We start from the raw sequence: 115,343 nt of genomic DNA, 5'->3' as shown, positions 1-115,343 counted from the left end.
CGCGCCACCCTACCAAAATCCGTCCTCGACTCCCTATGCTGGTCCGAGCTGCAAAAGCGCTACGAAGAAAACTACAAGCTGGCACTTGTCAGATACCAGCCTGTTGCGGGGTTGTATTAAATCACCCCGGCAAATACCGCAGCGATAGCATTGTGATGTCATCAAACTGCGTAGCGGGGCCGATGAAATCGATTAAACTTTCTAATGTGGCCTCATTCATTTCCTTCGCGGTTTCCTGGGTGGAGCCTTCGCCGGTTGTGAAAAAATCTTGCAGGTAATGCAGGCCGTAACGTGCTCCGGCGAGATTGTTGGCGTCGGTTACACCATCTGTGTAGAGTACAAATTTGTCACCTGCATTCAATGTCAGCGTATGCGATTCAAATTCGAATGTCGGGTCGAAGCATAAGGCCATTCCTCCCTCCTTTTTGACCAGTTCCGTTTCACCGTTTGCGCGGATGATGACGGGCGGCTCGTGACCTGCATCCACGTATTCCACAACGCCGGTTCTAACATTTAAAATGCAGACAAAGGCCGTAACGAACATATAGGAAGAATTGTCTTCACTCAGAAACTCGTTGACGATCTTCACTTTGTCGGTAATGGAATCACCATTGCGATTAGAAAACTGGCTTTTGAAAATAGCCTTACTAATCGCCATGAACAACGCTGCCGGCACTCCCTTGTCCGAAACGTCGCCGATCATGAAAAATAAATGCTCGGAATCCATCATGAAATAGTCATACAAATCACCGCCCACGACCTTTGCAGGATGAATAAATGCATGCAAGTCCACGCCTGCTTTTCCAATGTTCGCAGGAACCGTTTTCGGCAACATCGACATTTGAATTTCTTTTGCGACGCTCAAATCGTTCTGGATCGCGATTAATTGTTCGCGGCCCTTTTCCAGACTGGTTAACATTTCAATGTGCTCAACGGTCTTGGAAATGGTGATTTCCAGATCTTCGAAATTGACGGGCTTGGTTACAAAATCAAATGCGCCGCGATTCATCGCCGTACGGATATTGTCCATATCGCCGTAAGCCGAAACCATGATCGATTTCAGCAACGGGTTTTGTTTCTCGTTCACCTTCGAAAGGAACGTCAGCCCGTCCATCCCCGGCATGTTAATGTCCGAAAGAATAAGTGCAATGTCGTCAGACTCTTCCAGCCGTTCCAATGCCTCGATCCCGTTGTTAGCAAATACAAATTCGTATTTCTTATCCCGGATCTGCTTACGGAACAATTGAAGGATCAGCATCTCCATGTCTTGTTCATCATCTACACTTAATATCCTGATTGCCATTATATTGTTATTTTTAAAATTGATATCCTAACTAAATTTTACTCTCTAAACGCTTACTTCTCATGCCGGAATCACAATCCTGAACTCCGTTTTTTCGCCCAAAACAGACGTCACGCTAATGCTTCCCTTGTGCGTATCCGTAATGCTCGTATATGTGAGCGAAAGTCCTAATCCGGTTCCTTTGCCCTGGGGTTTTGTGGTGAAAAACGGCTGAAAAAGTTTCGTCACAATGTCTTCCGGAATGCCGATCCCGTTGTCGCAAACTTTGATTTCCACTTCCTGACCAAGCCTGCTCGTAGCGATTTCTATGACGGGGCCGTAAGCTTCGGTTTGCCGTTTCAGCTTTTCGTTTACGGCATAGCACGCATTATTGACCAGGTTTACAATCACACGTCCAAATTCCCCTCTGGCCAGTTTTACATTTCCGACCTGCGGGTCGAGATCGTATTTTAGTGTTACGTTGAACGAGCTGTCGTCGGCCCGTACGCCCTGATATGCGAGTTTGCTGTATTCTTCCAGCAACTGGTTTAAATCGGTCGGTTCGAGGACGGCTGCGTCGGAGCGCGCTTGTGCGAGCATTCCCTGGATAATGCGCTCAATGCGTTTTCCGTTTTCGTTTATTTTAATGAGATTTTGAGAAAGTGTTTCCAATAAATCCTTTTCGTCCGCCAGGTCGCCATCTTTCATGTCGGCCAGTGGCTTCTGACAAATATCCAGGATCTCGCCCACCAGCCCTTGCGACAGCCGCGAGAAGTTGTTGACAAAACTTACCGGATTCTTGATTTCATGCAAAATCCCTGCGCTCAGTTGTCCAATCTCCGCGAGTCGGTTGAGCTCAATGATTTTTTGCTGATATAGTTCAATGTTGTGTTCCGTTGTTCCGGCTCCCATAGTCATGGTTATTTAAAATTTGCAGCATTCAGCGTGTTAAGCGACGACCGGGAGGAAAATTTCTATTTCGGTAAACACTCCTTCCAATGAATTTACCGACATGCGTCCTTTGTGATATTCTATAATGTCCTTACTCATATACAAGCCCAACCCGGTTCCTTTTGACGTAGGTTTGGTTGTAAAAAATGGATTAAATAGCTGCTCCTGTTCCTTCGCGGGAATGCCTTTACCATTATCCCGGATGATGATGCAGATTCCGCCAGCGACCAGCTTTGATGAGATCAAAACCTGCGGCTCAAAGGTTTTGTCAATCTTCGCCTTTTCCAGCAGCGCATAGCACGCATTGCTGATCACGTTCGTTATTACCTGCGCAAATTCGTAAGGAAGCAGGCTTACCCTGACCGGAATATCATATAAAGCCATTTCCAGCTTCACTGAGGCATCTTTATACTCATTCAGCACTTCCTGAATGGCTGATTTCGCCTTGGCTTCAAGAAACGGATTTAGTTCTGTCACCATGAAATCCGTAGATTTTCCTTTCAGCAGCTTCTGCATATCCTTCACAATGCGCGTTGTGCTGTTACCGTGCTCGTAAATTTTTTCCAGGTTTTTTTGAAGCATTTCAAAACCGCTGTCCAGATCATCCTTTTCGTCTTCCGACAACCCATCCTGGTGTTTGTCAGTGACTTCTGTAATCTCTTTCAATAATTTTCCGGACGATTGCGAGAAGTTGTTAATGTAGTTCAACGGGTTCAAAATCCGGTCAACGATCCCTTTTGTAAGGCTGCCCACGGACGCTAAACGCTCCTGCCGGATGAGCTCTTCCTGCGTGGATTTGAGGTTGGACAATGTATTTTCAAGGTTTTCGAGAATATTGGTTTTAATGTATGCACCAATCAAATGCTCTTTCAAATTCTTCACAACATTAAAATCCCGTTCCCCAAACGCATTCTCCCGGTCTGTATTTTCCAGCGTAATGTAACTTTTCACATCGCCATCTACCCGAATGAGGATCGTAATCAGCGACTTGGGTGAAAAAAGCGCATCTACCGACTCATTCCTATTCTGGCTCCGGAAGTCATTTTTAAGGAAAATGTCTTCAAAAATCTCTTCGCCGTTTTCAACGTATCGCTGCTCGGCTTGCTTTGATGTCAATTGAATGTCCTCCACCCTCGCGTTTTCCACCGCACCAGCGAGCGCGATGAACTGATAATTATCGGTAATTTTATTATAAACCAATGCCGATGCGCCATTCACATTCTGGAATTCGCAAAGTTTGTTCAAAACCAGCTGAAACAGTTTTCCGGTGTTCACTTCACCGTTAATAGATTTTACAAATTCATCGATCCGTTCCAGCTGGTCATTGGTTGCAGATAATTCCTCGGACTGCAATTCCAGCTCTTCTTTCTGATTTACGACTTCTTCCGTTCGTTCCCGGATCCGCGTTTCCAGCTCCTGTTTTTCTCTCAATATGCTCCGCAATCGCCACCGCACTACATAATAGATCACTACACCAAACAAAATCACATAAAGTGCGATCATATACCACTGCCGGAACCAGGGCACACGGATTTTGAAAGCCAGGGAAGTCTCTTTTGAAACGTGATTGTAAACATCCTTCGCCCGGACCCTGAACGTGTAACTTCCCGATGGTAAGCCGCTGTATTCTTTCCGCGTTAGTTCGCTCCAATCGGACCATTCCGTATCATAGTTTTCCATAAAATACTGATACAAAACTTGCTGATTGCTGTGATAACTGGGCAAGGCAAACTCGAAAATGAGATTGTTCTGGCGATGGCTAAGTGCATTTCTGATCGTCCCGTTTTGGGCAAATTCCAGCAAACTATCCTGCGTTGCGACGCTTCTGAGCAATACCGGATATTCGTAAACGTATTGATCCCGAACGTCCATGTCGAGCCGGTAGAGTCCCTGATCCCCGCCAAGCCAGGCTTTGCCGTTTTCATCGGGGAATATGACCTGAAATGGTATATCGGCAATCGGCATCAATGGTGTTTCCAGCAATTCATATTCTCCGGAAGGCTTTCTTTTAAAGAGCGAAGCCGATTTTTTATCTCCGCGCGTAGTCCACACATTGCCCATACTATCGCTTTGAATGCGATCAAACCAGGTTTTTTCCGCATGAAGCCAGTTTGCCCTCGCGAAACGATCCGATTGTGGCTGATATTGGAAAAGTCCGTCTTTGTTTGAGACTATCAATTTTCCTTCGTATAAAGCCAATTTGTTATATAGCGGGCTTGGAATTCCTTGTGCGGCTGCGAAACGTTTCACATATCCGGATTGCCCATCCATTTTGATTATGCCATTGGACAGCGTTTCCAGCCAGAAAGTCCCCGAAGGAAATTCTGTTACACCTACAATCTGCTCATTCACGCTCTTCACCCATTCCTGCTTCCATCCATTTCCCGCGCGGCTGAGTTTGATCAAGCCGTCCTGAGTCCCTGCAAGCAACTCATTGCCAGCATTTGAAGCCGTGACACTTAGTGAAAAATTGGAGGATATTTTTCTAATTCCTTCGCCTTTGCCCCATTGAAAAACGCCTTTGTTAGAAGCAATGTAAAGCGCACCGTTTGTTTCGTCAAAACCCAGAACACTTCCCGAAAAACCTTCAACGTGGACGATCTTGTTGTTTTCAATATAATATAATCCATATAGCGTGCCGATCACAACCCTTCCCTGAAAGCGCCTGATTGCGGTGACAGAGCCTTTCAGACCGTCTTCCGTGCCGAAAATCGAGATCGGTGATGGCAGGTCAAACCGGGCGATCCCGTCATTGAGCGCTAGCCAAAGATTGTGTTCGCGGTCAGTGAACATGGCTGCCACCTGGCTTTCTTCCAAATCGGCGCCAGCGTATACCGGATACTGCACATTCCCATCCGCGTTAACCACCAGTATTCCGCCCGTTGCCATGCTTATGGCAATCGTCCCATCTTGTAATTGTGTGGCATAAGTTGCCTGATTTCGGATCAAAACCGAATTTGCGTTTCCGGCAAGAATTTCAATCCGGTTGTTCTTCAATGTAAAAATTCCCTGGCTTGTTGTAATCAAAAGTGCCGATCCGTCACTGAGCTGTACGACCGAAGTGAGATCGAGCAATGCGGGGACATTGACACCTTGTTCGATTTTGGAGATTTGCGTTCCATGAATTAGCAGTATGCCTTTGCTTTTTGCGTAAACCAGCATTTCGTCTTTTAAAGGAAAGGCCGCCTGGATTTTGAGGTTATGCTTAAAGGGAGCGATTCTCAAACCATTCCAAAAAAAGCTGATCTGATCAGTCACAAACCACGCGCCCACCTTGGTAGGAATGATCTGGATGACTTGTGTAAATTTCTCTTTTAGCTTTGCCGACAGATTTACAAACTGTTGAACGCCAAACTGATCATTCCCCAAATAACCAAACTCGCCATTCGCCCCTACAAGTACGCGGCCCTTGGCATCCGTTGCCAGAGCCGATACGCGGGTAACGTTCGTAGTCTGGATCGTCTTCCACGAGACCCCGTCGTATTGCAAAACGCCTGCAAAGTTGGCAAAATACATCACCCCCGACTTATCCTGCGAAATGGCAAAATTCTGGTCATGCGCATGGTATTCCGAAGACTGATAAAAGCCGGACAACGGCCTTCCCACCTCTGGTTCGGCTGCATTAATCTGCTGCGCACGAAGCTGTTTTGAACAGGTGAGCAGGATCAAAATGATCAATAAACTATTGCACCTCAATGCTTTCCTCCACATTTTGTGTGATATTAAGATCTTTTAATAAGAAATTTTCGACAACATAAAACTCAGTGTCTTCCAGCACATTGGGGATCATCGCAACACCCATTTTGGTCAGCTCGGTCACATTTCGAATGTTGCCTGCTTCCAGCACTCCGATTTTCGAGAAAAACAACTTTCCGTAAGTGACAAGAATGGAAACATCACCGTCGCCAAGGTGCTTGCGAAGATCAATCACCTCGCCGCCTTCTTCCTGAAAGTATGCGGAAGTGAGCAGTATTTTTTGCAATTCGCCGCTAAGCAAACCGCCCAGGGCACGCGTTTCCCGCAAGCGCCGAAGCTTGGAAATAAGCAGGTCTTCCTCCCTAGAAAGCCATTCGAGCGGCTTCATGATTTCGAGATGAAATGCATCATTATTTCGCGTCATTACGTCCAATAGCGAGTGAAAACGGGCGGGATTAACAATCCTGAGGATGTAAAAAGCAGTCTGCGAAATGACTTTGGATCGCGAGACGGCATTTGCAACCAGCACGGGCGTAACGATATGCGCATCAAAATGCTGCAACTCTCTGATCGCCACCGCTTTTGTCCACCGGGAAATACGGGTGTAATCTTTGTTAATAATGTCAATCAAACGCTCTTCGACCGACAGGGAAGCAAGCGGATAAATTTCTGCGTAACGGCGGCGCATCTCGTCCAGCGAATCACTGTCCAGGTAAGGAAGGACTTTATTTTTGACGTTTTCAGGCAGTAACAGGTCGCAAATTTCGGTCAGATAATCCCTTGCATCTGTCGACTGATCGCTTTTCAGCAATGTCACAGCATGAAATCTCGAACCATAAACGGCTTCCAGCACGATGAACGCCTTCCGCATAATGCGCAGTTTTTCCCTCTCCATATTCAACATTAGCTGCGTTTCTGGCCCGTATGCTTCTGTAAGGTCATGTTGTGCGGAAAGCAGCCAGGCAAATGTTTTCAGGTGCTCGTCCAGCTCGTTCAGCATAAAAGTTTGCTCCGTGCTGTTACAGGTGTAACGCAGGTTTCGCAATGCTTCCAACACCTTATCCTTTACAAACCGGTTTGGGTTTTCGAGATTTCTGCGTAAAAACCGGATCGCTTCGGGCCCGCCTACCTGCTCCACTATTTTTAGGAGATGCAGTTGCCGGTAACGGTTGTCATTGTTGCTTAAAAATGATTTTTCAATGTATTTTAACAGCGCCGGCCCCGACTTGACCAGTGCTTCAAAGGATACCGAAAAATATCGGTCGGTTTCCATTTGCTCCATCAGAAACGGCCATAACTCCGGCCTTTTCAGTTCACCTGCCGTGTAAATGGCCGCCTCGCGTACTTTTTTGCTGGGATCCTGCAAAAGCGGGATCAGATATTTATAAGACAGGAACCGGTTCGTATCGCCAAGACCCAGGGCCGCATCGATCCGGTCCTCTTCTTTTGGTGAAAAAATTTGGTCAGTGAGCTGTTCGAAAGCTTTGCCGGAAGCCTTTTGTGCCGGAACGTAAGCGTCTTTTTTCTTTAATTTTTCGGGAAATTGAAAAACCTTTTCCCGCACCATTTTTTTGTAGGAGTTCTCACCAGTAAACGCCAGGAATGTCCAGCAAACTGCTACCATAAGAAACAGAATGGCTAGCTGCAAGGCATCCATCCTTGAAATATTAACAAGGGCAAAAAGCAAAACTCCCGCCGCCAAACCGCCCATTGCCTTGGCCCGACCCTCGATCCTACCCTGAATGTTGAGCCGGAAGCGGGCCTGAATTGGCTGATACAAAACCTGGTAAGCCGGCTCTGCAACGGCTTTTCTGATTGCGCTCATGAAAAAACGCGAAAGCGCAATGCAGGCAAAAAAGATCGCGGCAGTGTCATAACTCAATCCGTAAATGACAGAAACAGCAAAACTGAAAACAAGGCTTAACGGAAGGATCAGAATGCCAAGCTTCAAGCCATATTTACTGATCAGTTTGTTGTAAAGGAAGGTCTTGATAAAAAATTCAAGAATGGCACTGATACCAAAGAAAAAACCCAGAAAGCTGGCGAGGGATTCTTTATTTGGGAAGACGCTGCGCGACTCAGTGAAGAAAATGTATTCGACATAAAACAACGCGAAAACAGGCAACAGCGCCAACAGGAAGATGTTTCTGTAATATTTTGGATCAACAGCATCAGCGACCACATTGTCAGCCACTTTATTTTTCACCTCGATACGCGTGTGATTGGTCGTTACATGGCGCTTATGGATTTGTTTTAACAAAACAGCACATACAAGCAGGAAACCAACTGCGATGATCAAAAGCGAATCTATTGGCAAAACTTTAACCAGCGCAGGAACAGCGAGATACATGATCACGGACGAGAAAACTTCTCCGCTGTTGATGAGCGAGGACAATCTTTTGGACTGCTGGAAATTAAAAACCTTAACCACAACCGCCCAGAATGTGACACCATTGACCAGAACGAAAATACGGTTCCAGATAAACAGGCAGAAAAACACCCACTTGCTGCCCGTAAGATGATAGGTTACCAGGAAAAACGCGATTGAGACGATCAGAAAAAGCAATGCATTTTCGCCCAGCCGATCAAATGCAATTCGCTTTTGGACCCTGGTGAGCCCAAGTCCGAGCAGATAGACAAATACGCCGCCAACCACATAAACCTGCGGCAGCATTAGCTGGTCAAAACTGACGAGAAATGACGAAGCGACCACTGTATAGAACAATGCAGTTGCGCCTCCCATAAAAAAGGAATAGGCCATCAGCAGGCTTACGAGGCTTTCCTCGTCCTTTCTGATGTTGAGCATCCGCGATATGTCCCTGAATTTTTTCACAAATTACTTTCCTAATTCCTTAATCATAAAATAGATCTGGCGCTCCGGCATTTGATACAATGGCCTGATTTTCCCCAGGTATAGAAATCCAAGATCTTCCAAAGCTTTAATGCGGGAAGCAACAGGCTGCGCAATGATCATTTTAATGCCATGAGCGGTTGCAAAATTGATCCGCGCCTCGTCCAGCAATGTTGAAAAGCCGTTTCCCCGATATTCCGGTGCAACCACAAGCCGGTTTAAAGAAGCATAAGGGCCATTTCCATAGCCTTCCAGAATGGACCCATCGAAAAGATCGGCATGCGGAATGGAGCTGTAATCCTGGTGAAAACTCATTCGGGCGGCGGCCACAATTTCTTTGTTATGAAGGATCACCCAATGGTGCGCCAGCAAATCTTCGTCGTCCAGCCAGGCTTTATGAGAGAAAAAATCCTGGCTAACCCCCTGTTCGTCTTTCCAGGCCAACACCCTGAGCGCCCCCATTTCGTCCAGCCGTTCGGGATAGTCCAGCTTCATGAGCAGGAATTCCGAATTTCTGATTTCAAACCTTGTTTCCATGAAGTGAAGAGGGTTTTTAAGCAATATTTCCATTTCGTTGAGCAGTTATTTTCGGTTTGTATCAAAAAGAAGCCCGACTGAAAAGACACGGCCTTCCTGCGGATAACGCGACGCAGAGGTAACCCCCTCGGCTGCACGTATGCCCGGTACGAAATATTCGTTGTTTAAAACATTGGACACCTGAACCTGTAAACTGAACAGGTTGAGCACGTTATGATAGGTAAATGTTGAATTCAGCAGGTAAATTGCGTCAAATCTGGTGATGGGGTTACTGCTTCCTGAGGTTCCTGACCCGGACTTACGCGCGCTGATGTAATTATTGGTAATGCTGATGCTCAGATTTTTAACCGGCTCATACACAGCACCGAGGTTAGCGGACCATGGCGCAATGTCGCTTACAGGGATTTTCTGTCCTTCCACCTTACTCAGGTCGCTTGGATTACTATATGTAAAATTACCCCAGACATTCAGGTTTTTCACGTCATATCTGGCTTCCGACTGGATGCCAATGATCCGCTGCTTACCCAACGCCTGAAACTGTTGCGTGGGCACGCCGGCCGGTGTCGTGGCATTGGCAAGGCCCACAGCATTGCTGTAATTGGCAATGTAAGCCGCCACATTGAATGACATGGCTTTACTAAACCGCGCCGAAACGCTGCCCTCTACATTCTTCACACGCTCAGGCTGCAAAGTCGGGTTATTCAGTTGGCGTTCGCGATTAGTAGCATATTTTTGCAGGTAAGAAGCGTCCTTAAATGCCTCAGTATAAATACCTTTGAATACAAATTTCCCTTTTGAATAAATCAAGCTCAACCGCGGATTGAAAACAAAACCATAACCACCATTCGAACGGATCTGATTGTGATCGAGCCTGGAACCGAGCACCATTTTGAGGCTTTCCGTCCAGTTATAAGTGGCTTGTGTAAATATGCCAATGTCAAAAACCCTGAAATTGTCACCGCCTGCGAGCGTGGAATCCGGACGGCCGGTTTCGTCGGCGTTTTCGGTCTGGGAAGTAATGTAGTTTGCCTGGATAATGCTGTTCCTGATCTCGATGCCGCTGTTGATGTCGAGTTTCGGCAAGGGTGTAAGCAACACGCGGAATTCGTTACGAAGCTGGTTGGAAACGCGATACCAGTAAGGGATTGAATAAGTTGGCTTGCGCTGGTTCAACAGGTCTATAATTCCGTAACTGCCATTGAAATAGCCGCGGTAAGTCGGCAAGTTGGTAGCGCCGTTCAGTTCATGGAGGCGGTAGGAAGTGAGGTTCATGATCTGGACCTTTTCCGAAATAAATTTATTGTAGGTCAATGAAAATGCCTTGTTATTGGCCACCCAGCGGGAAATATCGGGCGTTACAATGCGCGAGCGATTGGTATACCAGGGCGTAGCGCCTTCATCCGTTTTCCAGCTCATGAGCGAGATCATGAAGTCCTTGAACTCGACCTTTGCCCGGATGAAAAAGTTTTTAGAATCATCATTAAAACCAACCGGACTTCCATTCACATTTGCCTGGAATAAATTGACATTGTCCAGTTCCGCGGCCTTCGCTTTTCCGGCAGCGGTAAGGCTTAACGCATTCGCAGCGCCGTTTGCATCATAGCCGATCTGATATAAATCACTGTTTGGGAAGAGGGCCGTGAGCTTGCTGTTGGTAAGGTAAGTCTGTGCGGCGGTGCCGTTAATATTTTGCTGCGTTGGATAGTTTTCAGCCGTTCTCGGATCGTAATTCCATTCCGGATACTTACTGTAATTCAGCTCATTGGAAGAGAAATAACGGGAGGTCACAGAAACCGCCACATCCTTTGTCCGCATCGTCACTACGCCGTCAATGAGCTTTGAGTTTAATGATCCATAGCGTACCTGACCATTCGCAGCAATAACCGTTTTCTTTCCTTCGGGCATTTCACGATCCAGGAAACGCTTGGTAATGAGGTTAATAACACCCATAAAAGCATTGGCACCATACATTGTGGAGGCGGGGCCGTATATCACTTCCACGCGCTCAATGTCCGACAACGCATACTGCCGGGAAATGGGAATGTTGTCTGAGTTCAAGTCGTTTTCCTCTACGCCATCCACGAGCAGAATGGTGCGGTCGTTGGAAGTGGATCGGTAACCGCGCTGGTAAAATGTCACATAAGAGGGCCCGTTTCCCCTGATCACATCGAAACCCGGAATGTCGTTCAGCATTTGCGTCAGGTCTTTATAACCTCTTTTTAAAATGTCTGTTTGCGTCAAAACCGTCACCGTCGCTGGCACTTGGAGCAGATTCTCAGCCTTTTTGGAAACGGACGTAATTTGGATAATGCGGTCCATCAGATCGCGCTGCTGAGCAACGAGATCTTTGAATTGCGGCAATGCGGAAAACTCAGGTTCGTAATTCTGGTTGGCCACCAGCAGGTTACGGACAGCTGTGGCAGCTTGCGGCAATGAATCCAGCGCGAGGTAAGTCAATGCAATGATCTTATACGCCTGCACCTGTGCATTAGGGGAAAATTTGGTTTTAAGACAAGGGTTTAATATTTGAAAAACCTCGTCAAAATTGCCTGTACGGTATTTTCTGTCGGCTTCCGGCACAATCACCGAAGCATCGCAATCGTCCTGGGCAAATGCATCCAGGCACGCAAAAGCGAGGGTTATGATGATCAAAATGTGTAAAATTCTTTTCATATTATCTGATGTTGCGGGACAGTTTTTCGTAAGGAATATCCTTTCCAATGTATTGGTCCCACTCTTCCTCGGTCAGTTCTCTCTTCACTTTTTTTGAAACTTCGGCAAACAGGTCCGCCGAGTTAATATCCCAGATCCGAACGGTTTTGTCCGCGCCCGCAGCCAGCAGTTTGTTTCCGTCATGCGTAAACTGAACATCCATAACCCAGTAATCAAAATCACTCAATAACACGGGCTGCTGCTTTGAAATATCTTCCCTCGCATTCCAAATGCGGATTTTCCAGTCGTAGCACGCAGTTGCAATACGGCTTCCGTCGGGTGCGAATGCAATGCTTGTAATGCCGGATGTATGCGTTCCCTGCGTGCCAGTTAAAGAATTCGGAACAGGTTCGTCGTTGCTCATCCGCACATTGTAAAGCATGCCCGAGCTTGTGCCGAAATACAAATGTTTTTGATCTGGCGTAAATGCCATTGAAATCAGTCGGCCGCGCAGGTTAGGCAGGGAAAATTCCGTTGGCTTGGCGTCGAGTTTGGTCAGGTCGAGGCGGATCAGTTTGCCATTTCCCGTTGCCAGGAACATGAAGCGCCCGTCACCGGGCATTTGCACGGCCGCTATTTCTGTTCCAACATTGACATTTTTCAGCACATCGAGCTTCTTGTCGCTGACGTCCCAAAGCCTGATCTGACCGGCTGAACTGATAGAAATTAAGTTAGGTTTGTTATTAATGTTTCTGACCGTCATCGAGAAAATGATCCCGTCGTGGCCGACAATGGTCTTAGCCGGCGCCGTTCCGGGAACCAGATTGTCCCAGCGAACGATCTGGCCATTGGAAGAACCGGTGAAAATGGATTTCCCATCGGGCATAAAAGCCACAGAACGGATGCTCCGGAATGTCTGTCTTGGGTTTCGGAAAATGAGTGGCTTGGCAGCGGGCGTCTGATAATTCCACAAACTCACAATGCCGTCGTCGCCTGCGGTTGCAAACAATGAATTTGCAGCTTGCGGCTCGGCAACCACGCGTACAATGTCATTATGGGCGATCAATGTTGCCTTCGCGCCAGCGGCTTTGGATAATGCATTGAAAATGTCCGGATTCTCGCGCTCACCGCCATTTTTTATATTAAAATCATAAGCCTTCAATGCCAGTAATGCCGCAAGATCTTCTCCCGCTGGCATTTGAAATGATTGAATGGCGATGAAACGGGCCACGGCTTTGGAGCGCTGTTTCAACGCATCATTACGGGAGCTTTCTGCCTCTTTCTGAGCCGATTGCGCATATATTTTCTGCCTGTCGGATTCCTTTTGCGCGCTTACTGCGTATTCTTTTTGAATTTCTGTTTGTTTCTGAGATTCAACGGCGGCTTTCCTTGCATTATCCGCCTGGATCTTCTGTTCTTCAGCAATTTGCTTCGCGATTTTTGCGGCAATGCTTTCTTTCACCGCTTTTTCCTGCTCCCTTACTGCAATGCCTTTTTGTTCTTCTGTCAATGTCTTTTGCAGCTCAGCAAATGTGCCTTGCTGCTCAGCAATCTTCTTTTGCGAAATGGCTTCACGTGTCTGATCCTCAGCACGTTTGCGTTCTTCCAGTGCCAGACTTTCTTTCTCCAATGCCGTTTTCTCGCTTTGTTGTGCCTGCGTACGCAGCACTAGCGCCACAATTAGGAATAATAATGATACCAATGAGCTGACTCCCAGCACAGAAGCGAAAATTCTGGCTTTGCGGAGTTCGCGCTTTTGGCGGTCTTCTTTTTGCCTTACGTCAAGCTCGTATTGTTTTTTACTGTAATCCAGAAAATTGGTTGCACGCTCAAAAAACGGGTCATAGCGTTGCGCCCATTCCAATGTTGGCTCGCTTTCTTTCAGCCATTTAAGTCCTAGTTGTAATTCGGGGTTAACCCAAAGTCCTGTCCGGCCCTCCTGATAAAGTGAGGCTGAGTAACTAAGCTGCTTATATAATTTTGCGGATTCCAATTCCTCTTCAATCCACTTCCGGCATCTTTCCCAGAATGTGAGCACTTTTTCAACCGAAACGTCAATAATGGAATCGTGATCGATTTTTACACCCGGTTTTGGGGTCAAAATAGAGACACCATTTTCCCGGAAAACAAGGATGACATCAATCAGCAGATAATCCGGAATGCCCGTTATCTGAATGATTTCGCGTAAAGGCGTCGGGTGTAGCGAAGATGTGTCGCTCGGGCCAAGTACAATAAGTGATTTTAAAAGTTTAGCAGCTGCATTACGTCGTTTTTCGTCCAGCCGCTGCGTGTAAATTTCCTCGGCATGCATCGTGATCGATTCCTGCATGGTGCCGATTGCTTCATAATCAGCACGCGAAACGGGAGAAGAAAACGGTTTTGTTGACTTCCAGCGATCCCAGGTGCGCATTAATGCGTGTTGCAGAATAGGCAGGAAATCCGGATTGTCGGAAAGTTCTTTCAAAAGTCCGGTTACCAATTCGGGCTCAATACTTGCACCTGCGAACTCTACCGGACCTACAATTACCTGCTTTACTTCGTCCGCATTCATTTTTGGAAGAAGATAATAACCGCGGTTGATGACCTCGGTAAGGCCGTTGAATTCGGTGCAATGATCCAGATAATCGGAGCGCATCGTGATCACCGCATGCACCGGGAATTCGCGTTGGTTGATTAGTGTGAGCAGTAATTGAACAAATGCATTCGTCCTGTTTTTGCCAGAAAAATCATCCGCCAGCTCGTAGCGGAACAGCTCTTCAAACTGGTCAATGACGATCAAAATCTTTCGGTCCGTGGCGGCTGAAAGCAATGCTAATGCTGCCTTCGGATCGGTGCTGAGCTGTTTTTCAATGGCTAATGTGTCGCGGTTATCCCAATCCGGGTCGTCGCTCCGCATGGCCGTTTTCACTGCATTTACAAAGTTCCGGACCGGATGTCCACCCGGCCGGAAAATGATCACTTTCCAGCGGCCTGCCGCCCAAAGGTTCGCAGAATCGCCTTCTTCGAGCGAAGGGATCAAACCGGCTTTAATCAAAGAAGATTTACCACTTCCCGACGACCCGATCAACGCAAGAAAGCGCCCATCCAGGAGCTTGTTTTTTAGCTCCCGGATATGCGCGTCCCTGCCGAAGAACAAAGCATGATCTTCATAATCATAACTCCTAAGGCCTGGAAATGGATTGGTAACAATAGAATTCTCAACCATATTTTTCAGGTTGCCGTAATTTTCATTACAAATTTGTTACGGTTTTTTCCATTGGCATATTCATACGAAAACTCATCCACACCGTTGATAGTCAGGAAAATACCCAGGCCACCAATGCCGCGCTCTTCCAGCGAAAGCGTCAGATCCTGCGCGTTGGGCAGCTCTTTCGCAAGCGGGTCAAACGGTGCAGCAATGTCTTCCAGGATCACCACGAGTGCCTGATCCGAGATTTCACTTAAAACCTGAAAATCCGCTTCAATGCCGGGCGCCTGGTAACCGTACAAAATAATGTTCGTAGCAATTTCATCAACCGCCAGTTTGAGGTTGTAAGTTGGTTTTTTGGCCAATCCAGCCCGCTGTGAAAGCTCACCAATGTATTCCCGCAGCGCATCGAGAGAATCAACAGTGCCGGGAAAACTTTTCGATTCCATTATGCTGGATTTTTAAACTGGATACTGATCAACGATAGTCACGCTGTGCTGCAAGCCCGTTTTGGTAAGCGTGTCAACGATCAGCTCCTGCGGTCTTACAATGTAAATGGATAATTTCGGTCCGATTTTTTGCTTTGAGTAAATCAGCACCCGGAGTCCGGCAGATGACATAAAGTTAAGGTCCTCCATATCAAGCACCAACGAATCAATGGGCTGATTAGCGATTTTCTCAATCTCAGTCTGAAAAACCCGCGCAGAAAGCGAATCCAGTTCGCCATGCAGCGTAAAAGTAGCCACCTGGTCTTGTATTAGTGATTCTATTTGAAAAGCCATTTTATGAATGTTTTGAGATTTAAAAATTTATTTACCAACCAACACCACCGTCGCTCTCCCGCCAACCAGGAACCTCCCCTGATCATCCAGCCTTGGCTCCCTACCAATATCGTAAATGTCGTCACCTGACGGCATGTCCGTATTCACGGCCAGGTGCCAGGTTTTTCCATTCGGGAGCGTTGGGAGTTCGTAGTATAAGCCGTCCCAATGGGAGTTCATCGCCACGTAAATGGAATCGTCCACGATGGTTCCGCTTTTGGCATGGGCACCGTCCAGCATGAATGCCAGGCAGCGGCTGCCGGGTGAAAAGTCGGGTTGCCAGGCTTGGGTTCCGTGAAATGTAATGTCCGCGTATCCGCTTCCTACATAATCAATGTGCTGGAAATGCGTCCTGCTCCTCAGCACCGGGTGTGCTCGGCGGAAGCGCGTGATGCGTTGCGCAAAATGATAAATGTCTGCGTTTTTGTCCATCAGGCCCCAATCCAGCCAGTTCAGCTCATTATCGTGGCAATAAGTGTTGTTATTACCGTTTTTTGTAACCCCCACTTCATCACCCGACAGGATCATCGGCACGCCCTGGCTTACCATCAGGATCGTCAATGCATTCTTGATCTGCTTGTGGCGCAGCTGGTTAATGTACGGATCGTCCGTTTCACCTTCCACCCCACAATTCCAGGAATGGTTGTCATTACCGCCATCATTGTTATTCTCTCCATTCGCTTCGTTATGTTTTTCATTGTAAGCGAAGAGGTCGTAAAGTGTGAAACCGTCGTGGCAGGCGATGAAATTAATGCTGGCAGTTGGGCCGCGATAGTAATATAAATCGGGCCATCCCTGGATGCATTGTGCCATTTCACCAACCAAACCTTCGTCCCCTTTCAGGAATTTACGGATCGAGTCGCGGTATTTTCCATTCCATTCTGCCCAGCGTCCGTAAGCCGGGAATGAACCCACCTGATACAATCCGCCGGCATCCCATGCTTCGGCTACGAGCTTGCATTTGGCCAAAATCGGATCGTATGCGAGTGATTCCAAAAGCGGCGGGTTGCTTAATGGCGCCCCGTTCTGATCGCGGCCGAGAATGGCGGCGAGGTCGAAACGGAAACCATCAATGTGGTAATCGGCTGCCCAGTAACGCAGACAGTCCAGCACCATGTTCCGCACCACCGGATTGTTGCAATTCAATGTATTGCCGGTCCCTGAAAAATTGAAATAATAACCCTCAGGCGTCAGCATGTAGTAGGTTTTGTTATCAATTCCCCTGAACGAGATCGTATGACCGCGGTGATCTCCTTCGGCCGTGTGATTGAAAACCACGTCCAGCATTACTTCAATGCCGTTCTTATGGAGTTCTTTCACAAGCGTTTTCAGCTCGTCCACCTGCATGCCAAATTTCCCTGTGGCTGCATAACCTGCTTTTGGAGAGAAGAAATTAACCGTGCTGTAACCCCAGAAATTAACGATCAGTCCACCCGTAACCGGGTTTTCCTTGCTGTTTTCCCATTCGTCGAACTCGTAGATCGGCATCAGCTCTACGCAGTTGATTCCTAGTTCTTTGAGATAAGCGATTTTGCTGCGAATGGCCGCAAATGTGCCTGGATTCTTCACATTCGAAGAAGGGTGCTGCGTAAAACCGCGCACGTGCATTTCGTAAATAATCAGGTCCTCGATCGGCGTTTCCAAAGGATGGTCGTTCTCCCAGTCGAAATCCTCAAAAACGAGGCGCGAGCGATATGGGTAAATGTTATCCCAATTGGGCTTCGCCAACCAGGAATCCCGTCCGCCAATGGCTTTGGCGTAGGGATCGCTGAGTATAATGCTTTTGTCAAAACGATGACCTTCTTCCGGCTTGAAAGGCCCGTCCATGCGGTAACCATATTCCAGGCGCTCGTAATCCAGATCAAACACGATCATGGAATACACATTGCCCGTCCGGAACTCCTCGGGGAAACGGATCTCGGCAAACGGTTCCGCCTCGCCCCGCTCGAACAATACGAGCGTGCAGTCGATGGCTTCGCTGGAATAAATGCTGAAATTGATCCCGTTCGGGACCATTGTGGCGCCAAATGGCAGCACGTGTCCCCGTCTGAACTTGATCCCCTGCTGCTCGTGCGTCGGGTAATAATCGATCCTGATATCTGTTGCCATGGATTAGTCTTGTTTTAGAAATGCAACTCCATCTTCCGGCTTTTCAACAATGGTAAAAAAGTTGATAAAACCGGTGGTCGACATCACGTCCTGGATCTCTTCGGAAACACCCACGAGCACGACTTTGCCTTCCTGCGACCGGATATTCCGGTACACCATCAAAAGCACACGCAGACCGGCGCTGGACATAAAACCGACCTCGGTAAGGTCGATCACAATGTGCTTGCTTTTGTCCATGGCCACCTTTGCGTTCCTTTCAAATTCAGGCGCCGTTTTGCTGTCAATATCGCCGGAAACCTCAACAACCGTAATTTCTTCCTGATCCGTAATGGTAACTTTCATCTGAAAAGTGTCTTAATGTGGTTCAAATTACTTGGCCGAACTGATCTGTACTTTCACGCGGATGCGTTCCTCTGTTTCAGGAAGCTTCACGGTAAGCGCATAGGCATCGAAATCCGTATAAGGCTGATCATCAATGAAAACCTCGCTGATGTACACGCTTCCAGGAGGCAAAATGTCCGGCGAAACGCGCAGAATGTTGTCTTTCCAGCCGTTTGGATAAGGCTTAAAATAGAAATAGGTTGGCTGCTTCGTAATCAGCAAATTTATATAAACCGCTGACAGATAGCATAGTTCTGTGCTGTGGTAAGCACTCATCGAGTGGCTTCCTTTGAAACGCTCTGTTCCCAAAAGATACGGCATACCATTGCCCAACACATTGAAATACACACCGCCATCGTCATTATCCAGGAAGAATGCATTGTAGAATGCAGCTGCCTCGCGTGCTTGTTTTTCGTATTCTTTATCGCCCAAAACCCCGTACATGATCAGGTAAGCAAGAATGGCCTGCTCCTGTTGCCACCAGGCCTTGCGGTCGTGCCATACAAACTGGTGCTTGTCGCCTGTTTTCTGCACGCGTTCCACCACGTCGTACCAGCCGCCACGCTGCTGATCGGAACCAGCTGCCGGCATCAGTTCAGCGATTTTCTTGGCAAATGCCAGATATTCCTCTTTCGGGGTCAATGACTGCTGACGAATCAAATTCCAGGCGATTTTCAGGTTGTGCCCTACTACTGCGCGGTTTTGCTGCCATCCCCAGGTCTGGTCTTTGCTCCAATCTTCGAAGAATTTCTCCTGAACAAACGGGCTGTTTTCGTAGTCCGGGAAATATTTGGTAATGGTGTCAAATGTGTATTCCAAAAAGTCAGCGTGCTTCTGCTCGCCGCTCGCCAGCCAAAGGTTGATCAGATAAGCCGGAGCGTGGTCACCCACGGAGTTCCAGTTTTTGCGCGCCTTGTTGTGAGCGAGAGAATCCTCGTGCGCATCCAATGTGATCGGGTGCAAGTGCGAGTAGTAACCCACGCCGTTTGGATCTTTGAAATATTTTTCAAAAAGATCAATGGTCTTGTCAATGTCGTCGCGGATGCGCTGATCGCCCGTGATGCGGTAGGTTTGCGTCGGGCCTGCAAGTGCGTAAATCTGCTCATACATAGGAAGCGAATCCAGGTCGTCGCCAAATTCCGAAGTCAGCAATTTGGTTTCTTTCTGACCTTCCACTTTCAGGCCGTGATACCAGTAAACAAGGTCGTCGTCCTGGTCAAAAAAGCGCATGTGGTCGCGCAGATATTCTGTTCCAAGTTCTGCACCTTCCAGGAATTCGTCTTTTCCGGTCAACAGATATGCCGATGCAAATCCGTAAACCATTCTTGAAATCGTGTCTGTTTCCTGCAAGTAATCTCCTTTTTTGGAACCTCCCAAATGGAGCATTGTGCGGTAATTTTTGTAGTTGATCTCCTCTTTCGGATAATCAAACTGCCATTTCAGATAGCTGGAAGCGATCGAGCTGATCTGCGTGATCCAATAATTCTGCTCCTCGTGGCGATAAGCTTTCGGCTCCTTACCCGGGAAAATCAATTGCTGTGCTTCGAATGCGCTTTCATCCGCACCCGCATTCGGATAGAATGTTCCGTAGGCGAAAACATACTGCCCGTTTGTAGACAAAAACGGCGCAATGTCGCCCGGATCTTGCCATCCTTCTGTGAGGTTCTGCACGCCGCGGGCATAGGTGGAAGCGATCAGGTTGATCTTAAAAGGACGCTTATCCGACGTCTCAACTGTGAACCAGCGTTCCTCTGCATTATATCCCGTGATATACCCTGCAATGGTATCTGAAAAAGTGAAATTTATATTCATGCGTTAGTTGGTAAAGGTGTTTTGAGAGTTTATTAAGCCAAGTCTTCCTGATCGCGGTAGCCCTGAGTGATTTCTATGATGTTTCCTTCGGGGTCTTTGAGCCAGACGGTTTTCCAGCCTTCAATTACGTCGTCGAAATGCAATGGGCCGAGGGTGATTACTGCGTCTTCTCCCATGCTTTCCACTTTGGCGTCAATGTCGTCCACAGAGAATGCAATGTGGCGTAAACCAGCGTAGTGCGGGCCGTCGGCTTCGGACATCGGGTAAGGACGGTCTTCTTCGGGCGGAAAGATCTCAAAGTAAAAATTGTCGTCGTTTTTTAGGAAAACCAGCTCGGCATCATCGCCCAGACTGATCACCCTTGCCCTGCGGAAGCCAAAATATTTGGCATAAAAATCCTCGAACTTGCCGAGGTCCTTGACTGTCAATGCCAGGTGAAAAAATGTCGCGCTCATGTTAATTTGGGTTAGCTGCTGACAGGGTTTCGATGATCTTTTTCGCAAACAAATGCGCATGTCCGCCTGAGCGCCCGGTGATCAGATCACCGTCCACAACCACATCTTCATTGGTATAAATGGCCCCGTAAGCCTTTGCGTCGCCGATCAGGTTGTTGTGGCAAACCAATTTGCGGCCGCGAACAAGCTCCGTTGCGGGCGCAGTAAGCCATAATCCGTGGCAGATAATGCCTTTTAAAATGCCTGGTTCAGCGAAAACACGTTTCAGGAATTCGGTTGCAGGCGGGATTTTCTCCACGTCTTCGGTGTAACGTAGCCGGTCCGAAACCATACCTGACGGTACGATAATAGCGTCGTAAGTGCGCAGCTCTTCATCGCTCATATTTTCAAATGACTCCCAGCAATCCATCGGCGCGCGGTATTCGTGGCCCAGGAATGTGAGTTTATCCTGTCCCCATAACCTTGTCAGAAAATGCAGATCAGCGCCTTCCTCCGGAAAGCGGAATTTGTAGTAGAATATCTCGTTTTCAAAATAATCGGCCTCCAAGAGCACGCCGATCTTTTTTCCTGCCAGTTTCATGACGAAAGGGTTTAGGGGTTATTTTTAAATTAGGCTAATGTTCCGTCCGGATGCTGGACCATTCCGGCAAAATGAATGGCGATCTTTCCGTCTTGCAGCACCCAGCTGTCTGCGAAGCGCATTTCACTTTTTTCACCGCCCACCGTCATGGTAATCTGTTCGGTGATCATTAATGTTTCAGGATTCTCAGTTTCGGCCCAGAAAACAATGTCCGTTTCCAGTCCGTCGATGCCCAGAATGCCTTGCATATGCTCATTCACCTGGTCGCGGCCTTTGTAAATAACGGGCGATTTGGAGAAGCTGCTGATCAATGTTGCGTCATCTGTGTATTGGTCCAGCAGCGCGTCAATATTTTTGTCAAGAATGTGTTGAATGTGCTCCTTATACATCCTTCCCAGCTTGGTATCGGGTACGTTTTTCATATTTTTGGTTTAATAAAGAAGGGTTAACAACCTGATTTACAGCGTTGCGGAACCGACGTGATATTCAAGTCCGTCCACAATGTATTTGGTAATGACCACCTTTCCGGCGTCGGTCAGCTTTACTTCCCAGGTTTGGAAAGCGTCACATTTGATGCGTTTGCTGAAAGGTTCAGGCGCATTCCAGACGCTGGCTTCCCATTGCACCACCACTTTCACCACCGCAGTGTTGTCCGTTATCTCCGATTCAACGAGCTTAACCGTGTGCACTTCGTCGAAAAATATGCGGATAACGCGTTGGAACCAGCCTTCGAATCCTGCATGTCCATAGACCGTTGCTTCCGGGAAAACCATTTCCAGTTCCGCATCTGCAAGCAGCGGCAAAACTTCAACCATCGGGACGTGGACATCCAGCTTTTTATACCAATCAACTGCCAGTGCTTTAATTGCTTCCTGCGTTAGCATTGTGTTTTATTTTTTAGGTTAATTATAATTTAATCAATCGATTAGACTCTTTTTCATACCGGCAACGCCGTGCGGGGCGAGGGTCATATCGGCTGCTTTTTCACCGATCATGAAGCAGGCTGCCACTGTATTTCCGCTGGTAACCGTCGGCATGACGGAGGCGTCTGCAACGCGCAGATTCTGAATGCCGTGAACTCTTAATTCCGGGTCAACGACCGACATTGCGTCATTGCCCATTTTACAGGTTCCGGCAGGATGCCAGATCGTGGTGCTTTGGGTTCTGACAAACGCTTCAATGTCCGCATCCGCACCAGGGACCATTTCACCACCGTTCAATTCCAGGAATTTGGGTGTGTTAGCCAGCTTTCTGACCAGTTCAACGGCCTTGGAAAGCACTGCAACATCGGCTTCATTTTCCAGATAATTTGGATTGATAATCGGCTTATCGGCTGCATTATCAGACCTTAACACCACTTCTCCCCGACTTTCAGGCTGAACCAAAATAGGGAGGAAAATGCAAACAGGACCGCCCAGATCCGGCAGGATCGGTGCTAATGGCTGTGGCAGGCTCGGGGTAAAGTTGATTTGCAGATCCACTGCACTTCCATCATTTTTTGTATTAACAAACAGCGCATTACCAGTAAGTAAAGTCGTGTTCGGCATGGGAATTTTTGACCTGAAAATCATCGGGAGCTGCAAATGGTCCTGCAAGTTTTTGCCAACACCAGGCAAATCTTTAATAACCTCAATGCCAACCTCTTGCAATTCCTCAGCAGGGCCAATTCCCGACAAAAGCAGCAGCTTAGGAGAACCCAGTGCGCCTGCTGAAACAATGACTTCTTTTTCCGCAAAAGCCTTCTCTTTCAAACCTTCCCCAGAGATAATTTCGACGCCTGTCGCTTTCTTATTTTCAATTAAAACCCTGGAAACCAGCGCACCGGTAACAATCGTCAAATTTTTCCTGTCAGCAATTGAATGCAAGAAAGCCGAAGCGCCGCTGTCGCGGTGATCATTTTTATCAATGTGAAACTGCAATAATCCGGCACCATTTTCCTGCCGGGCGCCATTGTAATCCCAATTAGGGCCGTCATAACCCAGCTGCGTTGCGCCTATCAAAAAGTGCTCGGAGCGCATTACTTCATCCGGACATTCGCGAATGCTAAGTTCTCCGCCGGTTGCATGAAAACCCGAGGCACCGTTTTCGTAGTTTTCAGATCTTTTGAAAAAAGGCAAAACAGCTTCATAACCCCATCCTTTGGCACCCATTGCTTCCCATTGATCGAAGTTCGCAGGGTTACCACGGACGTACATCATTGCATTGATCGAAGTGCTGCCTCCTAAAACTTTGCCCTGATTGATCGTGATGGAGCGGCCACTCAAACCCGCTTGCTGCGTGGTTTGCAATTGCCAGTCCATATCCGATCCCCAAAGGCTTACAAAGCCGCCAGGGTCCTGGATAGCAGGTTCTTTATCCGTTTTTCCGGCTTCGATAAGCAGCACTTTCGTTTCTGGGTTGGCGCTCAGGCGATTGGCCAGCACGCTTCCGGCCGCTCCTGCGCCAACGATAATGTAATCAAATCTCATGTGTACCATTATTTAAAATGGAGGAGGATTTTCGGTTATTGCGAGCAATTCACTTTCACCCAGTCCGACTTGTGGTTGCCTTCCAGCACCAGGTCGATCAGAAAAGGCTTATCGTCGGCCAGCATTCTTTCGATAGCGGGCAAAATTTCTTCTTCTTTTTCAACTCTAACTGCCTCTACGCCCATGGATTGGGCCAAAATGTCAAACCGGATCGCGGGATAGGAAAGGTCGAAAGGCAGCGGATGATCGTGCTTTGGAATTTCGCGTTCCTGCCAGTATTGATCAATGTTGAGTTGCAGCAATTTGTAAGATCCATTGTTGCAAACCACAAATTTTGCTCCCGTATTATGCCGCACCGCTGACCATAATGTCTGGATCGTGTACATGCTTCCGCCGTCGCCTGAGAAACCGATCACGGTTTTTTCAGGATTAGCAATTTTGGCACCGATTGCACCTGGAAAGCCCACGCCTAACGAGCCTCCACGCGTGAGAAAGTATTGTTTTGCGAGTTTTGGCGGCAAGTAACGGCTCACTGCGGCAGAGCTTGTCAATGCTTCATCAAAAATGATTGTCTCATCCTGATTCAGCTTCTCGGCCAGCACTTTTGTGAACTGCGACATATGTAGCGGCGACTTGCCTTGCTGCTCCTCGTCGGCCTCTTTCTCGGCTGCAACTTTTGCATTTTTAGCGTTACCGATCTCCTCTATACGTTGCTGCGCTCTTGCCTTTTGTTCAGGCGTGCTCACAGCTATAATGGCTTGCGCTAATGCTGCCAGTGAAAGTTTCGGATCACTCACAACACCCAGATCAACGCGGTGATTTTTGGCGATCTCATAAGCATTCAGATCGAAATGGATCACCTGTGCTTCCGGCGCATAAATATCTCCTAACTCAGGAAAAACCTCAGGCAACATATAGGTTCCGACGATCAGGTTTGCATCGCCTTTCGTCGTGATCGGGTGACTGAAAGAGCCGAACATGTGACCCGTTGTACCCTGATACAAAGGATGCGTATTGTCCATCACGAGATCCCCGAATTCGACACCGTAAACTTCCGCGCCCAAAAGTTCCGCAACATGCGTCAGTTCCGGGATCGCATCTGAATAAGCAATGCCGTCACCTACGAAGATCATTGGCTTCCCGGCAGCCAGCAACATTTCCGCCGATTGCGTAATCAGTTCCGGTGCAGGCGCAACCCGTGTGGACGGAATGCAGCTTGGAAACACCGGTTCGTCATTGATCTCATCTAGAATGTCCATTGGCAAGCAAACGTAAACCGGCCCCATTGGAGGCGTGGAGGCTATTTTTACCGCCCGGCGCAATGTGCGTAGCAATGATTTTGACGACGTGGCCATGGTTGCATATTTGGTAACCGGCGCCATCATGGCTACCAGATCATTGGCCATTTGTGCATCCATGTTCATGTATTGTACACCCGCATCCGACCCGATAACAACCAGCGGCGCGTGGCCTCTTTTGGCCTGATACACAGCGCCGACTGCATTTCCTATGCCAGGCGAACTGTGCAACTGGACCAATGTGGGCTTCTGTGTGGCGCGGGCATAACCGTCGCCCATCATGACCGCAATCGTTTCCTGCAATGTGAGGATATATTTCATCTCCGGATACTCCGCCAGCGCGTCAAGGAAACCTTGCTCCACCGTGCCGGGATTGCCGAACATGTAATCCATGCCATCCGCAAGGAATTGTTCAATGATCTTCTGATTCCCGGTTTTACCAGCCATAACGCGTGAGGCCTTTGTCCAAAACGTTCACAAACTGCTCTCCGAATTCGAAAGAACATTGCAATGAACGACCTGTGATAAATGGATAGTCAACGATTACGGAAGTTTCTTTTCCAAAATTTCCATGATATTGTCCTTCTGGTCCAACGGCGTCGGAAAGAATGTATTCCAGCACATATGGCGGCGGCCCCATGTTCAGGTCTGTGTGAAGGAAGCCGGTTCCGTCGTGGTAATCGTATTCAATGCAGTGACCTGTCACGTGCTTTCCTTTGATGATGGAATTGCGTTCGTTGAAATCTCTGGCAAAAACAAGCGGCGCAACGCCGTAGCAAATTCCCGCAACAGGCATTTGTTTTTTGTAAAAAGCAAGTATCACATCATGCACACGCTGGTTGTTCACCATGTCAATGATCGGTCCGCTGCCGCCTACGAGGAAAACGGCGTCGTATTCTTCGGTCAGTTTATCCTGTGCGATTTTAAGGTCGCTGTAATATTTTTCAAATGCGCGAAGAAAGTCGGGCGTTGAGAAATAAGGACGCTGCGGGATCACTTCCGACAGGTTCATTGTTTTTTCCAAACGGTTTGTTGCTTCAAAAGCATTCACTTTGTCGGCTGCAAGCTGCGTCGTGACGCACACGCCCAGAGGAGGATCTACGTAAGTTGTGTCATAGCTTGGCGGCAGGGCTTCGGCTTTTTTGCCATTCGGCGTAATAAAATCGACGGTATAACCGGCTTCTTCGAGTTTTTCGAGCGGGCCTACCAGCTCAATGCCCCAATATCCGTATTCCGATAAAATGGCGAGTACTTTTTTAGACATATCAATTCGGGTTTTGAAAACTTTAAAACAATGTCGAGGAGAGTTTACGAATGCGTTATTAGTGCGCCCCAGGCGGCGGCGGAACAACGCCTAGTTGTTGCAACAAGCCAAGTTCATCCACATTCGCCCAGCGTTCTGCGATTTTCCCGTCTTTCATGCGGGCAGTTGTAGTTCCTGTTAATGTGATGGATTTTCCTGATGGAGGCATGCCCATTACGCCGCCGGTGTCTGTGCCGTTCAGTCTCCATCTGTGCACCACTTTATCGGCAACATATATCTGATCTTCAATGCTAAGCTTCGCATCCGGCATAGCGCCGCGGAACATGCCCACGATGCCTTTGAAACTGGCCGAACCCGGCTCAGTAACGGTTTTACCACCAACCTGCGAATGGTCTATCGCGTCGGATGCCAGTAAGTCTTCGCGTACAACGCCTGTATTCCAGGCTGTTTCGAAAAATTCTACACAAATCGCATTGTTTTGTTCTGCTGTAAGTGACATGCTTTCTCTTTTTTAAGGGTTAATATGCTGTTCAATTCACTGTATAAGGTCTTCCGCCCAAAAAGGCTTCAACTATTTCTGCTGTATTCACGTGGTTGTGGATCGAGGCCACTTTCCCGTCTTCATTCACGACTACAATGTGTACGACGCTCGTGTGAAACGGCATTCCGGTTGCTTTTGAAACACCCGGCTCGTCAATTACAACCGCTGCAACATTGTCCTGGTAAATCATCCTGATCGCCTTGAAATGGTCAAAACGCATGGTTTCAATGATCTGCTTCGCCGATTCCACGGCTGCAATCGGCCCAATGCGCTCACCGGCCCAGGCAATGATGTCCGGCGGACCGAACATGTGCCAAATGACATTCGGCGCGAATGCTTTTCTTATGTCTTCCGCTTTCAGTCCCTGCAATGCAACATACATGGCCCTTGCGGATTTTACAGTTGCCGGGACGTTATCAAAAACTGCTTCATCAAACACAATGTTGTCCGTTGTTCTCAGGGAAGCAATGGGCTGATTGACATAATGTTGTGAACCCGATTCATTCGCTTTCACCGTAAACGGCCTTCCGCCCTGCAATGCTTCAATGATTGGAAAAGTATCCCGGTAACATTGCAACTGAGCGATCTTTCCGTTTTTAACTCTGATCCAATGTACAACGCTGCCCGAAAACGGCACTTTGGATTTGGTTTCACCATTTGCTTCCAGCACAACCGCAACCGTATTTCCCTGAGCTACAAATCGGGTTGGATTCAGTTTTTCAAAAGCAAGTCCTTCTTTTTGTAATTCAAAAAAACGGCTTACTCCTACCCTGCCTTCCCACTTGCCTGCCCAGGCAAGAATGTCCTGCGGCCCGCCCATTTCCCATAAAATATTGTCTGCGAGAAACGTGAGAACTTCATCTATATCATTCTCTTGCAATGCTTTATAAAACCCTTTCAAGAATGGCACCGGATCCAGATCAATCGCATTGACATTTTTCAGTGAGGCCAGGATCATGAAAGAGTCGGCCAGCCTGATCAATGTGTCATTCGAATCCTGCTCAAAAACCAGGTCGTTTCTGGAAAGCTCGGGCTCATCGATAAAGAGCACGTCCGTATCCGTATCGAAATCTGAAATAATCACCGGCTTCACCGGAAGCTGCCCGCCCCTTTTTACATAATGACGGACAACTGCTTTTTCCATTTTATTGAAGCACTTTCAATTGTTGCAACAAACCCAGGCTGTCCTGGGCAACCCACATTTCAACGATCTTTCCGTTTTCAATGCGGAAAATGTCAATTCCCTGATCCTGAACTCTTATGCTTGTGGTTTCCCTTCCGAGAAAATTTCCTGTATTCGTGGCTTCGTATGACCAGCGGCTGACCACTTTGTCGCCTTCTGCAAGCTCGTCGTGTAAGGTGAAATGCACGTCCGGGAATGCGATGAGGGCTGTTTCAAACCATTTCCTTAATGTAGGTGGCTGGTGAGCCTGGCCGGGAGGAAAGTGAAAAACCACATCTTCAACCGCAATTTCGTCGAGCGTATGAATGTTCTTTTCATTCCAAAAGTCAAACCAGTAGCGGCGGACGATGGCTTTGTTTTCTTCTAATGTCATGACGGGATCGCTCCTAGTTGCTGCATTAATCCGAAGTCGTTTTCATTCACATGAACCGAAAGGATCTTACCATTTTTGATTGTGAAAATGTCAATTCCGTAGTCTTTCACGTGGTTACCGGTTGGCGGCGCTCCTAGAAATTCTCCTAAATGCGTGCCTTCAATGTTCCAGCGCGTAGCAACCTTATTGCCTTCGGCGGTCTGCCGCATTACTGTAAATTTGATGTCCGGAAATGCATTGCGCAAGTATCCGACAAAGCCTTTGAATGCGGGATATCCTGCAATTGGTTCCGGCTGTGTCGGGATAATGAAAGCAAATTCGGGATCCAGGATTTCTTCCACCACGTCCAGATTTCCCTGGCTCATAATCTCTTCAAAATATCTGGTTGCCAGTGTTTGGTTGTGTTCCAGATCAGCTTGCGCAGGCGCAGCTTCCGAAGGCAGGACGCCCAGTTGCAGCATGAGTCCAAGCGTATCTTCGTGTCCGATGGATTCGGTGATTTTGCCATCCTTAATGGTATGCCAGGTCATTCCGTCAATTTCGAAGAATTTTCCGGTTGCTTCCACATTGCCTTTTACAGTCAGCAAGGGTCCGCCGGTATGCGTTCCGCCACCTCTCCACCGGGTTACAACCCAGTCGCCGCCCGAAACCATTTCCTGCGGGTTAATGTAAAAATCGGGGAACGAGCCGTGCAGCATTTGCACAAGTCCGAAGAATCCGTCCGGACCGTGAAATGGTTCGGGGTGTGTGGGCAGCGTGAAAACGAAATCGTCTGACAAAATCTCATGAGCAACCTGCTCATTCCTGCCATTCATGATTTGATAAAAATATCGTCGAGAAAGTACTTTGTTAGCATTCATCTTTTTGACTAACCAGTTTGAAGGGTTTAAAATTTGAAACCAGATTGAGTGGGGAAAAGAACTATAATTTCTCGCCTTTGTCCCTTTTCTTTCATAAATATCCCCATAACCGGCGCTGAGACATTCAAATCTTTATTGAAACTGAAAAAAATAAAGGTGAACCTGTTGATTCCCGACTTCAAACCGACGACGTAGGGATGAGATTTTAATCGCAATATTTTTTCTAGCTATTTAGCTATAAAAGATAGTATTCTTACTACTTTAATTTGTATAATTGCAGCTGCTACACCCGCTGCCGTAAACTCCCTTAATAACTATATAAAGTTCACCTCATGAAACCCTTAAACCTCCTCATCGTTGCGATCCAGAAAGAATATCTGGCATTGCTCGAAGACTCACTCGGTTACGCCGGCTATAAGTTCAGCATCCGGCAAGTAGCTTCTAAACAATCGGCCATTGAGGCCTTTTACGAATCAAAATACGACTTACTGATTTCCAACTGTCTGCTTCCCGATGGCAAAATTACCGATCTGGCCAATGTGCTCGGAAGCCAGCTTCCCTGCCTTGTTATGACCGAAGGGCATTGCCCGGTAACGGCGGAAAGAGTGCTTGCAGTGACGGAGACGAGCTATTATATCAATTGTTCCAATAAATTGGGTTGGATCCCTGCGTTGGAAAACACCCTCGCAAAATGGAAAAATAACGCACGCAAAAAAATCGCCCAGCATAATCAAAACCACGAATCGCTTTATAAAAAGGTGCTTGCGCGGTGCGAGGATGAACTTGCTGCGAACTCGCTTTCCAATGCATTTTCATTGCTGCTGGAAGTCATGGACCTGAGCAGGATTTATTTATATATCAAAAACCAGCCCGCAACCGGCGATGCGCAGGATCTGACTTTAAAAATCGAAATTACTGCGCCCGGCGTGCCTGCCAAACATACAGCAAAAACGATCAAAAGTCCGGCCTTTAATCGTTGGAATGCGCTATTTGATGCTAAAAAACCAGTTCTGGAACCGTCTGCGAATATGACGGGCGCAGAAATCCAGTGGTTTGGCCAGCAGGATGCCCAGTCCATGCTGGCAGTTCCTGTACAGGGTAATATGGGCTGGACAGGCTTCATCGGGCTGGACGATACATTGAATAACAGGGAATGGACACAGGCGGAAATTGCCCTTATTGAGTCCGTAGCGACATTAATCCAAAAAAAGAACGCAACCTCAGGCCAAACTTCAAGAAATAGCAAATTCCTGACAAGCCTGGCATGAACCCCGACTTGAATTACCGGAACGGGATGTCATTAGGTTGGCGTCTCTGTTTCATCCTTAGCTTGTTTGCCACAATTCCGCGGCTCATTTTTGTCTGGGCATCGTTATTTGACCAGGACATGATCGGTTCGGGTGTGCTGGATATTTGCATCCAGTTCATTATCAGCTTCGAATTCTCGTGGATATTCGTCTATGTCTGCCTGCAAAACACCTACAACATTCCAAGCTGGTTCAACAGCCAGAAAACATGGGTGCAGATCGTCTTGCTCTTTGTCATGTTCATGGCGATCAACGAAATCCTTTTTCAGCTCAAACTGGCACTGGACGCCGATAACTCGGATATGCTGATTTTCAGGGTGGTGTATTACTTATACCATATTCTGTTATTGTTAGCCATTCTTGGATTCCGGAATTTTTTGCTCACAACGCAGGAAAACCATCAGATTGGACTGGAAAATGAGCAACTTAAACGCGAGCAGCTCAAAGCGCAGCTGGAAGCATTGCAAAATCAGCTGAACCCCCATTTTCTGTTCAATGCGCTAAATATCCTGAATATTTCCATTGCCACTAACCCCGATCAGGCGCAGCGCATCGTGCTTGATCTTTCGGACATTCTGAGATACAACCTGAAAGTCCAGAACCAAAGTCTGATCCTGCTCAAAGACGAGTTGGACGCTGCCCGCGCCTATCTTGACCTTTACAAAGCGAGATTTGGCGGAAAACTGGCTTTCTGTTTTCATGATATCGAAACGGCCAGAAATTGGTATATCATTCCACTGTCCCTGCAGATACTAATCGAGAACGCGATCAAGCATAATGTGATCACTTCCAACCAGATATTGATGATAGAGCTTCGGCTGAATGAGCAGGAAAAGCAGATTACTGTTTCCAACTCCGTCAACAAGAAAAATTCGCCAGGAACCGGGATAGGCCTGCAAAACCTGGACAAGCGCTATAAAATCCAGACCGGCCAAAAACCATTATTGCTAGAAGATGAACAGCATTTTACAGTAAAAGTCCCATTGATTGAAGCTCCATGACCAAAATCCTTATCATTGAAGACGAGCAGCCGGCGGGCCAGTATTTGACGCAATTGATTCAAAAGATAGACCCGAAAACCGAAATCCTGAATGTGCTGGAAAGTGTGGAAACGGCCGTTGAATGGTTGAGCAACAACCCCGTCCCGGACCTCATCTTCCTGGATGTGCAGCTGGGTGACGGCACTTGTTTTCAGATTTTTGAGCAAATTTCAATTGGCTGCCCTGTCATTTTCACCACTGCGCACGACGAATATGCAATGCGTGCTTTCAAGCTCAACAGCATTGATTATCTGCTCAAACCCATCCGCCAGGAAGCATTGCAGTTCAGCCTCGAAAAATATTATCAACTCAATGAGGAAAATGCGATCAGCAAAGTAAAATACCTGGAAGAGCTGATGCATACCCAGATCCTGAACCGTAGAAGTCCACGCAGAAGCTTCCTGGTTCCCTACCGTGACAAACTGATCCCGCTAAAAGATTCAGATTTTGCTTGGTTAACCATTAAAAACGGCGTGGTGGTTGCCACTTTGCATGACGACAAGAATTTTGTTGTAGATAAATCCCTCGAAGAACTTGAAAATCAGCTTGATACTACCAATTTTTTCAGAGCAAACCGGCAGTTTATCATTTCCAGGGAATGCATTTCGGAAATTGAATTGTATTTCAACGGCAGGTTGCTTGTCCGCACGGCGCCATCGTCGGCAAACCAGATTTTAATTAGCAAAGAGCGTGTTCCGGTATTCAAAAAATGGTTTGAGGAATTATCTTAAACTACTTTAACATGCTGCGCTAAAAAATTACTAACAAACTCATCATCAATCAAATGGGGATAAGCCTGCGTAACGCGGGTGATTTCCTCAGCCTGTCCGGGTGAAAGCGCTTCGCTCGGGTTCAGGGTCCAGATCCCTTCCATTAAGCCCTGCCGTTTCAGCACTTCGTGTACGCCCGTAATGCATCCGTGAAAGTTGTGTGCAGGATCGAAAATGGCTGCATTCATATCCGTAACCTCGATGTTCATGCGTAAAATATCCGCTGCATTGGCATGCTCGTTCTTGACAAATTCTTTTGCCGCTGCAAGCACCTTAACCGCCTTTTCTGTCCAAACCGCCCAGTGTCCAAGTAAGCCGCCAACAAATGTTTTTTCGATGATCTTTCCGTTTACCTCAAACCGGTAAGGAGTGATCAGATCGGCTACAATGTTGTCGTCGTTGCCTGTGTAGAGTGCAATTTCGTTTACCCTTGAACTGTTGCACACAGCACGTACAACGTCTAACGTCTGATAACGGTTAAATGCGGCAATTTTGATCGCGAGCACATTTGGGATCTCGGCAAACCGCTGCCAGAAATCATAAGAATAAACCCTCCCGCCAATTGCCGCTTGCAGATAGAATCCAAAAACAGGGATAATTTCAGCTACTGCTTTGATGTGCGCAATAATGTCCGCTTCCGATTGATTTTTGAATGCGGCCATGCTCACCAGTCCCAGATCGTAACCATATTTCACAGCAATGTTCGCCTCCTTCAACGCCTGTTCGGTAAGGCCTACAACGCCTGCAACTTTAATGAACGGTCGATGCAGAGCTGCAAGATCAATCTCCTCAGCCGCAATCCGGAGCACAGTTTCATACAAATCCACTTCCGGATCGCGGATCTCAAACTGTGTTGTATGCACACCAATGGCAATTCCCCCTGCCCCACTGGCCATATAATATCGGGTCAAACCGCGTTGCCTGGGCTCGTCCAGCTGCAAATTTTGCTGCAAAGCTAGCGGGTGCGCCGGGATCACCGTTCCTTCAAACAACAGTTTTTTAGTCTCTGTATTAAGCATTTCTACCTTGTTTTTTATTCTGAATCTCTCAAAACTGCCCTTTTCTTTCCTGAAAATGAGTAGGCTTGTTAATCGTTTTTCCCCCTTCCTGCAACCATTGCGCAGTGATTTCTATCATTTGCTTCAAAGTCGTTCGAGGGTAGCCGAACAACCGGAATGATTCCGCCGCATTGCTTAATAATGCTGTGGGTTGTTCTTCATTTACAAACTGAGGTTCGGTGTTAAATATACGTCCGAACTCCGCGGCCAGCCAGCGAAGCGAAACGGTCTCTGGACCGGTAATGTTCAGGATTTTTGATGGAGCTTCGCAATGCAGCAGTGAGCGGATCGCCATTTCGTTTGCATCGCCCTGCCAGATCACATTCACATGCCCCGTGCGCAAGTCCACAGGTTTGCCTGCAAGCACAGATTTTGCGACTTCCAGCAAAACACCGTATTTGAAATCAATGGCATAATTCAATCTGTAAATCAAGAGCGGCGTGCCGTGGACTGACGAAAAATATTGAAACAAGCGCTCCCTTCCCAGGCAAGATTGGCCATATTCACCCACCGGATCGGCCCTCAGGTCCTCTGTCGCGCCGCCAGAGGCCACCGTTGTGAACGGATACACATTGCCCGTTGAATAGACAACGATTTTGGAATTCTTGAATTTCTCCGCAACCCGGCCCGGAAGATATGTGTTCATGGCCCAGGTGTACGGCTCATTGTTGGATGTGCCGAATTTCGTTCCCGCCAGATAAAGGATATTTTCAACCTCAGGCAATGCTTGTAACGCCGCATCATTCAGGATGTTGGCAGCAATTGTTTCAATGCCTGCCGCATTCAATTCGTCCGCTAACCCTTCCTCACTGAACCGGGAAACCCCGATCACACGCTTATCCAGGCCAGCTTGGTCGATGGCTTGCTTTGCCAGTTTCGCAATGCTCGGCCCGATCTTGCCGCCTGCTCCCAGGATCAGGATATCGCCTTTTATTTGCTTGATATCCTCAACTAAGGCATGTGACGGGCTCAGCCACTTTTTTTCCAAAACTTCAAAATCAGTCATTATTTAAAAAGCGGATTGTTGAAAAATAATTCTTTACTATTAATGATCGCCAACGCGAAAATGATGACGAGACCTACGCCGGCAACTACTTTTACGAGCGGGCTATTGACTTTTTCACCCATAATCTCTTTATCATTCGCCACCATATAAAGTGCTGTTCCAATAAACGGGACAACGAAAATGGTCACGCTTTGTGCAAACACGATCAGTTCCAGGGGCAGCTTGCCGAACCTGACAGCAATGCCCGCACCGAACACCATGACCAGTGCAACCAGATAACGCACTGATTTGGCACTAAAATTACTTCCTAATCCAAGCGCATCACCCAGTAATGTGCCACCCACGGAAGCGTTCCCGATCAATGAAGAAAAGGCCGCGCCAAACAGTCCCACCAGGAAAAGCGTGGATGCATTGTTACCGAAAAGTGGTTCCAGCGCCTTGGCCATATCCGTCGCAGAATTAACGGCGATGCCTTTGGGATGCAGGATTGCCGCGGAGCAAATGATCACAATCGCGCACATCACACCCAGCACAATGATGCCTGTTACACTGTCGTTTCGGCCATTTCGCACTTCCGGCCTTACCCGAATGCGTTCCTGAATGAGGTAACATTGATATAGTGCACCCACAATTGAGAAGCAGGAAGCCACGAATGCAATGATCAAACCCTGCGACCCTTCGGGGATAACCGGCGTTGTAAAGCCCTTAAAAACCTCGGAAGCGTCCGGTTTTGCCCAGAAGAATGTAGTTATAAAAGAAAATAACATCATGAAAATCAGGAAGATCATTGTCTTTTCGAGCACAGAATAGAAGCTTCGGAAAAAGAGCAGACTTATTCCGACCAGATTGAAAAAGATGATCCAGGGAACAGGCGAAGTATGATAAAGCTCTCCCACCGAAATGCCCACACCAATGGAGTTGCCAGCCTGAAACGAAGTGCTGACCAGGAAAACGCCAATGCCCATAGCAAATGATGCCGGTTTCCCCCACTTCTGCCTCACTGTTGATAGCAGCGACTGGTTCGTTGCAATGCCGATCCGGGTCGACATGGCTGTGAAAACGGCCATGAAAAGGATCGCTGCGATCACGATCCAAAGCAGCGAATAACCATAAACTGCTCCAAGCTTGGAAGTAATGGTCATTTTGCTGGGTCCGAAAACCAATGCGGCAGTGATCATTCCCGGTCCGAGCGAACGAAGCCATTTGACAATGTTGTCTTTCACAATTTTGGAGTTTATAGGGTTCTGGCCTGACGAGCTTAAACGCTAATAAATGTAACGGGCACGTGCCCGTAAATATAGAAAAGAAATATTGAACAATGGTAGCATGCCGATGAATAAAGTTGCCTAACCTGATGTGAGCACTTTATCCGAATCTAATTTTGATAAAACTCGTAATTTTCTTTCGTTACAATATCGATCGGCATGTAACTTAATCTGGAAACAGTGGAATTCATCACCAGGGTTTGATAAAGCGCCATAATCCCGCGATAAGCCTGGTCTTCCGGCCGGTGGCATATCAGAAAATCAATTACATTGTTTTCGAGATATTTCACATTGTCTTTTACAAAATCATAACCGATCAAGGAAACTTCCGTCCGGTGACTGTTTTTGAGAAAAGAAGCGACCGTGTTTACGCGTGAGTTGGTGACAAAGGCAGCCCCAATGTCTTTGTTGAGATGAAAAACATAGGTAAGGTGGCGTGCAACCGACTGATAATCTGTTTCATGAATGTCAATACGGACGATTTCGTTTGGATTATGGTTATCCGAAAAGTAAGCCCTGAAGCCTGCTTCAATGGTTTCATAATTGAAGTTGTCGATTTCCTTGGAAATATTAATGATCAGCACTTTCTTTTCGGGTTGCAGCCTGTAAGTAAGCAACTTCGCTCCCACGTAACCGCTCTTATACAGGTGCGGACCAATGTAAGACAGGCTTTTCAATTCCGGGATATCCGAATCAATGAATACGAAGGGGATTTTGCGCTGGCTGCATTCCTTTGCAAATTCCTGCGTTTCTGTCACAAATGAAGGCGCAATCAAGATGCCATGCACATCCAGTTCCAGGATTTCACGGGCTTTCTGAACATAAGTATCCTTGTTATTAAGGTCAAAGAAAAAGGTAAGCGTCTGGATGCCATACTGCCTGATTTCGGCCTCCGCCCGGCGCACACCGTTCAAGGGCGCTTCCCAGAAATCAGTCTCCTCGGAAACCTGGGGAATCAGGATCGCCAGCGTAATGATTTTTTTGGATGCGAGCCTGCTGGCCAGGATGTTAGGCTGATAATCAAGCTCCTTAATGATGTCATTGATCCGCTTCTTCGTCTTTTCCGAAACCCCCGTCCGATTATGCAGCACGCGGTCTACTGTGGCAGTGGATACGTTGGCCCTCCTCGCAATTTCCCGCACTCCAAACAAAGTATTCTCTTTTTCCATCAAGGGTTTAAGTTTGACATTAACGGGGTAAATATAAAATATTAGGAAACACTTTGAATTCACTACGACATATTCGTAGATTTACGAAAACATCGTAGATATGGAAAAATTAACGCAACAGGAAGAAGACGCGATGCAGGCGATCTGGAAGACGGGCGAAGGAAGCGTCAAATCTTTTATGGCAGCACTCAACGGAGCCGTGCCACCATACACCACACTTGCCTCCACGGTTAAAAACCTCGAAAAGAAGGGTTATGTGCAAAGCCGCCTGATCGGAAATGCCTATCTATATGCCTCGGCGATCACAGAAGAAGCTTATAAACAGCGGTTTATGGGAAATGTTGTTAAGGACTATTTCGAAGATTCTTATAAAGAGCTTGTAAGCTTTTTTGTAAAAAAGAATAAGATCTCGACTGAGGAATTGAAAGAAATCATCGGATTAATAGAAGGTGAAAAATAGTCGGTTTTAAACATATCTGAACCATGACCGAATTGCCTGATTATCTCATCAAACTGTCTGTCGGACTGGCAGTTGCGTACATTTTTTATTTCGCAGTGCTGCGGAAGCTCACGTTTTACACTTGGAACCGTTGGTATTTGCTGCTGTATTCCATGCTGGCGTTTTTTATTCCGTTTATTGATGTCGGCAGGCTTGTGCCGAAAGAAAAATTGACCTATCAGGAGATTGACACTAGATTGCCGCGGCTCGATAACTTCCTAAGTCAGATTTATGAGGAGGCCGCGCTGCCCAGTTCGCCGGCTCCGGAAGAACCGGTTAACTGGCTCCTGATCGTGTTAGTAACGGGAATCGTTGTGATGACGGGCCGGCTGTGCCTTAATTTCTACTTTTACACGCGTATAAAACGCGAAGCGCATCTTGTTTCTGAGGATGACATCAAGCTATATCACGTGGATCGTGAGATCTTTCCATTTTCGTTTGGCAATGCGGTTTTTATCAATCCAACCTTGCATTCCGATGACGATCTGGAAAAAATTATCCTGCATGAATACGTTCATGTCCAGCAAAAACATACGTTTGATAACATTTGGGCCGAGATCATTTGCATTCTCAACTGGTATAATCCGTTTGCATGGCTAATCCGCTATTCAATCCGGCAAAATCTTGAATACATTGCAGATGACCAGGTATTGAGGCACAATGTGGACGTCAAAAAATATCAATATCTGTTGCTCAAAGTCACCGGCGTACCCGAATACCGGCTGACTAGTCAATTCAATTTCCCTTCGCTGAAACAACGGATCATGATGATGAACAAGGCCAGAACGCCGAAAATTTATCTGATCCGCTTCTTATTCCTGGCCCCGTTGATCATCGCACTGCTCGTTGCATTCCGGCCTGACCTGGATCGGCTGCAAATGATCAGTGGTAATCACGCTGTGATGCACCGAGGTGGCAAATCCAAGCCGCGCTTGACGCAACCGAAAGACAGCTATGCCTATTGCGCAGGAGTTATTCTGGACGCGGCAACCAGAAAGCCGATTGGGGATGCGCAATTAGAGCTGGTTGCCGGGGGAAGTGTTGTTAAGATCTTACGCACAGATCGGGACGGTTATTTTTACAGTGATTTGAAAGCAGCCCCTGTCAGCGGAAAGCACCTCCTTTATTCAATCAGCCTCCTGCATCCGGAGCACCCCGATTTGGTAAGTGAATTTCATGCGGGCGATTTCAATTCGGGTTACGGACGCGTTTCCGTACGCTTTCTATCTGCTAAAAAAGATTCTACCATTAGGGGTTACTACTATGCGCCAAAACATCAAAAGTTCCATAATACAACTGATTCAGAACAAGTTAACAAGAATGTCAAAGAATATTTAACTAGTCTTTTGCCAAATTATCAGGCAGAAATTCAATTGATAGCGGATTTCAAAAAATATCACCCGTTTCCAAAAAATGTCCTTATCAAATTCAAAAATGGTTATTTCGACAGAAGCAAAGAATTGGTTGGATATGAAGGTGTTACCGAACTTTACCTGGACGGCCAAAAAGCGACATACGAAGAAATTAATGAGGCTTTCAGATCATCTCCGTTTTTGCTGAGCGATACAAGACTTTCCAAAGAATGGGGAGATGACCGCACATACGCAAAGTTGAAATTCCTTACATTCCCATTATATAAGGACCCGCCGCCGGCACATCTGTTAGCCGGGAATGTGGAAGTCAAGAATCTGTCGGCATTTGACATTTCGGTCCTGGACAAAGAAGCCTATTTTCTAGACGGATTCCGGCAGGTGTTTGGTGTAGGAAGCAACATCAAACCGCCTAAAAGCGAGATTAAGCGAGTGGTTTTATTCAAAGGCAGACTAGCCCGCTATTATGATCCCAAACTGGAAAAAGTGTGGTGGATAGAAACCAGGCCGGAAAATGAAGTATTTGGCCGGCCTGATCTTGCGCAAAAATAATTCATCCCAATTCCGGCTCGGGCCCGTGCAATGCCGCATTGGTCTGGCTTGAATTGATCTTCACCGGCTTGCCATCGCGCGCGGACTTATAAATGGCTTCCATGATAATATGATCCTGCAAACCCTCCTCTCCTGGTGTAAACGGCTTTTTATTGTTGATAATACAGTCCGAAAAATGATCCATTTCAGTGGCGAATTGGTTTGTTTCTGCCAGGCCTATGTCCTGTTGCAGTTCCATACGGCCATCAGCTTTGGCTTGGGACAATTTTTGCCCTTTATAAGCGTAAGCTTTGTCCATATTCAGCCAGCCCTTCTCGCATAGAACCCGGTAATGGCGGCTTTCGTGGACATTGTAATGTGTTGTACAATTGGCGATTATCCCGTTCGAAAAACGCATTTGCCAGGAAACAACTTCTTCTACCTCGGTAAAGAGCGGGTTGCCCGGCGTGCTGTATTGATAAGCAAAAACCTCGGTCGGTTCTTCGCCCAGGATAAAGCGTGTGGTGTTCAGGCAATATATACCGATATCCGGCAACACGCCACCGCCGGCAAGTTTCAGTTTATGCCGCCAGTGATCCGGGTTCGCCGTGCTCTGGCAGTTGGAGGCTTCTACCATTTTCACCTCGCCAAATTCCTTTTTTTGTAAAATCTCTCTCAACTTACGGTTATGGGGCTGATACTGAATCCGGTAAGCCACCATTAACTTCACGTTTGCTTTATTGCACGCGGCGATCATTTCCTTACATTCCTCGGCCGTATTCGCCATTGGCTTTTCACACAAAATATGTTTTCCAGCCCTAGCGCCACGTATGACATACTCCTTATGCAACCCGTTTGGCAAAACAATGTAAATCACGTCCACTTCCTTGTTATCCTTCAACTGGTCATAGGTTTCGTAACTGTAACAGCTCTCCGTTTTGAGGCCATATTGCGCCGCTACTTTTTTCATTTTTTCAGGACTTCCGCTCACAAGTGCCGCCAGCTTCGATTTTTTGCACGTCCCTAACGCCGGAAGAATTTCTTCCAGAGACAGGTGCCCCAATCCAACCACCGCATATCCTACCCGTTGGTCGGGAGGCAATGGCGTGGGAGTTGGCGCACTTTGCTGGTCGTATTCCGACTTCCACTTCTCCAAAACGATGGGATCTTCCGGTTTTGCCGGGACTCTCGCTGGCGGTGATGTGGCTTTCAGGGGAGTTTGAGCCAATGCATTTTCAGTGCTTTGGATCGCCAGGCCGCTCATGGCTCCAATGGCTGCATATCTGCCGGTTAATGTTAAAAAGCTCTTTCGCGAAATTGGCTGGGCTTGTACCTGTTCTCTCATTTTTCAGTTTGTTGATAGTTTTTCAAAAGCCTGATGAAGGCAATTATCGTACCGCACAGCCACAAAATGCCCCTCCTATAATCGGAAAAAGAAATAATCGCTTTATATTTAAATAATCCGTCCGGCACATTCTCCATTTGAAATGAAAAACATATTTCCCTCTTTACTGTTGCTCCCAGTCATAGTAATGGCTGCTCTCCTGCTTCGGTTCAACGCTTTTGTTACTTTCGAATCAAAAAATCCTGAGCAGAACAGCATTGCCTTGTGCGGTGCAGTCCCCGATTCGGATATGCGGGCCGCCGCTAACGGAAAATACATTTCGGCTATGCCGGGCTGGGGAAATTATTCTTATCCGATCTCGACAAAAAACGATAGCGTTCAGTTTTATTTCAACCAGGGGCTGACCATGTATTACAGTTATCACATGAAGGAATCGCTGGCCTCTTTTCAGGAAGCGGCCCGGCTGGAACCGGAATGTGCGATGGCTTATTGGGGACAGGCGTTGGCTATGGGGCCTTATTATAATGCAGCTCACTTGTATAAAAAACCGGAAAATATTCCGTCTGTTTTGAAGCAAATGAACCAGTTCAGTGACAAGACAAGCAAAAAGGAACAGGCCTTGATCGCCGTCATGAACCAGCGTTATTCAGCAGATGTCTCGGACGCAGACAGAAAAGCGCTTAATGTTACCTATGCCGGCAAAACGCGTGAGCTAATCACACAATTCCCGGAGGATCAAGACATTAAAATGCTGTTCGTTGACGCGGTCATGCTCAATCATGCGTGGGATTTTTGGAATAACGATGGCACGCCCAAAGCCTGGACGAATGAAGTGGTTAACCTCAGCGAAAAGGTCTTGAAAGTAAATCCAAACCATCCGGCGGCTTTGCATTATCATATTCACTTAACGGAAGCATCGCGGAATCCCGAAGTGGCGCTGCCGAATGCGGATAAATTGAGGGATCAACTGCCTGGTGTCGCGCATATGGTGCATATGTCCAGTCATGAGTATGAGCGAAATGGCTTTTTCCTGAAAGGCGTGGACGTGAATGATCGCGCAGATGCAGCTTTGCTCAAATATGATTCTCTGGCCAAAAACCTGGGTCTGGTGAAGCACAGTCCGCATTATTTCGCTGTTCAAACTTATTGTGCCATGAGTGCAGGGCTATATAAGACGGGCATGCTTGCGGCTACCCGTCTGAGAAAATCGGTGGCGCCAGTTCACGAAAATCCATACGATCAATATCTTTTCATGCTGCCCGAATTGACGCTGGTAAGGCTAGGAAAATGGGACGAAATATTAAAAGACACCACCAAACTGGACCCGAAATGGACATATGCGACTTTGCTCCGCAATTTCGCAAGAGGAATGGCCTATTTGAATACCGGCGCTACCGACAAGGCCAAAGTTGAACTAAGCGCTCTTTTGGAAAAAGCCAAAGACCCGATACTAACCAAGAGACGCGTTCCTTTTAATTCATTTACGCCCATTGCAAATATTGCCGGGGAAATTTTGACCGCCGCCATCGCTTTTGATGACAAAAGATATGAGGAAACCATTGCCAGTCTGAACAAGGCGATTGCGATCGAAGATGGGCTTATTTACACAGAGCCAAACGACTGGCCGATTCCTGCACGCCAGTTTTTGGGTGCTTATTTGATAAAGATGAACAAACCAGCAGTTGCCGAGAAAGTATACCGGGAAGATCTGATGTGGAATCCCGGCAACGGCTGGTCTGCCATTGGCTTAGCCCAAAGCCTGAAAGCGCAGAAAAAAACGAAGGAACTTGCGAAAATCGAAAGCGCTTACAAGCAATCTTTTTCAACTGCGGAACAGCTCCCGACCGGCTCTGTTTTCCTGCGCTAACATTTAGGCCAAAAGTCTCGACGCGGCTTGATGCTTATATTGAGTCAAAACCTGCTCCGTATGCTTTAATGTTAAACTCGGTTTGATCAGATCTTTGAAAAAAGGAATCGTTTGCTCGCCTTTCAAAATGCGGTTTGGCCAGTCGGGATTGGCGATTGCAGCACGACCGATAGAAACCAAGTCTGCCTGATCGCTTGCAATCAGTGATTCAGCAAATGCAACGTCATGTAATCCGCCGTTGGCAATGATAGGGATTTGAGTCAGCTTTTTGGCAATTCCTGTTGAGGATGATCCATCGGCATAAAGGCTTTCTCTTTTCCATGAACCGCCTTCGGAAGCAATGTGAAAGTAATCAGGCTTGATTTCACTCAAAACTTCGAAGATTTCCGTCGCTGTTTGTGAGCCGCCGGGCCACCTGTATTTGAGATCATTTACTTTGCTTTCGGATAACCGGATGCCAATAATAAAATCGGCTGGCAATGCATCACGGATCGCCTGATAAACCTCCATCAAAAACCGCAGCCGGTTGCGCACATTGCCACCATACTGATCCGTCCGCAAATTGGTGTGCTCCGTCACAAATTGATCAAACAGATAACCATTGGCTGCGTGGATCTCAATACCATCAAAACCTGCCTCGCGGGACAGTGTTGCAGCACGGACGTAGCCATCCTTAACCGCCTCGAAATCTGCAAATTGCATAGGCTTAGGCATTGGAAACGGCCCTTTCGAGCCGCCCAACTCCGTTGACCGTTCTCCTATCGGCTGCACAGCCGAGGGTGCAATGTTCTCGTCTTGCAACTGCCCCAGTGCACCGGCATGCATCAATTGGTTGATAAAAATTGTCTGATAACGATGGACTTCTTCCGTGACTTTTTTCCAACCCAGCATTTGCGCTGCATTGGTAATTCCCGGTTGGTTCAGGTCCGACTGGCTGAATAAATCGTCCGTATAAGTGCCTTCTGAGATGATCATTCCAAAGCCCCCTTCTGCAAATGCTGCGTAGTAACTGGCCATTTCCGGTGTGGGAATGCCTTCTGACGAAGCGCTTTTCCTGGTTAAAGGTGCAACCACGAGCCGGTTGCTCAATGTACGTCCTCCATAGAGCGTGATGTGGTCAAATAAGCTGCTTTGTTTCATTTCCATAGCTTGTTTTTTTGATACAAAGCTATGGCCCGGCTCCGCCGGCGGACGTATAATTAATTTAATAAAAAGCCTTAAACTTATTTAATATCGGGACGCGACAAGCTCTTCCTGATCTGGCTCAGGAACACCGGCGTGATGCCCAGATAAGAAGCAATGTATTTTTGCGGCATCCTTTGTTCGAGGTTGGGATATTTTTGAATTAGTGCTTCATAACGCTCTGCGCCACTCATAGAAATGGAGTTTAAAATACGCTGGTTCTGTGCAATACCCGATTTTTCATCCATAATCCGCCAATATCTTTCAAAAACCGGAATATCGAGATAGAGCTGGTCAAGGCTTGCTTTATCGATCTGTAATAATGTTGAAGGTTCCAGGGCCACAATGTTGCGGGTAGCCGGAACGCGCATAAGAAAACTGGTAGAATCTGTGATCCACCAGTCTTCAAAAGCAAAATGCAAAGTATGGTCGTTGCCTTTTTCATCCATGTAAAAGGAGCGCAAAAAGCCTTTGCAAACGTAACTTTCGTGATTGCAAATGTCGCCCTGCTGCACCAGATACTGCCTGGGAAGTAAGTGCCGGACGGTCAATAAGGAGCAAAAATAGCGCTGCTCCTCTTCCGTCAGACTTATCCGCTGCGAAGCGTGATGAAGGATTAACTTGTACAGGTCTTCCGTTTTTTCCAATTTCTAGCTTTCAATGTGTGCTAAAATATTAAAAAACGAGCAAAGATCCGTTACGCAAGCGTCCCTCCGTCGATAGTAATAACTGAGCCGGTTGTGTAACCATTGTCCGGACTTGCCAGAAAAGCCACCGCTGCCGCGATATGTTCGGGTTTACCATAACGGGGAATGGCCATCATACTGCGCTGAAAATCAGACGATTCGTTACTCTCCGAGTCCGAGGGATTCATATCCGTGTCTACGGGACCAGGTTGAATAAGGTTTACCGTAATGTCTTTTGCTCCCAGATCCCGTGAGAGTCCCTTGGTGAAGCCAACCAGTGCGGACTTGCTCATGGAATAAAGCGTGGATTGCACAGACGCCGATCTTTCGGCCATGTTACTGCCAATGGTGATGATCCTGCCATTGTTTTCCATTTTCCTGGAAGCCGCCAGACATGCTTCAAACACAGATTTGACATTAATGTTCATGATCTCGTCATAATCCGCGAGCGTGTGGTCCTCAAAAGGTTTGCCAACATAAATCCCGGCGCTGTTCACCAGAATATCGAGCCGCCCGAAATGTGCGATCGCTTGGTCTATTGCGGCAGTTACAGCTCCTTCCCGGGCATTATCGGCTTGCAAAGCGAGTGCCGCCAAGCCATTTCCGGCGAGTTCAGCAATCAGTGCGTCAGCCTTTTCTTTTCCGTTTACATAGGTAAAAGCGACCTTCGCGCCATCAGCTGCCAGCCGTCTTACTATTCCTGCGCCGATGCCCCGGCTTCCGCCGGTCACAAAAGCGACCTTGTTTGTTAAGTTTTGCATGCGTTTCAATTGTTAAATACTTTTGCAAAACTAGCTGGCAACTATTATTTTTGATTATACTAACAAAATTGTATAGTACTAACATAAATGTAAGTTATGCGAAAAAGCAGCTCCACGAACCTTGAAAATGAATTGCTCATCAATGGAAATTGCGGCATGGCCTACACATTGGACCTGATCGGCGGCCGTTGGAAACCTTCCATACTATATAAATTGCTCAAAGGAAGCACGCGTTATAGTCAGCTCCGCAAAACAATGCCAGCCGTTTCCGAGCGCATCCTCATCCTGCAATTGCGCGAACTGGAAAGTGACGGCGTGATCAGCCGCACGGTTTTTCCCGAAGTTCCTCCAAGGGTCGAATATCAACTCACAGATCTGGGAAAAAGCCTGGAACCCGTATTGCGCGTGCTGTCCGACTGGGGCGACGCGAACCGGGTTTAGATAATCCTACAACATCGGCAACCTTCACTTTTTCAAAAACAATCCGACGTTTTCTTTGGTGATTTTGATGAGGCCGGTGTTTACGGTTGTTGGTAGACTTGTAATGCCGGCTTTGGAATCGTTCGTGGAGAGGCGGTGGGTTTTATGGACCATATCGTAAAGAAACTCTGCTCCATACCAGGTGAAAAGCTCCCTTTTTTGCCCTGCCAGAAGCTGGATAACACCCTCGTTCACGAGGTTAAGGTGTTCCGGCTCCCAATCGACAGTAGTAATCTTTATTTTTCCTGCTTTCCCTGCTTCCTTCACCGAAAGTGCGATGCCGGGACCGGAGTTGGAATCAAATCCACAGATTCCCGCCAGATCCGGATGTGCGGAAATAAGGTCGGCGGTAATTTTGGCGGCCTCTTCGACATTGGCCTTGTCGTCAAACTTCCCTACAATTTCCATTGCCGGATACTTTTTCAGAACGTCCAGCAGCCCTCGGAAACCGTCTTCCATGTTAGACAGACCTAAAATGCCCATATAGGCGATTTTCCCTTTTCCTCCTGTCAGTTTTACCATTTCTTCGCCCTGCATCTGGCCGATGTGGTACCAGTTTGTTCCCAAAAAAGCATGACGTTTTGAATCGGGAATATCCGAGTCGTAAACAATAGTCGGAATGCCAGCTTCTACTGCTTTATTGATGGCCTGCGCAATGGCCGGGTCGGTGCCGTTGATGAGCAAACCTGTTGGTTTTGTGCCGATTACTTCCTCTATGGTGTTGATTTGCGCTGGAACATCCCAATCGGCTGGCCCTAATATGGAGACTTTCACATTGCGCTCCTTACCCCATTTGATGAATGCCGCCTGATCGTGATTCACATACATGGGCATGGAAACAGCCGTTGTAATCATTACATATTCTTCATTTTCAATGGCTTGATCGGCTTTGCTTTCGGTTGACTGCTTCGTTGTCCCGTTTTCCCGCGGTGGCAGCTCGCAGCTCCACATGCCAAAGATCAGGATGATCAGAATGGTTGGTTTTCTCAGGACTGCCTTCGTGCTTTGTCGTTGCAATAATTTGTCAATCCAAACCGCAAGAATAAGGATAATGCCCAAAATTATTTCCTGCCAATAGCCTGATATTCTGGCAATAACCATAACATTGCCAATGATTCCCATGAGCAATGCACCTAATAATGCCCCTTGAATTTTTCCAGTTCCGCCTTGTAGGCTGGCGCCGCCTAAGATCACGGCGGTAATCACACGCAACTCCAAACCGCGCCCCGAGGTCGGTAAAGCCGCTCCCAGCCGCGACGCGAGCAATAAACCCGCAAAACCCGCCAGCAGTGAGACCAGCATGAACGAAAAGAGCTTCATGCGTTTCACATCGATTCCAGAAAGTTCAGCTGCTTTTTCATTTCCCCCAATGAAATAATAGCGCTTCAAAAAGGTCGTATTCCTGGTCAGAAACGCCATAATGCCTACAATCAGAAGCATATACCAAATCGGCATTTGAATGCCAAGCAGTCGGGACTGAGAGATTGCATTGAACCAATACGGCAAGCCCTGAATGCCTGCCCCACTGACCAGCAAGGCGAGTCCGCGCACAATGCCCATCATTGCCAATGTCTGGACCATTGGATTAATGCCTTGATATGCAATTAAATAGCCATTTACAAAACCAATGATCAGCGAAAACAGCAAGCTGACCAGCAATGCCAGCGGCACCGGAACGTTCATAAAAAACATCAGGTAAGCCGCCAGGCATCCCGAAAATGCGACCAAAGAGCCTACGGACAAATCAAATGCTCCTGAAATGAGCAAAAGCATCATTCCCACTGCGACAATGGTGTCAATGGATAAATTCAGGAATATCTGACTCAGGTTTTGGAAGGTCGGGAATTTTCCCGGAAACAGGAGACTGGCTAAAAGCGCGACTACTACGATGGTCAGCCCGAGCGAGTAAATTCTGTCAGAGAGCAGTTTTTTCATATAATTTGGTTCACATGGCCCATTTCAAAATCTCCTCCTCGGTCGTGTCCTTACTTTTCAACTCTTTGGTGATCCCACCATTTTTTATAACCAATATACGATCAGAAATGGCCAGAACTTCGGGTAGTTCGCTGGATATGAGCAAGATCGCCTTTCCGTCGAGCGCGAGCTTTTGTAATAGCGCATAAATCTCGAATTTCGCACCAATGTCGATGCCATGCGTGGGCTCGTCAATGATCAGCAAATCAGGATCGGTGGAGAGCCATTTCGATAAAACCACTTTTTGCTGGTTACCGCCGCTCAGGTCGCCAACTTTTTGCAAAACGTTATTCGCGACGATCCGCAGTTTTTGCTTGTAAGTTTCCGCAATTGCAATGGATTTGGAATGATCAAAAAATACAGGCTTGCTTGCGCTCAAACCCACAGAACCAATGTTTTCAGCCACATTCATATCCATGAAAAGGCCCAGTGCTTTGCGCTCCTCGGGAACAAAAGCGATCTTATGGCGAATTGCGTCAGCTGTGTTTTTAATATTCAGTTCCTTGTTATTAAGTAAAATCCGACCGCTTGATTTCTGCATCGCCCCAAAGATCGTCTTACCGATTTCGGTTCGCCCTGCTCCTACCAGCCCTGCCAGCGCAACAATTTCCCCACGGTGAATTTTAAATGATATACTGTTTAACTTTTGGTTTGAAAGTTCTTCAACTTCTAATACAACATCCTTATTTTCAGCATATTTTCGATTCATTTTACTAATCTCCCGCCCAACCATCATATTGATCAGCATATCTCTATTAATTTCTGCTGTCATTTTTGTCCCTGCATATTTCCCATCTTTCAACACCGTCACGCGGTCTGCAATTTCAAAAATTTCTTCCATCCGATGGGAAATGTAGATCACCGAAGTACCCTGGGATTTCAGGTTCCGGATGATGTGGAAAAGCGTTTGCGCATCATAGCCTGAAATGGACGCCGTAGGCTCGTCAAGGATCAAAATGGATGGTTTCCTGGATAATGCTTTTGCAATCTCAACCATCTGTTTTTCTCCGGGCGAAAGCGCCGAAACCATTGTTTTCGGACTCAGAATGTGTTCCATATGCAGCTTTCGGAGCAGTCTTTCGGTTTCGTCATACAATGCCTTATAGTTGATTAATCCTGATTTATGCGTTGGAAATTGATTGACAAATATATTTTCCGCAATGTCCTGATTTTCAAATAAGCTCAATTGCTGATAAACGATTGCAAGTCCGAGACTAGCCGCATGTGCGAAATTTTTGATCTGTACAGGGCTGTTGTCTAGCACAATGTCGCCATTATCAGGTTGCAAGTTGCCCGACAAAATATTCATCAAAGTGCTTTTTCCCGCACCATTTTCGCCACAAATGGCATGCACTTCACCCTCAGCCAACGTAAAGCTGACGGAATGCAAAGCCTGGACCGGGCCAAATGATTTAGAAATATTTTGAAGTTGCAGCTGCATTGGATTTAAGATTTACCCGCGAATGATTGCCTGATGCTGCCTAAAATCCTGAATTATTTGTTGGTAATGGCCTTAACCTGCTCCTTAATATCGTCCAGCTCAAAAATCTTCTCCCAACCTTCCTTGAAAATCAGAGGTTTGGCGCGTTTCGAAATTTTGTAAGCTGCATCAGAAAATGTGCCGTTCACTTCCTTAAAAAGCACTGCTATCTGAATTCGCAAATGTCCGAGCACAAAATCACGCGCCGCGTCTTCGGGCACGCCAAGCGACACGATTTTGTCAAAACCCTCCTTCACCACTTCCATGCATGTTTGCGCCAGCGTTTCCACCATTGCTGGTTCCAGCGTGGCCATTTGTTCCAACGTTATGCGGTAGACTTTATCGATGGGCTGATACATGTCCCGGGCAACATCCCGGCCAAGATCGAAATGTGCCTCCGTGCCATGCATTAAGGCAACAACGATCGATTGTTTGGCAGAAATTCCGCCATAAAAATCGCGAAAAGCTACTTCCGTAGGCTCCCAGTTAAAAACAGAGGGATGGCAGGGATGCGCGATTACATAACCCAGGTCGTCGCGGTGAAAAATGGCACCGTCCAAAGGCGCTGCGGGATCAAGGGTGAGCACCGTCGCGCCTGTTTTCATGAGCGGGACTATTTCGGCTGACAGCGTGCGCAAAGCGAGGTCGGGAAGCGCCAGAATCACGACGTCGGCGTCAGGAATGGCAGTATGCGGCTCACTGATCGTCACATTCCGCTGGGCCAGATTTGATTTCCCCTGCTCGCTTATTTCCAAATAAGAAACCTGATATTCAGGCATTTTAAGAAAATTGTCGGTCAAGCGGCAGCCCATTTTGCCCCCTGCACCCACTAATGCGACCTTTGCCATGCTGATAAATTTAAATCGTGATTTTATAACCTCTATTGAATCAGGGATTTTACATACGCGATCCCCTGTTCCGCCCATTCGCGCTCTTTGCGGCAGGAGTCTTCAATGTTCTCTTCGGGCGGAACCCATTGTTCCAGAACTGCGCTTTGGCAACTTCCGCCGCGCTTTACCGTTTGCAAGAGCCAGGGCAAATCTGTCATGCCTTTTCCCGCAATTTCACCATTTACCGTAAAGCCCATTTTATGAGGCAACCTGCTGATTTTAAAATCCTTAATATGCAAATTGACCGTATAGGGTGCCAAGATCGAAGCAACGTAAGCAAGTCCCTCGCCTGCCCCGATCGAATTGACACAATCCAGGCAAATACCGACGTGACGGTGACCAATAGCATCCATGATATATGCAAGTTGCTGAGCCTTAAAGCGATCGTGATTTTCGATACCGAGCACAATGTTCTTGTCGATCAACTCCGGCAAAAAGTCCTTGATCAACGCAATGACATTGTGCGCATCAGGCTGATAATGTTCATCATCAATCACAAACCGAAGCAGTGGCGCATCGAAGAAAACGCACAGGCTAATGTATCGTTCAAGATTTTCGGGTGACAAATTTTTGGCCCCTATTTCCAGCCGGATCCCGTTCTGTTTTACGAGTGCTTTGAATTGACTCCTGCGACCTTCGTCAAAGGTATGAATTGGTAAATTGTCACCGATCTGCAAACATTTCAATCCAAAATTTAGCGTTTGGTGCACCAGATCGGTTTCATTCATTGCCTTTTCGGCCATGGATCCTGTCATGCCCACATTCCATCCATACGTGAAGCTGCTGATCCCGAGCTCCATGCTTATGGCATTTTGTAATTTTTGGACACGTCATCCAAAACAAGGATCCAATCCTGCCCGTAACCCGAAGTCGGCGGTGTATATTGCTTAACCGCTTTGCTATCCACCTTTCCGATTTCTTTGGTTTTACCATTTTTGGGGTCATACCAAAATGCATTGAACTGGCTGCCGGAAATTTTGCCCGGATTTACCGAGAATGACTTCCCTGTCGAAGTGTAAACAAAGATGTAATCAGTGCCCCGCGTGGCCTGAATTCTTTCGTGCGATCCCAGATCATTTTCAACAATAACTGACTGATCAGGAACACGGTCTAAGATCGGCCGTGATTCGATCAGCTTACGGACAAACTTCATTTCTTTTGCGCCGGGCAGATCCATTGCTTGCTGCCAGAAAACATGCGGACCATTCACCGCCTCGCGGTTCGGCGAGTACATTTGCCAAATATCATGGCAGCCGTAAGTGTGCCCGAAAGCACCGGAAAAAAGATCCAGGTAAGCCGCTTTTCTTACATCATAAGCATTGGAAGTGCCCAGTTCGTTGGCATTAAAACAAACCGGATGATCTTCATAAATCGGCTCACCGTCCAGCACCGGTTTGGTCGGCTGTCGGTCATATGCTCTCTTTATATTTTCGTAAACTGCGGCATCACGACAATGTCCATTCTGGAACATGTTGAAATCCAACCAATTGTCATCATGAAACCATTCACCCGAACCTTCTTTGTTTGGCTGCGGATGAAAGGTCATCATAGCATTATCATTGCCGCCCACACCTGCAACCACGCCTGCTGCCATAGCCCGCCAGACGCCTACATCATCTACGTCCTTTCTCGGTGTGCGGTCGCCGCCAAGCACCCAGATAATGTTTTTACGGTTTTTATAGCGTATACCAAGCCATTTTCCATAAGTCTCAGCATTGCTTTTATTGAACACTTCCGGACCCTTCCCCCAAGTCGATTTGAAGACCTTATCGCCCCAGGTTGGCAGGAAGGCGATGGTCAGCCCAAGTTCCGCGGCTTTGTCAATAATAAAATCCACATGTTTGAAATAGGCTTCATTGGGTTTCGTCGGATCGTTATCGATCAATGGCTTGTCTCCATAAGTGTTCGGAACATTGAGACCGTCAAACTCGGCCAGGGCAACGGCCTGAATAACCGTAAAACCTTGTGCTGCACGTTTCTGCAAAAAATACGTAGCGTCTTCGCGATCGAGGCGGTGAAATAATTCCCACGCCGTGTCACCCAGCCAAAAAAAAGGTTTTCCGTCTTTTAACAGATAACGTTTGTTGGGACTCACCGTATACGATTGCGCCATGACGCCAAAACCGGCGAATAACAACAAAAGTGCGTAACAGAGGTTGCGATAACTCATGGTTATATCAAACATTTTATTTTTATAATGATACAAATGTAAAGCAAGGAAAGAGTGATGGTTGTTGTCATTTTGCCCACTATTGATGCTATATTCGCAAAACAGGAAATATATTTTTCAAGAAAAGGGAAAATAGCATGTTATGAACCCCAAAAAGCCACATTTATTAAAAGTTATCACACCGGTTGATTCTTCTTTCATTTTGAAGGGCGATCCAATCCCGTGGGACAATCCGTGGCACTATCATCCTGAGCTGGAATTAATACTGTGCATCAGGGGCAAAGGGACTAATTTCGTTGGAAATGATATCAGAAGCATGGAGGAAGGCGAAATTCTTTTCCTCGGGACCAATTTACCGCATACTCGCCAGCGTGACAGGATTTTTTACAAAAGTAATCCCGGAGAAACGCCAGAATCCATTGTTGTGCAGTTCAATGCAGATTTTTTAGGAAAGGGGTTTTTTGAAACACCAGAATTCCTGCACGTAAAGGAACTGAATGACCGGGCCGCAAGAGGAATTAAATTCACTGGCAACACCAGTGCAGATGTACATGAAAAGCTCACCGCAATGATCCGTTCGGATAAAACGCAGCGACTGATCGGCCTGCTGGGGATTCTGGATCTGCTGGCCAGATCGGAGGAATATGAATATCTCAATGGGACGGGTTATGTGAGCGACGCGCATTTGAAAAACTCACAAAAAATCAACCGCGTTTACGAGTACACGATTATGAATTTCAGGAAACCCGTTGATCTTGTAGACATTGCGTCGCTAACCAACTTGTCCGTCTCCGCATTCTGCCGGTATTTCAAAACCAGGACAAGAAAAACTTACGTGCAATATCTGACGGAAGTGCGTATAGGATACGCTTGCAGGTTATTGGGCGAAGGTCAGTTTGACATTGGACAAGTGGCTTACGAAAGTGGGTTCAACAATCTTTCCAATTTCAATAAACAATTCAAAAAGATCATGCAGACTACACCGAGGGAGTATGGAAGCAGGATGAGAGAATTTTGAACGGGTCGCGGGGCGACCCGTTCAAGACTAATTCTTTCCACTCCCCTGCATCGTGCCGTCCAGTTTCAAATGGATCGCTACATCATTGTAAATGTAGTGTCCTTCTGCTTTCGGGTCTGTGGCATAGTTCATGCCCCATTTCGTGCGGTCGATACTGAATTTGGCTTCTGTTTTCAGGGTTTTGCCATTTACGTCGATCTTGGCAGGGAAAGTTACCGGATGCGTTTTGCCTATCATTGTAAAATTACCTGTAACCAAAAAGTTTGCACCTGCGATTGCGGCAGTGTCTTTACCCGTATAGGGCTCAACTTTGGTAATTTTGAAGGAAGCCTCAGGATGAATTGCCATGTTGAAGAAATCCGCGCTTTTCAGATGTTCCAGCAACTGCGGCTTCACCGCATCCGGCAGATTGAAGTTTTTGATTGACGCAATCGGGATGATAAATGATCCGCCCGTGACCTTGCCGTTTTCGACTTCCAGATCTTTGCTTTTTACAGCAAACGATCCTGTATTTGCATTGTCCGGCATAGCGCCCTTCCATTCCGCAACAGATGTTTCTTCATTCAAAACATAAAGTTGTTTCTTGCCGATTTCGTCGGTTTTGCAGCCTCCCCAAAGCATTGTAACAGCGGCGATTGCAGATAAAATAATCGTTTTCATGACTGATAAATTTTGATTTGTTTTTGTGATTTTCGACAAAACTCCGCTTTTCATCAGCTCGCCGTAATCAGATATGTACTGAATTGGGGATTTGAGATTCCGAATTGGGGAAAATGTAATGAGTGAATGAGTGAATGACTGAATGTTTTTTATTCACTCATTCACTCATTCACTCATTCAAAATTCAAAATTCATTTCCCCAATCCAGTCGCTATTATCCACAGCCCAGTGCACTGGCAATTGCTTTCAAATGCCGCTCAGTCAATTTTTGCAGTAAACCCGACGGCCGCATTGCTTGTGAACCGAATAAAAATCAGGATATGTCAAAATTTGAATCCATACTGAAAAGCCCGATCAGCAAGAAGGACGTCTGGGTCTTGTTCGTCTGCCTGCCGTATTTTATCACACTGGCATACCTGCTTTTTGGCCGCCGCTACATTCGCGAGACGGAGGTGTTTCTTTACGCAACCGCGGTCGTGTGCGTGGTGTGGGTGATATCGTGGCGGTTGCACATTCTGGCGGGACATTATATGCGGGTGATTTTGCAAGACGTACAGCAAACCACTTACCGGCTGCTGCTGTCGGTTTCCATTTACATTCCGCTTACCGGCATCATTGCCTGCGCTCTGTTTTACGGATTCTATCGCACCGGTTTTCTAGGTTACAAGTTCGATCTAGGAAACTTCATCTCTGCCATGCTTTCCGGCTTGCTGATCAATATTGTGGCCACGAGCTTTTACGAAGGACTTTACATTTTTGAGCGCTGGCGGGACACATTGCTGGAAGCCGAAAATCTAAAATTGGAAGCGGAGAAGCTTAAAAAAGCGAATCTCCAGAGTCAGCTGGATGGCCTCAAAAGCCAGGTTAATCCGCACTTTTTGTTCAATAGTTTAAATTCCCTTTCTGCGCTGATTCACAAAGATCCTGACAAGGCGGAAGAATTTCTGGATGAGCTCAGTAAAGTTTACCGCTATCTGCTCCGCACCAACGAGCAGGAATTGACCACGCTTTCGGCCGAAATTAAATTCATCAGTTCCTATTTTCATTTGCTCAAAACACGATACGCAGAAGGAATTGTGCTGGACGTGAACATTGAAAAAATGTATGAAGAATATCTCCTGCCGCCGCTCACGCTGCAAATGCTTTTGGAGAATGCAGTGAAACACAATGTAATCCTGAAAGAAGAGCCGCTTGTAATTGTTATGCAAACCGATGAAAACGACAATTTGATCGTCAGTAACACGCTGCATAAGAAACGGTTGGTGGTGCAGTCTAATAAAGTTGGACTGGCTAACATTTCTACGAAATATCGACTGCTAAACCAGCCCGATATAGTCATTCGTGATAACGACAATGCATTTACGGTTATCATTCCACTCATTCACAATTATAAATAACCCCGGTTCAAGGCATTAACCCTGTATTCAGAGATGAAAATTTTAATAGTCGAAGACGAAGACCTGGCCGTAGACAAGTTGAAAGCCACATTGGCAAAATTGGATCATAATGCACGGGTAATCGGCATTACCGGCAGCATTCATGGAACTGTTAACTGGCTGGCAACCAACCCATCCCCGGACTTAATTTTGATGGACATCGAGCTGGCGGATGGTCAGAGCTTCGAGATTTTCGATCAGCTCCGGGTCAAAAGTCCCGTCATATTTATCACTTCCTATGACGAATATGCCTTGCGGGCTTTCAAGGTTAACAGCATTGACTATCTGCTCAAACCGGTTCAAAAAGAGGACCTGAAAACGGCATTGGATAAATACAGCGCATTTAAGGAAACCTTTTCGCAGGCGACAGAAACGCAAGCCACAAATATCGAAAAGCTGGTGCTCGAACTCCAAAATCAGTTTCAGCCGAAAGATTACCGCAAAAGGTTTTTGGTAAAACATGTTCAAAAACTCGTTTCTGTGGAAGTAGACGCCATATCTTACTTTTTCAGTGAAGAAAGGATCAGCTTTTTTAAGACACACGACGATAAGCAGTTCATCGTGGATTATAATATGGACGAGCTGGAAGAACTGCTTGATCCCGCGTCGTTTTTCAGGATCAGCCGTTCCTTTATTATTTCGGTAAAATCGGTAAATCAGATCAGCGATTATTTCGGTCACCGCCTGGCCTTGCGCTTGCAGCCCAACCTCAATAAGGAAAGCATTGTAAGCCGCGAAAAAGTGCAGGCTTTCAAAATTTGGATGGGTAAATAATGTGATTAATTTCCGCGCAAAGCAATACTGATCAGTTCGGCTGTATTTTTCACATTGGCCTTTTTCATAATGCTGGCCCGCTGGTTAGCGACCGTGTTGGAACTGATGTCAAATTTTTCGGCAATGTCCTTGCTGCTCATTCCTTCCGTAAGGCATTTCAAAATCTGCTGTTCGCGCGGCGTGATCATCTTCCAGATCGACTTGTCGTTGCCTTCTTCCAGCTCAACTTTTGGCTCAGGATTTCGGGCGATTTGTTTCAATAAGTTTTTGATAATCACCGAAGAAGCATAGGGAGGAAAATAGAGCTCGCCCCTGGCAATGCTTCGGATGGCTTTCAGCATTTCGTCGCGACTCGTATCTTTTTGCAAGTAACCGGAAGCGCCGCTCATGGCCGCAGAAATCATGTAATCGGCATTATTATGCATACTGAAAACCAAAATCTTAACATTCGGAAAGGCAGGGACAATTTGTTTGATCACATCTATCCCAGGCATTCTCGGCATGGTAAGATCCAGCAAAACCACATCAGGGGCCGCAGTTTCAATCATATCCCAAACCTCATCGCCATCCGACGCCTCACCTGCAATCAGCAGGTCTTCCTCATCTTCCAAAAGGGTGATAATCCCTTGTCTTACAACTGAGTGGTCATCAACGACTAAAATTCGGATGGGCATGAATGAATGTTTTTTGGATTAGCAATTACAAATCGACCCGGACGATCAGGTTCGTTCCGCTGTCTACTTTTGAGACGATCTCCATCTCGCCGTTCAGCAGCTGTGTCCTTGTACGGATGTTTTCCATGCCGTTTCTGGTCAGGAATAGTCCGTCTTCTGATTTCAAATTACTAATTAAAAATCCTTTTCCGTCATCCGTGATTTCCAAAATGATCCGATTCTTATTTTGTTCCAATTTAATCTTGATCTTATCCGCATTGGCATGCTTGACCGCATTATTCAGGGCTTCCTGGGCGATGCGATACAGCCCTATTTCCATGGGGCGGTTCATTTCAATGCGCTTGTTTACATCGCCGTCAAACTCTATTTTGATTCCCGATAACTCGGCTGTTTGCTCGCATAGCAGCCGCAAGGCAGCATTAAGCCCGAAATCGCTGAGTACCGACGGCATTAAATTGAAAGAGATCTGCCGCGTGGTTTGAATAATATCCTGGATCAATGTGACCAGTTGCTCGAATCTTTTCTGATTTTTCTCATCATGAAACTGGACAGATTTCAGCTTCTCTGCATGCAGTTTCAGGCCGGTCAGCATTTGCCCGATGCCATCATGCAATTCCAGCGCAAAGCGTTTTCGTTCTTCTTCCTGTCCTTCAATCAATGCACTGGCGCGAATGCGGTCTTCGGCCAATTGTAATTCGTATTTTTCCTCTTCCACCCGAAGCAGCTCATTCTGCGCTTCGAGGAGCTGGTTATTCGCTTCTTTCAGTTTTTGGTTAGAAAGCTGCAGCGCATTCTCGGATTCGGTCAGCATTTTGACCACGCGCCGGGTTGTGTTTACGACGGGCCGAAAAATCAATATGCCTTCCGCAAAAAGGACCAGAATGGTCATTATGTCCAGGATCCATTCGATCCTTTCCAGGTTTTCCAGTCTTTGAAAACTCTCTTTATCAAACTGGAAAACGATCTTGTCCATTTTCGCAAGAAACAATGGCTCCTTTTCGAGAATCTGGCTTAAAGCCTGCTGTTTTTGCGGCACGGCAATGGTGGAATCATTAACCAGCAAAAAATTGAGATAAATGCTGTCAAAAACCGGCATCAGATCCAGAAACATCGAATCCAACGCGGCACTTTTCCAGGTTACCAAACCGTTTTCAACAGGCAGCTTTTTATTGGCCAGATTTTCGTGACTTTCCTTCCAGATCTTCACAAGCGCGTTGAACTGCGTGGAGTCGCTATGCTTCATCTGCCCGACATTCAGGATCGCAAGTTTGGTCAGTCGCTGGCTCAGCATTCGCTGCCTTCCGGCAACATTCACCATCCGGCTATCGTGGTTGAGGTTGTTGATCGTTCTCCTGATCAGGAACAAACCACTGATTGTCAGCATCGCTACTACGCACAATGCGACAATATAAAACCGTGTCAGACTGCTTGCTACGCTCTTATCGAGTCTCTCCATTCGCTCATATTCCGATGTAAACGAGGTTTTCTTTAACCATCACCGGAAAGGTATTGATTTTATAGGAATCATCATTGAGGCATTGCCCGCTTTGCAATGAAAACGTTTTTTTATGAAAAGGACAAGCCACTTTCGGTTCACCTTCATGGCTCCCGATCATTCCGCGCGACACGGCCATCTGCTGGCGGTGCGGACATTGGTTGTCGGTTGCATACCATTCTCCTCTCCTAGCGAAGTTGAAGATTGCGATCTGTTTCCCATCGATCAGCGCGCAGCCGCCGCCATCTTCGGGGATGTCATTGACATGGCAAGCGATATGCCAGGTTACAGCATTTTGTGTTTGTGTTTCCATCTGGGTTGTATGTTAGCGTTGTGCTTTACAATAATTTAAGCCCACTCTTTGGCTCTTTTTTGATCTCTCATAGTTTCAAAAGCGATAGAAGGGTCCTTCACCGGCGCATTCACAAAGTGCGAGAAGCGTTTTCTCAGCTCGGGATTTTGCACCACTTCTTTCCATTCACACTGGTACACGTCGATCAGCTTCTGCATATCATATTCCAGTTCCTCCGCAATGCCCAGCACGTCATCCACCACAACGGCTTTCAGGTAAGACATGCCGCCCTCCATTTTGTTCAGCCACGTTGCCGTACGGGTAAGCGGGTCAGCGGTTTTGATATAAAACATTAAGAATCTATCAATCAGCTTCAAACAAGTTTCTTTATCTACATCCGTCGCGAGTAATTGTGCGTGCTGTGGTTTGGAGCCTCCGTTGCCGCAGACGTATAAATTCCAGCCTTTTTCGGTTGCTATTATGCCAAAATCCTTGCTTTGCGCCTCCGCACATTCTCTCACACAACCAGAGACCGCCGATTTCAGCTTATGCGGCGACCGCAAGCCTTTGTAACGATCTTCCACTTCGATGGCGAATGTTACCGAGTCCTGCACTCCAAACCGGCACCAGGTTGATCCCACGCAGCTTTTCACCGTTCTTAATGACTTTCCGTATGCATGGCCGCTTTCAAACCCGGCGTCAATCAGCTGCTCCCAGATATCCGGGAGATCATTCAAATGCGCACCGAACAAGTCAATCCTCTGGCCGCCTGTAATTTTGGTATACAGATTATATTGCTGGGCAACCTGGCCGATGATAATCAGCTTTTCAGGCGTGATCTCTCCACCCGGAATCCGTGGCACTACAGAATACGTTCCTCCTTTTTGAATGTTGGCCAGGTAACGGTCATTGGAATCCTGGATCATTGCGCGGTCCTTCTGCAGAATATTTTCATTCCACAGACTCGCCAGCAACGATGCCACAAGCGGCTTGCATACCTCACACCCATCGCCTTTTCCGAATTCATTCAGCACAGCGCCGTAAGTTTTGGCACCATTCATTTTGACGAGATCCAACAATTCCTGTCTCGAATAGTCAAAATGCTCACACACCACATTGCGGACGTAAATGCCATTTTGCTTCATAACGCCCGAAATGATATCCTTCACCATCGGCACGCAGCCGCCACAGCCGGTTCCGGCTTTGCAGGATTTTTTCAAAGCGTCCATGGTATGATTGCCTTTTTCACTCACTTCGTGACAGATCATGCCTTTGGTAACCGCCTCGCAAGAGCAGATCAGCGCGTCGTCCGGGAAGCCCATTACGCCAGCACCTGCTTCTTCGCCCCCACGAGAACCCAATATCAGATCCTCAGAATCGGGCGGCAGGATGGTTTTGCTTTTACAGGTTTGCAAAAGCATATTATATTGTTCGGCGTCGCCAACGAGGATTCCCCCCAGCAGCGTTTTACCGTCCTGGCTTACATTGATTCTTTTATAAACACCTTTGGCTTTGTTCTCGTAACGAATGGTTTTGCAAGCAGGCTCTTCGATAAAAGGATCACCGAAACTGGCTACATCCGTTCCGATGAGCTTCAATTTCGTGGACATATCAAAAGGCATAAACTCTTTTTCACCGCCCAATAACAATGTTGCAACCACTTCGGCCATTTCATAGCCCGGCGCAATAAGCCCGTATATCATATGATGGGCCAATGCACATTCACCGATTGCGAAGATGCTGGGATCCGAAGTTTGAAGCTGGTTATTAACCACTATGCCGCCGCGCGGGTGCGTTTCGAGCCCGGCAATTTTGGCAAGCTCGTCACGCGGGCGAATTCCCGCAGAAATAACCAGCATATCCACGTCCAACAGGCTGTTATCATTGAATTGCATGCCTTCGATGCAATCCCCACCTACAATTTCCTGCGTGCTCTTAGCAAGGTGTATTTGTAGCCCCAATGACTCCAACTGATTTTGCAAGATCCGCGAACCGGCTTCGTCAATCTGCCGGGGCATTAATCTGGAAGCAAATTCCACCACGTGTGCTTCCTGCAAACCAAGATCCAATAATGCTTTTGCTGCCTCCAGACCTAGCAAACCACCACCTAACACAGCGCCCTTTTTGGCTTTACGGGCATAAGACTGGATCAGTTCAAGATCTTCAATAGTCCTGTATACAAACACACCATCCTTTTCCACGCCGGGAATGGAAGGAACAAACGCACCCGAGCCTGTTGCCATGATCAGATAGTCATAGTATACTATATGACCATGATGTGATCGCACCAACTTTTCTTCCCTGTCAATGTCCACAACGGGATCGGAAAGGAACAGCCTGATCCCATTGTCGGCATACCAGTCGGGAGTTGCCAATGTAAGGTCATCCGCCGTTTTCCCAGCGAAATATTCGCTTAAATGCACCCGATCGTATGCCACGCGTGGCTCTTCTCCGAATAAAGTGAGGGTGATTTGCTGATCACTTTTTTTCTTGGCGAGCAACTTTTCACAGAATTTGTAGCCTACCATACCATTGCCTATCACAACAATATGGGTGTTTGATATAGTATTCATAGTAAATAATAACTATTAATTTGTGAAAACATTATTATTTTGTTGTATTATTTCAATATTAAGCCAATATTTCTTCCTTTCTTGTCAGTCAAAATTAAATCGCATTTATTCCATTTCCTAATTTTATATTTGCAATTATAGCTAAAACTAAACATAAATATTGGCAAAAGCATTGTTTTGTAAAATATTGCTCCTAATTTTGAACCAATAAATCATATAGTTACAAAATACTATATATAGTACATTTCCAATATTCACTCTATTATATATAAGAGATGGAAGCAAAACTGACACTCGTGGGCGCCGGACCTGGCAACGGAGAATTGATCACATTAAAAGGGATCAGGGCAATTAAGGAAGCGGATGTGATTCTTTATGATGAATTGGCCAATGTCGAGATCCTGGATTTTGCTCCGGCACACGCATTGAAAATGTATGTTGGGAAAAAAGTGGGTAACCCTTCTTTCTCGCAGGAAGAGATCAACGGACTGATCGTACGCCTGGCCCGTAAGCGTGGCCATGTGGTGCGCTTGAAAGGCGGCGACTCATTTGTATTCGGTCGCGGTCACGAGGAAATGGAATATGCTCGGGAACATGGCGTTGCCTGCGAAGTGGTGCCGGGGGTTTCCAGCTGCATTGCGGTTCCTGCTTCTATGGAAATTCCGGTGACGCGCCGTGGCGTGAGCGAAAGCTTCTGGGTGATAACCGGAACCACGCAAAATGGCGAACTGTCTGAGGACCTTCGACTGGCGGCTCAGTCAAAAGCAACGGTGATTGTTTTGATGGGATTAAGCAAAGTGAACGAGATATGTGCACTATACAAACACTTCGGGCGCGGGCACTTGCCCATGGCAGTGATCCAGAACGGCACCCGCCCCGATGAAAAAAGCGTGATGGGACAGGTTTGGGAGATCCCCCGCCTTGTGAAAGAGCATAACATAGGCACGCCCGCCATTATGATCATGGGCGAAGTGGTGGCTTTGCATCCCTCCTACGCGATGGAATATCTGCAAAGCATGCAATTGGTTTCCTGAAATACCGGCTTACTCAACTAACCTATCATCACATGAAAACAAATCTTTACCTCCTTTTGCTGGTTACAGCAGGTTTTTGCCTGCTTTACTCACGCAATGCACATGCGCAGTTCAGCTTGTCGGGCCAGTTGCGGACGCGCTCGGAATTGCTGCACGGGCAAGGCTCGCCATTATCCAAATCGGATAAGCCAGCGTTTTTCACTTCCCAGCGAACACGGCTTAACGCTGGTTACAAAGGTTACCGGACACAGTTTTTCGTTGCTGTTCAGGATGTCAGGGTTTGGGGACAAGATGCTTCTACCAATAACCGCATTACCAATCCGGCACTGAATGGATTAATGCTACATGAAGCATGGGGCGAAATCAGTTTGCTGGACACGAACCAAACCAAGCTGGGGAAAGAATTTGCATTAAAGATCGGTCGGCAGGAATTGCTTTACGATGACAGCCGCCTGCTGGGAAATCTGGATTGGCTGCAACAAGCGCGCCGTCACGATGCAGCATTGTTGAAATATGGATCTAATGGTTTTACTGCCCACATTGGAATTGCGTATAACCAAAACCGTGAGCTTCGGACAGGCACTTTGTATGATGGTGTTCCAAATGGTTATGCTGCCGGGACAAACGGCATCGGCACAATGTACAAATCCATGCAGTTTGCCTATTTGGGTAAAAAACTTAAACAGGGAAATGTTTCTTTCCTGGTTCTGAAAGATGATTTTCAGAAATTTGCTATCGATACCGCAGGTGTGAAAACAGTTAAAAACGGCACTAACAAGCGGGTAACTTTCGGACCTTATCTGCAAACGAAATTAGGAAAAGCCTGGAATTTGACGGCGAGCGCCTACTATCAGACTGGAAAAGACAAGGACGGCAAATCGATGAATGCCTATATGTATTCGGTTCGCGGAATGTATGGAATGAGCCAGGTATTCTCCATCGGACCGGGCTTCGACTACACTTCCGGAACTGCCAATGGTTCCAGCAAAAACAGGACTTTTGATCCGCTATACGGCACGCCACACAAGTTTTGGGGCCAGATGGATTATTTTTATGCAGCCAATGGTTTTGGAAAGGGCGGCCTGGCAGATTTTTATATCAACAGCGTAATTAAAGCTTCGGAAAGGCTGTCCATAGCCATTGATCTGCATCAGTTTTCGAGTTCAGCCACCATTCGTAACACAAAAGACGAGAAGCTTTCGGCCAATTTCGGTGAAGAGCTCGATATCATTGCCACTTATAATCTGACCAAAACCATCAGTTTCCAGGGCGGTTACTGCACATTCTTGCCAACGAGCAGCCTGGCGCAGGTGAAGGCTGTCAAAGATCCCCAGAAAATGGCCAATTGGGCTTATCTGATGATCAATATCAAACCTGAATTCCTGAAATAAGCATTTCAAAAACACCATATCAAAACTCCTGATTACTATGGAAACGACCAACAAGCCGCTTGAAAAGTTGAATATTTTCAGTTTCAAAGGCGTACAAATGCGCACATTCCACTTGACATGGATGGCCTTTTTCCTCTGCTTTTTCGGCTGGTTCGGACTGGCGCCGCTGATGACCGTTGTGAAAACAGATCTGGGTTTGACCAAAGGCCAGATTGGTAACATTATCATTGCATCCGTCGCTGCAACCGTCGTAGCGCGCATCGCCATCGGAAAATTATGCGATACCTGGGGGCCGCGCAAAACCTATGCAGCATTGATGGGCATTTGTTCTATTCCCGTAATGACAGTCGGACTTGTGCATTCCTATGAAGGCTTCCTGCTGTTCCGTCTTGCCATAGGCGTGATCGGTGCATCATTTGTAATCACACAATATCACACTTCGGTCATGTTCGATAAAAAAATCGTGGGCACGGCCAATGCGGTGGCAGGCGGCTGGGGAAACCTGGGCGGCGGCATCACGAACATGGTTATGCCATTGGTTTTCGCAGGATTTGTAGGAATGGGTTATTTGCCCGAATCGGCCTGGAGAATCGCGATGGTGATTCCAGGCGTGTTCTTGTTCGTTTTTGCTTTTGTCTATTACCGCTTTACCAAAGATACACCGGCGGGAAATTTTGAAGATCTTGAAATTGCCAACCCAAAAGCCGTAAAGGCAAAGGGCACATTGGCCATAGCGATGAAAGATCCAAGAACCTGGGGCCTTTTCCTTGCCTATGGAGCGTGTTTTGGAATAGAAATCACCTTTGATAACGTTGCCGCACTTTACTTTTTCGAAAACTTCGAAACGTCCCTCGCCACTGCCGGAATCCTGGCCGGAGCATTTGGGTTCATGAATATTTTCGCAAGAGCTGTTGGCGGCATTGTGGCTGATAAAGTCGGTAATAAATACGGCATGATCGGCAAAGGAAAGTTGCTGGCACTTTTGCTCGCTTGTGAGGGAATCGGCATTGCATTGTTTGCCCAAAGCGGAAGCATTGTTGCCGCGGTGGTTACGATGTTGTGTTTCGCGATGTTTTTGAAAATGGCCAATGGTGTTACTTACGCAATTGTGCCTTTTATCAATCAAAAAGCGATTGGTTCTGTGAGCGGGATTGTGGGTGCGGGCGGCAATGTAGGAGCTGTTTTAGCAGGGTTTTTATTCAAATCCAGCGAAATCACCTACTCGCAGGCATTCATGTATATCGGCGTCGCCATCGCCTGCATCGCAGCCGTGGTGGCCTTGATCAATTTTGACAAAACAAGAAGTGTGGTTACCGAAGGTGCACTGGAACCCGCCGAGGCGTAAAAAGCAGCGACGCATTATTAACAGACGAAATTCACAAGTCGGGCATATCGCAAAATACCCTAAATCCCTGAAGGGACTTTTGCCTGGCTCTTGTGGGTGACTTGCTACAAAAAAGCCCCCTTTAGGGGGTTGGGGGCAACAAGCTTTTTTTATCATCAACCTATGAAAACATTCAAATCAACTTGCTGTTACTGCGGCGTAGGCTGCGGGGTTGTGGTCACGAAGGAGGGGAACGGGCAACTGAGCTTGGAGGGTGATAAGGAGCATCCTTCAAACAAGGGAATGTTGTGCTCTAAGGGCATGAACCTGCATTATACGGTTATGGACCAGTCGGACCGGCTGCTGTATCCCCAAATGCGGCTCAACCGATCGATGCCCATGCAGCGCACGAGCTGGGACGATGCTCTGGAACGGACAGCGGCAGTTTTCAAGACATTGATCAAGAAATTCGGCCCGGATTCTGTTGCGTTTTACGTGTCGGGGCAGTGCCTTACGGAGGAATACTATCTGGTTAACAAGCTCATCAAGGGCTTTATAGGTTCCAATAACATTGATACCAACTCGCGGCTTTGCATGAGCTCGGCCGTGGTGGGTTATAAGCTGGCACTGGGCGAGGACAGCGTGCCGGTTTGCTACGACGACATCGAGGCGGCCGATGTCATCTTTGTGACCGGCGCAAATCCCGCCTGGTGCCATCCCATTATCTGGCGGCGCGTGGAGGCGCATAAAGCGGCCAATCCGCACGTTAAGATCATCTGCGTTGATCCGCGCAAAACGGACACTTCCCGCTCTTCAGACCTGCATTTGCAGATCGCGCCGGGCACAGACATTGTGCTTAATAATGCCATAGGAAGGGTTTTAATTGAAAAAAATTACATTGACCACGAATTCATCGCCGCGCATACAGACGGATTTTCAGATTTCCAGGAAAAAGTAATGCAACGCACCATTGCAGAAGCCGCTGAACTTTGCGGAATCGATGTTGCAGACATTTACACAGCTGCCCAATGGATCGGTGCGTCGAAAGGCTTTTTGTCATTCTGGACAATGGGGCTTAATCAATCGGTGATTGGCGTGAATAAAAACTTGTCGCTCATTAACCTGCATCTGATAACCGGGAAAATCGGCAAACCGGGCAATGGGCCTTTTTCGCTAACCGGACAACCGAATGCCATGGGCGGACGCGAAACGGGCGGACTGGCAAACATGCTCCCGGGACACCGGGAAATTGTGAATGCCGAACATCGCGCCGAGATGGAGCAATTCTGGAATACACCGGTCAAAATTGCCAACAAGCCCGGCCTGACCGCCACGGAAATGTTCGAAGCGTTGGCCGACGATAAACTCAAAGCGATCTGGATCATTAATACGAACCCGCTCGTGAGCATGCCCGACATTAATGTTGCCGAAGCCGCACTGAACAAGTCGCGGTTTGTGGTGGTTCAGGATATTTCGAACCGGGCAGATACGGTGAAATTCGCGGATGTGGTGCTTCCTGCGGCCGCCTGGCTGGAAAAAGAAGGAACGATGACGAATGCGGAAAGACGCATTACGCATTTGCCCAAAGCCATCGACGCACCCGGAGAGGCGTTGCCGGACGCAGAAATTATCTGGCGATTCGCGGAAAAAATGGGCTTTGGCGAATCATTTAATTATAAAAATACTTCCGAGGTCTACGACGAATACACCGCCTGCACCGCAGGAACGACCATTGACGTAACCGGCGTAAATTACCAACTTCTGAAAAACAACAGAAGCATTCAATGGCCCCTGACCACATCTTTTAAAAACAACAAAACACCAGTAACAGGTACAAAACGGCTATTCACCGACCACCAATTCCACACCAAAAATAAAAAAGCACAAATCCACGCAGTAGCCGATGAAAACACCTCCGAACCCACAACGCCAGATTATCCGTTGGTTTTAACAACCGGCAGAATACGCGACCAATGGCACACCATGACCAAAACGGGCCGCGTAGCGAAATTAAACCAGCACACACCACAACCTTTTTTACAACTTCATCCCGAAGATGCAAAAAACCGAAACATTAAGGAGGGACAACTGGCGGTGATCAAAAGCCGGCGCGGCGAAGTGCGGGTGAAGGTGAACATTACGGAAGATGTCCGGCCGGGCCTTTGTTTTTTACCGATGCATTGGGGCAAAATATTGGGGAGTAACCTAGGCAGGGCCAATAATCTGACCAACAATCTGGTCGACCCAAAATCCAAAGAACCCGATTTCAAGTTCTCAGCAGTGGAGGTTACTTTGTATAAAAAACCTGTTGAAAAGATCGTTATCATTGGTGCAGGCTCGGCTGGACTGGGTTTTATCAACTCCTATCGCACCCTAAATCAGGAGGATGAAATTCATGTGTTTTCAAGGGAGATTTACCCGTTCTATAACCGCGTGATGCTTCCCGACTACATCAGCGGCGTACAGCATTGGGAGCAGTTGGTAAAATTGCGTGAAGATCAGTTTGAGGAAAACAACATTATTGTTCACAAAGGCACTTCCATTGTTCATATTGACAGGAACAACAAAACTGTTGTCGATAGCAACGGCCAGGAACACACATACGACAAGCTGATACTCGGCATGGGCAGTAGGGCTTTCATGCCAAAAGGCGTTCCGGAGCTGCCGGGCATTTTCAATATGCGCTCCCGTTTGGATGCTGATTCATTGATGCCATTTTTAAAACAGCCTGCCCCGCACGCCGTTATAGTAGGCGGCGGAATCCTAGGCCTTGAACTCGCAGCATCTTTCCGCGAAATGAATGTAAAAGTGAGCGTGATCCAGCGCAGCGGCCGTTTCATGGAACGCCAGCTCGATCCGCTTGCGAGTGAGTTATTATACCAGGAATTGATGGACCGTGGCATTGAAACTTATTTCAATGACGAAGTAGCCACATTCAGCGGTCAGGAAAAAGTGGAAGGAATTCGCTTAAAATCGGGGCGGAAGATCCAGTGTGACGTGGTGATCCTGGCGATTGGCACGGTGCCGGTGATTGAGCTTGCGCAGGAAGCCGGGTTGGATTGCAAACGCGGCGTTGTAGTCAATGATTATTTGCAAACTTCTGATCCTGACATTTATGCGGCGGGCGAGATTGCAGAATGGAACGGGCAGATGTGGGGCATTACGCTGGCCGCCGAGCAGCAGGCAGAGGTCATCGCGAAATATGTGGCCGGCGACATTTCCCAACCCTATAAAGGCAGCACGTCTATGAACATCCTGAAAATGGAGGGTTTACAGCTTTGCAGCATTGGCCTAACCGATGTTCCAAACAATGATCCGGCTTACGAGCAGATCGTTTTCATAGATAAATCGAAGCGTTATTACAAAAAATGCATTGTACACCGCGACAAACTGGTAGGTGCCATTTTAGTTGGAGATAAAAATGAGTTTTTGGAATATAGGGATCTGATATCCAACTCCATAGAGCTTTCAGAAAAGCGCCTGCAATTACTGCGGGCCAGCCAGAAAGTGGAGCCTTTGGAGGGAAAATTGGTCTGCTCGTGCAACAATGTGGGCCAGGGAAACCTGGAACGCGCAATAGCAAGCGGTTGCAGCGATTTTCAGACGTTATGCCAGCGCACAGGTGCGGGAACGGGTTGCGGCTCATGCCGGCCGGAAGTGAGGAGTATTTTGGAAAAAGCAACCGAAGCAACATTAGTCTAAACGCCGATGAGAGACTATTATAACATTAAAATCAACTTGCCGGGAGGCATCGCGTCGCCGGGCTATCTCAAAGACATTCTGACGGCGGCCTGGAATGCGAATGTGCGCAAAGTGCGTTTCGGATCGCGGCAGCAACTGCTTATGTCGGTGTTTTATGAGGATATGCGCTTTTTGGAAAAAGACTTGAAAAAGAGCGGCATTTTTTACGAAATGAATACCGACCGCCAGCCCAACATTGTCAGTTCCTATTGCGGTGAGGAGGTTTTCAGAACGGGGCAATGGCTTAATGCGAACGAGTATCATTCCGTGCTCGACACATTTGATTACGATCCCGCGTTGAAGATCAACATTTCCGATTCCAACCAGAGCTTTACACCTTTTTTTACCGGTAATCTTAACTTCATATCTTCACCCGAGCCACACTTCTGGTATTTGTATGTGCGTAACAAACAAACGAATACGGTTTATAAATGGAATGATCTGGTTTATACAAATGAGATCGGCAGACTTGCAAAAGTGATCGAAGGTTGCATGCTTTCAGGCGACTGCTGCGGAGCGGAAAGTTTGCATGAAGCTGTGCAGAAAAAGATCCGGTATGTATCACAACCAGCTTTGCAAGACCTGGAATTGCCTTCATTCACACTTCCCTACTATGAGGGTTTCAACCGTTATGAATCCCGAACCTGGCTCGGTCTTTATCGCCGGGATGAGCAATTTCCAATTGAGTTTCTACTAGACGCTTGTGCGTTATGTCTTAAAACACGGATTGGGGAAATCTGCATTACACCCTGGAAATCACTGGTAATTAAGGGAATAGAGGATCAGTATCGCGCGGATTGGAGCAACATTCTGGGTAAACATAACATTAATGTGCGGCACGCGGCTAACGAGCTGGCATGGCAAACGGAAGACCATAATGAGGACGGAGCGAGCCTTAAAAATGACCTGATCCATTATTTTGATAAAAATGACATGCGGACTTTCGGACTCTGTTTTGGCATACAAACCAAAGCAAAATCGGAAGTTTTCGGGAGTGTATTGATTAAAAAGCGCCCGTTATTGCAGATTGGGCAGTTGTCGATGTTTCATGTTTATGACATTTATTACACCGAAAACTTCAATCCAAATAGTCGGACCCAGCTGCTTTTTGAGAAAGGTCTATATAAGATCCATGTGGCCGCACAGCTCGAAAAACTTTGCAGAAGGTTCAACAACCAGCGTTCCAGGGAAAATTTTAAAGTATCATTGCAGGAGACGGATGAAACGAAACTGGCAATCAAAATCGTCGAGTTCATTTACCAATGTCCTGATTGCCTGACTGTTTACGATCCCGAATATGGTGATGCGACACAGAACATCGCTCCCGGAACTGCATTTGAAGATCTGCCGGAAACTTATTGTTGCGCATTGTGCGACGCCGGCAAAGCAACAATGATCGCCACTGAATTGAACAAATCAACATTATCAGAACTTCCAGCTTGATGAAAACGCTTGAAATAGGAACCCAATACTTCCGGTTTGAAAATGATTTCGTAAATAATCTGCGGTGTATCCCTATGATTGTCAGATACAAGCTGGATTCGTGCCGCATTAAGCTCCAACTCGCCGACTGGGCGAAACTCAATTTTGAAGAAAAAGCGCAGCTGGCTGAACTGCCTTGCCAGTTTCCGCACGATATCGAAGCATATGGCCATTATGTGAATGCATTGGTTTGGAAATACACCGGCCAATATCCATCTGTTTTGAAACAAGTCGCAGACAGCTGGAATGAAACGCACGAAATTCCGGCCGAGGTCAAGGAAAAAGCGAGCGAATTTGCTTGCCCGCAGCTCACAATGGAACAATGGAAAAACCTGGAAACGCTGCAAAGGTTTGCCTTGGTAAAATTGGGTAGATCCGGTCATGAAGGAAAAAACTTCCCGGTTGCATTCAGCGAGTTTGGGTTAATGTAGGGCTATCACTTATCCCCGTTTCGCTTCTTGATCGCAGCGCGCAGATCGGAAAGCCTTTTTCCAGCATGCCGGCCATATAGTAAATGCTTGGGCTGCCCCACTAATTGAGCGCTGTAAATTCCCCGGTGGCCTGAGAAAAAATACGCGACAACGCATGCAAGCGCGACATAAACGCCACAAGAAGCTCCGAAAAGTTCGATTGCCATAATCGTGCACGCAAGCGGCGTATTAGCGGCCCCTGCGAAAACAGCTACGAAACCCATTCCGGCCAGCAATGCTGTTGGCAGTGGAATAAAATAGGAAAGAAAACTGCCTAATGTTGCTCCAATAAAAAACAGCGGCGTCACTTCCCCTCCTTTGAATGCAGCGCCAAGCGTTACAGCAGTGAAGAGAATTTTTAATGCAAAATCGTAAGCGGGTAATTGTTCAGAAAACGACTCGACTATTACCGGAATCCCCAATCCAATGTACCGCGTAGTCCCCATTCCAAAAACCGCCAGAGCCACAATGGCACCGCCCACCACCGGCCGTAATGGAGGAAAGCTGATTTTTTCTTTAAAAATGCCTCCCAAATAATGTGTTAATGAAGCAAATAAGAGCGCGCAAATTCCAAAAATACCGCCAGCTAAAACGGCGTAGATCAAATTCGCCGGCGAAATTTCGGGAACAAAAGGAATCTGGTAATGCGTATGCCCCACGCGCCAGGCCCTGGTTGTCATATCGGCCACCACCGAGGCAATAAATGCCGGAATCAACGCATCATAGCGTAACCTGCCGATCAGAAACACCTCAATTCCAAATATTGCCCCAGCTAATGGCGTCCCGAATACGGAGCCGAAACCGGCTGCTATGCCAGCAATAATGACCAATTTTCTGTCTCGCGGACGCAGTCTGAAAAGATGGGTAAACTGGTCGGCAATGGAGCCGCCGATTTGCAATGCGGTGCCTTCCCTCCCAGCCGATCCTCCGAACAAATGTGTTGCTACGGTGCCAACCAGAATGAATGGAGCCATTTTCAGGGAAATAATAGCGGAGGGGCGGTTGATGTTTTCCAGCAAAAGGTTGTTTCCCGCTTCAACATCTTTTCCCCAGAAATAATACATACAGCCGATCACAAAACCGGCAACCGGCAGTAGTGTAATGATCCAGCGATGACCTTCGCGCACGTTTGTCGCCCAGTCCAGCGATACCAGGAATAAGGCAGAAGCCGAGCCCGCAAGCACACCGATCAGACTGGCGATCACCAGCCATTTTCCGGTGTAGAAAATAATGGGGAAGCTTCGGAAAAGCGGGACAAGATTCCTGGGAATGCGTATGCGGTTACTTGACATTTTTGGCTCGGAAACACCATTTCTGGATTGGCACCAAAGTTATATGTTTTGTTTTGGAATGTGAGTCACTGGCTCGCAAGTGCGATGAATTGAGGGGATTTCTTATATTTATGGCTCCCTGGATCCATATTAATCATCATGCTATGAAAGATCGTGAAATAATTATTTCAAATTATGTAACTGCTTATAACAATTTCGATGTCGACGGAATGGTCGCGGACTTTGATGACAACATTGTATTTGAAAATATGGTGAATGACGAAGTGACGATGGAATTGAATGGCATTGAAGAGTTCCGGAACCAGGCAGAGCAGGCCATTGATCTTTTCTCGTCCCGCCAGCAGACCATTAACAAATTCATCCACAACGAAAACTGGTCGGAGATTGAAATCGAATATTATGCTGTTTTGGCAGTGGATTTACCCAACGGCCTGAAAAAAGGCGACGAACTTGACATGACAGGCAAGTCCGTCTTCGAATTTTCAGAGAATAAGATTGTTCGGTTGACGGATATTAGTTGATCTTTTTGCGCTTCCTTCTTTTTCTTTCCGTTAAGACAAATATCTGTTTCAAAAAAGTTGGCAAATAACCAACTTTTCATACCTTCGTGTATCAACATGCTCCATCTAATGTGAAAAAACATCAACTAGTTCAGGAACATGGTAATCATTCAATTACGCAAAATATCCGATTTCGCACATAAACATTCTGATTCAGGAAAAAGCCTGGCGGTCTGGAAGACGGTAGTAGAAGAAGCTAATTGGCGGAAGAGCAGTGACGTTTTACAAGATTTTCCAAGAGCAAAGATACTCAGTAACAAACGAGCTCAATTTAAGATCGTCGGAAACAAATATCGGCTCGTTGTTGAGGTTGACTATGAAGATCAGATCGTTGAGATCAGGTTCATAGGAACACATTCTGATTATGATGAGATCAATGCGGAAACAGTTTAATATCAAATACACAACTACTTATGAAAACACAATGGTTTTTAATCGATAATGATGGCGACTACGAGCTGGCGCTTGCCCGTTATCAGGAAGTGAAGGATGCCGTGAAAAATAGCGACGAGCATAAGGAAAAGCTCTTGCTTGTTCACCTTATTTCTGAGTTTGAAAAGATCGGTGCTAATCTGCCGGAAGTTGATCCGATTGAACTTATCAAAATCAGAATGAACGACTTTGGCTACAAATCGGCTGATCTGGCAAAGGAATATGGCGATAAAGGAACGGTTAGCAAGGTTTTGAATTACAAACAGGCGCTATCCCTAACTATGATCCGCAAATTCAGCAGGCTGCTGCGCATCCCTGTTGAAGCTTTGACCCACGAGTACGAATTACGTTAATTACTTACCGAGCCCCTCAGCAATCGCATCTTCCAGCTCTTTGCCGTGCAGATTTACCCCTATGATCGTTCCTTCCTTATCCAGTAACACGTTGAACGGCAGCGCGTCGATCTCGTAGGTTTTAGCGATGGGGGATGTCCAGAATTTGAGGTCGCTTACCTGGATCCATTTCAGATTGTATTTCTTTACAATTGCTTTCCAGGCAGGCTTCTTGCTATCCAGCGAGACACCGAATATTTCAAATTCTTTTTCCGCGTTTCCTGACTTATTGAATTGATTATAAACCTTTTTGAGCTCCGGTTGCTCCTCCACGCACGGCGCGCACCAGCTGGCCCAAAAATCGACTAAAACTACTTTGCCTTTTTGAGATGACAGCGCAATTTCTGTTCCGTCCAATGCAGGAAGTGTTATTTCAGGTGCTTTTTCCCCAACCCTGATCTTGCCTTCCTGCGCCTTCACCCCGACATGAGTAAACAACGCAACGCACACTACTAACTTACTGAAAATCAATTTCATGCACTCAAATATTAGTTAACAGGATAACCCGGATCGATCCAATTGGTTTTGATGTTTTTGGGCACATCCAACAGCTTCGCTTTGGCAAAACCCTTTTCCTTGATCAGGCTAAATGCCGGGCGAATGTTTGGACATTTATCGAACGGGCAACATCCGCAATAAAGGACCACTTCGCGGTTCTTGTTTTCCTTGGAAAGCATTTTTTCCAGCTTCTTGATATTGTCTTTTTCCTTACCGGGACCCACGTCCACCGAACCTTTGATCACAGCCTGTGGTCCAATGTTGATAATCAGGGGCTTCTCGGCCTTTGGGTTATTAATAATGTCGGCCAATTCTTTGGTTTGCATTAATTGCGACTCGGTCCAGGGCTCAGCTTTGGTTTGCGCCTGAGACGCGAAGCCCAGCAGGGCCAGTGAGAAAATGAGCAGATATTTGGTGATATTTTTCATCATTATTTTAGGTTATACGGTTTAAAATCCAGAAATCCGCGAGTTTAGCTTGGTTGCCTTTTTATCGCACTGTGATCAGCGGCCCGTCGTGTAAGGGTTCAAGCCATCCGAAAGATATCAGGTTATTGCCAAGAACTGCCATTGTTCTTTCGAAATCCTGCGCATGTTCGTCACTAACTGCAACGAGCAAACCGCCGCTAGTCTGCGGATCGGCAAGAATATATTTTTGAAGATCAGTCAACGGCCCTACCTTTTGCCCATAGCTCGCCAGATTTCTTTTTGTGCCTCCCGGAAAACATTGCTGTTCCAGATAAAAAGATAGCGAGTCGATCACGGGCACTTTATCAAATTCAATAACGGCCGATAATCCGCTTCCCTCGCACATTTCGGAAAGGTGACCCAACAACCCAAAACCGGTAACGTCTGTCATGGCTTCGACGCCGTCCATTCTCGCAAAAGTTTCTCCGAGTATGTTAAGTTTCACCATGCTGTTCAAAGCGATCTCGGCGTCTTCCGGGGCCAATATACCCTTTTTTTGTGCGGTTGAGAGTATTCCTACGCCCAGTGCCTTGGTCAGGTATAACCGGCAGCCTGCCTTTGCGGTGGAGTTTTGTTTAAGATGCTCAATGCTGACCAAACCACTGACAGCCAGACCAAAAACGGGTTCCGGGCAATCAATGCTGTGTCCGCCAGCTAATGTGATGCCTGCTTCTGCGCAAATCGCACGTGAGCCTTCCAGTACACGCTGTGCTACTTCGGGAGCGAGTTTGTCGATCGGCCAGCCTAGGATCGCGATGGCCAGCACGGGATTTCCGCCCATTGCGTACACATCGCTTATCGCATTGGCGGACGCAATTCGGCCAAAATCGTACGCATCGTCGACAATCGGCATAAAGAAGTCAGTAGTAGAAATGAGCGCTGTCCCGTTGCCAAGATCAAGAACGGCCGCATCGTCACGCTTGTCGTTTCCTACGAGCAAGCGCGGATCTGCCAGCGCAACGACCGGACTGTGCAGGATTTTGTCCAAAATGGCCGGGCTGATCTTGCAGCCGCATCCGGCCCCATGCGAATATTGTGTGAGTTTTATAGTTGTCGTATCCATTGTGTTCCTATGCCTGCACAGTGGCCGGGATAGTGTTGGTGAAATTTAAAATTTGCTTTGCATTTTCAGCTGTTTCCTCACTCTCAATGACGATCGAAAGCACCTTTTCAGCATTCCTTTTGGCCATATCCTTCCGATAGGTTTTGTCGTAATAAACGAGCACGATACGAATAAAACCTTCCATATCACCCTCATTGATGGCCGCAATTGCTTGTTTCGTTTGCAATGGTCCGAGCCTTTTGTGAATACGGTCAGTGCAGGTGATCAAAAATTCTTTATCAAGCAGGCCGTATTCCAATGTTAATGTTTTGACGCGTTGTTCCAGATCCACATGGATATCGATCAGCGTAGCGTTGCTCATTTGATCGAAAAGCGGTGTTGGAATTGTCAGTTTGCCAATGTTTCTGCTTTCATCCTCTACCCACAGGCGTTTTGAACCATCCATATCTTTCAATTGGAAAGCCAGGTTGTTTTCAAATTGCTCCTGGGTAGGCTGGATCATTTTGTTCATCGTGCCATATGAAGAGCCTTGATGCTGCGCAAGATGTTCCAGATCAATCACTTGCTCACCAAGCGACGTCAGTTCATGCAAAATTCTTGTCTTTCCCGACCCTGTCCTTCCTCCCAATACCAATAGCGCAGCAGGTTGCAGAAACTGGTCCAGCGCAAACCTTCTGAAACTTTTATAACCGCCTTCAATCAGGTAAACTTCAAAACCGTAGAGATTCAATGCCCAAGCCATTGCACCGCTACGCATGCCGCCACGCCAGCAATGTACGGCGATCTTTTTGCCCGGTGCGACCTCTAAGGCATGTTTGATAAAGCCTGACCATTTGGAACCCGTCAGATCAAACCCCAACAATATCGCTTCTTCCCGCCCAACCTGCTTGTAAGTGGTGCCAACCAAAACCCGCTCTTCGTTGCTGAATAATGGCAAATTGAATGCGCCGGGAATATGCCCATGCTCAAATTCGGCAGGCGTACGCACATCGGCGAGCGGAATGCTGTCTGGCAAAAGAAAAAATTCGTTGACCGATATGGTTCTGATCATGTTGGCACAGGCTTTGCAGGTTTCAGTTTATCTTATAAAAATCAGATCTTCCGTTTATGACAAAGACATTGCAAATAGCGAATATACTGGCATTAATCGTGACAGTAATCATGAATTACTTATCAAATACAGGCATTTTTAATGATAATACCATGGCCACTGTTTCGGCCGAATACCAAAATTTCTTCACGCCTTCCGGTTATGCATTCTCCATTTGGGGTGTGATCTACATTGGTCTGGCAGCGTTTGTAATCTATCAAAGCAGTGGTTTATTCAATGATAAAAAGGCGCCGGATGTTGTAGATAAGATCGGGTGGCTTTTTGTGGTTTCCTGCATTGCCAATTGTTTATGGATCTTGGCCTGGCTTTATGATTACACCGGTGCTTCGGTGCTCATTATGACGCTGTTGCTCGCCTCATTGCTGGGAATTGTGTTGCGGACGCGCATGGAAATGGACCTGATAACCATGAAGAAGATTGCGTTTGAATGGTGGCCTTTTGCATTATATCTGGGCTGGATAACCGTTGCATTAATCGCGAACATGGCTGCCTATCTGACAAAAATCGGATGGGACGGTTTTGGAATTTCTGCAAGCGCCTGGACAGTTATTATGATCTGTATTGCGGGATTTGTGCAGCTATTCCTAACCTGGAACCGCAACTTGCGTGAAGCAGCTATGGTAGGTGCCTGGGGCCTTGCCGCAGTTGCCGTAGCAAACTGGAATGAAAACCAGGCAATTGCCTTTACAGCAGTTGCCGTGGTTGCGGTAATCCTGATCAGCAACGGTGTACATGCTTACATGAACAGGGGTAAGCATTATTTGATCAAACAAAATGGCGTGACGGTGGCTAAATAACTTTGTTAACGCCTGGAATCTTGATAGCAATATGGCCGATCAAAAAGCTAAAAACAATGCCTAATGGGGTTACGAGCACCAGTTTCAGGGCGGGATCAACGGGCCATGTCCTCAGTAAAAGCGCGAGTACAATAAGCACCAACGGATGTAAAATATAGACGGCGAATGCGCAGCGCGACATTTTGCTGAGAAATGCATTGGGTGCGTTCAAATGTTCCTTGCTGTAGGCGAGTAGCGCAACCATAATGCACACGCCAGTAATTTGTTCCCAAAAAGCATAGAATGCAGCTTCGCCATGCAATCCGCCGCTGAACCATTCCAGCGGGTTATCAAAAATGATCTTAATGGCATAGACAATTGGAAAACCAATAAAGATCATGCAGAGCGCTATGGTCTTTATCGGCTTATATTGATCGGGATTAAGCTGGTCCAGCCATTTACTTTCGGCGGCGGCAATGCCGACCATAAAAACAGCAATGTATTGTGGAAAATGACCCAATTGAAATCCAACCGGATCCAAAACCCATCCAACAGGAAAGCCAAGCCTGACAATGAAACTGACAACGGCCAGTGCTGCTCCCAGACGCAGAATATTTTTCACGGCTGGCATAGGCCAGATGTCGGGCGCGGATTTAGCAATGCCTTTCCAACCTGCATAAACGAGGCTGAAAAGCAGCAGCGCCACAACAAACCACAAAACCCCGACGCTAATCCAGCCGTCGTAACCAGACAAGAACTGCATAAATGTAATGTGATGCTCCCCTTCATAATAATAGACCAGGTAATTCATCACCGGCGCCAGTATGAAGGAGTAAAACAGCAGCGGGATGCCCAATCTGAAAAACCGGTCTTTAATGAAAACGGCAGCACCTTTTTTCTTGTAGGATGCCGGAATGAACAAAGCGGACAGGAAGAAGAAAAAGCCCATAAAATAGGACTGGTTCACGGCGACAAACATTGTCATAGCCATAATAGCGCTGGTAATGCTCGTTTTTTCCGAATAATACCAACCACCCGGCGCGCCGTAGGTGACGAATGCATGATGTGCGACCACCAGGGCCGTCAGCAGCACTTTCAGATAGTCAATGTAAACGATCTTGCTTCCAGGATGATCGGGAATGAGGGCGGCTGGCGGAGTTGAGAAAGACATTTTTTCATGGTTATGGCTAAAATTCCAAGATACAAAAAGCTTGCGAAAAATGTCAGGCCCGGGAATCAACGGGAAGCTGATGGATCTTCTCATGTGCTTTTTTAAGCACATCCTTAATTATTTCCAGCTTCATCGGCTTGGCCATATAATCGTCCATGCCGTTGTTTAGACAGTTATTCCTGTCTTCGGTCATGGCATTAGCGGTCAAAGCTACGATGTACGGCAATGTGCTATGATTTTTCCGGATGATTTTGGTTGCTTCCAAGCCATCCATAACGGGCATTTGCAGGTCCATCAAGATCACATCATAAGCTATCAAAGCTAATTTTTCAATCGCCTGCAAACCATTCTCGGCCATATGAATTTCGTAACCAAGCTTTTTGAGAACGTAATCGATAAATTTCTGATTCACCAGATTGTCTTCGGCAACCAGTATTTTTAGCGGAAATTGGGTTGAAAAATCGTTTTCTAGCATTCGTTTTTCAGGTTCTGATTTGGACGGAAGGTCTTGTTGACGTGCTAATTTTGCATTCTTTTCGGTATATCCAGTGGTAATATAAAAATGAAAAGATGACCCCTTGCCATACTCGCTTTCCACACGGATAGAGCCGTTCATTAACCGGATCAGTCGCTCACAGATCACGAGACCAAGCCCGGTGCCTCCATACATGCGGTTCACGGATGAATCGACCTGTGAAAATGGTTTGAAAAGATTATTCAAATTCTCCGGCTTAATGCCAATCCCCGTATCCCTGACCGTAAAACCAACGTCGATTTCGCCGTATTCGGCTGGTGTAAAAGGATGAATGTGCAGGTAAACTTCTCCCCGGCTCGTGAATTTGATCGCATTATTGATCAGGTTTGTTAAAATCTGTTTTAACCTCGCACTATCGCCGATGAGAAAGTCAGGCACGCCCGGTTCAATATAATAGAGCAGGTCAATGTGCTGTTTTGCAGCTTGCAAAGAAAAAAGGTCCATGATTTCTTCGATCGTCTGCCGCAGTTCGAATTCGTGTGCTTCCAGATCGATTTTACCCGATTCTATTTTCGAGAAATCCAGAATGTCGTTGATCACATTTACCAAAGTTTCCCCACAGGTTGCAATGATTTTTGTATAATCCTGCTGTTCCTCAGTCAATTCCGTTTCCGAAAGCAAGGCGGTCATGCCAATGACACCGTTCATCGGGGTCCTGATCTCATGGCTCATTGTGGCCAGGAAAATGCTTTTTGCCTGGTTGGCGCGCTCCGCTTCATCCCGCGCAAACTGCGCCTGCTCATGCTGTTCGTGCAACTCTTCGGTCTGCACGCGCAGCTCCTCGGATTGCGATTGCAATTCTTCGTTCAAAGCTTGCAAATGATCTGCCTGTGCATGCAATTCCTCAGCCTGCTTCTGCACGGTCGCGGTGCGTTCTTCGACTAATTTTTCCAGAGTAGCCTTTTGTCTGATAATGTTATTAACACGATGGCGATATAGCAGGTAAATTGCCCATGCTGTAACGAAAACCGACAACAACCTAAACCACCATGTTACCCAAAATGGTGGCGTAATGATAATGTTCAGGCTGTTTTGGCCCATGATCCATGCGCCCGAAATATTTTGTGCCTTGACTTTGAACATATAATTTCCGGGCGGCAGATTGGTGTAAACGGCGGTATTGCCATTGCCCACATAATTCCAGTTTTTGTCAAACCCTTCCAGTGAATAAGCATAGCTCTTTTGGGAAGATGTAAAATCAAGTGCAGCGAAGGTCAGTGCAATGAAGGATTGGTCGTGCGCAAGTGTGATGGTCCGTGCCTTTGAAATTTCCTGAGGCAAGAGGAAAGTATATCCATCCGGATCCGCCTCCGCTTCGTCGCGGTTGAAGACCCTAAAACTAGTCAGTACGATCGGATAAGCGCCGCTTCCTCCGCTGATCTGCCTCGGATTGATTTTATTAAAACCATTCACCCCACCAAAATACAATGTGCCATCCCTGTCTTTATAAGCAGATTTTTGCTTAAATTCTCTGGCTTGCAAACCATGTTCAACGGTGAAATTTTGAAATTTTTCCAACTTTTTATCAAATCGGGAGAGTCCGCTTACGGTGCTTATCCACAACATACCCATATCGTCCTCGATTACCGCTTCGGTAACATTGCTGATCATTCCCTGCTGGGTCGTGTATTTTTTAAACTTGCCTGTTTGGGGTTCAAAACGGATGAGTCCCCGCAAAGTTGACAGCCACAAAATGCCCTGCTTATCTTCCACGATGCAATTGATCGCGCTATTAAAAACGCGTTCGCTGTCACTCACCCGAAATTTCGTAAATGTGTCGGTCTGAGGGTCATAGCGATTCAACTGGCCCTCGTCCGTGCCTATCCACAGGTTGCCCCTGCGATCCGTGAAGAAACAATTAATGGTGTTGTCTGAAAGCGTTTTGGAATTGGTAAGATCGCTGAGATAATGTTTAAACTGTCTGGTTAGCGGATCATAAACGTCCAGTCCCTCACCATAAGTGCTTAACCAGATTTTGTTGTCGGGGGTCCGCGCTATCGCGTATACATTATTGGAATACAAAGAGTTAACATCGCCCTCTTTGTGTTTCAAAACAGTAAACCGCTTTGTTTCCGGATCAAAAACATTCAATCCGTTTCCCCATGTTCCTATCCAAAGTTTACCTTCATGATCAGGAACGATCGCCAAAATGTAGTCGCCAGAAATACCCGATTTTTGCTGGCGGAAAGCGCTGAATTTTTGTGTTTTCCTATCCATCAAATTCAATCCGCCGCCATCTGTCCCGATCCAGAGATTGCGATCTTTGTCTTCGAAAAAACAAAGCACAAAATCGTTGGAAAGACTGTTTTCAGACGAATTGTGCTGGTAATGTATGAAGCTGTTGTTGCTTTTATAAACGCTCAGCCCGGCGCTGTAAATACCCAGCCAAAAGTTATTTTGCCGGTCTTTATAAATGCAGTCCACCGAATTTCCGGCCACGCTGCTTCTGTCCACTTCATCGTGCCCATAAGCATCGAAAGTCCAGTTTTGTGTATTCAGTATATTCAGCCCGCCGTTTTCCGTGCCAACCCAGATTTCGCCCAGGTTCTCGTTGATGCTCGTAATGTTGTTATTGGAAAGTGATACAGCATCATTCGGATTATTTTTAAACCGCCGGAATGTGCCATCGCCGGGTTGAAAAAGATTGAGTCCGGAACCATACGTGCCCACCCAAATCCTGTTTTTACTATCCTGAAAAACAGCCCGCACGTCGTTGCCCGACAGGCTTTTTTCATTGCTATCCGTTACAAACCTCCTGAATAGCCCGGTTTTCCTGTCGAGCAAGCTCAATCCTTGCGAAGTTCCGGCCCAGATGTTGTTTTGCGCATCGCAAAAAACGGTGTTTACGTTGTTGTCAGCCAGGCTCTGACTGCTTTTTTCGTCAGATTTATAGTGTTTCAATAAAGTCCGGCTGATCGGATCAAAAACATCCATGCCGCCGGTTGTAGCGATCCAGAGCTTTTCATTTTTATCAAAAACAATTTTGTTGACGTAAGCGCCTGAAATGGTTTTCGGATCATTTTCAACAAAAGTGTATTTAGAAAAAACACCCTTGTCCGGGTCAAACACATTGACGCCTCCGCCGCTGGTTGCGATCCAGATCCTGCCCGATTTGTCCTCGGCCAACGCAGTTACAAAATCGTTACTGATGCTGTTTTTGTCCTTTTCATCGTTTTTGTAAACCCTGAACTCATGGCCGTCATAACGGTGCAGGCCTCCATTCGTCCCAATCCAGATGAAGCCTGTTTTGTCCTGCATTACGCAGTTCACATTATTATTCAAAAGACCATTTTCAGCGGAAAGGTGTCGAAAGTGCAGCGGTTTATTTTGTGAGAAGGCGTTTAATGCAATCACTTGCATTAGCATAAGGAAAACAAAACAGTAAAAAGTCAACTTCATCAGGCCGAAGGCGTAAAACTACTTTGATAATTTTTGTAGAAATATACACCTAAAATATGATTATCTGACGAAATTTTTAGCATTTCATCACATCATCCACCATTGTCGACGATCCCAGATAAATGGGTGAACGCTGGTGGAAAGAGGTTGGTATAATGTCGAGAATAGCGCCAAATCCGTCAATCGCTTTCCCGCCGGATTTTTCCGCAATAAATGCCAGGGGATAGCACTCATATAACAGCCTGAGTTTTCCCTCAGGCGTTTTTTTGGTGGATGGATACAGATATACGCCACCCCGCAACAAGTTGCGATGGAAGTCTGCAACCAATGATCCTATGTATCTGGCAGTGCAGGATTTTTCTTTGCATTTGGTCAAATATTGCTGCACAAATGCCGGATAATCATTAATATACCCATCATTGACTGAATAAATCGTGCCGTTTTGGGGAGAGCAAATGTTCTTATGTGATAATATAAATTCTCCCAGCGAATGGTCATAAGTGAAGCCGTTCACGCCATCGCCGGTGGAATATACGAGCATTGTGGACGAGCCATATAAAATATAACCGGCCGCGACCTGCTTGCGTCCGCCTTGCAGAAAATCTTCCCGGGTCGCAGGGCCATCAATGGGCGAAACACGCCTGTAAATAGAGAAAATCGTCCCTATGGACACATTCACATCAATATTGGAAGAGCCATCGAGCGGGTCCATGGCCACTACGTATTTGCCATGATCATTGCCTGTGTGGATGATATCTTCGTCCTCTTCGGATAGGATCGCACACACTTCTCCCCCGTTTTTCAATGCCCTTATGAACCTGATGTTGGCGATAATGTCCAGCTTTTGCTGGTTTTCGCCCTGCACATTATCGGTCCCGTTCCCACCGGCAATGTCCACAAGGCCGGCGCGGTTAATTTCCCGGTTAATGATCTTTCCGGCCAGCGCGATATCCCGTAACAATTGGGAGAGCTCGCCCGTTGCATAAGGGAATGCACTTTGGCTTAACATAATAAACCTGTCGAGCGTGACGCCTACGGGCAACGCAAGTTCCTGAGCAGTTTTTGGACTCATAACATGATAAATTAGTAGATGGACTAATGTTGAGAACTATGCAGCAGGATTTAGGATTTACTCATTTTTTGAGCCTGACTTATCAATAATCACGGCAATCAAAATCACCAGACCTTTTACAACTTGTTGCCAAAAAGGCGACACATTAAGCAGCACAAGGCCATTATTCAGCACGCCAATTATGATCGCACCCTGGACCGTCCCCAAAATGCTGCCGCGACCGCCAGACAGCGAAGTGCCGCCGATCACCACCGCCGCAATCGAATCCAGTTCATAGCTGATGCCCGCATTAGGCTGTGCAGAATCAAGACGCGAAGTTACCATAATTCCCCCGACAGCCGCCAGTGCGCCAGCGATCGTATAGACAATTATTTTAACTTTATTAACCTGAATACCAGACAGTCGCGAAGCGCTTTCATTGCCACCAATGGCATAGATGTAACGCCCAAGCCTTGTTTTATTCGTGACAAAAACCGCGATGGCGACGATGATTGCGGATATCCAGACCGGCACGGGAATGCCCAATAACCAGCCCGTTCCAAAATATAAAAACGTGTCGCCCAGCCCGCTGATCGGGAATCCTTGTGTCCAGAGCATGGTAAGTCCTCGCGCAACGGTAAGCATGGCGAGCGTTGCGACAAATGGCGGCACATTGAACTTTGTGATCGTCCAGCCGCTGAATGCGCCCATGGCAGATCCCGTGATTACTCCGGCAAGGATTGCACCCAAAATTGTGAAGCCAATGTAAAGGTTGCTATCCGGAAGTTCGATGCCGTTTTTGAGCAAACCGGCCATTATGGCTCCGCAAAGTGCTAATACTGAACCCACTGACAAATCAATTCCAGCAGTAAGAACGATTAATGTCATGCCTGTTGAAATACAGATGTTCACCGAAACCTGCCGCATTACATTCCAGAGATTGGAAACGCTGAGGAACTTGTCCGACAAAATACTCAGTCCCAGACACAGCAGAAAAAGTGCGATGAGAGATTGGAAACGCAGTAATTTGGATCGGTCTAATGCTATGTTCATGCTTTTATGTCGAAATGGGACTGCGGGATTGCGGCCCGCAAAATGGAATCTTCTGTGGCTTCCGCAATCGTGAAACCGGCTGTTAATGTGCCCTCCGCCATCACGAGGACCCGGTCTGAAACCGCAAGAATTTCAGGGAGTTCGGAAGAAACGACTACAATGCCCAAACCTTCGTCGGCCAGCTTAATAATGAGTTTGTAAATTTCATTTTTCGCATTGATATCGATTCCACGCGTCGGTTCGTCTAGCAGCAGCAGTTTGGGTTTCGTAGCCAGCCACTTCGCCAGGACGATCTTTTGCTGGTTCCCGCCGCTCAGGTTATTTGCTTTTTGGTTTTTGGAAGATGTTTTGATTTTGAGCTCGCTAATGTATTTATCAGCCAGCGCCACTTCCTTTGCATCATTTAATGTACCCAGCTTTTCAAGATCGTGCAGTGTGGTAAGACTAATGTTCGTTTTGACGTCCAGCCCAAGCACTAGTCCGTCTTTTTTGCGGTCTTCGGGAACCAAGGCAAGTCCGGCCGCGATGGCTTCGGAGGGAGATGCGCATTTCAATTCCTTGCCCTCCATAAATATGTGACCGCTGATGCCCGTTGCGTGCAGACCGAAAATCGTTTCCAATAATTCGGTCCTCCCCGCGCCCATTAAGCCAAAGATTCCGACGATCTCACCCTTGCAAATCTCAAATGAAATGTTTTTCAGCAGATCTTCTTTCGGCCGTAAGGGATGCTTCAATGTCAGGTTTCTGACTTCCAGCAATGTTTCGCACTTTTCCTCTCCTGAGCTTTTACGCATGATCTCGATCTTCCGCCCTACCATTTTTGCAATCAGCTGATCCTGCGTAATGCCTTCCATTTCCCCGGATTCAATGGATTTACCATCTCTTAAAACCACATAATTGTCCGCGATCCGGAACAATTCGTCCAGCTTATGGGAAACGTAAATGATCGCTTTGCCTTCGTTTCTGAGATTTTCAATGATATCGAAAAGCAGTTCCACTTCGCTGCCTGTGATGGCGGAAGTAGGCTCGTCCATAATGATCAGTTCCGCGTCCGTGAGCAGTGATTTTGCTATTTCCACAATTTGTTGCTGCCCAACTTTCAGCTTCACCACCTGCGTTTCGGCCTTTACTTTAAGTTTCAGCCTGTCGAGCAGTTCCTGCGTTTTTCGGCGCATTCGGTTTTTATCAATTGTCCCGAATTGCGTCAACAGTTCCCTGCCCAGAAAAATGTTTTCTGTAATGGTCAGATATGGGATCAGGTTGAGTTCCTGGTGGATGATTGCGATGCCTTTTTGCTGTGCATCTTTGGGGCCGGAAAATTTTACAGGCGCTCCTTTGAAATGAATTTCACCTTCAAAATCCTGGTAAACACCTGACAAGATTTTCATCAACGTAGATTTCCCGGCACCATTCTCACCGATCAATGCTGTGACCTTGCCGGCTTCAATGGAAAGGCACACGTTTTCAAGCGCGATAACGCCCGGAAATCTCTTCGTTATGTTGTTGACTTGCAGCACGTTGAAGATGTGATTGGTTTACAAATCCCTTATTTTCAAGCTTATGGGGATAATTTCAATGTTATCCAGCTTTAAATGTTCCTGATTCAGCTCGATAGCCCCAGTGAACTCTATCACATCACCTTTTTTCACCTTTGACTTAAAAGGCGGGATCACATTTTCCCGGATGATCTCATTGATTTCTGCGGAGACATTGTTAAAATCCATTGAATTAGAGAACTCATTAATGTCAATTGTCCCCGAGGCATCCCGCACTGCGTTACCAAAAACATATTCGGTAGCGATGCGCATTTCGGGTTTTTCAGCACCCGATTCCAGCCTGAACAGGACCTGATTTTCCTCCACATCCGTCACTTTCCCTGTGCCTTTGATCAGGAAATATTTAATGTTACCAATGCCCAGGGCGTTCGCGTGATCTTTGAAAGCCTTGTCTTTATCTGTTCGTAAAAGCGATAAAAGTTGCCCGGTTTCAGCTGATTTCGACAACGAGGGCGTAAGTTTTTTCGCCCAGAATTCTTTTGCATATTTGGCCGCATTGAAAGAAGCCGTCCCGGCTTTCACCTCATCCAGCTTTTTAAAATACACCGAATTATAAGCCAGAAACGCCACAATCAGCAGGAACACACCATATCGGACCATTTTCTTCATCGCTATTCCTTTTTGCCGTAAGCGGCGTAATTTTCAATGTTACCCTTAACGACAAGCTCCACAGCCACCGGCATTTTCTTCGGAAAATCTCTTTTCCCTTTGAAATATTCGTCGGCAAAATTGGCGGCAGTCTGCGCCATCACTTCGGGGAACTGCATGCCCGTTGCCATGATCTTACCGTCCTTGATGGAATTGACCACATCTTCGGCGCCATCAAATCCAAACACTTTCACTTTATCCGCTTTTCCGGCCGCAACCAGGGCCTGGTAAGCGCCCATCGCCATGGCGTCATTGCCGCAAAAAACCGCGTCGATGTCTGGCTGAGCTTGTAAAATGGATTCGAGGACTTCCATGGCCTTGTTCCGGTCGAAATCAGCACTTTGCTGCGCCACCATTTTAAGACCCGGATAATGGTCGACCACGCTGTGAAACCCCTTTGAACGGTTCCACGTGTTGTTATCGCCCACCATGCCGAGGATTTCAACGTATTTGCCTTTTTTATTTAATGTTTCTACAAAATATCTGGCAATCGAAACACATCCTGAATAACTGTCAGACAAGATCTGCGAAGTTGCCGCCTCATTGGAATTCACTTCCCGATCCATGCAAAAAACCGGAACGCCGGCTGCTGTGGCGTTTTTAACATTCACAATGGAGCCGTCTGCGTCCGTGGGATTGAACAGGATCGCGTCATAGCCGCTCGCCATCGCATTCTCAAAATGATCCGTTTCAAGTGCTGTATTGTTTTGAGAATCAAAGACTTTTGATTCATAACCTAGCTCTTTCGCTTTGGCCTGCGCCCTTTCCGCGAGAAACACAAACCATGGATTATTAAGCGTAGAAACCACGATCGCCATTTTCTTCGGCTCTTCGGCGCCATTTTTTGATCTGCATCCCGCGAAAGTGAGTGCAACTATTGCGTAAAAGAGGATGCTGACTGGTTTTAAAAATTTCATATTTCTTCGCTCCACATTATTCTGGATAAACCGTTACAATCACCCGCTGATATCTCGTAAGCGCCGGAACGCCTTTATCTGTTACGGCAAGGATAATGTGGACCGTTTCCGGCTTCTCGACCTTTGGCGCAGTAAAAAATGTTGTTTTGGCATTTATCTCGTTAATTTTCAAAGGCTCCTTCACGTTATAGCTGCCCGGCTCCGGGTAGTAAATCCATTGATAAGTAAGCTCATTCCCATCGGGATCTTCTGAACCTTCTGCACTCAATGTTACCTTTTCCCCGGTCTTGGCTTTAATGGCATTTGCATGCTTTAATGCGGCTTTTGGAGGATGATTAGCGTCCTTGTATGGCTTGATCGTCCAGTCCATCCGCGCCGCAAAATCATGTTGAAACGCTTCCCGCCACCGCCATAATGTAGCTTTGTTGCTCGTGTGAAATGCGCTGTCAACACCTTTTACTTCATCCATGGCGTCCGTGTATATCGGGCGGGTCTCGGGTTCGTAAAAATATTTCAGTGTGTGAGGAGTGTATAATTCGTATCGACCGCCCCAGCCGCCGAATTCGGGATGCTCGGGATCGTTTAATCCATTGTTAATCAACCCTAAAAACGATGGTGTATCGCCTTCCATGAGAAACTTTGTGAATGGATACTCTGCACCCAACGGCCCGTGGTTACGCACGTTTTCGTCGAGCCAGGGATTGTCTACAATGGTAAAATCAGCGCCCACAAACCGGCCATGAAACTTATCGCCGCTAATGCCTGACCAGGTTGCATAATGGTAAGCGCCTGCCGCGTGATAACCGGGGCTGCCGACATAAAACAAGTCGGGAAAATTCTTCCTGATCCATGGCCCTGTATCGTCCTGATCAGAAATGGTATACATTCTGATTTTGGAAACAAACTTTTTAAGATCTTCCGGCGACCTCGTCATTTTCACTTTCCAAAGCGCCTGAGCCAGGCAATTGGCGCCGCCCCAAACGGGGATCCAAACTGGCCGGTCATCTTTCTTATCTACAACTTTGATAATCCACTCCGAACCTTCCGAGTCTTTTCCCTTTCCAACCGCATTCAGGCCGAATTCGGGGAAACTGCTTTTGGTAATACTCAGTAAATATTCTGTTTCGGGATAACCTTTTTCATGCAGCAACAGGTTGCTTCTGACTTTGCCGTAGGCGTTAATAAGCTGCTTGATCTTTTCCGGGGCAATCCTTTTTTGCTGGTGAATGGAGGTCGTTGCAATCAGTCCTTCCACATCCCAATGATTGGAATAAGTAAGAAAGCGCACCATGGACTGGGTGTCGTCCGGTTCATTCTCAATGTCTGTCAAAATCAAAACCCGGTGTTTTTGAGCGTTGGGCTGCGCATTGGCCAGCGAAAAACCAAGCATGAGGGCAGACATTGCAATGTATCTTGACAACTTCATAAAATATTCCCGATTTAGCATATTTGAAAGAAGCGGGTTATTTCCTGACTCCTCACAGAAAACGCTACCCTTACGTGATTTTTATTTATTCACCCAAAAGGGCCAGTGCGGTTTTTGTAATTCCTTCCTCCGAAATTCCGTAATGATTGAAGATTTCCTGCTGCGAACCGGTAACCGTGTATTCGTCTGGTATACCAATGATTTTGAAGCGGTTACGGAAATTATTCTGGATTAAAAATGAAGCGCAAGCCTCTCCCAATCCGCCATAAATACTGTGTTCTTCCACCGTAATAATAGGCTTATCCGATGCAGCAATTTCAGATAAAAGATTGTAATCCAACGGTTTAATGGTATGCATACTCACAATTGAAGCAGTGAGGTTAAATTCTCTTTCCAGTTTTTGAGCCGCCCGACAGGCATGCTCTACGGTTTCCCCGGTTGCAATGATAGTCAGGTCACTTCCTTCACGGATCAGCCGGCCTTTTCCAAATTCAAATGACTTTTCGGCAGACAGCAAAGGCATCGATTTTTTTCCAAAACGAATGTAAACCGGCAGGTCTGTTTCCGCTGCTAGCCTAACGGCCTGTTCAGCTTCAAAATTATCGGCCGGAGCCACGATAATGAGGTTATTAATCGTCCTTAATACGGCGAAATCGTGCAAACTGTGGTGCGTGGAGCCCAATGCGCCGTAACTCACACCAGCACTGATGCCGACCAGCGTCACCGGATTATTGGAATACGCCACGTCATTTTTGATCTGTTCCAAAGCGCGCGCTGTCAAAAAACATGCTGGCGAAACCGCAAAAACCTTCTTCCCGGTCGAAGCAATGCCAGCGGCCACGCCTACTAGATTTTGTTCGGCGATGCCCACTTCAATGATCTGCTCCGGAAATTTCTGGCCAAAAGGAACGAGCTTCCCCGACCCTCTCGAATCGCTGGTTACCACGATAATGTCCCTGTCCGTTTCTGCCAGCAGCTGCAAAACGCCGGAAAAAACTTCCAGGTTTGTCAGCTGCGCAACCGCAATGTTTTCAATAGTCGCATCCACAATGCTATCCATTTTGATTATAAATCATTCTTTTAAGCCGAAACCAGCGTTGCTCCATACAGATCGAGCTCCTGCACGGCATCCTCATATTGCTTCGGATCGGGCACGCCATGGTGCCATTTGAGCTGATTTTCCATGAAACTGATGCCCTTACCCTTAATCGTATGTGCAATGATCAGACTCGGCTTGCCCTTGACAAACGGCAATGCATCGAATGCGTCTTGCAACTGTTTGATATCATGCCCATCCACATGCCGCACTTCCCATCCGAAAGCCTCGAATTTCTTGTCAACAGGGTCTGTATTAAGCACATCGGCCGTTGGGCCGGAGATTTGCAATGTGTTTTTATCCAAAATCGCACACAGATTGTCGAGCTTATAATGTGACGCCGACAATGCCGCTTCCCAATTGGAACCTTCCGGCAGTTCGCCGTCTCCCAGAACCGTGAAAACGCGGTAATCTTTTTTATCCAGCTTCCCGGCAATGGCCGTGCCCACGCTCAGCGAAAGGCCATGACCCAATGCACCTGTATTCTGTTCAACACCATGCACTTTGCGCGTCGGATGTCCTATATAATGCGATTGATATTTACAGAGTGTGTCCAGATCGGATTCAGGAAAAAAGCCTCTGGAAGCCAGCACAACGTATAATGCTTCCACGGTGTGTCCCTTACTTTGAATATAACGATCGCGGTCGGGAGAAGTGAAATCGGACGCATCCACTTGCATGGTGTGGTTATAAAGCACGTTCAAAATGTCAATACACGACAGACTGCCGCCGGTGTGACCCGCTTTGGCCTGATAAATGTATTTGAGTATTTTCTTCCGGTACTCCACCGATTTCTGCGCTAACTCCTTTTCCGACATGGTTTCTTGAAATACTAATTATCAAAAAGCTGCACTTCCCAGCCCATATAGTTGCCTAATGCTTCTTTAAGAATTCCCGCTGTTTTTGACGCATTCATCACCACATGGTGTTCAAAACCATTTCGGCAGATATATTGCATCAGGTTTTGCAGGTTCGGGATCTCGGCGACAGCGCGGTTACCAAATGTTTTCAATGTGTCATCGGTAAGTCTGCCTTCACCAATGTATGCTTTCATTACACCACGCGGGTCGTCTGTACTGATGCGACCAAACGTAAGTGGCATCGCAGGCGTGCGCCCCGACAATGCACCGTATGTATTTTCCTCTCCGACAGAAGTCCCCAGAATCGGCGCCGTGCTGATCTCAATGTCAGGTAAAAAGGACTTTGCCCAGTTACCGCAATGGAAAAGCACGCATTTGTTATCGTCGTTTGCATAATTGTTATTCCAATCCACGAGTGCGCTTGGCGATCCTGATGCCAGCTGCAAAGCGTACATGCTCAATGTTCCGGTTACATCCACTTCGCAGCCGCTCGGGAGCATGTTTTCGCTCATAATGCTCATGCTCGTGCACACATTGCACCCGTAATTTTTCTGTACCGAAGTCCAGCATTGAATGGCCGTTGCGTCCAGCGCGTTTTCCTGCATAAAATCGGAAAGCACGACGTCCAGCTTCGCCATTTGTATCAGAGCTTCATCCGGCGTTCTGCCTGTGGAGGCATAATCCCGGATCCTTTGCAGCCGTTGCTGCACACTTGCATCTTGGGCGGTAAGCTTATTGGCATTGCCCAAAATCTCCGACAGGTCGACCGTAACGACGGAAATACCGTTTCTTTGCAGTATTTTTTCGCTGTAACGAACGGTGTTAAAGCCTCCGGGACGTGCGCCGATTGCACCGATACGCACATTACGCAGACCTTTTGTAACGCGGCAGACGGCAGTGAAATCCAACAGATCTTTTAGAAAAGTGGGGTCCGATGGATGCACCACGTGCTTGGTCGTGAGTGTATATTTTATGCCGAACTGATACAAATTATTGCAAGCAGAAATCTTTCCGCACCACGAATCTCTGCGTCTTGCTACATCCAGTTTATCCAGGTCGTCGGGATAACCCTGCACCAGAACAGGCACATTGAGTTCTGCCAGTTTTAATGTTTCCGCAATTCCTCTTTCGTCGCCAAAATTGGGCAACACAACGAGGACGCCTATGATCTCATCGCGGTGCCTCCGAAATAATGCTGCACATTTCTGCGCATCCTGAAATGTCTCTACGCCGCCCAGTTTGGTATCTTCGGTGTCGAGCATAATGCTATTGATTTTCAGCTTCGCCAGCAGATCAATGATTTCGACCCGCGCTTCTGCGACGAGCCTGTCCGGGAAAAAATCCCTGTTTCCGATGATGACGCCAATACTTCCTTTTTCGCTCATGGTGAATTTGTACGCTTATTAACCAGCTATTATCAGCTCTATCTCATTATCATGAAACAGCTGCTTGTGTTTTTCTTCGATTCCAGCGTCGGTAATCACATAATCGATCAGCGACAGCGCTCCTAAACTTGCGAAAGCGCTTTTCCCCACTTTTGTTGAATCTGCCACCAGATAAGTTGTATCTGCTGCGTCAATCATTGCCTTTTTTACCACTAAGTCACTGATACTCGGATAAGTAAGTCCCGATTTTAACGATAGTCCTGCCGTGGCCAGAAACAGTTTCTGAACATTCAATCCTTTGAAAAAATCGGCCGCTTTCTGCCCTGTGAGCGACAATGTGGGTGGCTTAAACTCGCCACCGGTCATAATCACTTCTATCCCCGTCTCAGCCCCAAGCAGCAAAGCAATGTTCAATGCGTTTGTAATTACCGTCAAATGGCGGTTGCTTCCTCTCAGCTTTTTGGCAATTTCCGTTGTTGTCGAACCTGAATCCAGGATAATGGTGTCGCCGTTGGCAATATATTCCAGACATTTAGCTGCTATCAGCTCTTTTTTGTCCAGATTTTCCTGGTTAGCCAGTGAAAAATTGCGGACCTGATCTTCCACATTTTTCAAAAAGGCCCCGCCGTGTTCTTTGATAACCAAACCGTCCTTTTCCAGCTTATCCAGGTCTTGCCGGATTGTTACCTCCGTCACTTTAAAAAGTTTAGCGAGGTCGATCACCTTTGCTGAACCATCTTCTTTTAACAATTCAAGTATTTTGTCTCTTCTCTGATTTGCGAGCATTATGTTATAGTTTGTAGTCCTTATGGTTTTTACCTAAAAATAGAAGGAAAACAGTTATGTAATTGTATCAAAACCAAAAATAAACATAAGCACAGTGCAAAGAGATATATTTTACTTAGCAAAAGCAAATTTGCGAAAATAAAAGAAAATAAAAAATAATAACAGAAAATAAAATACTATAATTGTAATACTATTTCCCGGTAAGTGAATACAAGAATTCAATGATGCCTATTCGACAATTATCTAAAAAGCTGGTTGCATGCGTTTTGATTTTTTACGCACCGCTCACGCTCGCACAGAATGACAGTCAAAGTCTTCCGTTTGACACATTAAAACTGGATAACCTGGATCAGTTCATTAATCCAAACACAAAAAACTGGCAAGTTGCAGGCAATGTCGCCGCTGATCGGAAGCAGATCGGAAGTTTCAATGACATAAAAGGAAAAGGAATCCTGGTGTATAAACCCGCAAAACAAAGTCTGCCACTTATCTCCAAAGCGGAATTCGGCGACGCGGATATTGAACTCGACTTCCTTTTGTCAAAAGGCGCCTCATTCGAGATCTCACTTCATGGTCGTTGTAATATCAAAATCACGGATGACTGGATGAAAAAGGCGAATCCGGGAGCCAAAGCGCCTGGTCTCTGGCAACATTTAACGATCCGTTTCAGGGCAGCGGATTTAGATAAAAATGGAAAGGAAACAAAATCCGCACGCTTTGAGAAGATCTTGCTCAACGGTCACGAATTCGAAAATAATGCTGGACAGCAGGCTGTCAATCTATCTCCTAAAACAATAAACAAATCGCTGGCGATTATTGGAAATGCCCTTCCGTTTGCTGTGCGGAATGTTCAATTCAAAACTTACCAAAAGGACCTGATCCACATTTCGGCAACCAATTTCAAGGTTTATAATGGCTTACATAAAAATCCCGATACGCTGGCATCGCTCCAACCCAAACGCACCGGTGTTACCGACACGCTTTCACATTTGGTTGGCGACCGTAAATCGCAGCTGTTAATGGAAGGGACACTCGACATTCCCCGCGACGGCGATTATTTGTTCAAAATGATTGCCGGTGGCGGCGCCTGGTTTTACATCGATGGAAAACACATTATCGACAATCGTGGTACAAGGGATTTTGAACGTGCCTTTTATGCTAAACACACTTTGAAAAAAGGGAAATATCCGTTCAAAATTGTTTATTCCAATTCAGATGAGTGCCTTGTGCTGCATTACGAAGGCCCGCAAATTCCCTGGCGTTCACTCACGACGCCTGCTTCCATGCGCGTAAGTGAACGCTTCGAACCTTTGGAATATGAGGTAAAAAACAAGCCTGCGATCCAGCGCGGGTTCATGATGCATCGCAATAAAATCAACCCTTATACGGCTTCCGTGAGCATTCCGCCATTAGCGTCGGCCGGAGAAAAAACCGGGAACAATTACGCTTATGATATGAAGCGCTACAATGTGCTGTCGGCGTGGCACGGACGGTTTATTGATGTTTCCAATATGTGGACGGAGCGCGGTGAAAAACAGCTGGAAATCCCGTTAGGTGCCAAACTGGAACTTTTACAAAAACCTCTTCTCGCAATATTATCCTCGCCGGAGGCTTCCTGGCCAGATTCCGCACAAACCGCGGAAGGAGTATTTCCCAAACGCGGTTACAGACTGGCTAATAGCGGCTTACCTGTCTATTTCTACACATTGAATGAGACAAGTATTGAGGATTATTTGTCTTCCGCACCGCAAAACGAAGGACTGACAAGGGAAGTCAAAATTACTCCAAACGCCGGAAAAGGCGCCTATCTTTTACTCGCCGAAGGACGCACTATCGAGCAAACAACCCATGGTTATGCAGTGGACGACAAAAATTATTTTATCGAAAATCTTCAAGCGGGAAGCGTAAAACCTATTCTGCGACGCGACAACGGTCGCCACCAGCTCATTATCCCTATTCAAAACGAACCACTTACGATTAAGTACGATATCATATGGTAAGGTGTGTGATTATGATTTTGCTTCTCATCCGTGCGGTGAATTCTTTCGCTCAGCATATAATCGAAAATGAAAGCAAATATTACAAAATAAATACGGTTCCGGTGCCTGACAGCATTATGCTGGAAGTAGGCGGATTGGCATTCACTGACGATGATAAACTGGGTGTTGCCACGCGGCGCGGCGAGATCTGGGTGATTGACGATCCTTACCAGAAAAAAAGTCAGAAACCGCGTTATTCGCTCTTTGCAAACGGCCTGCACGAACCGCTTTGGCTTGCTTACAAAAAAGGTGCTTTTTACACAACCCAGCGCTCAGAACTCACTAAAATGTCCGACAGCAATGGCGATGGAGTTGCGGATCTGTTTCAAACCATTTATTCCTGGCCCATCTCCGGAAACTATCATGAATATTCCTATGGACCATTGATCCTGCCCAATGGCGAAATGCTGGTTACACTGAATTTATCGTGGGTTGGGCGTGGGGAGAGCCTTACCAAATGGCGCGGTTGGATGCTCAAAATCACGGAAGATGGCAAAATGACGCCTTTTGCAACGGGTATGCGCTCCCCGGCCGCATTTGGCCTTAATGCCTCCGGGGACGTCTTTGTCGCGGAAAATCAAGGCGACTGGATCGGCTCGGGCAGGATCACGCACCTGAATGCAGGCGATTTTGCAGGCCATCCGGCTGGCTTGAAATGGACCGCAGAACCCGGCTCGCCCATTGATTTGAAACGATCCTCATTTGCCGATTCAATCGGCATCATGTATGATTATGCTCAGGGAAAGTCTCATTTTAAGGTGCCTGCCATTTGGTTCCCGCATACGGTGATGGGCATTTCCACCTCTGCGATTGTGTCTATGGATTCGGATGAAGCCGGGCCATTCAAAGGTCAGTTACTTGTTGGGGATCAAGGGCATAGCAAGATTATGCGTGCGTTTTTGGAAAAAGTGAATGGTCAGTATCAGGGGGCCTGCTTTCCGTTTCGCGAAGGCTTTGCTTCGGGTATTTTGCGGATGGCCTGGGGAAGTGACCACTCTCTATTTGTCGGCATGACGAGCCGCGGCTGGGCCTCTACCGGGAAAGACCTTTTCGGTTTGCAACGAATGACATTTCCGAAACAATTTCCCCTGGAAATCAAGGCAATGCGCATTACGACAACCGGTTTTGAGCTTGAATTTACTAAGCCGGTAAACAAGACAATCGCCTCAGCAACTGAGAATTATAAAATGACAGGTTTTACTTACAGCTATCGTAAAAAATATGGCAGTCCGGTTATCAACTCGGGCGATTGTAATGTGAGTAAAGCTGAAATTTTAGCGGATGGGACAAAAGTTAAATTGACTGTAAACGGGCTTCGTGCAGGTTACATTCATGAATTGAAAATCGCCAATGTTGCGACGCAGGATGGTGAAAAACTACTTCATCCCGAAGCCTATTACACCATTAACGCATTCCCGCCGGGTACAGACCATACGCATCATGACATGGCTCACACACAAGCGGCTACGGCTACGGGAGGCTGTGGAAATGATCCATCCAAATCTGTTCATGAACAGCCTGCCGACTGGAAAACGGAAGCCGGTGTGACGATCATTATGGGCACCAAACCGGGTTTGAAATTTGACAAAGAAATCCTGGAAGTTAAAGCTGGCAGCAAAGTGAAGCTGGTTTTCAATAACAACGACGATATGCTTCACAATCTGGTCATTACGGCGCCGGGAAAAGGCGAAGAAGTCGGTCAAAACGCCATGGATATGGGACTCAACGGAACCAACGCCGGCTACATTCCAGACTCAAAATCAGTCCTTTTCCACACCTGCCTCATTCAACCAGAAACATCCCAAACCATCTACTTCACCGCTCCAAAAGCAGGCGATTATCCCTTTATATGCAGCTTCCCAGGACATTCGTTTGTAATGAAAGGGATTATGAAAGTGCGGTGATAATCTCCCAATCGGGCTTAATCCATTTTGTTAACCTAAAAAGATTAGCCAAATTGCAATCATGGAGCTATTGGAAAAGTTAACGGTTCATTATCAGGAAATTACGAATCATGTGATTGATTACGAGAAGTATAATCTGTACGCGATATCGCATCATTCCACTGTCATTGAAGGAAACACATTAACCGAAACTGAAACGCAAATATTCCTGGATGAAGGCTTGACTGCAAATGGCAAGCCGCTTATTCATCATTTAATGCTTAAAGATCATCTTGACGCGCTACAATTTATTATTGAAAGAGCCTCAGAAAAGCAGCCTTTGAACATTTCCTTTATCAAAGAAATCGGGTCGCTGGTCATGAAGAATACCGGGACTGCCCATAACACTGCATTAGGAACTTTCGACAGCGGTAAAGGTGACTTCCGACTCTTGAATGTTTCGGCTGGCATCGGCGGTAAAAGCTATTTGAATTACAGCAAAGTTCCGGCTGCAATGGAAGCGCTTTGCTCAGAATTTAGTAAAAAATTGACGGCCGACCTCTCACTGGCAGAGATAAATGACCTCGCGTTCTTGCTTCACTATCAATTTGTTACAATTCATCCTTTTGCAGACGGAAATGGAAGAACGGGGAGGTTGCTAATGAATTTTGTGCAAGCGTTGTATAACAAACCTCTAACAATGATCTCTTCACAGAACAAGGTTGGTTATATTGAATCGCTCGTTCAAACCAGGCAGCAAGAGGACATTGAAATCTTTCTCGGTTTCATGCGCGAGCAGCATTTGGCTTACCTGAAACAAGAAATTGAACGCTTGTCTGATACGACCCCGCCAAAGAAAAATTTTAAAGGATTAGGTTTATTCTTTTAAAAAGCAAACTAAAACGCTCATTTTGATTCACTAAAATGAATTATAAATTATCTATTTCCTTATTTTCTGCTACACTGTTAACAAGCATCATTACTTTTTCCCAAACCCTCCCACCCGCTTCTGCAACCGAGGATTGGTCTGTGAAACCGCCGGTTGTGGTTCCTGCTGAAAGTCCGGTTTTGCCGCCTTCTGATGCTGTTGTGCTGTTTGGTGGGAAAGAGGATTTGGGCAAATGGGAACATCTGGATAAGTCGGCGGTAAAATGGGAGGTTAATGCGGGAGGAATGACGATTGTTCCTAAGACGACGGACATTCAGACAAAACAGAAATTTGGAAGTGCACAGGTCCATATTGAGTGGAAAACGCCTGACCCTAAGGAAGATCAGGGAATGAACCGGGGCAATAGCGGCGTGTTTTTAATGGGCCTTTATGAATTGCAGATTTATGAATCTTACAATTATGAAACGCGGATTTATTACAATGGGCAAGCTGGAAGCGTTTACAAACAGCACATTCCGCTGGTGAATGCAGCACGTAAACCACAAACGTGGCAAAGCTTCGACATCATATTCGATGCACCGGTCTTCAATGCAGACAAAACTTTGAAAACCCCTGCATACATGACCGTTTTGCATAATAATGTGCTGATTCTTAACCACGTAGAACTAAAAGGCCCGATGGTTTACCAGGGTTATCCAAAATACAAATATCACGAAGCAAAAATGCCGTTGAGGTTGCAGGAACACGGCAGTCGCGTCAGCTTCCGCAACATCTGGATCAGGGAATTGTAGACCGGATTATTGCTATTCAAATAACCAGTCGAGCGACTTTCCTGTTTTGCTTTCAGCTTTTTCTTTCAGATCCTGCCGGGCGTCTATAAAACCCAGCACGAGGACTTTACCCTGCCCAAGCGTCAACACATTTTCGCCGGCCGGAAACTTGAAAGTATGCACATTCACATCCGGCAAACCAGAGAACTTTAATGCAGCCGCAAGCCTCACTTCCGCCTGACCGAAATCATTTGCGCTCGCGTCCGTTTCAAGGTTTGGCGGCGCCACAAATGTTTTGTCTTTATCCTGAAAATAGCCAACCAGGACTTTAACAGGTTTTTCGCTCTTAAACTTAATAGTTGTTTGCCCATCCACCAATCCTGCCGCATCCGTCCGAATTGCTTTCAAGGATTTCAGCACGCCGGCAGATTCGGTAATGGTTGAAGCTTCATCTTCAAACACCCTCTGTCCTTTTTCCAGCGAAAAGGTTTTTAGGCCTTTGCTCGTGAAAGTTACCTCCGCCGGTTTTAATGCGAGCGTCTCCGAAGCACTGATACTTCCATTCTTCAATTGACTAATGTTGTTTTTGAAGCTGGCTAATTCCTTTTCATAGTATGGTAACAGCTCAACCCAGGTTTTATTTTTACCATCATCCCCTCCCACGGGCACGCGTCGTTGTGCCGTTTGCATGCTGTTGGCGTACAAATAAGCGCTTTTGGTAAGATCCGCGAGCCGTTTAAAATGGTTTACGCTCCTTTCGAGATGCGGGACCGCAGTTTCCAGATCGACAACATTATTGGAAAATTGATATTTCAAAACCAAAGCTGCTGCCTTCACTTTTTCGGCAAAAAAATCGGCTAATGCCTGGTTGCAATACATATCATTCCGTACGCGGTCAAATTCTTCCTTATTCTTTTTAACGTGCGGAGCGGCACTATCGATGGCGGCCGCAGCCAGCTTTCCGTGCCGCGTTACCTCATCAATGATCTGAACCGGCGTTTCTCCCACGTGGTTTTCGCCACGCGTTTCCTTTTCAATATATTCGGTAAGCGTTTCACCCTCAGGCCCGTCGGAATTGTAAAGCTCCGGCCAGACTCTGTACTTTTTGGGATTAACAAGCTGACTCATGGTCATACCCAATGTCAGCGTTTGCCTGTTTCCATTTGTAATGCCAAATCTTCGCAGAAGCTTAGGAGCAATTTCTCCTGCCTGCTCGTAAGCTTCCAAAACCTCTTTCCCGTGCTCGCCTATATCAAAGTCGGCGCCTAATTGTTGCGTCCAGTAAGCGACTTCTTCATTTCGGTCACGGCGGCAGTTCCACGCGTAACGCGCCCATGCTTTATACCAAACCCAATCCCTGTCCATTTGGAATTGTCGCGGCGTCACATTGTCTGCCGAAAACGGCCAGTCCCAGTATGATGCTTCCGGATATAAATGCAGTCCATTGGCACCGTGCACATCGTGCATGGCTTGTACGCTTTTTTGAATAAAATTGGCAGAGCCATATCGAAAAGGCTCCAAATTTGCGAGAATATGGACATTATCAATGTGCGTGGAACCCAGCTCGCTCATTTCCTTATGCATTTTAGCCCAAGGCCCTCGCGGCTCGTAAGTCGTTAAAGCCTCGCCGTTATATTTGTTCATGGTGTACAAATTTTTGTAAAGCGGCAATGCGGCTTTCATTACCAACTGCGGATTTGTATCGTGCCCGCGTAAAACGATCGGTGGCTCAACACTGGTTTTTAATGTCGATAAGCCCTCCTTAACGCCTGGAATAATGGTTTTTGTAAACCATTCCACATCCGACTCGTCGCCCTCCATGGCTTCACCCAGCGTAATCAGCAAACCTACATTCGGATATTTTGTAACAAAAGCAGCAATGGATTTTTGAGTATAATCGGCTATCAGCGGCGTAATAGCGCGTTTTCTGTCCTGGGTTTTAATCCCGTGCTTTTCTGCAAAAGGTTTTGAAACAATGATATTATAAAACATCTGGATCACCCATATCCCACGCTTGTCGGCCTCCTGCGTAAAAAAGCCAAAGATCTCCTCATTTTTCCTGAATGTTTCATCGTCTACTTCAACCGCATAGGGATAATCCTTCAGTTTGACCAGTGAAGCAAACGGATGTCCGTTCCATAAGTAAAGTGAGTTCATCCGGTTTTCTACAAGCATATCCAGATATTTGATCCACAGTGATTTATCATAAAACCAAGGGAAATTTTCGGGTGTGTAGGGATATTCATAAACCGTGCGGCCAGGCAGGTAAGATGGCTTTTGAATGCCGATGCAAGTGCCGCGCAACACCATTTCCGGCTGGTCGGTAACCGCCAATTTCTCAGGGACTTTGCCGGCTTTTTTAACGCGCTCAGCCATTTCCAAACAACCATATAATGCACCAGACGCATCCGATCCCGCAATGATTATTTTGTTATCAACAGAAAAGATTTGGAACCCTTCCTTGCCCGGACTTTTCACTGTCGCGGCGGGCAGCTCCTTTATGAGCATTTGCATGAGGCCATCCGTTACCAGGCCAATGAAGATTGTCTGTACTTTCCTGGTCGGTGGCATTTTGGCTTTTTTGGGCAACATTGCCACTTGGAAACCATTTTGTTTCAGCATTTCAGAAAGTTTCGCTGTGCCAAAATCAATGCGTAAATTCGATGCTCCCGCCAGGTAAATCTTTACTTTTTTATCTTCCGGACCATTGGATCTGATTGCTGCCAATGACCAAAATGCTGATAACAGGAAACCAATAATTAGTCCATATTTTCTCATTCTGTTTCAATTTTAAAAACATAGGCAATGTCCGAGGGAACTCTTGTTTTTGCAGGAACTGTAATTGTCAGACCATTTGCAGACAATGTATTTTGGCATTGCACCAGGTTTTTTAAGCCGAGCAGATTAACACTTCTGACCTTTCCAGCTATGCTCTGGGAAGTTAACTTCTTCAAATTAACAGCTACATTATCGCCCGGCCAGTCCAGAAATATCGCGTAAATCGTTTTTCCTTTTTTGGTATAATAAACCTTTTGATTTGCAGCCGTGGTTTCGCCAAAAACACCGAACGGACGCGTGTCATAAATTGCCTCACCAAACGACCACATCCAGCGCCCCACCTTGTAAACGACATCTTTCTGGTCATCCGGAAAAGTGCCATCGGCCTTGGGAGAAAGATTTAAAAGCATCTGGCCATTCTTGCTGACTACTTCAATCAATGTGTGCACGATCTCTTTTGCCTGACGGATTTCCATGCCCTCGGTATAGCCCCACGAGTAGGAAAGTCCGGTCCCAATAGAATAATCGCATAGCCAGGGTTTGTCAATAATGTTTTTGGGATTGGAGTTTTCGTGATCTTCCATACCCACTCCCGCAGGAATGTCTTCGCCTTTATATGTCACTATTACATCCTGCTTGCGCTTTTCCGCTTCGTTGAAATAATGTGCGAGATAGGTTTGAAGGTTTTTTTCGGGCACCTGTTCCAGCCAGGCGTCGTGATAAATCACGTCGGGGTGATATTTATCGATCAGCTCATTGCATTTATCCATCCACATTTGATCCCACGCTTCCTTCTTCATAGTCGAACCATAAAGCTTTGCGTACTTCGGATCCGATCCTGCCCAACCGGGCTTCATTTTCACGTTTGTGTAGTTCAGTTCGTGATGTAACGACGTAAAAAATTTCATCCCCCGCTGCCGGATCGACTTTTCCAATTCCCCTACGACATCCCTTTTCGGCCCCATATCCTTTGCATTGAACGGCGTTAAGTCGCTGTCCCACATTGCAAAACCGTCATGATGCTCAGCAACCGGTCCTGCAAACCGCGCGCCGCCTTTCACGAACAGATCCGCCCATTCATCCGCATTGAAACGCTCTCCTTTAAACATTGGGATGAAATCGTGGTAATCGAATTTTTCCAGCGGCCCATATAGCGCTAAATGGCGCTTATAAGTCCCCAGTTTCGAATAATCCGGATTGTCATTGTGCATATGCTGGATGTAATGCTCATTATTATAAGCGGGCACCGCATACACGCCCCAATGGCAATAAATCCCAAATTTCGCATCCCGCATCCAGTCCGGCACCTCATTATGCTTTTCCAGTGACGGCCAGGTTGGTTGGTAGGTTTGCTGGGCAAATGCGTGGTTTTGCATTATGATTATGCTCAAAAACACAGTCAGAAGCAATTGATATTTTGAATAATAAAATTTCATTATTTGAAACAATGTTTTGTAATTTAAAAAAATGTTACATATTTGTTGGTTACTAAACACACACACTAAATGGTAATTCTTTCCAAGCGAGTGATTAATGCGTTTTCGGACCTTGAACCGCGCTCGACTGATGCGCTTCTACATTGGTATAAGCACTGCAAAGCGGCTGATTGGGCTAATTTTTCCGAGTTGAAACATACATTCAGATCCGCCGATTTTGCTGGGAATGACCGATATGTTTTTAACATTAAAGGCAATGATTACAGATTAATTGCAAAAATTCATTTTGACATCCGTACGGTTTACATCCTGTTTATTGGAACGCATGCCGAGTACGATAAGATTGATGCTGCAAAAATTTTACATAAGAATTAGGTTATGGAAAACGACAAAATAATGTTTTCAAACGAAGTCGAATATGAGGCGGCGATGAAAGAAATACTTTCCCTGATGAATAAAGGAGAAGGAAATCTTTCCAAAACCGAGGCCTGGAAACTCCGTAAAATGGCCGTTGCCGCTGAGGAGTTTGAGGACATTCATTATCCCTTACCAAAGCCAAAAACCATCCCCGAAATGGTTGAATTGAAGCGGTTTCAGCTTAAATTGACCCAGGCTGCGCTGGCGGAAATGCTTGGGCTGGGTAAGCCGAAACTTTCGCAGATCCTGAATGGCAAGCGCGAGCCGGATGTTCCTTTTCTTAAAGCTGTGTACCAAAAACTAGGCGTTGATCCCGGCTTTTTGCTGGACAATGCTTAGCCGCATTTACCTTGCCAGCGGCAGCCAGACCGACATATCAGTATGCCCGCGGTTGCCCCAAGCATAGTATGGGACAAGGCGCACGGGGATGGTTTTTGGTGTTTCTGCGGAAACTTCCCGATATAACTTCTTGCTCCAATCTGTGTTGTCAACCAGTATTGCATCGCCTTGCAGACCCATAATCGGGCTGTTTTCTATGATTAGTGGCGTTGGTTTCAAATTGTTTTTGACAGTGATCGCGACGTCGAAAATGCTTCTTCCTTTTGGCAGATCCACCGATTCCAGGCAGTAAACAACCGGGCCGCGTTTTACGGCGATTTGATTGCGGGTTTCCTCAACAAGCGGGTTCGATTCGATCAGTTTCACAGGCATAGGGAGCGTGATTTCAATTTTGTCACCTGCTTTCCAGTTGCCTTTTATTTCAGCATATGTTCCTGAAACGAGCTTCGCATTATGCGCCTTTCCGTTGATCAAAATCTTTGCATCGCTGCACCAGCCCGGAATTCTAAAAAACAGCGAAAACGGATCTTTGGGAGCTTCCTGCACGGTTACGTTGACTTTTCCGTCCCAAGGATAATCTGTTGTCTGGGTCAATTTTAATGCACCGGATTTAATTTTTGTGTCGAGATTGTTTCCTCCGTATAAGTTGAAAAATATGCCTGCATCGGACAAACTGTAAGCATACTGGCTCACTTCCGAAACAGTGCGCACAACATTGGGCGGGCAGCAATTGGATTTTGAAATATAGCTCACCCTATCCTTCGACCACCGCTGGGCAAACGGCAGCGAATCGGAATAGCTTAACGGGTTGGTATACAAAAACTTATCGCCTTTCAGATTAATGCCAGACAACACACTGTTGTACAATGCCAGCTCCACAATATCCGCGTATTTCGCATCGCCCGTGATTTGCAGCATACGCCAGTTCCAAAGCACATTCCCGATGTTTGCACAGGTTTCGTTGTGCGCTGTGTAATTGGGAAGCTGATAATCCCTGCCGTAGGCCTGATGCACTTTTTGCACTTCGTCCGGTTTGTAAGAGGTCCCGTCCGGTGAAACGCCGTCATAAAGCGAGCCACAGGCGCCGGTGACGTACATTTTGTGCTGGGTAACGTCGTCCCACATGACATTAAGCTGGCTCAAAAGCGTCGCATCTCCTGTTTCCGCATACACATCCGCGACGCCTGCGTACAGGTAATTGGCGCGCACGGCGTGGCCCATCACTTTGGTTTGTTTCAAAAACGGAATGCGGTCCTGATTGTCGTCGGTGCCTTCGGTCGCGCCTTTTATGGAAATCAAATGCTTCACCAATGTCAGATATTTCTGATCGTGCGTCGTGCGGTAGAGCTCCGATAAACCCATGTAATGCGATGGACAAATAGCATTTCTGGACTGCTCAGGGGTTGCCGTATTGTAAAATCCAATCAAAAAATCGGCTGCTTTTTTAGCGACATTGAGTAAAGATGTTTTCCCTGTTGCGCGGTAATGCACACAAGCTGCGGTCATCAGGTGGCCAAAATTATAGGCTTCAAAACTCAACCGGTCCGCGAACATTTGTGCTTCTCCGCTTTTCTTTTGCTCAATAATCGCTTTTGTATAAATATAGCCATCCTCACGCTGCGCTTTTGCCATAACGGCAATAGCTTTATCCATCATTTCATCCAGCTTTTTATCTTTCGTGACGGCATACAAACTCGCTACGGATTCGAATGTTTTGTAAAAATCACCGTCATGAAAAGAAGGACCCTTGAAATTCCCCTTTTCCAAACCAGCAGCAATCTCAAAGTTCCTGAATGAGTGGCTTATAGTCGGGTCTGTATAAGTTTTCCAAAGTTCCGGCACCATCGTTTCACGGCAAACTTTGAAGCGATCAGCCCAGAAACCTTGCGTCCATTGCACCGCGTTCAGGTCGGTTCCGTGAAGCTTGGCGTAGGAGCTTTGCGAAGTGTTAACCAGCGCATTGTCCTGTGCATGAAGCATTTGCGCAACCAATAATGCTGAAATTGTGGAGGCTATTTTTTTACTTAATATCATATCTGGTTCGTTGAATGCTTATTCTGCCTTGGTTATTACATATCTAACATTATAAACCGCTTCCTGATCCTTCCTACCCGCATTCGGCAGGTCATACATTTGATCTGTTGGAGTGTCTGCGTTCGGAAAACGGCGCGTGTCCCCGGTGCGAAATGTGATGCGGCTTACCGCTTCCAGCGGCGCGAAAAGAATGTTGTTGCCAAGATTCTTGCCGTTGACAGATACGCTGTAAAGTCGCGTTTCTGTGTCGAGCTGGACTTTGATATCGTATTTTTCACCAGACTTGTAGGTCATCAAATTCTTGTTACGGTAACCCGCTTTCGCCCTGAAATTTCCCGTGGAATCAAATGAAAGCCGGACTACCGGAGTGCCTTTTGCATCCTGAAACTCAATGTCCAGTAAGCCGTGATCATTTTGTTTTGTCTCAACCGAAATTTCGGCAATCAATTTTGTAGTCGCAGGAATCACGCGTTCCGCTTTGGCGTAATCGAATGGATCTGAATCCTTTAACGAAAGAAATTTAGAACCATCCTGCCCTTTTTCAATGCGTACGGCGGCCCACAGCGGGCTGTAAATGTTCCATTCCGAGAGCTCTTTTCCATCCGGTAAATCAGCGAAACGGTCGGCCGCATGCTTTTCAGCAACTGACTTAACGGGCACTGGAATGGAGGAAATCCAGATATCCTCTTTGTTCATGCTGTACGAAACCCATAATTTTCCATCCGGCGGCGTGCCATCGCCCTCGCTGATGCCACGCGGATATTGCGGGCCGTAAGATTTGTAGTTGCCACCATAACGCATGGCCGTGATCTCGCCATTAACGAGCAGCAGATTTTTGTAATTGATCCCATCATCACTCACAGAAACGGCTAACGGCCAGCGGAATTCAGATGGATTGTAAACCGTCGCATATTTTCCGTCGGAAGTTTTTTGTCCCCATATTTTGGCATTACTATTGACAAATCCGGGGGCACGTTTGGGTTTGTAAAGCCAGGTCGCGCCGTTGTCTTTACTCATGCTTGTTAAAGCATTTTTCCAAAGTCCCACCACCCTTCCGTCTGTTAAATGATACGCGCTGAGGGCTTTGTATTCTCCTTTCAATGATATCAGCGGATCGTCGCGGTCTGCCTCTTCCACCCACTGCTGCGTTACCAATTTGTTAGCCAGCAACTCTTCGCAAGCTTTTATAAATTCCTTGTCCACGCTCTCGGTAAACAGCGGATAATCCGATTTCCGTTTCCAGGAGGCATTTGGCCTGATGAAATAAATGGGGCCAAAACTGCCGTCTTTTTTTATTTCCCGCACTACACGGCCAATCCCGTTTCCATCATTCGGATCGTCTTTGGCATCCAGTGCAATGCCGTAATAAGCTAATGTGAGCAGTTTTTTGTTTTTGGAAACATAAAAACCCATGCGTTGATGCATCACTGCATAAAGGTCTTTGGCCATTCCCAGATGCGACTTTTTCGTTGTACCATCCGGAATTTTATAAGGCGGAAAAATCGTAACCGGCTTGGACCAGGTGCGCCCATCTTTGGACGTCTGAAGTAATGTTTGCCCCGGCGGAACGTGCTCACCCACGGGATTGCTCAGGTAATTGAGATAAAATGTTTCATTCCAATAAGCCAGGTTCGGCGCATGATTATAGGTCCAGGTTATGGCCGTGTCCTTGTCCGGATCGTCCCGGTTTACCCTTAATGTCTGGTAGGAATGCACACCGATTGCCGGCGCGAGCGCGCCGTGGTGATAATCCACATTCACCAAAGTTTTTCCCGTATAACGGATCGTGTCCTGCGCATGCGAAAATTGCATGCACAGGACTGACACCAATGTTGTTATTTTCAGTTTAATATCCGGCATTCTGTGTTATTCTAGAGTTCTGATCGCGGACAATGTTCGGGATCGGCAGCAATAATTTGGGTTCCGAAACATTCTTACCTTTTGCGGTAAGGACGGGGATTGCGCGGTTTGTTCTTTTCAGGTCAAACCATCTGTGGAATTCAAAGGCCAGCTCTACCCTCCGCTCGTGCTCCAAAGCCAGCGCAACTGTATTGTATTTTGATGGATATGCTGCCGTTCCGTAAAGTGGCAATGCTGCTCTTTTACGCACTTCATTGAGATAAGAAACCTCGCCTGTTGCTTCTGTAAGCATTAAAAGCAGATCAGCGTAGCGCAAAACGATGAAATTGTTGTTTGCTGCGATGCTTTGATTGATGAGCGGCGCCGTTTTATCCGTCCACTTTTTCGGAAATTTAGCTGCTGTAAAATTGCCTTTTGCATCTACAAACCCTGTGTCAATGCTTGCTTCTTTTCGGGAATCGCCTTTTTCAAATTCATTCCAAATGTCGTCCACAACCTGGTTCATACCCGCTCCATAAAAGCCCAGTGCAATAGAGTTGGGGAAAAATTCGAGATAATAATTGCTGTAAGGGTTCGTCGCGGTGCCGCCCAGGAACTGGATTTCGAAAATGGATTCTTTCGTATTTTTATTTTTCACGTCCCAAAGCGATGCATAAGAAGGAAGCAGCTCGTATTGTTTGCTGTCATAAACTTCTTTCAGCTCTTTCGCAGCATTGGTTTTGTCGCCGGTTGTCAAATATACTTTGCCCAAAAGCGTTTGCGCAGCACCTTTCGTGGCCCTGCCCACAATGCTGGAAGTGGCAGGAAGTTTTGCTTTGGCTTCATTCAGATCTTTGATAATCTGCGCATAGATCTCCGTTGAAGGCGAACGTAAAATATTGTAAGCTTCGGCAGCAGTCACAGGCTTGGTTACCAACGGCACATCGCCCCAGATCCGCACCATATTGAAGTAATACAGCGAACGCAGGAACAACATTTCACCTTCTGTCTGAGACTTATAAGCGGCGTCGATATCAGCAGGCGCAATTTTGTCCAGAATGATGTTAATGTTGTAAAGCGATTTGTAAAAATCTTGCCAAAACTGGTAAACCATCGTATTTGCAGGAGCCAGCGAGTAATCGCGAAACTGCCATTTATCGGCTTGATTTCCAGATATATTAAAGATCGTAACATTATCGGCCATAAGTTCACCGGCGTAGGAAACAGGTCCCTGCGGATGGTAAACGGTTACCAATGTGTTGTATGCAGCATTGGTTGCGAGGTCGAAATCCGTTCTGGTTTTATAGAAAATTTCTGCATTCGGGTTGGATATCGGGGCAAGTTCCAGGAAGGAATCCTTGCAACCCCAGGTCGCTGCCACAAGGCCGATTACGGTGATGATTTTTATGAAATTTTTCATTATTGTTTTTTTAAATGTTTTTGTGGAATCTAAAAATCAGCCTTAATCCCAACCGTAATCACCCTCGGCAACGGATAAGATCCATAATCCACACCTTGAAATGCACCCGGCACCGGCGCGTTTCCGCTGCTGTATGAGCCCGCAGTTTCCATGCTGCTACTGTATGAAGTTGTTCCGTAAGTCGTGTTTTCCGGGTCGTAACCTGTGTATTTGCTAAACAAATGCACGTTTTCAGCATTCACATAAACTCTCGCACTGCCAATTTTGAGTTTGTTGCTCCACTTCGCAGGCAATGCATACGAAACCCTTACATTTCTCAATCTCACAAAAGACGCATCCTCCACCCAATACGACGAGAATTGTTTCTGAAGCCCCAGGTAATTCACAGAAGGCTTGAAATGTTTGCCGTCGCCAGGCTCCGCTTCCGAACGCCAGTAATTGTACATGCTCGCAAAGAAGTTCCGGCCATTATCCCAGGTTCCCAGATAGCGCACGTTGTTATTGGCAATTTCTCCGCCAAACGATCCCTGGAACAAAAACGAAAGCTCAAAACCCTTATAGCCAACCGTATTGGTAATTCCGGCAGTGAAATCGGGCTGGTAATTACCTAAAATCGTCCGGTCTGCATCTGAAATTTTGCCGTCACCATTCACGTCGCGCACCTTCGGATCGCCTGGCGTAGTGCTCGCGTGGTGCGGATAAGCGTCTATTTCATTTTGATTGTTAAAAACACCGTCGAAAACATATCCGTAAAAATTAGAAACAGGCTGTCCTACTTCCGTGCGGACTGTCACCACATTATCTACATATTGAATAGGCGCATTTCCCGGTCCGAGTTGCAGCACTTTATTACGATTGCGCGACAAGTTGAAATCCGTGGTCCAGGTAAAATCGCCCGTCAGGTTTTTCGTAGAAATATTCAATTCCACGCCCCGGTTACGCATCTTGCCAATGTTTGTCAATTGGGAAGAAAAGCCCGTAATGTCGGGAACAGGAACGAAAAGGAGCATGTCGCGCGTAATGGAATTGTAATATTCCGCCGACACATTAACGCGGTTGTTAAAGATCGCCAGATCCACGCCTACATTGAACTGGTTTGTCTTCTCCCAGCGCAAACCTGAATTAGCTAGATTACTCACTTTCAAGCCATTAGCAATCGTTGTCCCGTTCACATAAGGAGCAGCAGCAAGCAAACTGATCGATCCATAATTGGGGATCTGGTTGTTCCCGGTCACACCATAACTCGCGCGCAGTTTCAGGCTGTTAATAGCGTTCACACCCGACAAAAAGCTTTCATCCGAAATAAGCCAACCGGCTGATACAGAAGGAAAATAGCCCCACTTATTATCTTCACCAAAACGCGACATACCATCGCGGCGAATCGCCCCTGTCAGGAAATATTTGTTTTTGAAATTGTACTGCACCCGCGCCAGATAGGAAAGCAACGACCACTCACTGGCGGTTGTGTTTCCTGCGGTCACCGTTCCAGCGTTGAGTGTGTGAACGAGGTCGTTAGGAAAATTATTGGCAGCCACATACATGGTTTCATCGCGCTGTTTCTGGCTTGTATAACCCAAAAGCCCCGTCAATGCGTGCTCGCCGATCTTTTTTTCGTAGGTTAATGTATTTTCGCTCAGCCAGTTGAACATATATGCATCACCCGCATTCCCCTGCGCCGCAAGCACCGCCGAGTAGCCGTATTTTTGCTTATCATTCCAGTAAAACGCATTGCGTGAATTATAAAGGTTGCCGCTAAGGCTGGTCCTGAACCGAAGATTATCCAAGATCTCATATTCCAGAAAGCCTGTTGCAAGCGTGTTAAACGATTTTCTTGACTTGTCAACCTCCCTGGTGAGCGAGTATGGGTGCCATAAATTCATGTCGGCATAGGAAGTGAAACGGAACCAGGTTGAGTTTGGATCGCGGAAACCTAGGTTGCCGTTTTCATTGTAAACCGGAAAATGCGGGTTGCTTTGTAAGCCCAGACTAATGACATCGCTTTTACCTTGCGTTCCTTCCGTCCGGTCAAAAATGGAGGTGATCCCCAGGTTCAAGCCTACACTCAATTTCTTGCTGATCTGCGTTTTAACATTCGATCTTACCGACAGACGTTTGTAATAATTCGCATCTAAAACAGCAGTCTGATCCAGGTAAGCTGCCGAAAACATGTATTGCGTTTTTTCTGTGCCGCCCGAAACCGTGACTTGTGCATTGTAGGACGGCGCAGTGCGGAACATAACATCCTGCCAGTTTGTGCCTTTGCCGAACTGTTGCGGATTATTTGTAAAGTCTTCCGGAATTTTCAATGTAGCAGGCCTTACGCTGTTGGGATCGCTTGCATTGCCGCCTTGCGCTGTCCATGCGTTATTTTTTGCATCAACGTAGGTCTCAATAAATTGCTGTGCGTCCATCATTTTAACGCGGCGAACGACTTTTTGGGAGCCATATTCAACATTTGCACTCACGCTTACTTTTCCTGGCTTGCCCATTTTGGTAGTAACCAAAATAACGCCACTGGAACCTCTCGAACCGTAAATCGCAGCCGAAGATGCGTCTTTCAAAACCTCTATCGATTCGATATCCTGCGGATTAATGAGGTTTAAATTGAAGTTTTCAAGCGGAACGCCGTCTACAACGATCAGCGGGTTTGTGCCCGCTGTAATCGAGCTGACACCGCGGATTTTGATGACCGGCGAAGCACCTGGCGCGCCCTGCGATTGCGAAATGTTAACCCCTGGCAATGTTCCCGCAAGCGATTGCGTGACGTTACTGAATGAGCGGTCCTTAAATTTATCATAGTTAATGGAGATAACTGCCCCTGTAACCGCACGTTTACTTTGTGTACCGTAGCCCACCACCACCATTTCTTCCAATGATTTGCTTTCCGAAATAAGTTTTACCGAAATATCCGTGCGGCTTCCCACCGTTTCTTCAACGGACTGATAGCCTACAAAACTGAACACAAGCACAGTTTCCTGACTTGGCACCTCGATCTGGAATGTTCCATCCGCGCCCGTTGTAGTTCCCCGTTGCGTTCCCTTGATCACGACACTCACACCCGGTAACGGATCGGTGTCATTAACGCCCGTCACGCTGCCTTTCACAGCGAAACTCTGCGCATTTACCACCGGCACCGCCAGTATAAATGCCAGGATGATCGGTAAGAGTTTTTTCATATGTGATTTTTCTTTTACTTTCTTTTTTATTCTATTTTTTACGAAAAATAGGAACATTTTTACTCACAAAAAACAAATCGGTGATATTTATGTCTTATTTCGATAAAAAATTGTTTAAAACCATTCAAATACGACGTTGTAGCCCTGAAATGGACTTCATTCGAAATGCTTGTTATGATGAAATAGAAATAAATAAAAAAACCTGTGCGGATACACAGGCTCAAAACAACCGCTAAAACTTACCGATTAATCAACCAATCGCTTCTTGCCAGCCTGCATAACCTTTCCTTGCTATGGCGTTATCAAGGGATGGACTCACCTTAGAATGATTAGTATTCAGATTTTTTAGAAGCGCAATGCTCTCATAAACACCGGCTTGCAAACCAGCCAGATACGCAGCACCCAAAGCGGAAACTTCCGGAAATCCCAGATTAACCACAGGCTTTTCGAGCAGATCCGCGAGGAATTGAACGACGAATGTGTTTGCAGTGAGGCCGCCATCTATCTTTAATTCTTGCAATAAAATGCCCGTATCCGATTCCATAGCCATAATTACATCCTTGATCTGATAAGGAATGGATTCAAGTGCGGCCCTTACGATATGATTTTTGTTGCAGTCAAAAGTCAGGCCGGTGATGGACGCTTTGCGGCTCATATCCCAATGTGGCGCACCGAGTCCGCTGAATGCCGGAACCAGATATACGCCATTATTGTCCCGGACCGCATTGGCCATTTCTTGCGTATCCGCAAGGTCGGCAAACATTCCAAGGTTATTTTTTAACCATAATATCGTTGCGCCGCAAGTGACGATCACGCCTTCCAGCGCATACTCAACATGCTCGCCCGTGCTCCATCCAATGGTTGTAACCATTCCATTTCGGGATGACTTCGGCTCTTTCCCAATGTTCATCAATATTGAGGAACCTGTTCCCAATGTTGCTTTCGCAATGCCTGGTGCGAAACATCCTTCGCCAAATGCAGCCGCGTGTGAGTCGCCGATCATAGCAGTAAGATCGATTTTAGCTTGCAGCAAACCATTAAAGTCTGTTGACCCAAAATATGACGATGACGCTTGAATGTCAGGCAATTGAAGGTAATTCAATCCAAATTTTATCAATAATTCTTTATCCCAACCGAGTGTTTCAAGATTAAAGAACAATGTCCGGGACGCATTTGTATGATCGGTAAGATAACTTTCTCCATTGGTCAGTTTATAAAGCAGCCAGGTGTCCACGGTCCCAAATAGTGCGTTTCCAGCTGATACAGCACTTTTTACGGCTCCATTATTTTCATTTAGCCAAATCACTTTTGAGCCGGAAAAGTACGGGTCGACCAGTAAGCCTGTTTTCTCCTTGATTTCCATTTCCAGCCCGGATGTTTTGAGCCGTTCGCAGATTGCGACAGATCTTTTACATTGCCAGACAACAGCCGGACACAACGGTTTTCCACTTTCGTCCCACAAAACGAATGTCTCCCGCTGATTGGAAATGCCACAGGCTTTTATTTCAGAAACGATTCCGCCCTTTGACTTGAAGTCTGCCAGACATTTACCGACGGAAAGCAGCACGTTCTGATAAATTCCTTCCGGATCTTGTTCTACGGACCCTCCATCCAGATATTGGGTATGAAGCGGCTCAACACCACGCGCAACCGCAACGCCAACCGCATTAAAAATGACTGTTTTGGTGCTGCTTGTGCCTTGGTCAATGGCAAGTATAAATGGGCCTTTCATGGAGAATGGAATTCGGAAAGAAAATAAAAGAAAAACTTTCGCAAGTAAAGAAAAATACGGAATGAGTTTACTGCAATTTTAAATCCGCGTTTAATTTATAATGCTTGCCCTTAATTGTGTCAAAGGCCAAGCGCCTGGAGCCGTAGCGCACATTGCATTTGTTACCCGCCTTGGAAAGTATGTCAACGGATTGTAACTGACCATTTTTCCATTCCATAGTAATTTCAAAACCGCCTCTTGCCACCAATCCGCCCACTTTTCCATCAGGCAATGCTTTGGGCAGTGCAGGCAGTAAATGCAATTCTTCCTGATGACTTTGCACGAGCAATTCGAGAATTCCTGCCGCCCCACCAAAATTCCCATCGATCTGAAATGGTGGATGCGCATCGAAAAGGTTAGGATAAGAGCCTCCCCCGCCCTTTTTTACGGAAGCGTCCATAATGGGATTGAACAGCTTTCTGATCATTGTATAGGCATGTTCGCCGTCCAGAAAGCGCGCCCAGTAATTAATTTTCCATGCCAAGCTCCAGCCTGTTCCATCATCGCCCCGAAATTCCAGTGACTTTTTTGCTGCATTGGTCAGTTCAGGCGTTTTTTCCGGAGTTATTTCTTCACCCGGGTACACGCCCCACAGGTGAGAAACGTGCCTGTGATGGCTGGTGGTGTCATCTATATCCGACATCCATTCCTGCAACTGACCAGCCCTGCCAATTTGGTTAGGAGCAATTTGCGAAGCCAATTTTGCTAATTTCGCTGCGAATTGCTGATCAGTTTTCAGCACATTTGCACTTTGAATACAAGCACTGAATAAGCCTCTTATAATCTGATGGTCCATGGTTGGACCGGCCACTAAACCACCGTTTTCAGGAGAGTTAGAAGGTGAGCTGATCAATAGTCCGGTTTTAGGATCTTTTACCAAAAAATCAACAAAAAACGCTGCGGCGCCTTTCATGAGCGGATAAGCCGTGTTTTTAAGAAAGTCTTTATCCTGCGTGAACCGGTAATGTTCCCACAGATGCAGGCTCAGCCACGCACCGCCCGTGACCCAAATCCCGTGATCCGATGCATTGATCGGTGCCGCACCACGCCAGACGTCCGTGTTATGATGCACCAGCCAGCCGTTTGCATTGTAATGTTCCTTTGCAACCTCCGCACCGGTTTGTGACAAATCCGCGATCATTGCAAAAAGCGGTTGATGACATTCTGACAAATTACCCATTTCTACCGGCCAGTAATTCATTTCCGTGTTAATGTTGACCGTGTACTTGCTGTCCCACGAAGGTTTCAGCTGATGATTCCATTTTCCCTGCAAGTTGGCCGCGTGCGTGCCCGGCCGACTGCTCGCAATGAGCAAATAGCGCGCATATTGCACATACAAGGCCAAAAAAGCCGGATCGTCGGGATTATCTTTAAACTTTAACAGCCGTTCGTCAGTTGGTAATGCAGCATTATTTTTCGCAGGGAGATTCAGGCTAAACCTTGAAAAAAGCTTTTGGTGATCCGTGATGTGTTGCTGAACTGCCTGCTCGTAAACGGGCGCTTTTTTGAGGATTGAAGCCGTTTTTGCATCGGGTTTTCCGGTTACGGTTTTATAATCGATAT

At 46.7% G+C, this 115,343-nt stretch carries 93 protein-coding genes (2 of these 93 running past the window's edge); 27 read left to right on the top strand and 66 right to left on the bottom strand.

Annotated features, from left to right (window positions below; all coding sequences use genetic code 11):
- Positions 1-120 carry the end of a glycosyltransferase family protein gene (locus B5X68_RS19195; RefSeq protein ID WP_170916689.1) on the top strand. Its footprint begins 1,695 nt before the window's first position, so only the last 120 of its 1,815 coding nucleotides appear in the window; the start codon falls outside the window, past its left edge; its stop codon occupies positions 118-120.
- A gap of 1 nt (position 121) precedes the next feature.
- Here the strand turns inward: B5X68_RS19195 and B5X68_RS19190 are convergent, their stop codons facing one another.
- Genes B5X68_RS19190 through B5X68_RS19080 form a run of 23 tightly spaced genes read right to left on the bottom strand, consistent with a single transcriptional unit; the run spans position 122 to position 29,301 of the window.
- Positions 122-1,303, bottom strand: a complete 1,182-nt coding sequence (locus tag B5X68_RS19190; RefSeq protein WP_082216385.1) for a PP2C family protein-serine/threonine phosphatase — start codon at positions 1,301-1,303, stop codon at positions 122-124.
- A gap of 60 nt (positions 1,304-1,363) precedes the next feature.
- The gene (locus B5X68_RS19185; protein WP_170916688.1) at positions 1,364-2,194 is read right to left on the bottom strand and encodes a sensor histidine kinase; all 831 of its coding nucleotides are present in this window, start codon (positions 2,192-2,194) and stop codon (positions 1,364-1,366) included.
- A 36-nt stretch (positions 2,195-2,230) separates the two neighbouring features.
- Positions 2,231-5,944, bottom strand: a complete 3,714-nt coding sequence (locus tag B5X68_RS19180) for a sensor histidine kinase (RefSeq protein ID WP_082216383.1) — start codon at positions 5,942-5,944, stop codon at positions 2,231-2,233.
- Positions 5,916-8,762, bottom strand: a complete 2,847-nt coding sequence (locus B5X68_RS19175; RefSeq protein WP_141110348.1) for a HEAT repeat domain-containing protein — start codon at positions 8,760-8,762, stop codon at positions 5,916-5,918. The genes B5X68_RS19180 and B5X68_RS19175 overlap by 29 nt, the downstream gene beginning before the upstream one ends.
- A 3-nt stretch (positions 8,763-8,765) precedes the next feature.
- Positions 8,766-9,317, bottom strand: coding sequence for a GNAT family N-acetyltransferase (locus B5X68_RS19170; RefSeq protein ID WP_170916687.1), 552 nt, complete (start codon positions 9,315-9,317; stop codon positions 8,766-8,768).
- 45 nt (positions 9,318-9,362) lie between these two features.
- The gene (locus B5X68_RS19165) at positions 9,363-11,990 is read right to left on the bottom strand and encodes a TonB-dependent receptor plug domain-containing protein (RefSeq protein WP_082216380.1); all 2,628 of its coding nucleotides are present in this window, start codon (positions 11,988-11,990) and stop codon (positions 9,363-9,365) included.
- Between the two features lies 1 nt (position 11,991).
- Entirely contained in the window at positions 11,992-15,174 is a 3,183-nt protein-coding gene (locus B5X68_RS19160; protein WP_082216379.1) for an nSTAND1 domain-containing NTPase, read from the bottom strand.
- 5 nt (positions 15,175-15,179) lie between these two features.
- Positions 15,180-15,605, bottom strand: a complete 426-nt coding sequence (locus B5X68_RS19155) for an ATP-binding protein (protein WP_082216378.1) — start codon at positions 15,603-15,605, stop codon at positions 15,180-15,182.
- 12 nt (positions 15,606-15,617) lie between these two features.
- A complete protein-coding gene (locus tag B5X68_RS19150) occupies positions 15,618-15,938 on the bottom strand; it encodes an STAS domain-containing protein (RefSeq protein WP_082216377.1) in 321 nt (106 codons plus the stop codon).
- A 27-nt stretch (positions 15,939-15,965) separates the two neighbouring features.
- Complete coding sequence (gene glgX / locus B5X68_RS19145; protein WP_082216376.1) at positions 15,966-18,086, bottom strand: glycogen debranching protein GlgX; 2,121 nt, start codon at positions 18,084-18,086, stop codon at positions 15,966-15,968.
- Positions 18,087-18,089: 3 nt separating this feature from the next.
- Positions 18,090-18,428 (bottom strand): STAS domain-containing protein, encoded by a 339-nt coding sequence (locus tag B5X68_RS19140; protein ID WP_082216375.1) that lies wholly within the window; start codon positions 18,426-18,428, stop codon positions 18,090-18,092.
- Between the two features lie 27 nt (positions 18,429-18,455).
- Positions 18,456-20,279, bottom strand: coding sequence for an AGE family epimerase/isomerase (locus tag B5X68_RS19135; protein ID WP_082216374.1), 1,824 nt, complete (start codon positions 20,277-20,279; stop codon positions 18,456-18,458).
- A gap of 32 nt (positions 20,280-20,311) precedes the next feature.
- A complete protein-coding gene (locus B5X68_RS19130) occupies positions 20,312-20,734 on the bottom strand; it encodes a VOC family protein (RefSeq protein WP_082216373.1) in 423 nt (140 codons plus the stop codon).
- A gap of 1 nt (position 20,735) precedes the next feature.
- Positions 20,736-21,314 carry a DJ-1/PfpI family protein gene (locus B5X68_RS19125; protein ID WP_082216372.1) on the bottom strand — a complete coding sequence of 193 codons (579 nt, stop codon included), beginning with the start codon at positions 21,312-21,314 and terminating at the stop codon, positions 20,736-20,738.
- A 29-nt stretch (positions 21,315-21,343) separates the two neighbouring features.
- Positions 21,344-21,736, bottom strand: a complete 393-nt coding sequence (locus B5X68_RS19120) for a nuclear transport factor 2 family protein (protein WP_082216371.1) — start codon at positions 21,734-21,736, stop codon at positions 21,344-21,346.
- A gap of 36 nt (positions 21,737-21,772) precedes the next feature.
- Positions 21,773-22,198 carry a hypothetical protein gene (locus B5X68_RS19115; RefSeq protein WP_082216370.1) on the bottom strand — a complete coding sequence of 142 codons (426 nt, stop codon included), beginning with the start codon at positions 22,196-22,198 and terminating at the stop codon, positions 21,773-21,775.
- A 33-nt stretch (positions 22,199-22,231) separates the two neighbouring features.
- Complete coding sequence (locus tag B5X68_RS19110) at positions 22,232-23,782, bottom strand: GMC family oxidoreductase (protein ID WP_212568021.1); 1,551 nt, start codon at positions 23,780-23,782, stop codon at positions 22,232-22,234.
- Positions 23,783-23,817: 35 nt separating this feature from the next.
- On the bottom strand, positions 23,818-25,527 hold the full coding sequence (locus B5X68_RS19105; RefSeq protein WP_082216368.1) for a thiamine pyrophosphate-binding protein: 1,710 nt from the start codon (positions 25,525-25,527) through the stop codon (positions 23,818-23,820).
- A complete protein-coding gene (locus tag B5X68_RS19100; protein WP_082216367.1) occupies positions 25,517-26,344 on the bottom strand; it encodes a type 1 glutamine amidotransferase domain-containing protein in 828 nt (275 codons plus the stop codon). The genes B5X68_RS19105 and B5X68_RS19100 overlap by 11 nt, the downstream gene beginning before the upstream one ends.
- A 58-nt stretch (positions 26,345-26,402) precedes the next feature.
- Positions 26,403-26,843, bottom strand: a complete 441-nt coding sequence (locus B5X68_RS19095) for an ester cyclase (protein WP_082216366.1) — start codon at positions 26,841-26,843, stop codon at positions 26,403-26,405.
- Between the two features lie 31 nt (positions 26,844-26,874).
- The gene (locus tag B5X68_RS19090) at positions 26,875-28,029 is read right to left on the bottom strand and encodes a nuclear transport factor 2 family protein (protein WP_082216365.1); all 1,155 of its coding nucleotides are present in this window, start codon (positions 28,027-28,029) and stop codon (positions 26,875-26,877) included.
- 1 nt (position 28,030) lies between these two features.
- Positions 28,031-28,441: an ester cyclase gene (locus tag B5X68_RS19085; protein ID WP_082216364.1), complete on the bottom strand. Its 411-nt coding sequence runs from the start codon at positions 28,439-28,441 to the stop codon at positions 28,031-28,033.
- Entirely contained in the window at positions 28,438-29,301 is an 864-nt protein-coding gene (locus B5X68_RS19080; RefSeq protein ID WP_082216363.1) for an ester cyclase, read from the bottom strand. The genes B5X68_RS19085 and B5X68_RS19080 overlap by 4 nt, the downstream gene beginning before the upstream one ends.
- A gap of 332 nt (positions 29,302-29,633) precedes the next feature.
- Here B5X68_RS19080 and B5X68_RS19075 point away from each other — a divergent pair, with 332 nt between their 5' ends.
- Genes B5X68_RS19075 through B5X68_RS19065 form a run of 3 tightly spaced genes read left to right on the top strand, consistent with a single transcriptional unit; the run spans position 29,634 to position 32,379 of the window.
- Positions 29,634-30,569 carry a response regulator gene (locus B5X68_RS19075; protein ID WP_082216362.1) on the top strand — a complete coding sequence of 312 codons (936 nt, stop codon included), beginning with the start codon at positions 29,634-29,636 and terminating at the stop codon, positions 30,567-30,569.
- Positions 30,566-31,609 carry a sensor histidine kinase gene (locus tag B5X68_RS19070; protein ID WP_082216361.1) on the top strand — a complete coding sequence of 348 codons (1,044 nt, stop codon included), beginning with the start codon at positions 30,566-30,568 and terminating at the stop codon, positions 31,607-31,609. The genes B5X68_RS19075 and B5X68_RS19070 overlap by 4 nt, the downstream gene beginning before the upstream one ends.
- The gene (locus tag B5X68_RS19065) at positions 31,606-32,379 is read left to right on the top strand and encodes a LytR/AlgR family response regulator transcription factor (RefSeq protein ID WP_082216360.1); all 774 of its coding nucleotides are present in this window, start codon (positions 31,606-31,608) and stop codon (positions 32,377-32,379) included. Before B5X68_RS19070 ends, B5X68_RS19065 begins: the two co-directional genes overlap by 4 nt.
- Here B5X68_RS19065 and B5X68_RS19060 read toward each other — a convergent pair.
- The 4 genes from B5X68_RS19060 to B5X68_RS19045 form a co-directional block, all read right to left on the bottom strand.
- On the bottom strand, positions 32,376-33,437 hold the full coding sequence (locus B5X68_RS19060; protein ID WP_082216359.1) for a dihydrodipicolinate synthase family protein: 1,062 nt from the start codon (positions 33,435-33,437) through the stop codon (positions 32,376-32,378). The genes B5X68_RS19065 and B5X68_RS19060 overlap by 4 nt on opposite strands.
- Positions 33,438-33,465: 28 nt before the next feature.
- The gene (locus B5X68_RS19055; RefSeq protein WP_082216358.1) at positions 33,466-34,482 is read right to left on the bottom strand and encodes an NAD-dependent epimerase/dehydratase family protein; all 1,017 of its coding nucleotides are present in this window, start codon (positions 34,480-34,482) and stop codon (positions 33,466-33,468) included.
- Positions 34,482-35,705: an Nramp family divalent metal transporter gene (locus B5X68_RS19050; protein WP_229208488.1), complete on the bottom strand. Its 1,224-nt coding sequence runs from the start codon at positions 35,703-35,705 to the stop codon at positions 34,482-34,484. The genes B5X68_RS19055 and B5X68_RS19050 overlap by 1 nt, the downstream gene beginning before the upstream one ends.
- Positions 35,706-35,857: 152 nt before the next feature.
- The gene (locus B5X68_RS19045) at positions 35,858-36,916 is read right to left on the bottom strand and encodes a LacI family DNA-binding transcriptional regulator (protein WP_082216356.1); all 1,059 of its coding nucleotides are present in this window, start codon (positions 36,914-36,916) and stop codon (positions 35,858-35,860) included.
- A gap of 100 nt (positions 36,917-37,016) precedes the next feature.
- Here B5X68_RS19045 and B5X68_RS19040 point away from each other — a divergent pair, with 100 nt between their 5' ends.
- Both B5X68_RS19040 and B5X68_RS19035 read left to right on the top strand, forming a co-directional pair.
- Entirely contained in the window at positions 37,017-37,376 is a 360-nt protein-coding gene (locus B5X68_RS19040; protein WP_082216355.1) for a BlaI/MecI/CopY family transcriptional regulator, read from the top strand.
- Positions 37,377-37,399: 23 nt separating this feature from the next.
- Positions 37,400-39,337, top strand: coding sequence for a M56 family metallopeptidase (locus B5X68_RS19035; protein ID WP_082216354.1), 1,938 nt, complete (start codon positions 37,400-37,402; stop codon positions 39,335-39,337).
- Position 39,338: 1 nt separating this feature from the next.
- Here B5X68_RS19035 and B5X68_RS19030 read toward each other — a convergent pair whose 3' ends face one another.
- The gene (locus B5X68_RS19030) at positions 39,339-40,661 is read right to left on the bottom strand and encodes a Gfo/Idh/MocA family protein (protein ID WP_082216353.1); all 1,323 of its coding nucleotides are present in this window, start codon (positions 40,659-40,661) and stop codon (positions 39,339-39,341) included.
- A 142-nt stretch (positions 40,662-40,803) separates the two neighbouring features.
- Between B5X68_RS19030 and B5X68_RS19025 the strand changes: the two genes are divergently transcribed.
- Positions 40,804-42,528: a tetratricopeptide repeat protein gene (locus tag B5X68_RS19025; RefSeq protein ID WP_141110347.1), complete on the top strand. Its 1,725-nt coding sequence runs from the start codon at positions 40,804-40,806 to the stop codon at positions 42,526-42,528.
- Positions 42,529-42,531: 3 nt separating this feature from the next.
- Here B5X68_RS19025 and B5X68_RS19020 read toward each other — a convergent pair whose 3' ends face one another.
- The 3 genes from B5X68_RS19020 to B5X68_RS19010 form a co-directional block, all read right to left on the bottom strand.
- Positions 42,532-43,674 carry an oxidoreductase gene (locus B5X68_RS19020; RefSeq protein WP_082216351.1) on the bottom strand — a complete coding sequence of 381 codons (1,143 nt, stop codon included), beginning with the start codon at positions 43,672-43,674 and terminating at the stop codon, positions 42,532-42,534.
- A gap of 77 nt (positions 43,675-43,751) precedes the next feature.
- Positions 43,752-44,357 (bottom strand): Crp/Fnr family transcriptional regulator, encoded by a 606-nt coding sequence (locus B5X68_RS19015; RefSeq protein ID WP_082216350.1) that lies wholly within the window; start codon positions 44,355-44,357, stop codon positions 43,752-43,754.
- Between the two features lie 50 nt (positions 44,358-44,407).
- Entirely contained in the window at positions 44,408-45,157 is a 750-nt protein-coding gene (locus B5X68_RS19010; protein ID WP_082216349.1) for an SDR family NAD(P)-dependent oxidoreductase, read from the bottom strand.
- 96 nt (positions 45,158-45,253) lie between these two features.
- Here B5X68_RS19010 and B5X68_RS19005 point away from each other — a divergent pair, with 96 nt between their 5' ends.
- On the top strand, positions 45,254-45,598 hold the full coding sequence (locus tag B5X68_RS19005; RefSeq protein WP_082216348.1) for a winged helix-turn-helix transcriptional regulator: 345 nt from the start codon (positions 45,254-45,256) through the stop codon (positions 45,596-45,598).
- Between the two features lie 24 nt (positions 45,599-45,622).
- On the opposite strand, the gene B5X68_RS29265 is transcribed toward B5X68_RS19005, so the two are convergent.
- Genes B5X68_RS29265 through B5X68_RS18980 form a run of 5 tightly spaced genes read right to left on the bottom strand, consistent with a single transcriptional unit; the run spans position 45,623 to position 52,151 of the window.
- A complete protein-coding gene (locus tag B5X68_RS29265) occupies positions 45,623-47,572 on the bottom strand; it encodes a substrate-binding domain-containing protein (RefSeq protein WP_082216347.1) in 1,950 nt (649 codons plus the stop codon).
- Between the two features lie 10 nt (positions 47,573-47,582).
- Positions 47,583-49,052, bottom strand: coding sequence for a sugar ABC transporter ATP-binding protein (locus B5X68_RS18995; protein WP_082216346.1), 1,470 nt, complete (start codon positions 49,050-49,052; stop codon positions 47,583-47,585).
- A gap of 53 nt (positions 49,053-49,105) precedes the next feature.
- Positions 49,106-49,939 carry a phosphogluconate dehydrogenase C-terminal domain-containing protein gene (locus tag B5X68_RS18990; RefSeq protein WP_082216345.1) on the bottom strand — a complete coding sequence of 278 codons (834 nt, stop codon included), beginning with the start codon at positions 49,937-49,939 and terminating at the stop codon, positions 49,106-49,108.
- Between the two features lie 32 nt (positions 49,940-49,971).
- Positions 49,972-50,781 carry a sugar phosphate isomerase/epimerase family protein gene (locus B5X68_RS18985; protein WP_082216344.1) on the bottom strand — a complete coding sequence of 270 codons (810 nt, stop codon included), beginning with the start codon at positions 50,779-50,781 and terminating at the stop codon, positions 49,972-49,974.
- 2 nt (positions 50,782-50,783) lie between these two features.
- Positions 50,784-52,151 carry a glycoside hydrolase family 140 protein gene (locus B5X68_RS18980; protein WP_082216550.1) on the bottom strand — a complete coding sequence of 456 codons (1,368 nt, stop codon included), beginning with the start codon at positions 52,149-52,151 and terminating at the stop codon, positions 50,784-50,786.
- Positions 52,152-52,293: 142 nt separating this feature from the next.
- Between B5X68_RS18980 and B5X68_RS18975 the strand changes: the two genes are divergently transcribed.
- The gene (locus B5X68_RS18975) at positions 52,294-53,169 is read left to right on the top strand and encodes an AraC family transcriptional regulator (RefSeq protein ID WP_082216343.1); all 876 of its coding nucleotides are present in this window, start codon (positions 52,294-52,296) and stop codon (positions 53,167-53,169) included.
- A gap of 27 nt (positions 53,170-53,196) precedes the next feature.
- On the opposite strand, the gene B5X68_RS18970 is transcribed toward B5X68_RS18975, so the two are convergent.
- On the bottom strand, positions 53,197-53,829 hold the full coding sequence (locus tag B5X68_RS18970) for a YceI family protein (protein ID WP_082216549.1): 633 nt from the start codon (positions 53,827-53,829) through the stop codon (positions 53,197-53,199).
- Positions 53,830-54,149: 320 nt separating this feature from the next.
- Here B5X68_RS18970 and B5X68_RS18965 point away from each other — a divergent pair, with 320 nt between their 5' ends.
- Together B5X68_RS18965 and B5X68_RS18960 are read left to right on the top strand one after the other, a co-directional pair.
- Complete coding sequence (locus B5X68_RS18965) at positions 54,150-55,226, top strand: sensor histidine kinase (RefSeq protein ID WP_170916685.1); 1,077 nt, start codon at positions 54,150-54,152, stop codon at positions 55,224-55,226.
- A 33-nt stretch (positions 55,227-55,259) separates the two neighbouring features.
- Positions 55,260-56,039: a LytR/AlgR family response regulator transcription factor gene (locus B5X68_RS18960; RefSeq protein WP_082216341.1), complete on the top strand. Its 780-nt coding sequence runs from the start codon at positions 55,260-55,262 to the stop codon at positions 56,037-56,039.
- 5 nt (positions 56,040-56,044) lie between these two features.
- On the opposite strand, the gene B5X68_RS18955 is transcribed toward B5X68_RS18960, so the two are convergent.
- From B5X68_RS18955 to nirB, 4 genes are read right to left on the bottom strand one after another with little or no spacing between them, the layout of a single operon-like run.
- Positions 56,045-56,713 (bottom strand): response regulator, encoded by a 669-nt coding sequence (locus B5X68_RS18955; RefSeq protein ID WP_082216340.1) that lies wholly within the window; start codon positions 56,711-56,713, stop codon positions 56,045-56,047.
- Between the two features lie 25 nt (positions 56,714-56,738).
- On the bottom strand, positions 56,739-58,169 hold the full coding sequence (locus tag B5X68_RS18950) for an ATP-binding protein (protein ID WP_082216339.1): 1,431 nt from the start codon (positions 58,167-58,169) through the stop codon (positions 56,739-56,741).
- A gap of 4 nt (positions 58,170-58,173) precedes the next feature.
- A complete protein-coding gene (nirD, locus tag B5X68_RS18945; protein ID WP_082216338.1) occupies positions 58,174-58,521 on the bottom strand; it encodes a nitrite reductase small subunit NirD in 348 nt (115 codons plus the stop codon).
- A gap of 35 nt (positions 58,522-58,556) precedes the next feature.
- Positions 58,557-61,073 carry a nitrite reductase large subunit NirB gene (gene nirB / locus B5X68_RS18940; RefSeq protein WP_082216337.1) on the bottom strand — a complete coding sequence of 839 codons (2,517 nt, stop codon included), beginning with the start codon at positions 61,071-61,073 and terminating at the stop codon, positions 58,557-58,559.
- Between the two features lie 275 nt (positions 61,074-61,348).
- On the opposite strand from nirB, the gene cobA reads away from it, so the two are divergent.
- The 6 genes from cobA (at position 61,349) to B5X68_RS18910 (ending at position 70,476) form a co-directional block, all read left to right on the top strand.
- Entirely contained in the window at positions 61,349-62,107 is a 759-nt protein-coding gene (cobA, locus tag B5X68_RS18935; RefSeq protein ID WP_082216336.1) for a uroporphyrinogen-III C-methyltransferase, read from the top strand.
- Between the two features lie 32 nt (positions 62,108-62,139).
- Positions 62,140-63,498, top strand: coding sequence for an alginate export family protein (locus tag B5X68_RS18930; RefSeq protein ID WP_082216335.1), 1,359 nt, complete (start codon positions 62,140-62,142; stop codon positions 63,496-63,498).
- A gap of 37 nt (positions 63,499-63,535) precedes the next feature.
- A complete protein-coding gene (locus B5X68_RS18925; RefSeq protein WP_082216334.1) occupies positions 63,536-64,843 on the top strand; it encodes an MFS transporter in 1,308 nt (435 codons plus the stop codon).
- Between the two features lie 162 nt (positions 64,844-65,005).
- Positions 65,006-68,524 (top strand): nitrate reductase, encoded by a 3,519-nt coding sequence (locus tag B5X68_RS18920; protein ID WP_082216333.1) that lies wholly within the window; start codon positions 65,006-65,008, stop codon positions 68,522-68,524.
- Positions 68,525-68,530: 6 nt separating this feature from the next.
- Positions 68,531-70,006 (top strand): rubredoxin, encoded by a 1,476-nt coding sequence (locus B5X68_RS18915; RefSeq protein WP_082216332.1) that lies wholly within the window; start codon positions 68,531-68,533, stop codon positions 70,004-70,006.
- Positions 70,006-70,476, top strand: coding sequence for a nitrate reductase associated protein (locus B5X68_RS18910; RefSeq protein ID WP_082216331.1), 471 nt, complete (start codon positions 70,006-70,008; stop codon positions 70,474-70,476). The genes B5X68_RS18915 and B5X68_RS18910 overlap by 1 nt, the downstream gene beginning before the upstream one ends.
- A gap of 5 nt (positions 70,477-70,481) precedes the next feature.
- Here B5X68_RS18910 and B5X68_RS18905 read toward each other — a convergent pair whose 3' ends face one another.
- Positions 70,482-71,807 (bottom strand): voltage-gated chloride channel family protein, encoded by a 1,326-nt coding sequence (locus B5X68_RS18905; RefSeq protein ID WP_082216330.1) that lies wholly within the window; start codon positions 71,805-71,807, stop codon positions 70,482-70,484.
- A gap of 143 nt (positions 71,808-71,950) precedes the next feature.
- On the opposite strand from B5X68_RS18905, the gene B5X68_RS18900 reads away from it, so the two are divergent.
- The 3 genes from B5X68_RS18900 (at position 71,951) to B5X68_RS18890 (ending at position 73,152) form a co-directional block, all read left to right on the top strand.
- Positions 71,951-72,328 (top strand): nuclear transport factor 2 family protein, encoded by a 378-nt coding sequence (locus B5X68_RS18900; protein WP_082216329.1) that lies wholly within the window; start codon positions 71,951-71,953, stop codon positions 72,326-72,328.
- Between the two features lie 138 nt (positions 72,329-72,466).
- Positions 72,467-72,760, top strand: coding sequence for a type II toxin-antitoxin system HigB family toxin (locus tag B5X68_RS18895; protein ID WP_082216328.1), 294 nt, complete (start codon positions 72,467-72,469; stop codon positions 72,758-72,760).
- A gap of 20 nt (positions 72,761-72,780) precedes the next feature.
- Entirely contained in the window at positions 72,781-73,152 is a 372-nt protein-coding gene (locus B5X68_RS18890) for a helix-turn-helix domain-containing protein (protein ID WP_082216327.1), read from the top strand.
- On the opposite strand, the gene B5X68_RS18885 is transcribed toward B5X68_RS18890, so the two are convergent.
- From B5X68_RS18885 to mnmH, 4 genes are read right to left on the bottom strand one after another with little or no spacing between them, the layout of a single operon-like run.
- Positions 73,153-73,668 carry a TlpA family protein disulfide reductase gene (locus tag B5X68_RS18885; protein ID WP_082216326.1) on the bottom strand — a complete coding sequence of 172 codons (516 nt, stop codon included), beginning with the start codon at positions 73,666-73,668 and terminating at the stop codon, positions 73,153-73,155. It abuts the gene before it with no gap.
- A gap of 11 nt (positions 73,669-73,679) precedes the next feature.
- A complete protein-coding gene (locus B5X68_RS18880) occupies positions 73,680-74,120 on the bottom strand; it encodes a rhodanese-like domain-containing protein (RefSeq protein WP_229208487.1) in 441 nt (146 codons plus the stop codon).
- 58 nt (positions 74,121-74,178) lie between these two features.
- Complete coding sequence (selD, locus tag B5X68_RS18875) at positions 74,179-75,219, bottom strand: selenide, water dikinase SelD (RefSeq protein WP_082216324.1); 1,041 nt, start codon at positions 75,217-75,219, stop codon at positions 74,179-74,181.
- Between the two features lie 7 nt (positions 75,220-75,226).
- Positions 75,227-76,270 carry a tRNA 2-selenouridine(34) synthase MnmH gene (gene mnmH, locus B5X68_RS18870; RefSeq protein WP_082216323.1) on the bottom strand — a complete coding sequence of 348 codons (1,044 nt, stop codon included), beginning with the start codon at positions 76,268-76,270 and terminating at the stop codon, positions 75,227-75,229.
- A gap of 56 nt (positions 76,271-76,326) precedes the next feature.
- On the opposite strand from mnmH, the gene B5X68_RS18865 reads away from it, so the two are divergent.
- Positions 76,327-77,127 (top strand): TspO/MBR family protein, encoded by an 801-nt coding sequence (locus B5X68_RS18865; RefSeq protein WP_082216322.1) that lies wholly within the window; start codon positions 76,327-76,329, stop codon positions 77,125-77,127.
- Here B5X68_RS18865 and B5X68_RS18860 read toward each other — a convergent pair.
- The 12 genes from B5X68_RS18860 to B5X68_RS18805 form a co-directional block, all read right to left on the bottom strand.
- Positions 77,120-78,277 carry an acyltransferase family protein gene (locus B5X68_RS18860; protein WP_170916684.1) on the bottom strand — a complete coding sequence of 386 codons (1,158 nt, stop codon included), beginning with the start codon at positions 78,275-78,277 and terminating at the stop codon, positions 77,120-77,122. The genes B5X68_RS18865 and B5X68_RS18860 overlap by 8 nt on opposite strands.
- Before the next feature lie 52 nt (positions 78,278-78,329).
- Entirely contained in the window at positions 78,330-82,172 is a 3,843-nt protein-coding gene (locus B5X68_RS18855; protein ID WP_262485876.1) for a hybrid sensor histidine kinase/response regulator, read from the bottom strand.
- A 115-nt stretch (positions 82,173-82,287) separates the two neighbouring features.
- Positions 82,288-83,283 (bottom strand): class 1 fructose-bisphosphatase, encoded by a 996-nt coding sequence (fbp, locus tag B5X68_RS18850; protein WP_082216319.1) that lies wholly within the window; start codon positions 83,281-83,283, stop codon positions 82,288-82,290.
- A gap of 57 nt (positions 83,284-83,340) precedes the next feature.
- On the bottom strand, positions 83,341-84,315 hold the full coding sequence (locus B5X68_RS18845; protein ID WP_082216318.1) for an ABC transporter permease: 975 nt from the start codon (positions 84,313-84,315) through the stop codon (positions 83,341-83,343).
- A complete protein-coding gene (locus tag B5X68_RS18840) occupies positions 84,312-85,832 on the bottom strand; it encodes a sugar ABC transporter ATP-binding protein (protein ID WP_082216317.1) in 1,521 nt (506 codons plus the stop codon). Before B5X68_RS18840 ends, B5X68_RS18845 begins: the two co-directional genes overlap by 4 nt.
- An 18-nt stretch (positions 85,833-85,850) precedes the next feature.
- Positions 85,851-86,480: a DUF2291 domain-containing protein gene (locus B5X68_RS18835; protein ID WP_082216316.1), complete on the bottom strand. Its 630-nt coding sequence runs from the start codon at positions 86,478-86,480 to the stop codon at positions 85,851-85,853.
- Between the two features lie 2 nt (positions 86,481-86,482).
- The gene (locus B5X68_RS18830) at positions 86,483-87,436 is read right to left on the bottom strand and encodes a D-ribose ABC transporter substrate-binding protein (protein WP_082216315.1); all 954 of its coding nucleotides are present in this window, start codon (positions 87,434-87,436) and stop codon (positions 86,483-86,485) included.
- A gap of 16 nt (positions 87,437-87,452) precedes the next feature.
- Positions 87,453-88,838, bottom strand: a complete 1,386-nt coding sequence (locus tag B5X68_RS18825; RefSeq protein ID WP_229208497.1) for a DUF1593 domain-containing protein — start codon at positions 88,836-88,838, stop codon at positions 87,453-87,455.
- 109 nt (positions 88,839-88,947) lie between these two features.
- Entirely contained in the window at positions 88,948-89,922 is a 975-nt protein-coding gene (locus B5X68_RS18820; RefSeq protein ID WP_082216313.1) for a transketolase family protein, read from the bottom strand.
- 20 nt (positions 89,923-89,942) lie between these two features.
- Entirely contained in the window at positions 89,943-90,776 is an 834-nt protein-coding gene (locus B5X68_RS18815; RefSeq protein ID WP_082216312.1) for a transketolase, read from the bottom strand.
- Positions 90,777-90,790: 14 nt separating this feature from the next.
- Positions 90,791-92,203, bottom strand: a complete 1,413-nt coding sequence (locus B5X68_RS18810) for an L-fucose/L-arabinose isomerase family protein (RefSeq protein ID WP_082216311.1) — start codon at positions 92,201-92,203, stop codon at positions 90,791-90,793.
- A gap of 18 nt (positions 92,204-92,221) precedes the next feature.
- On the bottom strand, positions 92,222-92,989 hold the full coding sequence (locus B5X68_RS18805) for a DeoR/GlpR family DNA-binding transcription regulator (RefSeq protein WP_082216310.1): 768 nt from the start codon (positions 92,987-92,989) through the stop codon (positions 92,222-92,224).
- A gap of 221 nt (positions 92,990-93,210) precedes the next feature.
- Here B5X68_RS18805 and B5X68_RS18800 point away from each other — a divergent pair, with 221 nt between their 5' ends.
- The 4 genes from B5X68_RS18800 to B5X68_RS18785 all read left to right on the top strand — a co-directional run bounded on the left by B5X68_RS18800 (position 93,211) and on the right by B5X68_RS18785 (position 98,591).
- Positions 93,211-94,989: a PA14 domain-containing protein gene (locus tag B5X68_RS18800; RefSeq protein ID WP_082216309.1), complete on the top strand. Its 1,779-nt coding sequence runs from the start codon at positions 93,211-93,213 to the stop codon at positions 94,987-94,989.
- Between the two features lie 11 nt (positions 94,990-95,000).
- Entirely contained in the window at positions 95,001-96,932 is a 1,932-nt protein-coding gene (locus B5X68_RS18795) for a plastocyanin/azurin family copper-binding protein (protein WP_229208485.1), read from the top strand.
- Positions 96,933-96,993: 61 nt separating this feature from the next.
- Positions 96,994-97,800, top strand: a complete 807-nt coding sequence (locus B5X68_RS18790) for a Fic family protein (protein WP_082216307.1) — start codon at positions 96,994-96,996, stop codon at positions 97,798-97,800.
- A 35-nt stretch (positions 97,801-97,835) separates the two neighbouring features.
- Positions 97,836-98,591 (top strand): 3-keto-disaccharide hydrolase, encoded by a 756-nt coding sequence (locus B5X68_RS18785; protein ID WP_082216306.1) that lies wholly within the window; start codon positions 97,836-97,838, stop codon positions 98,589-98,591.
- 12 nt (positions 98,592-98,603) lie between these two features.
- Here B5X68_RS18785 and B5X68_RS18780 read toward each other — a convergent pair whose 3' ends face one another.
- Positions 98,604-101,348, bottom strand: coding sequence for an alpha-d-galacturonidase (locus B5X68_RS18780; protein ID WP_082216305.1), 2,745 nt, complete (start codon positions 101,346-101,348; stop codon positions 98,604-98,606).
- The gene (locus B5X68_RS18775; RefSeq protein ID WP_082216304.1) at positions 101,345-102,784 is read right to left on the bottom strand and encodes an alpha-L-fucosidase; all 1,440 of its coding nucleotides are present in this window, start codon (positions 102,782-102,784) and stop codon (positions 101,345-101,347) included. Before B5X68_RS18775 ends, B5X68_RS18780 begins: the two co-directional genes overlap by 4 nt.
- A gap of 69 nt (positions 102,785-102,853) precedes the next feature.
- Here B5X68_RS18775 and B5X68_RS18770 point away from each other — a divergent pair, with 69 nt between their 5' ends.
- Together B5X68_RS18770 and B5X68_RS18765 are read left to right on the top strand one after the other, a co-directional pair.
- Complete coding sequence (locus B5X68_RS18770) at positions 102,854-103,159, top strand: type II toxin-antitoxin system HigB family toxin (protein ID WP_082216303.1); 306 nt, start codon at positions 102,854-102,856, stop codon at positions 103,157-103,159.
- Between the two features lie 21 nt (positions 103,160-103,180).
- Positions 103,181-103,540 (top strand): helix-turn-helix domain-containing protein, encoded by a 360-nt coding sequence (locus tag B5X68_RS18765; RefSeq protein ID WP_141110344.1) that lies wholly within the window; start codon positions 103,181-103,183, stop codon positions 103,538-103,540.
- A 6-nt stretch (positions 103,541-103,546) separates the two neighbouring features.
- Here B5X68_RS18765 and B5X68_RS18760 read toward each other — a convergent pair whose 3' ends face one another.
- From B5X68_RS18760 to B5X68_RS18735, 6 genes are all read right to left on the bottom strand, one after another.
- Positions 103,547-105,574: an aceric acid hydrolase gene (locus tag B5X68_RS18760; RefSeq protein WP_082216301.1), complete on the bottom strand. Its 2,028-nt coding sequence runs from the start codon at positions 105,572-105,574 to the stop codon at positions 103,547-103,549.
- Positions 105,575-105,592: 18 nt separating this feature from the next.
- Complete coding sequence (locus tag B5X68_RS18755) at positions 105,593-107,434, bottom strand: exo-alpha-sialidase (RefSeq protein ID WP_082216300.1); 1,842 nt, start codon at positions 107,432-107,434, stop codon at positions 105,593-105,595.
- Entirely contained in the window at positions 107,421-108,833 is a 1,413-nt protein-coding gene (locus B5X68_RS18750; protein WP_082216299.1) for a RagB/SusD family nutrient uptake outer membrane protein, read from the bottom strand. The genes B5X68_RS18755 and B5X68_RS18750 overlap by 14 nt, the downstream gene beginning before the upstream one ends.
- Positions 108,834-108,862: 29 nt before the next feature.
- A complete protein-coding gene (locus tag B5X68_RS18745) occupies positions 108,863-112,009 on the bottom strand; it encodes a SusC/RagA family TonB-linked outer membrane protein (protein ID WP_082216548.1) in 3,147 nt (1,048 codons plus the stop codon).
- Positions 112,010-112,259: 250 nt separating this feature from the next.
- Positions 112,260-113,741 carry an FGGY family carbohydrate kinase gene (locus B5X68_RS18740; RefSeq protein ID WP_082216298.1) on the bottom strand — a complete coding sequence of 494 codons (1,482 nt, stop codon included), beginning with the start codon at positions 113,739-113,741 and terminating at the stop codon, positions 112,260-112,262.
- A gap of 67 nt (positions 113,742-113,808) precedes the next feature.
- Positions 113,809-115,343, bottom strand: partial view of a glycoside hydrolase family 95 protein gene (locus B5X68_RS18735; protein WP_082216297.1) — the 3' portion only. It continues 781 nt past the right edge of the window; the window shows 1,535 of its 2,316 coding nt (coding positions 782-2,316); the start codon falls outside the window, past its right edge; its stop codon occupies positions 113,809-113,811.

This window comes from Dyadobacter psychrophilus, from assembly GCF_900167945.1.
GTDB lineage: Bacteria > Bacteroidota > Bacteroidia > Cytophagales > Spirosomataceae > Dyadobacter > Dyadobacter psychrophilus.
Note: the sequence above shows the minus strand (reverse complement) of the source record. Positions and strands in the feature narration are given on the sequence as shown.

Excerpts from the sequence above, each read along its gene's own strand:
- B5X68_RS19190 (WP_082216385.1), bottom strand. The coding sequence starts at position 1,303 with ATGGCAATCAGGATATTAAGTGTAGATGATGAACAAGACATGGAGATG.
- B5X68_RS19185 (WP_170916688.1), bottom strand. The coding sequence starts at position 2,194 with ATGGGAGCCGGAACAACGGAACACAACATTGAACTATATCAGCAAAAA.
- B5X68_RS19180 (WP_082216383.1), bottom strand. The coding sequence starts at position 5,944 with ATGTGGAGGAAAGCATTGAGGTGCAATAGTTTATTGATCATTTTGATC.
- B5X68_RS19170 (WP_170916687.1), bottom strand. The coding sequence starts at position 9,317 with ATGGAAACAAGGTTTGAAATCAGAAATTCGGAATTCCTGCTCATGAAG.
- B5X68_RS19165 (WP_082216380.1), bottom strand. The coding sequence starts at position 11,990 with ATGAAAAGAATTTTACACATTTTGATCATCATAACCCTCGCTTTTGCG.
- B5X68_RS19160 (WP_082216379.1), bottom strand. The coding sequence starts at position 15,174 with ATGGTTGAGAATTCTATTGTTACCAATCCATTTCCAGGCCTTAGGAGT.
- B5X68_RS19155 (WP_082216378.1), bottom strand. The coding sequence starts at position 15,605 with ATGGAATCGAAAAGTTTTCCCGGCACTGTTGATTCTCTCGATGCGCTG.
- B5X68_RS19150 (WP_082216377.1), bottom strand. The coding sequence starts at position 15,938 with ATGGCTTTTCAAATAGAATCACTAATACAAGACCAGGTGGCTACTTTT.
- glgX (WP_082216376.1), bottom strand. The coding sequence starts at position 18,086 with ATGGCAACAGATATCAGGATCGATTATTACCCGACGCACGAGCAGCAG.
- B5X68_RS19140 (WP_082216375.1), bottom strand. The coding sequence starts at position 18,428 with ATGAAAGTTACCATTACGGATCAGGAAGAAATTACGGTTGTTGAGGTT.
- B5X68_RS19135 (WP_082216374.1), bottom strand. The coding sequence starts at position 20,279 with ATGAATATAAATTTCACTTTTTCAGATACCATTGCAGGGTATATCACG.
- B5X68_RS19130 (WP_082216373.1), bottom strand. The coding sequence starts at position 20,734 with ATGAGCGCGACATTTTTTCACCTGGCATTGACAGTCAAGGACCTCGGC.
- B5X68_RS19125 (WP_082216372.1), bottom strand. The coding sequence starts at position 21,314 with ATGAAACTGGCAGGAAAAAAGATCGGCGTGCTCTTGGAGGCCGATTAT.
- B5X68_RS19120 (WP_082216371.1), bottom strand. The coding sequence starts at position 21,736 with ATGAAAAACGTACCCGATACCAAGCTGGGAAGGATGTATAAGGAGCAC.
- B5X68_RS19115 (WP_082216370.1), bottom strand. The coding sequence starts at position 22,198 with ATGCTAACGCAGGAAGCAATTAAAGCACTGGCAGTTGATTGGTATAAA.
- B5X68_RS19110 (WP_212568021.1), bottom strand. The coding sequence starts at position 23,782 with ATGAGATTTGATTACATTATCGTTGGCGCAGGAGCGGCCGGAAGCGTG.
- B5X68_RS19105 (WP_082216368.1), bottom strand. The coding sequence starts at position 25,527 with ATGGCTGGTAAAACCGGGAATCAGAAGATCATTGAACAATTCCTTGCG.
- B5X68_RS19100 (WP_082216367.1), bottom strand. The coding sequence starts at position 26,344 with ATGTCTAAAAAAGTACTCGCCATTTTATCGGAATACGGATATTGGGGC.
- B5X68_RS19095 (WP_082216366.1), bottom strand. The coding sequence starts at position 26,843 with ATGTCACTTACAGCAGAACAAAACAATGCGATTTGTGTAGAATTTTTC.
- B5X68_RS19090 (WP_082216365.1), bottom strand. The coding sequence starts at position 28,029 with ATGGAAAAAGCAGTTGTCCGTCATTATGTAAAAAGGGGCGGGCAGCTT.
- B5X68_RS19085 (WP_082216364.1), bottom strand. The coding sequence starts at position 28,441 with ATGACATTAGAAGAAAACAAAGCCATCGTCCGCCGCTACTGGTTTGAC.
- B5X68_RS19080 (WP_082216363.1), bottom strand. The coding sequence starts at position 29,301 with ATGAATGCTAACAAAGTACTTTCTCGACGATATTTTTATCAAATCATG.
- B5X68_RS19075 (WP_082216362.1), top strand. The coding sequence starts at position 29,634 with ATGAAACCCTTAAACCTCCTCATCGTTGCGATCCAGAAAGAATATCTG.
- B5X68_RS19070 (WP_082216361.1), top strand. The coding sequence starts at position 30,566 with ATGAACCCCGACTTGAATTACCGGAACGGGATGTCATTAGGTTGGCGT.
- B5X68_RS19065 (WP_082216360.1), top strand. The coding sequence starts at position 31,606 with ATGACCAAAATCCTTATCATTGAAGACGAGCAGCCGGCGGGCCAGTAT.
- B5X68_RS19060 (WP_082216359.1), bottom strand. The coding sequence starts at position 33,437 with ATGCTTAATACAGAGACTAAAAAACTGTTGTTTGAAGGAACGGTGATC.
- B5X68_RS19055 (WP_082216358.1), bottom strand. The coding sequence starts at position 34,482 with ATGACTGATTTTGAAGTTTTGGAAAAAAAGTGGCTGAGCCCGTCACAT.
- B5X68_RS19045 (WP_082216356.1), bottom strand. The coding sequence starts at position 36,916 with ATGGAAAAAGAGAATACTTTGTTTGGAGTGCGGGAAATTGCGAGGAGG.
- B5X68_RS19040 (WP_082216355.1), top strand. The coding sequence starts at position 37,017 with ATGGAAAAATTAACGCAACAGGAAGAAGACGCGATGCAGGCGATCTGG.
- B5X68_RS19035 (WP_082216354.1), top strand. The coding sequence starts at position 37,400 with ATGACCGAATTGCCTGATTATCTCATCAAACTGTCTGTCGGACTGGCA.
- B5X68_RS19030 (WP_082216353.1), bottom strand. The coding sequence starts at position 40,661 with ATGAGAGAACAGGTACAAGCCCAGCCAATTTCGCGAAAGAGCTTTTTA.
- B5X68_RS19025 (WP_141110347.1), top strand. The coding sequence starts at position 40,804 with ATGAAAAACATATTTCCCTCTTTACTGTTGCTCCCAGTCATAGTAATG.
- B5X68_RS19020 (WP_082216351.1), bottom strand. The coding sequence starts at position 43,674 with ATGGAAATGAAACAAAGCAGCTTATTTGACCACATCACGCTCTATGGA.
- B5X68_RS19010 (WP_082216349.1), bottom strand. The coding sequence starts at position 45,157 with ATGCAAAACTTAACAAACAAGGTCGCTTTTGTGACCGGCGGAAGCCGG.
- B5X68_RS19005 (WP_082216348.1), top strand. The coding sequence starts at position 45,254 with ATGCGAAAAAGCAGCTCCACGAACCTTGAAAATGAATTGCTCATCAAT.
- B5X68_RS29265 (WP_082216347.1), bottom strand. The coding sequence starts at position 47,572 with ATGAAAAAACTGCTCTCTGACAGAATTTACTCGCTCGGGCTGACCATC.
- B5X68_RS18995 (WP_082216346.1), bottom strand. The coding sequence starts at position 49,052 with ATGCAGCTGCAACTTCAAAATATTTCTAAATCATTTGGCCCGGTCCAG.
- B5X68_RS18990 (WP_082216345.1), bottom strand. The coding sequence starts at position 49,939 with ATGGCAAAGGTCGCATTAGTGGGTGCAGGGGGCAAAATGGGCTGCCGC.
- B5X68_RS18985 (WP_082216344.1), bottom strand. The coding sequence starts at position 50,781 with ATGGAGCTCGGGATCAGCAGCTTCACGTATGGATGGAATGTGGGCATG.
- B5X68_RS18980 (WP_082216550.1), bottom strand. The coding sequence starts at position 52,151 with ATGAGTTATCGCAACCTCTGTTACGCACTTTTGTTGTTATTCGCCGGT.
- B5X68_RS18975 (WP_082216343.1), top strand. The coding sequence starts at position 52,294 with ATGAACCCCAAAAAGCCACATTTATTAAAAGTTATCACACCGGTTGAT.
- B5X68_RS18970 (WP_082216549.1), bottom strand. The coding sequence starts at position 53,829 with ATGAAAACGATTATTTTATCTGCAATCGCCGCTGTTACAATGCTTTGG.
- B5X68_RS18965 (WP_170916685.1), top strand. The coding sequence starts at position 54,150 with ATGTCAAAATTTGAATCCATACTGAAAAGCCCGATCAGCAAGAAGGAC.
- B5X68_RS18960 (WP_082216341.1), top strand. The coding sequence starts at position 55,260 with ATGAAAATTTTAATAGTCGAAGACGAAGACCTGGCCGTAGACAAGTTG.
- B5X68_RS18955 (WP_082216340.1), bottom strand. The coding sequence starts at position 56,713 with ATGCCCATCCGAATTTTAGTCGTTGATGACCACTCAGTTGTAAGACAA.
- B5X68_RS18950 (WP_082216339.1), bottom strand. The coding sequence starts at position 58,169 with ATGGAGAGACTCGATAAGAGCGTAGCAAGCAGTCTGACACGGTTTTAT.
- nirD (WP_082216338.1), bottom strand. The coding sequence starts at position 58,521 with ATGGAAACACAAACACAAAATGCTGTAACCTGGCATATCGCTTGCCAT.
- nirB (WP_082216337.1), bottom strand. The coding sequence starts at position 61,073 with ATGAATACTATATCAAACACCCATATTGTTGTGATAGGCAATGGTATG.
- cobA (WP_082216336.1), top strand. The coding sequence starts at position 61,349 with ATGGAAGCAAAACTGACACTCGTGGGCGCCGGACCTGGCAACGGAGAA.
- B5X68_RS18930 (WP_082216335.1), top strand. The coding sequence starts at position 62,140 with ATGAAAACAAATCTTTACCTCCTTTTGCTGGTTACAGCAGGTTTTTGC.
- B5X68_RS18925 (WP_082216334.1), top strand. The coding sequence starts at position 63,536 with ATGGAAACGACCAACAAGCCGCTTGAAAAGTTGAATATTTTCAGTTTC.
- B5X68_RS18920 (WP_082216333.1), top strand. The coding sequence starts at position 65,006 with ATGAAAACATTCAAATCAACTTGCTGTTACTGCGGCGTAGGCTGCGGG.
- B5X68_RS18915 (WP_082216332.1), top strand. The coding sequence starts at position 68,531 with ATGAGAGACTATTATAACATTAAAATCAACTTGCCGGGAGGCATCGCG.
- B5X68_RS18910 (WP_082216331.1), top strand. The coding sequence starts at position 70,006 with ATGAAAACGCTTGAAATAGGAACCCAATACTTCCGGTTTGAAAATGAT.
- B5X68_RS18905 (WP_082216330.1), bottom strand. The coding sequence starts at position 71,807 with ATGTCAAGTAACCGCATACGCATTCCCAGGAATCTTGTCCCGCTTTTC.
- B5X68_RS18900 (WP_082216329.1), top strand. The coding sequence starts at position 71,951 with ATGAAAGATCGTGAAATAATTATTTCAAATTATGTAACTGCTTATAAC.
- B5X68_RS18895 (WP_082216328.1), top strand. The coding sequence starts at position 72,467 with ATGGTAATCATTCAATTACGCAAAATATCCGATTTCGCACATAAACAT.
- B5X68_RS18890 (WP_082216327.1), top strand. The coding sequence starts at position 72,781 with ATGAAAACACAATGGTTTTTAATCGATAATGATGGCGACTACGAGCTG.
- B5X68_RS18885 (WP_082216326.1), bottom strand. The coding sequence starts at position 73,668 with ATGAAATTGATTTTCAGTAAGTTAGTAGTGTGCGTTGCGTTGTTTACT.
- B5X68_RS18880 (WP_229208487.1), bottom strand. The coding sequence starts at position 74,120 with ATGATGAAAAATATCACCAAATATCTGCTCATTTTCTCACTGGCCCTG.
- selD (WP_082216324.1), bottom strand. The coding sequence starts at position 75,219 with ATGGATACGACAACTATAAAACTCACACAATATTCGCATGGGGCCGGA.
- mnmH (WP_082216323.1), bottom strand. The coding sequence starts at position 76,270 with ATGATCAGAACCATATCGGTCAACGAATTTTTTCTTTTGCCAGACAGC.
- B5X68_RS18865 (WP_082216322.1), top strand. The coding sequence starts at position 76,327 with ATGACAAAGACATTGCAAATAGCGAATATACTGGCATTAATCGTGACA.
- B5X68_RS18860 (WP_170916684.1), bottom strand. The coding sequence starts at position 78,277 with ATGTCTTTCTCAACTCCGCCAGCCGCCCTCATTCCCGATCATCCTGGA.
- B5X68_RS18855 (WP_262485876.1), bottom strand. The coding sequence starts at position 82,172 with ATGCAAGTGATTGCATTAAACGCCTTCTCACAAAATAAACCGCTGCAC.
- fbp (WP_082216319.1), bottom strand. The coding sequence starts at position 83,283 with ATGAGTCCAAAAACTGCTCAGGAACTTGCGTTGCCCGTAGGCGTCACG.
- B5X68_RS18845 (WP_082216318.1), bottom strand. The coding sequence starts at position 84,315 with ATGAACATAGCATTAGACCGATCCAAATTACTGCGTTTCCAATCTCTC.
- B5X68_RS18835 (WP_082216316.1), bottom strand. The coding sequence starts at position 86,480 with ATGAAGAAAATGGTCCGATATGGTGTGTTCCTGCTGATTGTGGCGTTT.
- B5X68_RS18830 (WP_082216315.1), bottom strand. The coding sequence starts at position 87,436 with ATGAAATTTTTAAAACCAGTCAGCATCCTCTTTTACGCAATAGTTGCA.
- B5X68_RS18825 (WP_229208497.1), bottom strand. The coding sequence starts at position 88,838 with ATGTCTGCCCTCATGCTTGGTTTTTCGCTGGCCAATGCGCAGCCCAAC.
- B5X68_RS18820 (WP_082216313.1), bottom strand. The coding sequence starts at position 89,922 with ATGGATAGCATTGTGGATGCGACTATTGAAAACATTGCGGTTGCGCAG.
- B5X68_RS18815 (WP_082216312.1), bottom strand. The coding sequence starts at position 90,776 with ATGTCGGAAAAGGAGTTAGCGCAGAAATCGGTGGAGTACCGGAAGAAA.
- B5X68_RS18810 (WP_082216311.1), bottom strand. The coding sequence starts at position 92,203 with ATGAGCGAAAAAGGAAGTATTGGCGTCATCATCGGAAACAGGGATTTT.
- B5X68_RS18805 (WP_082216310.1), bottom strand. The coding sequence starts at position 92,989 with ATGCTCGCAAATCAGAGAAGAGACAAAATACTTGAATTGTTAAAAGAA.
- B5X68_RS18800 (WP_082216309.1), top strand. The coding sequence starts at position 93,211 with ATGATGCCTATTCGACAATTATCTAAAAAGCTGGTTGCATGCGTTTTG.
- B5X68_RS18795 (WP_229208485.1), top strand. The coding sequence starts at position 95,001 with ATGATTTTGCTTCTCATCCGTGCGGTGAATTCTTTCGCTCAGCATATA.
- B5X68_RS18790 (WP_082216307.1), top strand. The coding sequence starts at position 96,994 with ATGGAGCTATTGGAAAAGTTAACGGTTCATTATCAGGAAATTACGAAT.
- B5X68_RS18785 (WP_082216306.1), top strand. The coding sequence starts at position 97,836 with ATGAATTATAAATTATCTATTTCCTTATTTTCTGCTACACTGTTAACA.
- B5X68_RS18780 (WP_082216305.1), bottom strand. The coding sequence starts at position 101,348 with ATGAGAAAATATGGACTAATTATTGGTTTCCTGTTATCAGCATTTTGG.
- B5X68_RS18775 (WP_082216304.1), bottom strand. The coding sequence starts at position 102,784 with ATGAAATTTTATTATTCAAAATATCAATTGCTTCTGACTGTGTTTTTG.
- B5X68_RS18770 (WP_082216303.1), top strand. The coding sequence starts at position 102,854 with ATGGTAATTCTTTCCAAGCGAGTGATTAATGCGTTTTCGGACCTTGAA.
- B5X68_RS18765 (WP_141110344.1), top strand. The coding sequence starts at position 103,181 with ATGTTTTCAAACGAAGTCGAATATGAGGCGGCGATGAAAGAAATACTT.
- B5X68_RS18760 (WP_082216301.1), bottom strand. The coding sequence starts at position 105,574 with ATGATATTAAGTAAAAAAATAGCCTCCACAATTTCAGCATTATTGGTT.
- B5X68_RS18755 (WP_082216300.1), bottom strand. The coding sequence starts at position 107,434 with ATGCCGGATATTAAACTGAAAATAACAACATTGGTGTCAGTCCTGTGC.
- B5X68_RS18750 (WP_082216299.1), bottom strand. The coding sequence starts at position 108,833 with ATGAAAAATTTCATAAAAATCATCACCGTAATCGGCCTTGTGGCAGCG.
- B5X68_RS18745 (WP_082216548.1), bottom strand. The coding sequence starts at position 112,009 with ATGAAAAAACTCTTACCGATCATCCTGGCATTTATACTGGCGGTGCCG.
- B5X68_RS18740 (WP_082216298.1), bottom strand. The coding sequence starts at position 113,741 with ATGAAAGGCCCATTTATACTTGCCATTGACCAAGGCACAAGCAGCACC.